Origin of the sequence: Citricoccus zhacaiensis (genome assembly GCF_014645315.1) — a bacterium.
In the GTDB taxonomy this organism is placed as follows: domain Bacteria; phylum Actinomycetota; class Actinomycetes; order Actinomycetales; family Micrococcaceae; genus Citricoccus; species Citricoccus zhacaiensis.
Genome location: NZ_BMLQ01000002.1, coordinates 228,241 through 338,464, shown reverse-complemented (window position 1 = coordinate 338,464; position 110,224 = coordinate 228,241). Strand labels below are relative to the sequence as shown.

Here is a 110,224-nt window from a genome sequence, read left to right as displayed (position 1 = left end):
GGCCTCCACGAGCTCGTGGGCCTCATCGTCATGGTGCTGGACCGGCGGGGACTTCATGAAGTAGGACGAGGCCGAGAGGATCGGCCCGCCGATCCCGCGGTCCAGGGCGATCTTGGCGGCACGGACGGCATCGATGATGACGCCGGCGGAGTTCGGGGAGTCCCAGACCTCGAGCTTGTACTCGAGGGAGACGGGGGCGTCGCCGAAGTTGCGGCCCTCGAGGCGGACGAAGGCCCACTTGCGGTCGTCCAGCCAGGAGACGTAGTCCGAGGGGCCGATGTGCACGTCATCCTCGCCGAGGTTCGCGGAGGTGTTGGAGGTGACGGCCTGCGTCTTCGAGATCTTCTTGGACTCCAGGCGCTCGCGCTCGAGCATGTTCTTGAAGTCCATGTTGCCGCCGACGTTCAGCTGGTAGGTGCGGTCCAGGGTGACGCCGCGGTCCTCGAAGAGCTTCGCCATCACGCGGTGGGTGATGGTGGCACCGATCTGCGACTTGATGTCGTCCCCCACGATCGGCACACCGGCCGCGGTGAACTTCTCCGCCCACGCGGGGGTCCCGGCGATGAAGACGGGCAGGGCGTTGACGAAGGCGACCTTCGCGTCGATGGCGGCCTGTGCGTAGAACTTGGCCGCCTCCTCCGAGCCGACCGGGAGGTAGCAGACGATGACGTCGGCCTGGGTGTCCTTGAGGACCTGGACCACGTCAACCGGCTCGGCGTCCGACTCCTCGATGGTCTCGCGGTAGTACTTGCCGAGACCGTCCAGGGTGGGGCCGCGCTGCACGGTCACCTGGGTGGCGGGGACGTCGGCAATCTTGATGGTGTTGTTCTCGGAGGCGGTCAGGGCCTCGGAGAGCTCCACGCCGACCTTCTTGGCGTCCACGTCGAAGGCGGCCACGAACTCGAGGTCATCCACGTGGTAGTCGCCGAACTTCACGTGCATGAGTCCGGGGACCTTCTCGTCCACGGAGGCATTGCGGTAGTACTCCACCCCCTGGATCAGCGAGGTGGCGCAGTTTCCCACGCCCGCAATGGCCACACGAATCGGGTTCTTAGACACCGGTACTCCTTGTTGTCCTGATGGTCCTGGGGCCGCACGCCGGGCGCGGCGGACCGGGTCCCGCACTACGGGACTCAACGCTGGTGGGTGCCGCCGACCCGAATGGGCGCGGCACAACCCCATCCACTTTACGCCGGATGACGTGTGCGGACGGCATCGTGTCCAACCGTGCCGGGATCCTTGCTATTCCCGTCCTCGGCTCCCGGCCGTTCCCAGCTTCCTGCCGGGACCGTTCCCACCCTCCGTAGGATGGGGCCCATGAGCCTGCGCACCCCGGCCCCCGGCCCGCGGACGGCCGGGACCGCCCCGTCCACCACCCCCGGCGGTCACGACGCCGGCCGCCCGCTCCCGGTCTCCGTCCCGTCCCGCACGGACGGGTTGGTGCGCAGGATGCGCGAGCTGCTCGGTGGACCGGCCGGCCGGCACACCGTCCCCGGCCGGATGACGGGTACGTTCTTCACCCCCATGCGGGTCCTGATCCTGCTGACCACCCTCTCGGCGATCGTCACTGTGCTGTTGAAGTCCCCCTGCCGGCTGAACGGCTGGGGGCAGCCCACCGTGTACTACGCCGGCTGCTACTCGGACTGGTCCGCCCTCTACGGTGGCCGCGGCTTCGCCGAGGACCCCTTCGCCCCCTTTGCCGCGGGGGCGAGCTTCGAGTACCCGGTACTGATGTCCGTGGTGGCCTCGATCGCGGCGGTGATCTCCCAGACGCTGCCGTTCTCGGAACTCAACCCCTCGCTGGCCTACTGGGATGTGAACTTCGTGTTCACCGCGGTGCTGTGGATCGTCACCGTGGTGGTCACGGCCAAGTCCGCCGGGCGGCGGCCCTGGGATGCGCTCATGGTGGCTGTGGCACCGGGCATCATCCTGGCCGGCTCGGTGAACTGGGATCTCTGGGCGGTGGCGTTGCTGGCGGTGGGGATGTGGCTGTTCGGCGGCCGCAGGCCCCTGCTGGCAGGGATCTTCTTCGGCCTGGGCGCCGCCATGAAGCTCTACCCGCTGCTGATCCTCGGCGCGTTGCTCATCCTGGCGGTCCGCTCCCTGAAATGGACGCCGTTCCTCTGGGCCGCACTGGGCACCGTGGCGGCCTGGCTGGCGGTCAACCTGCCGATGATGATCGGCAACGTCCAGGCGTGGAGCGTCTTCTTCACCTTCTCCGGGGAGCGCGGCCCGGGATTGTCCTCCGTCTGGCATGCCTGGAACGTGACGATGGAGAAGATCGGCGGCCCCACCATCCAGGCGGAGGGGCTCTCGCTGTTGGCGTATGGGGCGTTCTTCCTGTGTTGTTGCGCCATCTTCGCCCTCGGCGTGCTGTGCCGGTACCGGCCTCGGCTGGCCCACCTGGCCTTTCTGATCGTGGCCGCGTTCGTGCTGTGCAACAAGGTGTACTCGCCCCAGTTCGTCATCTGGCTCATCCCCCTGGCGGCGCTCGCAGCCCCGCGCTGGCGCGACTTCCTGGTCTGGCAGTTCCTGGAGGTCCTGCACTTCTGGGCCATCTGGATGTACCTGGCCAAGGGGGCCTCCGGCTCCGAGGTCCAGCACTCCATGGACGACACCTTCTACGTGCTGGCGATCCTGGGCCACATGGCGGCCACCCTCTACCTGATGTTCCGGGTGGTGGAGCAGATGGTCCACCCGTGGGAGGACCCGGTACGGGCGTCCTTGCCCGGCGGTCGGATCTGGCGCACCGGCAACGCCGGCCAGGGACGCGTGGCTGCTGCCGCCCGGCTGGAATCGCTCGGCTTCGACCCCTCCGAGGCCAGCAGACTCCCCGTGGACGACCCCCTGGGAGGGCTCTACGACGATGCCCCCGACCGGGCCCCCTGGCTGCTCAAGGCCCACGCCCCAGTACGGTAGGGCCATGACCGCACCGGATGCCGATTCACCCCGCCTGACGCCGGACCTGCCCGAGCACCTGCAGGACTTGGCCGACTTCGTGATGGCCAGCCCCTCGAGCTACCATGCCGCCGCCGAGGTGGCCCGCCGGCTGGAGGCCGCTGGATACGTCCGCGTGAATGAGACGGTGGACTTCCCGGCGGAGCCGGGCGGGTACGTGCTGGTACGGGACGGTGCCGTGATGGCCTGGAGGATTCCCGACGCCGGCCATCTCACCTCCACGCCGGTGTTCCGGATCCTCGGCGCGCACACCGATTCGCCGACGTTCAAGCTCAAGCCACGTCCGTCCACCACCCGGGAGGGCTGGCTGCAGGCCGGAGTCGAGGTCTACGGCGGACCCCTGCTGAACTCCTGGCTGGACCGTGAACTGTGCTTTGCCGGCCGCATGGTGACCGTGGACGGACGGGAACACCTGGTCCGCACCGGACCGATCGCTCGGTTCCCGCAGCTGGCCATCCACCTGGACCGTGAGGTCAACAGCGGCTTGAAGCTGGACCGGCAGCAGCACCTGAACCCGATCTGGGGTGCCGTCCCGGCAGGCGGCGCGGGCTGGGCCACGGACGCCGGCGGCCGGTCCGTGGATCAGACGACCGACATCCTGGCCGTCCTGGCGCGCACCGCGGGGCTGGAGGCCGACGCGGTGGCGGGCTTCGACGTCGTGATGGCCGATACGCAGGCGCCCGGAGTGTTCGGTGCCTCGGGCGAGCTCTTCGCCTCCGGACGACTGGACAACCTGTCCTCCGTCCACGCCGGGCTGGTGGCGATGGAGTCCCTGACCACCTCCAGTGGGGGTGTGGTGGCGGACGGCGTGGCCGGTGAATCCACCGGGGCACCGGTGATCCCGGTGCTGGCCGCCTTCGACCACGAGGAGCTCGGCTCCGCGTCCCGCTCCGGTGCGGCCGGTCCCGTGCTGGAGGACGTGTTGCGCCGGGTGCTGGACGCCCTCGGTGTCTCGGGTCAGGGGGCCGCACGGTCGTTTTCGGGCTCCTGGCTGCTCTCCGCAGATGCCGGGCACCTGGTCCACCCGAACTATGCCGAACGGCATGACCCGGTGAACCACCCCCGGGCCAACGGCGGTCCCCTGCTGAAGATCAACGCCAACCAGCGCTATTCCACCGATGCCGCCGGGGCTGCCGCCTTCGCCCGCTGGTGCGGGGTGGCCGGGGTGCCGTTCCAGGAGTTCGTGTCCAACAACGGCGTGCCGTGCGGTTCCACGATCGGCCCGATCTCCGCGACCCGGCTGGGCATCCGGACCGTGGACGTGGGCATCGGGCTGTTGTCCATGCACTCGGCCCGTGAGATGTGCGGCGCCGAGGACCCGGCGAGGCTGGCCGCGGCCGTCACCGCTTTCTACGAGGGCGTCTGATCCGCACCGCTGCACCAGTGCACCACTGCACCGAGGGCAGAGGCGCGGTGCGTTGTCCACAGTGCTGCGTCCGGGGCTGGTGCCGGCGGGCCGAAGCGGGTGAGACTGGGATCGATCCACTTCGCTTCCGGTTCGCGGCCAGCGCGGGCACAGGGTAGGATAGCCAAGGTTTTCTGCGTGCCGTCCCATGACGGACTCCGCGCAGATCCATCGCACAGAACCTCCTGTTACGGAAGTACCGTGACCGTCAGCCCAAAGGAGGTGGGTTCGCATGCGTGCATATGAACTGATGGTGCTGGTTGATCCCGAAGTGGATGAGCGCACCGTTGAACCGACCCTGCAGAAGTACCTGGAGGTCGTCACCAAGGACGGCGGCTCCGTGGACAAGTTCGATCTCTGGGGCCGGCGCCGCCTGGCCTATGAGATCCAGAAGAAGGCTGAGGCCATCTACGCGGTCATCAACTTCACCAGCTCCCCGGAGACCTCCAAGGAACTGGACCGACTGCTGGGTCTGAACGAGACCATCCTCCGCACCAAGATCACTCGCCCGGAAGAGCAGAAGATCTCCGCGGAGACCGCAGAGTAATTTCCGTGTTGGCATCCCCAGGGAAGCCGCACACCCACGCCGATATCACCGCCGAACGGCACGGACGTAAGGCACTACAGGAGGCATCATGGCCGGAGAAACCGTCATCACCGTTGTTGGAAACCTGACGTCCGATCCGGAACTGCGGTTCACCCCCTCGGGTGCTGCCGTGGCGAACTTCACCATCGCCTCCACCCCGCGCACGTTCGACCGCCAGTCCAACGAGTGGAAGGACGGGGAGACCCTGTTCCTCCGCGCGTCGATCTGGCGTGAGGCGGCGGAGAACGTGGCCGAATCGCTGACCAAGGGCACCCGCGTGGTCGCCCAGGGCCGGCTGAAGGCCCGGAGCTACGAGACCCGTGAGGGCGAGAAGCGTACGTCGTACGAGCTGGACGTCGATGAGATCGGCCCCTCGCTGCGCTATGCCACCGCCAAGGTCACCAAGTCCAACCGCTCCGGCGGTGGCGGCTTCGGTGGCAACTCCGGTGGTGGCTTCGGCGGCGGCCAGGGTGGCGGCGGCTTCAACCAGGGGGGCAACCCCGGTGGCCAGGGCGGCGGCAACGCCGGCTGGGGCGCCGGAGGCGGCCAGCAGAACGATCCGTGGGGTGGTTCCTCCACCTCCGCCGGATCCTGGGAGACCCCGGGCAACGACGAACCTCCGTTCTGATCCCGGGTCCCCCGCCCCACACCGCAACATCCAGGGACTGGTGTTCCGCCAGCCCCGCCCACCGGCCTCCGGTGCCCTCGGGCACTGACTGACCGGGCGTCGTCGGGAACCGTTTCCCGCACGGCACAGCAGGTGGCGAGCCACCTGCGATCCCATCCCGCAGAACCGTTCTGCGGGCTCCCGAATATCGAAGGAGCACCACGATGGCGAAGGCTGAAATCCGTAAGCCCAAACCAAAGTCCAACCCCCTGAAGGCCGCTGACATCACCGTCATCGACTACAAGGACGTTGCACTGCTGCGCAAGTTCATCTCCGACCGCGGCAAGATCCGCGCGCGTCGCGTGACCGGCGTGACCGTGCAGGAGCAGCGCAAGATCGCCCAGGCCATCAAGAACGCCCGTGAGGTTGCCCTGCTTCCTTACTCCGGCGCTGGCCGCGGCTGATCGACCGAGTCGAGGAAGGAACAGATACCAGATGGCAAAGCTCATTCTGACCCAAGAAGTGACTGGCCTGGGCTCCGCCGGTGACGTCGTCGACGTCAAGAACGGCTACGCCCGCAACTACCTGCTGCCGCGCGGTTTCGCGACCCTGTGGACCAAGGGCGGGGAGAAGCAGGTCGAGTCGATCAAGGCTGCCCGCCAGATCCGCGCCGTGAAGTCCCTCGAGGAGGCTCAGGCCCTGGCTGCACAGCTCCAGGCGTCCGCGGTCAAGCTCGAGGTCACTGCCGGTGAGGGCGGCCGCCTGTTCGGCGCCGTCAAGGCTGCCGACGTGGCTGACGCCGTCGAGGCCGCAGGCCGCGGCAGCATCGACAAGCGCGTCGTGACCCTGCCGTCCGCCATCAAGGCGACCGGCCGGTTCCAGGCTCACGCACGTCTGCACGAGGATGTCCTGGCCGTGATCGACCTGGACGTCGTCGCAGCCAAGACGAAAAAGAAGTAACTGCAGAAGCAGCTGAAGAAGTGACTGATGGTCTGACTCTCTAGTCGACCTTGGTCCTCATGATCGCGGCCGGTCGGATCCCCCCGGGGACTCGACCGGCCGCGGCCTTTAAACAACGTTGCCGCCTCGTCGGGGCCCCTCTGCGTCAGCCCTTGGTGCGGGGCTGATCGACGACCTCGGTCATGTGGCGGTAGCCCGTCTGCACGAGCTCCTCCAGGACCTGCAGGTCCACGTCCGCCAGCGTGTTGACGTAGAGGCACCCCTTGCCGACCTTGTGCTTGCCGAGCCTGGACAGCAGCTCGGGTGCCTCCGGCTGCACCAGGAGGCCGTACAGGGACTGGCTGGCCTTCCGTGGGGCGAAGCCGACGGCGAGGGCGTCCCCTTGGTGCCCGGACTCATACTCATAGTGATAGCTGCCGTAACCGACCATGGTCGGACCCCACATGACGGGCTCCTCTCCGGTGATGCGGCGGAACATCTCGTCCAAGACCTCCGCATCGGCACGGCGGACGGGGTGCTCCACGTGAGCGATGAACTCCTCGACGGAAGTCTGGGTGGGTTTCGTCTTGTTCTCGTAGCCGGCCATGCGCCTATCATTCCAGTCCCTCTGACGGGAGGGAATGTGAAATCACCGGGAGGCGAGTAGCCCCTGAGTCAGGGCCGGGCGTGACGGATGTGACAAGTCGGGTGGCCCTGGCTTTCACAGGTGCCCGGAACAAGCGGTATCGGAGCATACAACCACGGGTACAAACCATGTGGACAATCTGTGGATAACTCTGAAAAGCACGGCCCCCAGGTTGCACCGATGCCGCTGGTGGTGCTAGATCATCGCCCGTAATCCCCAAGCAAATTCTTTTCTATCCACAACCTCCACTACGGAAAACTCCTTGTCAGGGCGACAATGACTCTGAATGCACAGGTTAATCCCCAAAGTTGTCCCCACGCTGTGCACACAACACGCCGCTGAATCCACACGTTATCCACAGGACGTGTGGATCATCCGGTTGAGGGAGGGGCGACCGGCGAGTAGTGTCACGTGGTATCCCCTTCAGGCGGAGCCGGGTATTGGCTGGGGTTCACGGCGCACATCCGGCACGACATCGTCTGCGGAATCCGCCGCTTCGGGGTCACCGATGCGGCGGATTCCTCTGGGGAAATTCGCACCGCGAGGAGTTTGCCGGGCCGTCCGGTATGGGAAAGGGAATCGAGTACTTGGCATCAGAGGATTTTGATTCCACCGACGGCGCCGGCGGCTCGCGGGCCCATCTTCTTCCACCACAGGATCTGGTGGCCGAGCAGTCCGTGCTCGGGGGCATGATGCTCTCCAAGGACGCCATCGCGGACGTCGTGGAACTGCTGCGGGGCAACGACTTCTACAAGCCGGCCCACGAGATGATCTATGAGGCGGTCATCGACCTCTACGGCCGCGGTGAGCCCGCTGATGCCGTCACGGTGGCGGACCTGCTCAACAAACGGCAGGAGCTCTCCCGCATCGGGGGCCCGGCCGTCCTCCACGAACTCATCCAATCGGTCCCCACCGCCGCCAATGCCGGCTTCTACGCCGAGATCGTCCGCGAGAAGGGTGTGCTCCGCCGCCTCGTCCAGGCCGGCACCAAGATCGTCCAGATGGGCTACGGCCAGGACGGCGAGGTCGAGGAGATCGTCAACGAGGCCCAGGCGGAGATCTACAAGGTCGCCGAGACCCGTCAGTCCGAGGACTACGTGGCCCTGTCCGGGATCCTCGAGCACACGGTGGACGAGATCGAGGCCGCAGGATCCCAAGGCGAGGGCATGACCGGTGTCCCCACCGGCTTCTACGAGTTCGACGAACTGACCCAGGGCCTGCACGGCGGCCAGATGATCGTGATCGCCGCTCGACCGGCCGTCGGCAAGTCCACGCTCGCCCTCGACTTCGCACGAGCCGCCGCCATCAAGAACAACATGACCTCCGTGTTCTTCTCCCTCGAGATGGGCAAGAACGAGATCGCGATGCGCCTGCTCTCTGCCGAGGCCACCATCGCGTTGCAGGATCTGCGCAAGGGCACCATCCGGGACGAGCAGTGGTCCAAGATCGCGGCCACTGTCGGTCGGCTGAACGACTCCCCCTTCTTCATCGATGACTCCCCGAACATGTCCATGATGGAGATCCGCGCCAAGTGCCGCCGCCTGAAGCAGAAGCACGACCTCAAGCTCGTGATCCTCGACTACCTGCAGCTGATGAGCTCCGGCAAGAAGGTCGAGTCCCGCCAGCAGGAGGTCGCCGAGTTCTCCCGTGCCCTCAAGCTGCTGGCCAAGGAGCTCGAGGTCCCGGTGATCGCCCTGTCCCAGCTGAACCGTGGTTCCGAGCAGCGCACGGACAAGAAGCCGCAGGTGTCCGACCTGCGTGAATCAGGCTCGATCGAGCAGGACGCGGACATGGTCATCCTGCTGCACCGCGAGGACATCTATGACAAGGAGTCCCCCCGCGCGGGCGAGGCGGACCTGATCGTGGCCAAGCACCGCAACGGCCCCACCAAGACCATCGTGCTCGGCTTCCAGGGCCACTACTCACGGTTCTCCAACATGGCTCCCGACGCCGGCGGGTTCTGACGGTGCCCACGGCACCTTCGAGCCACTCGCGCGGCTGAGGGACCTGCTGATGGAACTGATAGCGGATCTCTGGGCGCGGGCCACCGCCGCCCACGCACCCCTGGACTGGCCCATCGCGCTGGCGATGGCCGGCGTCGCGCTGGTGTTGGCCTGGACCCCGCCCGGCTACCGCGTGGTGCGCCACGTGGTGACCCTGGTGCACGAGGCCGGGCACGCGTTGGTGGCCGTTCTCGCCGGCCGCCGGCTCAGCGGCATCCGGCTGCATTCCGACACCTCCGGGGTGACTCTGTCCCGCGGCAGGCCGCGCGGACCCGGGATGGTGCTGACCCTGGCGGCCGGCTATCCGGCCCCCGCGCTCGTGGGCCTGGCGGGCGCCTGGCTGGTGGGTACCGGTTATGCCGCTGGGTGGCTGTGGCTGCTGGTCCTGACGTGTGCATTGATGCTGGTGATGATCCGCAACCTCTATGGGTTGTGGGTGGTCCTGGCGACGGGCGTGGCCGTGGGGGCGTTGTCCTGGCTGGCCTCGGCCGTCGTCTTGGTGGCCACCGCACACCTGGTGGTCTTCTCCCTGCTCTTGGCGGCCCCCCGTTCCGTGGTGGAGCTGCAGCGGCAGCGGCGCCGGATGCGCCGCGCGGCCGGTGGCCGTGGCGGTTCCGCGGCCGGATTGGCCAGCGACGTCGACCAGCTGGCCCGCCTGACCCACGTCCCGGCCGCCGTGTGGACCGGCGTGTTCTGGCTCGTCTGCGTCGGCTGCCTGGTGGCCGGCGGGTGGATGCTGTGGCCCGTGTGGTCGTAGAGGTGTTGACTGTCCCCGCCACGGCCCTCCACGGTGGACCCACGCGGGGAACGCCCCGAGGACGATCCGCCCCGGGAGGGACATCATGGCATCGACGAGTACCACGACCACTGATCACGAAGAGATCCGCCGCTGGGTGGAGGAGCATGACGGCAAGCCCGCCAGCGTCAAGGGCACCGAAGGCTCCGGCGACGCCGGAGTGTTGCGCATCGACTTCCCCGGTGGTGCCGGGGAGGATCAGCTCGAGCACATCGAATGGGACGATTGGTTCGAGAAGTTTGATCGGGAGGGTCTGGCCTTCCTCTATCAACAGGAGAAGGCCGACGGCAGTGACAGCACCTTCTTCAAGCTGGTCTCCCGATGACGGCGGTCCCGGCTCCGGCTGAACGGCCGCCAGCCTTCGAGCCTCGGCGGATCATCATCTCCGGCGCGGATTCCGGGATCGGCAAGGCGACGGCCGTCGCGTTGGCCCGAACGGGGCGCCAGGTGGGCCTCACCTGGCATGAGGACCGGGACGGGGCTGAATCCACCGCCGCGGAGGTGGAGGCCGCCGGGGGGACGGCCCACCTCCGGCACCTGGATCTGGCTGATCCCGCCAACGGCACCGCACTCGTGGACGAACTGGCCGAGACGATGGGCGGGGTGGACACGCTCGTCATGTGTTCCGGCACCGGTACGGCGACCAGGCTGCTGGATATGGACCTGGAGACGTGGCAGCACGTCCTGCGGGTGGACCTCGACGGCGCCTTCTGCTGCCTGCAGGCAGCCGGGCGGCGGATGGTGGCGGACGGTACCGCCGGGCGGATCGTGGCCATCACCTCGGTCCATGAGCACGCACCCCGTGTGGGGGCCGGGCCCTACTGTGCGGCCAAGGCCGGGTTGGGTCTGCTGGTCAAGGTGGCTGCCCTGGAGCTGGCGGAGTACGGCATCACGGTGAACGCCGTGGCCCCGGGGGAGATCGCCACGCCGATGACGGGCCAGGAGGACGAGTCGGTGGTGCAAGGCAAGGACCGCCCCGGTATCCCCGTCGCCCGCCCGGGGGACGCTCGGGAGGTGGCCGCGACCGTGGCCTTCCTGTGTGGTCCCGATGCCGGATACGTCACCGGAGCATCCTGGGCGGTCGACGGCGGCATGCTCACCATGGGGCCGATGGCCGGCTCACATCTGCGCAACGACGACTGGCGTCGTCCCTGACGCGGTGCGGCCTGACCCGACCTGTGGATAAGGCCATCGGCGGCACCGACGGCCGTTAAGGTGGACCCATGGGGACCTACGCACCGGGAGAGCCCTGGACCACCCGGGATCAGATGCTGCTGAGGACGGCTCAGGTGATGCACGCCTACGCCCACGGCGAGTTCGACCAGATCCACCCCGTCCCCGTGGACTTCGCCGTCGCCGGAACCTTCCCGGAGAACCGGGTCATCGCGAGTGCACCGTTCCGCCGAGCCGTCTATGGATCGGGAGGGGACGGAAGCTACGTCCACAACAGCGGCGTCTTCCTGGCCACCGGACGGTTCGGCCTGGCCCTGACCGCCGGGGCCGCCCTCGGACGGGCCATCGGCAACTCACGGCGCCGCGCGGACGCCCAACGGATGGCCCAGGCGGACTGGCGTCCATTCGACCAGGGAGCCGTGTTCGTGAATCAATACGGGTTCTACCTGAGAACCGCTGCGGGTCTCCTGTGGTGGGGCTGGGATGATCTGCTCGAATGCCAGATGGTCGAGCCCGGCCGGCTGGTGATGCTCGGGGTCACGCCTGAGGGCCAGCGCAATTTCATGGTGGATTCGGACCTGGCCGAGCTGCTGTTCGCGACCTGGGCGCTGGTCCGCCAGCCCCAGCACTGGCAGTTCCTGCAGCGGGTGTGGCTGATCCCGGCGTGGCTGGAGCACTACCGGAGCGTCTACGGGGCCTCGGCCTTCGACTTCGCCCGGGAGTTCCCGGACCACTTCGGCCAGCTCTCCTGACGGACGCGCCCGGCCTGACGCCACGGTGTGCCCGGCACGTCGACGGAACCTGACATCCGAGGGGCCCGCGCACCTACCATGCGGACCATGAAGGTCACAGTCCTCGGGGCCACCGGAACCATCGGAACACTCATCACCGCGCGCCTGCGAGAGTTCGGCCACGAGGTCATCGCCGCCAGCCGGACCACGGGCGTGGACGCTCTGACCGGCCGGGGGCTGGACGAGGCGCTCGCGGGCGCTGACGCCCTCGTTGATGCCCTGAACATCGAGACCATGAGTACCGCCAAGGCCCTCGAATTCTTCACGACGACGGCCGGGAACGTCAGCGCGGCGGCCCGCCGGGCCGGCGTCGGGCGCCTGGTCTGTGTCTCGATTGCCGGTGCGGCAGACCCGGACGTCAACAAGGGCTACGGCTACTACCGTGGCAAGGCCGTACAGGAGCACGCCTACCGTTCCTCGGGGCTGCCCGTGACCGTCATCCATTCGACGCAGTGGTTCGAGCTGGTCCCCACCATCCTTCGGCGGACCACCCTGGGCCCGGTCGCCGTCCTTCCGACGATGCGCATGGCGCCCGTCGCCGCCGCCTCCGTGGCCCGGCTGGTGGCGGACGAGGTAGCCCGGAAGCCAGACGGACGGACGGGGCACGAGGTGCGGGAGGTGGCCATCCGCGGACCGGAGGTCGCCACAGCGGCCGAAGTGGCCCGGAGGATGCTGGTGGTGCGGGGCTCCCTCGGCGGCAGGGACCCGAAGAGGATCCTGGAGGCACCCCTGTTCGGCCGTGCCATCGCCTCGGGCGGGCTCATCCCGGAGGAAGGGCTGGTGGACGAGGTCACGCTGGAGCAGTGGCTGGCCGGCACCCGGCCGCACGCCGTCCGGGACGCCTACGACTACGTGATCGTCGGCGCCGGGATGGCGGCCGCCAAGGCCATCGACGGCATCCGGGCCGAGGATCAGTCCGGGAGCATCGGGGTGTTCGGCGAGGACCCCTCCGCCCCGGTGTACCGCCCGGACCTCTCCAAGACTCTGTGGAAGGAGGACGCCAACCTGGAGGAATCGCTCATGCTCTCGGCGGCGCCCGGTGCGGCGAAGGCCCCGGGCGGGAACACCGAGCTACACCTCGGCACCACGGTGACGTCCCTGACCCCGGACGACCGCTCCCTCACCCTCGGCGGCGGGCAGCGTGTCCGCTACGGCAAGCTGCTGCTGGCCACCGGGGCGGCACCCCGCCTGACGGGGCTCGAACCCGGCCCGCGGGTCCTCTACTACCGGACCGTGGACGACTACCGGCGGCTGCGCGAGATCGCCCGGGCCGGGGCGCATGTGGCCGTGGTGGGCGGAGGGTACATCGGCACCGAAATTGCGGCCGTGCTGACCCAGAACGGGGTTCGGGTGACCTTTGTGGTCACCTCCGTTCCGCTGCTGGCCCACCTGTTCCCCGAGTCGTTGGCCCACACGGTCACCCGGGAGTTCAGCGACCGCGGTGTCGAACTGGTGGTCGGCCGCCTCGCCGGCGGCTCCGCGCGGCGGAAGGGGGTGACTGTCCGCCTCGAGGACGGGACCGGGATCGCGGCGGACGCGGCCGTCGTCGGCGTGGGGGTGTCCCCACGCACCGAACTGGCCCGGGCTGCCGGGCTCGCGGTGGATGACGGGATCCTGGTGGACGACCACCTGCGGACCAACGCGCACAGCATCTACGCGGCGGGAGATGTGGCCCGCTACCCGGACCGGCTGCTCGGGGTCCGGCGCGTGGAGCATGCCGCCGCGGCCGAGACCATGGGCACGGTGGCCGGACGGAACATGGCCGGGGCGCACCGGCCCTACCGCACCTCCCCGTTCTTCTGGTCCGACCTGTTCGACTTCGGGTATGAGGCCGTCGGCGAGGTGGACACCCGCCACCGGACGGTCGAGGACTGGGCCGTGGGAGAGGACGGCCAGCCGGACCACTCCACCGGCGTCGTCTACTACGTCAACCAGATCGGCGCAGTCCGGGGCGTGTTGCTGTGGAACGTCTGGGAGTCGGTGAAACCGGCCCGGAAGCTCATCGAGAGGACGGGGCTCGAACCGGTCAGGGACCTGGATTCGCTGCGCGGTGCGATTCCCTTCGGGTGACGGATTGACTCAGAGGAGGTCCCTGCGGCTGGATTCCTTGGTGAGCAGGACGGCCAGCGTGCAGATCACCAGCATTCCGGCCCAGAAGGCTCCGACGAGGACCGCCGATCCGCCGGCGACGATCATGAGGCCCGCCGCGATCATCGGGGTGAAGCCGGCGCCGACCACGGAGGCGCCCTGGTACGCCAGCGACGCGCCGGTGTACCGCACCTTCCCGGGGAACTGTTCTGCGACGAAGGCGCCGATCGGTCCGTAGAGCAGGCCCTGCACGATGCCGTTGCCGAGGATCATGGCGAGGGCGAAGCTCCACAGGGTTCCGGTGGTGAGCAGCAGGACGAGCGGATAGGCCGAGACGATACCGGTCACCCCGGCGATGGTCAGCATCCGCCGGCGTCCGATGCGGTCCGACATGCGTGCGGCCCAGAAGGTGACGACGAGCGTGAGGGCGGCTGCTCCGGCCTTCCAGTTCAACACGGCTGACCGGTCCAGACCCTGCTCGACCGCCACGGAGACGCCCCACACCGTGAGGATCGCCTGGCAGACGTAGAACCCCAGGGCCGCGGCCAGGGCCAGCACCACGGCGCGCCAGTGCTGCTGGATGACCTCCACGATGGGCAGCTTGCGCGCGTCGCTCTCCTCCGAGAGCTTCTGGAAGACCGGGGATTCGGAGACCTTGAGGCGGATCACCATGCCCACGAGGATCAGGACTGCCGACAGCAGGAAGGGGATCCGCCATCCCCACTCCAAGAACTGGTCACCGGTGGCGGCCGAGACAGCGGACACCACCAACGTCGCGAGGATGGCACCGGCTGGGGCCCCCGCATTGGCGAAGGACGTGGCGAACCCACGGGACTTCTGCGGAGCATGCTCCAACGCCATGAGGGCGGCACCGCCCCACTCACCTCCGACCGCTACACCCTGGACCATGCGCAAGGTGATCAGGATGATGGGTGCGGCGATGCCGATGGTCGCCGTGGTCGGCAACAGGCCGATGAGCACGGTGGCCCCGCCCATGATCATCATGGACAACACCAGCATCTTCTTGCGCCCGATCCGGTCACCGAAGTGGCCGAACACCACACCGCCGAGCGGACGCGCCAGGTAGCCGGCCGCCAGGGTTCCGAACGAGGCGAACATGGCGACGGCCGGATCCAGGCCGGTGAAGAACACCTGGTTGAAGACGACGGATGCGGCGGTGGCGTAGAGGATGAAGTCGTAGTACTCGATGGCCGTGCCGGTGAAGCTCGAGGAGAGGATCCGGCGCATGTCCTTGCTGTTCAGGGACGTCGCCGTGGTCACCGTGCTCTCGGTGCCGTCGCCGGTATGCGCCGGCGGCGTGGACGGTGCGGCTGTGGTGGTCTCGCTCATGGAATCATCACGTCCTGACGGGATTCTGAAGCGGCCGGGACGACGCCCTCGGCCGGGGACTGTGCGGTGTGGAGAGGTGGCCCGAAGGGGATGACTTGAAGATCGTCGGGGACATGGAATGGGCCGTTGAAGAGTGCTTCGCCGCGTTCCCAGACGGACCGGTCCGCCGTTCCCGGCACCAAGTGGTGCAGGGCCAACTGGCCGGCGCCGGCCGCCGTCGCGATCCGGGCTGCGCCTTCGACGGACGTGTGGGATTTGTAGTGGTGGTCCCGTGAGGCGCGAGAGGCCTCGTCGGCCTTGTCCGCGTACATGGATTCCACGAATCCGAAGTCGATGGCCTCGTGCAGCAACAGGTCGGTGCCCCGGGCCAATCGGACCATGTTCGCCGTCTCCGCCGTGTCACCGGAGAACGTCACCGACCCTTCCGCCGTCTCGAAGCGGAAGCCGAAGGCCGGAGCCACCGGGGGATGCTCCACGAGGATGGCGCTCACCGTGACGCGCTCGTCCCGATAGATGACGAAGGGGTCCATGTCCGGGGTGGGGCGGTCATTCGGGTGGTAGCCGAGGCCCTCGGGGATCTCGATGTCCTCGACGTCGAAGAGATCCAGAGGATTGGGCCGCAGGCTGTCGAGGATGCGGTCATTGAGATCAGTGGCATGGGCGTTCATCAAGGTCCTGAACATATCTCGCGTGCCCGGAGTGGGGTTCTCCGGGTTCAGCGGCTGCGGCGGCCGGACGGCGCGGGGCGAGACCTCCGGGAGCATGCCGCGATTCCCGGGTCCCATGATCTTGACCGGGCGGTCCTGGCGGTCGAGCATCTCGTAGAGGCCGAACAGCGCCAGGCTGCCGAGATCGACGGTGTGGTCGGAATGCAGATGGGTGAGGAATACCCCGCGCAAGTCGCCCATGTTCAGCCCGGCCTCGTTGAGGCGCCGGCCTACGCCGTGGCCGCAGTCGACGAGATAGAATCCGTCTCCCACCACGACCGCTGTGGAGATGCCGCACCGTTGTTGGGGTATGCCGCGAGTCCACCAGCGAGGACCGCCTGCCGTTCCCAAGGTGATGATGTGCGGATTGAGCGCAGGCTCTGAGGACGCGGGCAGTGGTGTTCGCATGCTGGGTCTCCTTCCATCGCCCTTCCCGAGAGTGCACCCGGGAGAGGGGCGGTCGAATCGTAGAGTTTCTAAACCGTTGTGTTCCAGCATGATCCACATCACATCATCCACCAAGCTTGTATATTTGATGGCGGGTATCAGAGGAGCTGATGATGGACCTGACGTTGCGCCAGATGGAGTACTTCTTGGCCGCCCTGGACACGGGGTCCATGACCCAGGCGGCCAAGCGTTGCCATGCGTCCCAATCGGCCACCTCCATGGCTGTCGCCCAATTGGAGAGGTCACTCGGCGCTCCGTTGTTCCTTCGGAGCCATGGGTCGTCCCTCGTTCCGACCTCGGTGGCCCTGGCCTTCGCAGGACACGCTCGCACGTGTGTCGAGGCGGCTGAGGCAGCTCAGGCCGCCGCGACGGAGACCTTGCATGAGCTCTCCGGGACGCTGCGCGTGGGATGTCTTCATGACCTCGCCAAACTGGTCCTGCCGCCTCTGGCCCAGCTCTGCGATGAGCGGTACCCGCAGCTGGACCTGCAGTTGGTGGAGGGATCCGCCGTGTGGCTCCAAGAGGAGATGCGTGCGGGCAGGTTCGACCTGGCCCTGGTGTACTCGCTCCAGGTCGGGGCGGATCTCTCGATGACGCCCTTGCGAGAGGTCCGGCTTCACGCCGTCCTGCCGGCAAGCCATCCCGCGGCCCAGGCGGAGTCCGTCGACTGGGGCCAGATCGCGGGTGAACCGGCGATCCTGCTGGACGGTCCCCCGGCGGTGGAGCGCATCACGGCCCAAGCACACCGATTGGGATTGGAGCTGAACATCCGGTGGACGCTGTCCTCCATGGAGACCATTCGATCACTGGTGGCCCGGGGCCTCGGATACTCCCTGACGAACGCGCCGCTCGCCAGGGCGACCACCGTGGACGGTCTCGAGGTGGTGTACAAGCCGCTCGCCAATGACCTGCTGCCCAATCACCTGTGTGCCCTGCACGCACCGGGGGCGGAGCGGCTGCGCAAGGTCAGGGCCGTCATGGAACTGATCAAAGAGGCGACACAGTCGTAGGAGCATCCGTCATGGTCCCGGGGGACGGTACGGCGTGGCGATTCGGGGCAGGCCCCGCGGGACAGCACCCGCCGGACCCGCCCCCGCCGAGGTCAGGTCGGGTCAGCCGCGTCCCCCCTTCCGTTCGTACGTCACCAGGGAACCGTTGCCGAAGGTTCCCGTGGTGGCGTAGAGCGTCGAGCCGCCGAAGGCCACATCGGCGGGCGATTCCGCGGCGAAGAGGGTCTTGGCCGACGAACTGCCCCTCTTGATGACGGAGACCTCCCCGCCGAACATCTCGGCCACCACGATGTCCCCGTTCCGGTCCACGTCCAGCCCGGTGGTGCCATGCATGCCGCTGGCCACGGACCGGGCCTTCCCTGACCACGGATCGACCCGGTACACCGTACTGATCGGCACCATCTCTCCGGCGCTGCCCTGGAGAGTGGAGACGTAGAGGTACCCATCCCGTCCGACCCGCACGTCCGTGGGCACCGGTTCAACGGTGTAGTCCGCCCCGACGACGCAGTCCGGCAGGGCCAAGCCCGATTCCGGAGCACCCAGTTGAGCGTCGAAGCCGGCCTTCAGCTCCGGCGTCATCGTGATGGTGGTGGCGGGCAGCACGGCCACCGTGGAGATGCGCCGCGTCTTCAGGTTGACCTTGAGGATCGCGTTCGCCGCGGCGTCGGCCACATAGGCGGTGTTCCCGTGGACATCGAGTTGGTAGGCGTGGGACTCCACGATGCCCCGGTAGCGATTGAGGGGCAGGCCGGTGGCCTCCTCGAGCACCTCCACCTCGGCGGCACAGGTGGCGTCCAGTCCGCGCAGCCCGTACGTCTTCCGACGGTCGGGGTTGTTGCGGTTCTCGTAGGCGATGAAGTCCCGGCTGACCACCGTCCGCTTCCCACGCTCGGAGGTCTTGACGAGGTGGCTGGTGGGGCCACGGCCGAAGTCGGACTCGATATGGAAGGTGGAGCCCTTCGACACGTCGATGCCGACCAGTTCGTTGCCCAGCTCTTCGCTGACGGGAGGCCGCATCTGGTGGACGGTGGAGACGGTGCCCCGCCTGCTGACCTTGGACAGGGTGCCCGTGAAGCTCTGGGTGACGTAGGCCGATCCGTGGTGGCCGGCTGCAACGGACAGGGGGCCAACAAGCCCTTGCGCCACGGTCTCCGGGGCGGATGGGGTGGGCGAATGGGCCTGGGCGGGTGCTGCGATGAGGGTGACGGCGAGGGCCAGACAACTGGCCGCGGCTGCCGCACGGTGCGTGCGCATGGAGATCCTCCGAAGGGTGAAACGGCTGCCAGTGGTCCGTCCCGGGCGGGACGGGCCAGCGCCTGCGCGCGGAGCCGGGGGAGGCCTTCAGCGCGCGGGAACAGCAGGAGAGTATGGCCGGAACGGCAGGCCGGTCCATCCCCGGCCACCGCTAGGAAATCAGCCGCGAGACCGGCCCGGAGCGGCGTCATCGACGGCCCATGTCAGATGATGTCAAGCTCTCGAATGCCCGCATTCTGTGGAGGTTCGAGCCAGGTACGTCCGAGGCTGCACACCCGGCGGCCGCGCCACTACGGGCACGGTCAGGGGCCGGCGTCGTGCGGACCGGCCTCCGTTCACTGGCGGACCTGGTTAGATGACCGCATGCGAGCTTTCGGATACACGGAGTACGGCGGTCCCGAGGTCATGCACCACCTCGAGATGGAGGACCTGACGCCCGGTGAGGGGCAGGTGCTGATTCGCCTGGCCGCGGCCGGCGTGAACCCGGCGGACATCAAGGTCCGGTCGGGGTTGCGCCGGGATCGGATCGAGGTCCGGTTCCCCATGCCGATGGGCCGTGAGGCGGCCGGGGACGTGCTCGACGTCGGCCCCGGGGTCACCGGGTTCCGTCCCGGAGACGCGGTGTTCGGCTCGACGGCGGCCGGGACCGGTGCGTTCGCCGAACAGGTCCTGCTCAGTGCGGCCGGCACGGCCTTGCGGCCCGAAGCGGTCACCGCGGAACAGGCGGCCTCCCTGCCGGTGTCCGTGTGCACCGCCTTCGACGCCCTGGACGAGCTCGATCTGCCCGACGGTGCGACGCTCGTGGTGCTCGGCGCCGGGGGCGGCGTGGGAACGGCGGCCTGCGGCCTGGCCCGGGACCGCGGACTGACCGTGCTGGGTGTGGCCTCGGAATCCAAGCGACCGATCGTCGAGGAACTGGGCGCGCGCCCTGTGCTCAAGGGAGACGGCTGGACTGAGCGGGTGCGGGCCCTCGCCCCGGACGGAGTGGACGGCGTGATCGACACCGTGGGTGGTGAGACGCTGCGCGAAGCCGCAGGACTCCTCCGGGCCGGCAACGAGGCAGGAGAGTCCGGGCAGGGATCCGGACGGGGAAGGTCAGAGCGGGGACAGTCCGGCCCGAACCGTTCGCGCGTGCTGCCGCTGCGCAGTGTGGCCGACTACGAACTGGCCCGCGAGCTCGGCGGGGCACCCGTCACCCGACGCCGCACTTCCGCCGTCTACTCGCAGGTCGCCGAGCTGGTGGCCGCGGGGCACTTCACCCCCGTGGTCTCCGCCGTCCATCCGTTCGAGGATGCGGCGGAGGCGGTGGCCGCCGTCGAGACCGGCAGTCCCGTGGGCAATGTGGTGGTGACCGGCTGAGGATTGCGGGTGGCTCTGATGGCGGTCGACCGCGCGAGGTCAAACGGCGGTGACCCAGGGCCGCAGGAGTTCGCCGAGGTGCTCCTCGGAGCGAAAGGGCACCACGTCGAAACCTCCGAGGCCGGCACCTGGCTCGGCAGGCCGGCCCCAGTCCTGACGGAACTCGAGCACCGCGATTTCATGGTCCACGATCGTCACCACCACGCTACGGCGGCCCGGTGGGGTGGCCTCGATGACCAGGGTGGCGGCAGACTCCCAGTAGAGCCGCGCGGCCATCAGGGATCCGGCCGGGGTGGGATGCAGTCGGCCGTCCAGCAGGTTCAGCCGCTGCAGCAGTTGGAGTTGCGCCGGGTCCTTCTGCCGGGAGCGGGCTCCGCCCCAGGCGGCGTTGACGACGGCTTGCACCGAACGCTGGGGGATCGGTTCTAGCGGCGGGGCGTAGCCGGTCGGCCCGGGGGTCAGATCCGTGCCGGTGGCCACCGTGGACCAGCTCGGCGCCAAGTCCCCCGGTACGGGCGCGGGGCCCCGGGGCCGGGGGGCCAGGCCCTCCAGGGCCCGGACCCAGCGGGGCCGCCATCGGGCGGGCATGCCGGAGGTGCCCATGAGGTGGCCCGCGACCACGAGGGCCAGCCCACCGAAGAAGCCCACGGACCAGGCGATGCCGCTGGCCGTCGTCGGGCCTCCAGCGGCGAAGAGATCGGCCACGGGAGTGGAGAGTCCCATCAGGACGAGGCCGACGCCCATGGGAACCATGGCCGGTCCGAGGTGGCCGGCGTAGATGAGGGGGCGGGAGAGCCACCGGCGGTTCCACCCGGCGTAGGCGCCCCAGCCCAGCACCAGGAAGACCGCGCCGATGAGGATGAAGAACCACATCAGGAGGTCCCGGACCCGCCGGAGACTCCGCGCGCCGCATCGTCCCAGTACTCGACCAGGCTGGTGAAGACGGTGAGGGGGCTGACCTGGACCAGGGTGGCCTGCTCATCCCCGGGCTCGCCGGTGATGGCGAAGCAGCCGTGGCGCTCCGTCATGAGCCAGGGCTGGGGCGTGACGTTCGTCCCGGCCAGGCGCAGCAGCCACCAACGGCCGTCCCGCAACGGTTCCGGCAGTGCGGCCGCCGCCGCTGTACCGGCCACTCCAGCGGCCCACGAGCCCTGGCCGGCGTGGTCCTCGATGGCCGACCAGTCGACGGTGACGGGCGGCCAACCCAGCCAGGCGGGGGCGACCCCCGCCCAGGACAGCACCGCCTTCGGCAGGGCGTCCCAGGTACCGGAGACGAACTGACGGTCGGCGGCCACCCGGTGGGCCTCGACCCCGGGGTCCGGGTCCAGCATCGCGACCAGGCCCGGAGCCGCCCAACCCGCGAAGCCGTCCCGGGACAGCCGGAGGTCCACGGAGCTGGAACCACGTGGGGTGTGTAGCACGGCCGTGTGCCGGTGCGGTGAGTCGAGGGTCTGCAACTCCGCGGGACGGCCGCTACCCGTCCCGGGCAGCCCCAGGCCGGCGTAGGTCTCGGGGTCCAGGGGGCCGCCGGCCTCGATCCGGCGCACGGACGCGTCGTCGAACCAGCCGCCCTCGTGGGACCAGGCCTGGAAGCCGCGGACCTTGTCCAGGGTCTCCAGGGGCATCCCGTGGGCCTTCGAGGCCGACGCGTCGATCCGGGGCTCCCGGTCGGGGAAGCCGGACAGGCGCGCGTCGAAGGGCGTCGGGGCTACAGGGCCTCCTGCGGACGAGCTGTCCCCGGACCGGCGCACGGAGTCGCCCAGGTGGAGCATGAGTGGCTGCAGGTGCCGACTTTGGGCGACGGTGCAGTGGGCGGACATCTCCAGGAGGCGCTCGCCGTCCTCGACGAGCCACTGGTAGCTGATCAGTTCACCCGCCGGGGACGCATGGAGGAAGACCTGACGACGGCCGTTGCGGACGTCTGTCCCCGAGGACAGGCGGAAGGGGGCGGTGTCCAGCCACAGGCAGTCCGGCGCGGTACTGGTCAGCACGGCGGCGGCCAGGGATGCCAGCTGGGGCAGGGACCGTCCGCGAGAGGGAACGTAGCGGGCCGTGAAGGTCGGCGTGTAGTCGAGATCTTCCCGCAGCGGATGCACCACCGTCAGGTCCTGACCGGGCAGCTGACGCCAGCTGGAGGGCACCTCGAACGTGAGGTCTTGCCAGGACAGGTACCGCCAGGTGGCCGTGTCGCTCAATCGAACAGTTCTCCCCAATTGCCGGTCACGAGATCGCCGACGAAGTCACCGGCCTCGCCGACCCCCTCTTGGATTCCCTCCGGAACATACTTGTTGAACCCGTCCATGACGAAATCGTTGATGTCGTCCTGCCATCCGGACAACTCCAGGGCCACGGCAACACCGGTCCCGACGACCAGGCCGACCCCGGCGCCCACCAGGGTGCCGGCCCCGGGGACCACCGAGCCGATGATCGCGCCGGTGGCCACCCCCGTGGCGATGGCTGTGCCGCCGCGAACCAGGGTCTCCTGACCGACCTCGTTCTCGAGTTCCTCCTCGCTGAGGTTCGGGTTCTCCTGGAGGAGACGTTCTTCGGCCTTCTGCCGTTCGCTGGCGAAGGTGAAGCCGGCTGCCAGGACGGAGAGCGCGCCTCCGCCGATCCGGATGCCGTTCGGCTGCCGCAGACGGTTGCCGTCGGCGTCAGTGCCGGTGTGCGTCATCTGGATGTCCCGGTTGAAGTCCGGTTCGGGAACCTCGAGCTTGACCGGTCGGCCGTCGGGATCCAGGCCCTGGGCGAGGTTGGGCAGGCCTCGGAGGAACTCCCGACGGCTGAAGGTGGGGGTGGTCGGCGGCTTGTACTCGTAGTGCACCTGGCCGAGGATCGTCTCGAAATAGCCGGTGGTGATGCCGCCCCAGCCCAAGGCCTGGCCGTGCTCGTTCGCAATGGGAACCGTGATGCCGGTCAGAGTCTGGGCGCAGGCCTCGTTGGCGGTCTCGTAGTCGGTGACGACCCCGTTGATCAGGCCGTTGATGCGGTCGATCTCCTCCTGGTACGCCGGCTCGTCACTCGTGAGTTCCCCGGGGAAGGCGGCTGCCTCGGCCTGGGCGTCCGTGTTGCGGGTCTCCAACGCCTCGATGGCTCCAGCCCAGGTGTTGAGGGCCGCCTTTGCCTCGCCCATGGCCGTGGCCAGGTTCGCGGCCCGGTCCGCGGGCAGGTTGAACGCGCCGGCCAGTTGGACCTGCAGGCCGGTGTCCGTCTGGTAGTAGTCCGTGACGGAGCTCCACTCGGTCTTGGCGCCCTCGACCTCCGTCTCGTACTTCTCACCGGCCGTGTTCAGATCCGTTGCGGCATCGCGGATGCCCTGCGGGTCCGGCCAGTTGTCCAGCTTGTTCAATTGGGGGAAACGCGCCATGGGATCTCCTTCAGAGCTCGTTCAGGTCGACGGCACCGTACTGGTCCCGGTCCAGGGAATCCCGGGCCGCGTCGATCGCCTCGCTGGAGATGCGGGCGTTCTCGCCCTGCTCCGCCGAGGCCTCGACATAGGCATCCACCAAGGTCTGGGTGGCCACCAGCCGGCCTTCGCACAGGCTCATGATGTTGTCCTTGGCGGGGATGGCGAGGTTCGCCTCGAACGAGGACAGCGCCTGAACCACCACGGACACGTCCTTGGCGGCGCTCTCCGCCGAGGACAGAGCCGTGGTCATCGTGTTGTCATCCCGAAGGTTCTGGACGTGGACGTCGGCGTTGAGCATCACCGCGCCGAGTCCCACCGGGTCGATCTCATAGGCGCCCATGGTGTGCCGCCCTCCTCCTCGTCCTGTGGCATGCTGCCGTTGATGTGTGGATGGCCCCGGCTGTCCGTCACCGGCGCTCACCGTTCGATTGTAGGGACGGGTTCAGAGATCCGCAGTGGGGAGAACTCCCCATGTGATCTGCCTGGTGATGACGACTCCGTGGTGCCGAGCCGGTGGTCCCGGCCGCCACGCCCCTGACATTCGCGCACCGATGGCGATACGGTGGCCACGTCGGCACCGCCACCGGTCCGGCCACCCGCACGTCCAGACGTCACAGGAGGAACACCATGCCCCGTCCGATCGTCAGCAAGGCCAGCACCCAGTGGGACGGCGACCTCTTCACCGGTTCCGGGACCACCGCCCTCGAGACGTCCAAGGCTGCCAGCTTTGACGTGAATTGGAAGGCCCGGGCCGAGGAGGCGGGAGCCACCACGAACCCCGAGGAACTGCTCGCCGCCGCCCACTCCACCTGCTACACCATGCAGTTCTCCAACATGCTCAAGGAGAACGGCACCGCCCCCACCCACCTGGAGACCACCGCGGACGTCACCTTCGAGGCCGGCGTCGGCATCACCGGCATCATGCTGGTCGTCAAGGGCCAGGTCGAGGGCATCTCCACCGAGGACTTCGTGAAGATCGCGGACCAGGCCAAGGACCAGTGCCCGGTGTCCCAGGCGCTCGCCGGAGTCAAGAACATCACCGTGGACGCCACCCTGGCCTGAGGTTGGGCACCGTGGCCTGAGGCCGGGTGTCCACCCTCAGGAGAACAGGCCCGCCACGAGTTCGTCCGAGCGGCGCTGACCGGCCGGATCGCTCATGCCGCCGGTCACCAGCAGCTCATCGGCGCCGGTGAAGTCCACCAGCGACTCCACCGCCGCGCGCACCTCGCCCGGGGTGCCGTGGATCCCGGAGGCGAGGTTCTCCTCCACGCGCCGCCGGTCGCGGTCCGTGACGGGACCGGCGCCGGCCTCGCCGCGCAGCCGCGCCCGGATGTCCGTGACAGGTTCCAGGGCGCGGAACTCGCCCTTCACCCTCGACTGGGCCAGCGCCCACGCCTCCGGGAGGACCAGGTCCCGAGCCGCCTCGCGGGTGTCCGCCACGGCGAGGTTCACGGAGACGATGACGTAGGGCTCCGCGAACCAGGGCGACGGGCGGAAGTCGCGGCGATAGCGGGCCAGGCCCTCATGTCCCGCGTCGCCGCGGCGCTGGAACAGGGATGGTCCGCCCACGACGACGGCCAGCCCGGCCTCAGCGGCCCAGCGCAGTCCCTGCCCGGTCGCCAGGACGAACACCGGGGTGGTGGCATGATCCTGCGGGCGCGCGGTGAAGGGGCCGGTGCCGCCGAGGAACCCCAGCAGTTCGGCGAGGTCCTCCGGGAACTGCTGCGCGGCCTCCTTGTCCCGCCGCAGCGCAGACCGGACCGCCGGGGTGAAGCCCACGGAACGGCCCAGCCCCAGGTCGATGCGTCCGGGGAACAGGGCTTGGAGGGTGGCGGCTTGCTCGGCCACGACCAGGGGCTGGTGATTCGGCAGCATGACCCCGCCGGAGCCCACACGGAGACGGTCCGTGGCCGCGGCGATGGCGGCCATGAGCAGTGTCGGCGTGGAGCCGGCGATGCCGGGCACGCCGTGGTGCTCGGCCACCCAGAACCGCGAGTATCCCAGGCGCTCCGCCCGTTGGGCCCGGGCGATGACCCCGTTCAGCACCTCGGCCTCGGTGGACCCCTCGATCGTGTTGGCGCGGTCGAGGAGGGACACGGGCAGGCTGGTGGCGGGGTGCGAGGTCATGTCCGGCATAACGGGATCGCCGCCCGGAATATTGCCGGACCTTGCCGGGACCGGCGGAACCGGTGGCCGGCCGTGGGACCTGCCGGCCGGCGTCGGGCGTTTGTTACCGTGCGCGCATGGCCGTCATCTACGAAACCGCCGCCACTCTCAACGGATTCCTCGCGACCGAGGACGACTCCCTGGACTGGCTCTTCGAGATCCCCGGAGAGCAGCCGGACATCAAGGACTTCATGGACTCGGCTGCGGCCATGGTGATGGGCTCCACCACCTATGAATGGGTTCTGGAGGTGGAGGACCTCGTGGACCATCCGGAGAAGTGGGCCGCGTCCATGGGGCGGAAACCGGCGTTCGTCTTCTCCACCCGGGAGTTGCCCGTTCCGGCTGGGGCAGATGTGCGGATCCTTGACGGCGACGCCGGCCGGCACCTTCCCGAGATTCGCGCGGCCGCCGGCGACGGGGACATCTGGATGATGGGCGGCGGAGGGCTGGCCGCCCAGTTCCTGGCCGCTGGTGCGCTGGACCGGATCGCCATCACCCTGGCGCCGGTGACCCTGGCGCGCGGAAAACCGCTGTTCTCCGGCGACGTGTTCTGGGACAGGCTGCGGCTGCGGTCCGCCGAGAAGGTCGGGCAGTGGGCCCGGCTCGTCTATGACGTCACCCCCGCAGAGCACGGCATGGACCGCTGACCGCGGTGCCCCGCTGATGTAACCCGCGGGACCGGTCCGCCCTCACGGAAGAGCCGAAAGATACTCCCGTCTGTTGCAATAGTGTGTGCTACACAGTAACGTGTGAGGCGTGAACGAAGAACTGGCTTCTACCCTCGCCACCCACCGGCAGGAATTGCGGCGTGGCACCCTCGTGGTCGCCTGCCTGCTGGCCTGCCGAACCCCGCGCTACGGGTACGCCCTGCTGGAGTACCTCGCGTCCGCGGGGTTGGATGCGGAGGCCAACACGCTCTATCCGCTGCTGCGCCGGCTTGAGGGCCAGGGGCTCCTGAAGGCGGAGTGGAACACGGAGGAGCCCCGTCCGCGGAAGTACTACAGCCTCACTGAGAACGGAGCCGAGATGGCAGGCGAGCTCCGGGATGAATGGACACGACTGACGGCCAGCATGGCCACCCTCTGGAAGGAATCACCACGATGACCGCTTTGACCCGTCGCTACATTGACCAGGTCGTCGCGCATCTGCCCGAAGGACAGCGCGAAGACATCTCGCGTGAGCTGGCCGCCCTCATCTCGGACATGCAGGAGGAGCGGCTCGCCACCGGCGCCGGCGAGGCCGCCGCGGAAAGGGACGCCCTCGAAGAGCTCGGAGACCCGGCCCGGCTGGCCGCCCGCTACCGCAACGCCCCGAACTACCTGATCGGGCCAGAGCTGTACCCGGTCTACGTCCGCTCACTGCAGTGGCTGATGCCGATGGTCTTGGGGATCGCCTTGATCGTCAACATCGTGGTGTATTTCACCACGGAGGCCGAGGCCAACATCGGGGCCATGATCGGTCAGATCGTCGGGCCGGTGATCAGTGCGCTGTTCTGGCTCCTGGGATCCGTGACCCTGTTCTTCTGGGTCTTCGAACGCGTCGCCCAGCCTCGGGACAAGGCCGCCGTGGCGCGGGACGGAGCCCGGCGCTGGAGCGTTGATGACCTGGAGATCGAGGTGGCCCATGCACGGGAGGCCCGCTCCGAGGCCATCGTTGGTCTGGTCATGCTGGTACTCCTGGCCCTGGTGCCGCTGATCCCGACCACGTTCTTCTATGTGGGCCACTTGAACGACGGCGGACCGTTCGTCAACCAGGACCTGTGGACCTTCTGGCTCCCGGCCTACTACGTCCTCCTCGGCGTGGAGGCGATGCTGGGTATCTGGACGATCGTGCGGGGCCGCACCACTCGGCCTCGACTGGCGGCCAGGGTCGCTCTCGATGTGGTGGCCGGCGTGTTCTTCACCGTGCTGGTCCTGACGCAGCAGGTCATCGACCCCGCGATCGACTCCGGCATCCTCCAGGCCTCCAGGGCCATGGACTGGGTGGACGTGCTCTATCTGGTGGTCATCTGGGGAGTCGTCCTCTGGGACCTGTATGTCTGTGTGAAGTACTGGCGGACCCTGGGCATGTCGGAACGCCTGGTCACGTCAGGATAACGACGTGAGCCGCGAGAGTGTGCTGATGCGGGGCGATTCGACCCGGATGGCGGTCAGGTCCGACTCAGCTCGCCGCAAGGTTGCGATTTAATAACGAGTGTGTACCTTTAAGTAACGGTCCGATAACCCCAGCGGACGCCGGACGGTGACCCATTCCAGCCTGTGAAGGCCACGGGGTGGGCGCTGTCCGGATCCCGGGACCGCCGTGTGTACACCGTCGTCAATCAAGGTATGAATCCATGAACTACCCCACCCGCCGTGACCGCCTCGCCGCCGAGCTGCAGGCCCGCCGGTCCCGCCGTCGCCGCTCCCTGACCGTCGGCGCCCTCGGTGTGACCACCGCTGCCGGTGCCCTGCTGGCTGGAGTGGCGCCGGCCTCTGCCAACGATGGTTCGCAGCAGGCCTCGTCCTACCAGGACTGGAGCTATCAGGGTGAGTCGACCGGCTCGGCCTCCTCCACCTACTCATCGCCCAGCTCTGCCTCGGACTACTCCAGCGCCTCGGCCGTATCTTCGAGCGAGGGTGCCACCTACCAGCTGGCCTCTTACACCTCGACATCCGGCTCTTACGGAGCAGCGGCGGACTGGGCCGTATCCACCGCCGATGACTCCTCTGTGGGCTACACCTACGGCGGCAACGGGCCGTCCGCCTATGACTGCTCCGGATTCACCCAGAGCGCCTTCGCTCAGGCCGGCGTGGACATCCCGCGGACCTCCGGCGCGCAGTACTCCGGGGCTAACCAATATGTGGGGTTGGACGAGCTGCAGGTCGGTGACCTGGTGTTCTGGTCCAACAACGGGTCGGCCTCCGGCATCTACCACGTGGCTGTGTACGTGGGTGACGGAAAGATCGCCCACGCCCGCAACTACACCGAGGGTGTCTCCGTCACCGACGTGGACTACAGCCCCTGGAACATGATGGGCACCGCCGCCCGGTACTGACCCCCTTCCGCCGTCACTCTCATCGTGCCGGGCCACAGTGATCATCACTGTGGCCCGGCACGATGGGTGTGACTGGACTGAACCTTTGGCCCGGAGATTGCCCGGAAAGTGGTCAGCCGAACCGCTGACTGCGCAGCAGCTCGTCGGCGCGGCGGGCCACATCGGCCTGCTGGGTGGCCAGGGTCGTCACCAGGCGCCGCACGTGGTTGACCCGGGCCTCCCAGGCCTCGCCGCGCTGTTCCCGGCGTGGCAGCCGTTCCAAGGCATCCACCTCGCGCCAGGCGGTGACCAGTGCGGACTCGTAGAGCCGCTGATCAGCCTGCTCGGCCCGGCCGCCGGTCGCTGAGTCCAGGCCCAACACTGCGACCATGTCCAACCGGGACAGGTCCAGGCCCAGGGCGAGTTGCTCGAGGTCTGTGCGCAGCCCGGACAGTTGGCGGCGGACCGTGGCGGTGCCGACCCGGCGCCGGCCGGCCTCAATCACGGCCAAGCCGAGCATGATGACGGTCAGGATCCCAGTCCACGCACTGAGGAAGACCGCCCAGAACACCGCTGCTGGGCTCACGTTGTCCACGGTGAGGCGGTTGTACTCCATGGCCCGTCCCAGGTCCTCCAACTCGTAGGCGACCCGCCAGCCGAGGGAGACATCAGCCATGTCACCCGCCCCGTGCACTGTGGGTTTCGTGCCGGTGAAGGAGTATGCACCCATGCGGCTGCTGACGCCCACGCTGAACTCCCCGGTGAGGAAATTGTCGAACGCGTACGTGCCGTCCTCGAGGATCCACACGGGCAGGATGGCCTGGCCCAGGGCCACGTCACCCGTCCGCGGATCCAGCACCTCCGGGAATTCAGCCGCCACGTCCTGCTTCACCTCTTGCTGCGCCTCGAGCAGGTCCCAGTAATCGATGGCGATGCGATGGTCATATTCCGGATCCGGTCCGTAGTCGATGTATTGCTCGGCGGGGAGGATGGCCACCGTCAGCTCGACGTCGGCCGGCAGCAGTGCGCCCTCCTCGTTGAATTCGAGGGACTTCGCCATGCGCTCGCGAATGTACTCCAGGTCAAGGCTGTCCGCCTGGGTCTGCGGATCAGCTTCCCGAGGCTCCACCGGTCCGGCCACCGCTGCCGGATCGCCGTAGACCTGTAGATCCGCCAGGGGTCGGTCACCGGTGAGGGTCCGACCGTACTGGATGTGACTGTCCTCGATCTGCGCTGAGACCACGAATCCGGCCCCGAGGGAGAACATCAACGGCAGGACGAGGACCACCAGACCGGAGGGGATGGCGGGCATGGAGCCCGTGACCGGAGGCAGAGGTGCTGGCTGGCCGTCCGTCTCGCGGCGGTCGATCAGCTCCAGCACCCGCTCGGTGGCCTGCAGGGGACCGAGGTCGATCCCATGGCCCAGGCCCAGGGCTGCCCGCAGGCCCGTGAAGGAGTCGGTGGCCCCAGCCGTGGCGGCGGAGACCCTGGCACGCGAACGCTTGTCGACCGCCTCGTTCATGGTCCGCACGTGGGTGGCGTTGGGGACGGTTTTTGGTGAGGCCACCCGCCGGGACATGCGGGCGGCGGTGGCGCGGATGTCCTTCTCCACCGCGTTCCACCGTTCCAGGAGCCGGCCGTGGTTGGTGACCAACCCTGCTGCCTGCGCGTCCGCGTCCGGACCCCCGGAGGTGGCGCCGGGGGCACCCGGGTGCGCGCCGTCGTCGTGCTCCCGGTCTGGGGACGTGCCGGTCACGACGCCGGCCGCGACCTCCTGGGCGATGGCCAACAGGCGCGCCCGGTGTGCCACGAGGGCGCGCGCCTCGGCCGGATAGCGGTCATGATGCGCGAGCACCTCGTCGATGGACTGGAGCAGCGGCAGCGCGAGCCGGTCCAGGATGGACCGGGACCCGGCGTGACCGGAGCGGACCTCGGCGGCCTGGGCCAGGACGTCGGCCCGGCGCTGCAGGTCGAGGGTGTCCGCCGCGAACTGTTGGAGGTCGGCTTCGAGCTGTTCCGCGCTCCGGGCCTTCAGGGGCGGGGAGGTGCGATCGAGGTCCGCCACCAGGGACTGTTCCGTGCGGGCCAGGTCGCGGGTGAGCCCGCGGACCCGCTTCCCATCGTTCTGCAGCCTCGCCTGCAGGGTCCGATCGAGCTGGGCACCGGCCACCTCTACCCGCAGCTGCAGGGTCTCCAGTTCGAGGACGGCCCGGGCCAGCCGCAGTTGGGCCTCACCGAAGGCACGGTACCTCGCGCGCTCGTCACGCCGCCGGCCCATCCAGCGGTACATGACCAGGATGGCGGCGAACATCGGCAGCGCGGCCAGGGGAGCCCACAGCAGCGGGGTGCGGACGCCGGGGTCGAACTTCAGGTCTGCGGCCGTCAGTGCGGCACCGATGATCGCGTGGGGTCCGTGGCCGAGGGTCCGGTTGTTGACGAAGGTCTCGCGGATGGTGGCGGCGGTCGAGTAGTCGTCGCCGTAGTCCTCCCCGGCGAAGGCCACACGGGTGGCGTCATGCAACGCGAGGTCTGGATCCTCAGGATCGTTCCCGATGGAGAGCATGATGTCCGCATCACCGGTCTCGCCGTTGCTGTACTCGTCCCACTCCAGTTCGCGCTCGACCACGTGCAGGGTGAACGGCTCGTGGCTCAGCGCGATCCCCTCGGCGGCGGCCTCCACCGATTCCTGCGTGATGCCATGGGGCAGGCCCTCCTCCACCACGAAGGTGATGCGTTCCGTGGGCTGGGCGGTGACCTGCTGGAGACCGATGGCACCGAGCACCACGGACACTCCGGCGAGGGACACGGCCAGGAACGGGAAACGTGAAGGGGGCCGCCGGCGCAGCGGACGGCCGGGGGGTCGCTGCGAGGGGCCGGGCACGGGCGCCATTCTAGGGGCTCGGATGGCCTGGGCGCGGTTGGTTCCAGGACCGTGACCCGTAGGATGCCAACAGGTGAGAGCCGGTTCCGCGGACCCGATTCACTCACCCCATCCATCGATCCCCTCCCTGAGGAGCCATCCCGTGACCCACACCCCGGCGCCCCGCACGGACGAGGAGGTCCGTCCCTACCTGCAGTCGCTGGGACTGCCGGGCCTGGTGGACCTGCACGTGCACTTCATGCCGGACACCGTCCAGGAGAAGGTCTGGGCCTTCTTCGACCGGCAGGGAGAGGACGGTGGACTGCCGTGGCCCATCGCCTACCGCGCGGGGATCGAGGAGCGCGTCCGCCGCCTGGAAACACTGGGCGTCACCGCCTACACCACCCTCAACTACGCGCACCGGCCCGGCATGGCTTCCTGGCTCAATGAGTTCTCCACCGCCTTCGCGGCCTCCCATCCTCACGCCATCCACTCGGCCACGTTCTACCCGGAGCCGGACGGGACGTCAGCGGGACGGCAGGTCGCGGACGCCCTGGAAGCCGGAGCGCGCGCCTTCAAGGTGCACGTCCAGGTCGGCGGGTTCTCCCCGCTGGACCCCGCCCTGGAAGAGGCTTGGGTACTCCTGGAGCAGGCGGGGACGCCGGTGGTCATCCACTGCGGCAACGGCCCCCACCGGGGCGAGTTCACCGGGATCGGCCCCATCCGGGCGCTCGCCGACCGTCACCCCGGCCTCGTGCTGGTGATCGCGCACGCCGGCCTGCCCGACTACCGGGCCTTCGCCGGGCTGGCGGCCGAGCACCCGAACGTCTACCTCGACACCACCATGGTCGGCACCACCGCGATGGAGCAGCGCGCCCCGATCCCGGCGGACTATCCGGCGATCATGGCCGGTCTCGACGGCAAAGTGGTCTTCGGCTCGGACTTCCCCTCGATCCCCTACCCCTACAGCCACCAGATCGAGGCCCTCGTGGGCTGGGGACTCGGGGACGAGTGGATGCGCAACGTCCTGTGGAACATCCCGCGCCGGCTGCTCGGCTACTGACCACCCCGGTAGGTGCGTGGCGTCAGTCCCAGCACTGTGCGGAAGTCCCGGCTCAGATGGGCGTGGTCGGCGTAGCCGAGCTCGGCGGCGATGTCCGCGATCGTGACCGCCGGCTCCTCGCGCAGCCGGACCGCCGCCTCCTGCAGCCGGTACCGGCGGATGATCGCCAGCGGGGGCACGCCCACATGGCTGCGGGCGAGCCGCTGGACACCGCGGACCGAGACGCCCAGCCGATCGGCGACCTGCTCCACCCGCACGATCGACCGATCCGTCGCGATCATCTCCTCCATCGCGTTGGCGAGCCGGCCTGCGGCGTCCGGCGGGACCATCCGGTCCTCCGCCCACCGGACGAAGGCCGAGGCGGCCTCACCGCGGGCGGTCGCGCCGGCGTCGTGCGCCATGGCGGCCTCCACCGAGGCCAGTAGGTCAGGAGCCTCGAAGGGCACCTCGGTGTCCCGGAGCCGGCCCGGCTCCGGGTGACATTGCACGACGCCGGCCGGGCGCAGCAACGCGCCCACCGCCCAGCCGGTGCCCGTCAGGTCGCGGAACGAGACCCGGGTGGACGGGCCCGTGAGGGACACCGCGCCCGGCTGGACGACGAGGTTGGCGGCGGGGAACGGCAGGATCTCCTGGCGCGACGTCCGGCCCGGGGCCAGGTTCCACTGCGGGATCCAGAACCAGCGCAGGAGTGGTTCGAGCCCGGGCGGGGCCGAGATGCGGTGGAAGGTGGGGAGCCGGGTCGGGTAGAGGATGCCGCGGGCATCATCCGGCGTGGTCACGGGTGGCGCTCCTCTCGGACTGGGGGCGGCTGTGTGGGTGGCTACGGGGTGGCCAAGGGGGAAAGCTGCGTGGCCGGCGGAGGGGCGATCCCGCACGTGTCGCGAATCTGCAAGCTTTGGGGCGGAACCCGGGCCTACGGTGAGTCCATGAATGAACAGGACATGCCCCGGCTCGGGGTCACTGGAGAGCATACGACTGCCGGCGTGCCGGCGGGATACACGAGCCTGACTCCGTTCCTGGCGGTGGCCGGGGCGAAGGAGGCCATCGAGTTCTACCGTGAGGTCTTCGGCGCCCGCGTCCTGGGCGTCACCGAGATGGGCGGCGTGGTGGTGCATGCCGAGCTGGACTTCGGGCAGGGCCGGTTGCAGCTGGGCGAACCCCACCCGGACTTTGGGCTGGTGCCGGCCCCCGCCGGTGACGAGGACTGTTACTCGATGGGGCTGTACTGCGCGGACGTGGATGGGCTGGTGGCCCGGGCACAGCGGGCAGGGGCGACCATCCGTAAGCCGCTGAGCACCTTCGTCTCCGGGGACCGCTTCGCCTCCATCCGGGATCCCTTCGGTGTCCGGTGGTCGCTGATGTCCCGTGTGGAGGACCTGACCGAGGCGGAGAGTGGACGGCGGGTCGCCGAGTGGGCGGCCGCGCAGGGCTGACGCCGGATCGCCCGGGATCCGTCTCTCTCGTGGTGCAGCCTGTCCGTCAGCCGGTCATTCCGAGCGGGTGACGGTGGGCAGGTCCCGGACGGCTGGACCCTCCAGCTGAGCCCCGTCGGCACTGAACCGGGAGCCGTGCAGCGGGCAGTCCCAGGAGCACTCCGCATCGTTCCACCGCAGGATGCCGCCTAGGTGCGGGCACACCGCCGAGACCTTTCTGGTGGTGCCGTCCACCGTGGACACCCCCACGGGCGTGGCGCCCTGACGTCCGACGATCCCCTCGCCCTCGGCCGGGGGGTCCTCCGGCAGCGAGTGCAGCTCGGCCGAGGCCCAGCCGGTGGTCGCCTCCCTGCCGACGCCGAGGGCGTCCTTCAGCCCGGTCAGCAGGTCGGACGGGGTGGTGAGACGCCGGCCGAGGGTGGCGGCCCAGGGGATCTGGCCGCCGAGCAGCTCGGCGGTGATGGCCAGTGCCGCCGCCACGGCGTTGGTCATGCCCCACTTGTTGTAGCCGGTGGCCAGGTAGATACCGCCACCCCCGCGCGGCAGCGTGCCCACGAAGGGGATGAGGTTGGCCGAGCGGTAGTCCTGGGCGGCCCAGGAGTGGGTGCGCTGGGCGCCGGGGAAGTGCTCGGCGGTCCAGGCCTCGAGGTCGTCCACTGCGGCCTGCGGCGAATCCTGCCGGCCGACCACGTGACCGTTGCCGCCCACCAGCAGCAACTCCTCGTCGCCGAGGGGCGCGGTGCGCAGCGAGCGGGAGGGGGCGTCGGCGCTGAGGTACATCCCCTGCGGCAGGCCTTCGAGTGATCCGGGGACGCGGTAGGCCTGGGCATAGGACCGCTGGGGCAGGAGTTTGGCGAAGTAGCCGCCGCGGTCCAGGACCGGCGCCCCCGTGGCGAGCACGAGGTGGTCGGCCTGCACCTTTCCGTGGCTGGTCTCCACGGTGAGGGGGGATCCGATGCCCGCTCCGGTGACGCGGACACCCTGGACCAGGGTCCCGCCGCGCTCGCGCAACTCGGTGGCCAGGGCGTCCAGGACCTCCATCGGATGGAACTGGGCCTGGTCCTCGAGGGCGATCGCGCCGGCCATGGCAAACGGGAGCTCGGTCTCCTCCGTCCACGTGACCGGGAGGCCGGCGGCCTCGGCGGCCCGCTGTTCCCGTCTCAGGGCCTCGGTGCCCTGAGGGCTGGTGGCGTAGGTGTAGGCCCGGCGCCGTTGAAACGGGACGCCGCGCTCCTCAAGGTAGCGCAGCAGCCATGACTGGCCCTCGCGGTTGCCCTCCACGTAGGCCCGCAGGACCGCGTCCGACTGGTGCCGGCTGATCTGGGAGAGGGTGGTGCCCTGCAACAGGGACAGCTTGGCCGTGGTGTTGCCGGTGGTTGCCGCGCCGACGGAGCGTGCCTCCAGCACGGCGACCCGCTGGCCCGCACGTGCCAGGAGCACCGCCGTGGTCAGGCCGGTCAGGCCGGCACCGGCCACCACCGTGTCATAGTCGGCCCCGGGGACGAACTGATCGGTCCCGGGGGCGGGGACGGGGTGGGTGTCCAGCCATAGTGAATGCACGCTGTGCGCCTCTCTGCTCCGGTTCTCGGTACGCTACGGCGACGAGTCCTGGTAGTCGCGGACGGCCGGCGCCACCGTGCCAGCATGCCCACACCGGGCCCGACTTGGCGAGAGTCGCCGTGCGGCGGCCCTGGTGCCCGCTCGCCCCCGTCCGGGTGGCCTGCCTACGCGAGCAGGTCTGCGAACCGCCCGATGGCCTCGAGCCCGGTGACCTCACCGGACAGCAGTGGGAGCTCCACCAGGGGGACCTCCGGCAGCCCGGCCGTCAGCACGCGAAGGTGGCCGCCCTCAGCCTCATGCCGGCGTGCCAGGAACTCGCCGGCGTCCTGGGGGGAGCGCCGGTTCACCACCAGTGCCGCCGGGTCCACCCCGGTGGCACGCAGTTGGCCGTGGAGGGCGAGTGTCTCCTGCACGGGCATACGCTCGGCGGTCAGCACCATGACGAAGGCGGTGGTGGCGGCATCGGCCAGCAGTCGCCGCATGTCTCCGAAGAGCCGTTGACGCTGCTCCAGCACCCGGCGGATCTCACCGTCGCGCACCTCCTGGGCGCTGCGTCCGCGGCCGCGGCGGCGGGGACCGTCGAGACCTCGCAGGGCATCCGAGAACCGTTCGGTCTTCTCCCGCCGGCTCAGCAGTCCGTCCGTCCAGGCGGACATGAGTGTGGGCAGTTCCAACAGTCGGGCGGTGTGGCCGGTGGGCGCGGTGTCCAGGACCACCACGTCGAACCGCTCCGACGCCTCCAGCACGGTGGTGGACATCTTCTCCAGCAGCGCCGCCTCCTGGGTGCCCGGTGACTGCCGGGCGAGCTGGAAGTAGCGATCCACTTCCCGGTGCAGGTGTTCCGGCATCAACCCCTTGACCGTGCGACCCACCGCCTCCAGGTGTTCCCGCGCCACGCGGTCGGGGTCCAGTTCCGTGCCACTCACCCGTCCGGTCCCCGCCCCCTCCCACAGCATCACCTCGGCGTCGCCGACGGCCCGCTCCCAGAGGTGGCCGAGATTGTGCGCGGGATCGGTGGAGACCAGCAGGACGCGCTGCCCGGCCCGGGCCAGGGCGAGAGCGGTGGCAGAGGACAGGGTGGTCTTGCCGACGCCCCCCTTGCCCCCGAAGAACACCACCCGGCGGTCGCGGAGAATCTCCGTCAGCGGCATCATCCCGCACCCTCCAGTCTTCGGTCTGTTCGGTCTGTCCGGCCGGGGTCCAGGGTCAGCAACAGGAGAGTGAATCAAGGGGGGACCGCTCCATACCCATCCGACGGTGCCACTCGTGGAAGCGCTCGTACACCACCGGAAGCAGCTCGACAGTGTAGTAGGAAGCCGGGTTCGGCACGCCCAGCGCGTCCGAGAACACCATCATCATGAACAGGTCCTCCTCGTCCCGCCGGGCCCGCGCGAACGTCGACCGGTAGGGTCCCGCGTAGTAGTCCTGCAGGCCACGCCCGACGCCGGCCAGTCGCCGGCGCCAGCCCGGCACCCCGGTCTCGGTCACGGTCTCGGTCACAGTTCCGAGCTGGAGGGGTCCAGCTCGTCGTCCTCTGCCTCGGCGAACTCCACCGGCGGCTCCCGGCGGGCGCGGTTCATCGCCGCCACGGCCTCGACGATGACCCACAGGGCGCAGATCAGGATGATCACGTCCAGCACGAGCAGCAGCCAGTTCTGCGTGCTGAAGAACGTCCCGAGCTGGATGATCAGCGCGTACACGCTGACGATCGCCACGAAGACCAGGGGGATGAGCACCGGCCAGACCGGGCGGCGCAACTGAATGAGCATGACCGCGATGATGGCCAGCGTCAGGGCCGCCAGCAGCTGGTTGGTGGTGCCGAACAGCGGCCAGATGACCATGCCACCCGAACCGTCCGCGCCGGCCCCGAAGGACAGGCCCATGGTGACGGCCAGCACGACCAGCGTGGAGACCCAGATGTTGAGCTTGACGCCCATGATCTCGCCGATCTCCGTGACCACGAACCGCTGCAGGCGCACGCCGGTGTCCATGGTGGTGGCCGCGAAGAGCACCGCCATGGTGGCCAGGATGGTGGCGGACAGTGACGTGGGGATGCCCAGCCCGGCATTGAGGATGCCGCCGCCGGCGTTCACGAAGGCCTCCACGCCGCCGTCATTGAAGGCCGCATAGACCTCTTCCCACTGGGCCACGGTCTGGAATCCTGCGGTGGTGGCGATGATGGTGCCCAGCGCGAGCAGTCCCTCCCCGACGGCTCCGAAGTAGCCCACGAAGCGGGCGTCGGTCTCCTTGTCCAGCTGTTTGGCGCTGGTGCCGGAGGCGACGATCCCGTGGAATCCGGAGATCGCGCCGCAGGCGATGGTCACGAACAGAAGCGGGAAGATTCCCGGAGTCCCCTCCGGGACGTTCTGGTTGACGGCGGGCGCCACCACGGTGGGGGAGGAGATGGCGATGGCCAGGTAGAGGATCCCGAGGCCGATGAACAGCTGCAGGCCGTTGATGTAGTCGCGTGGCTGCAACAGCATCCACACCGGCAACAGGGAGGCCACCCCGGCGTAGAGGAACAGCACGACGATCCAGAACGCGTTTGCACTCAGGCCGAGGATGGTCTCCGGGAGCACGATCGGGAACATGTCGCCCAGGATCATCAGGCCGTAGAGGGCTATCACGCCCACGATCGAGACGATCGGCAGGTTCCACTTCAGCCGGTAGATCGCCTGGCCGATCAGCAGGGCCACCACGATCGCTCCCCAAGTGGGGATCACCGACGTGGGGGTGGAGACGAGCAGGTTGGAGATCACCACGGCGAAGGCCGCGTTGACCATGAGGAGCAGCAGGAAGATGACGATCAGGAACAGATTGCGTCCATGACGCCCGATATACCGGCCGGACAGGGTGCCCACGGACCGCGCCTTGTTGCGGTTCGAGGCCCACATCGCCCCGAGGTCGTGCATGCCCGCGAAGAAGACCGTCCCCAGGGTGACCCACAGGAAGGCCGGGGCCCAGCCCCAGATCACGGCAACGGCGGGTCCGACGATGGGCGCGGCACCGGCGACCGAGGTGAAGTGGTGGCCCCAGAGCACGAACTTGTTGGTGGGAACGTAGTCCACCCCGTCCTCGAAGCGGTGCGCGGGGGTGGTGTACTCCGGGTCCAGCCTGTACACCTTTTTGGAGAGGTACTTCGAGTAGAGGAAATAGCCGAGCAGGATCATGGCGACCCCGACCACGGCGAGCACAAGGGAGTTCATAGTGACCTCATCTGCGGTGTCGGTGCGAATGACATGGTGCGTTGCCGCACATCCTGCCATCAGGACCCACCTGCACGGAACCATCGATACTGCGAACCGGGCTGCCAGACGATGAAGATCGACCTCAAGAAGTCGCTCGACTCGTACCGAGCCCGCGTCGGTGAGTTCCGCCTCCTTCAGGTCCCGGCACTGCGGTACCTCGTGCTGGACGGCCAGGGGGACCCCAACTCCGACCCGAGATACGCCGCCACACTGCAGGCCCTGTACCCGGTGGCCTACACGCTGAAGTTCGCGTCCAAGCAGGAACTCCAGCGTGACTACGTGGTGCCGCCGCTGGAAGGGCTGTGGTGGGCTGGGGACATGGAGGTGTTCACCTCGGCCAGGGACAAGTCGCAGTGGGAGTGGGCCATGATGCTCCTCGTCCCGGACTGGATCGGCGATGAGATGGTGGAGGCGGCGATCGAGGCCGTGCGGATCAAGGGGGCCAAGACCGCCGCCGGCCCGCCGGCGCGTCTCGACGACGTCCGTCTGGCCACCCTTGAGGAGGGCCTCTGCGTGCAGACCCTGCACGTCGGCTCCTTCGACGACGAGGCACCGGTCCTGGAGGAGATGCACCACGGCTTCATCCCCGACAACAGGCTGTACCTGACGGGCACCCACCACGAGGTCTACTTCAGCGATCCCCGCAAGACCGCACCGGAGAAGCTGCGCACCCTACTGCGGCAACCCGTTCTCCAGTCAGCCGTCTGATCCCACCAGGGCCGCGGCCGGCGTCGTGTCTTCCGCACTGTCCCGTCCGCCGGGACGGGCGCCCTTCACGGCGAAGCGCTCTCGGAGCAGCGGCATGACGAGGTGACCGAAACGTGCGGCCTCGTCGGCGTGCGGGTAGCCGGAGAGGCAGAAGCTGGAGCAGCCGGCGTCCACGAACTCGGCGATGGTGTCCGCCACCTGCTCCGGGTTGCCGACGATCGCGATGCCCGCGCCGTGGCGCACCGTCGCGATGCCGCTCCACAGGTGCTCGCCCACCAGATGCCCCTCGGCCTGGGCGAGCTCCTTCATGCGGTCGTTGGCCTTCGATTCGCTCCAGCGCCCCTGGACTGACTCCCGGTGCTCCGCGCTGGCAGCCGAGATCAGGTCCTCGGCGGCGGCCCAGGCCTGTTCCTCGGTCTCGCGGACGATCACCTGCAGGCGCATGCCGAAGTCCAGGGTGCGGCCCTTGGCGGCGGCGCGGGCGGTCATGTCCTGGACGTTCTTCGCGATGTTCGCGGGGGTGTCGCCCCAGAACAGGTGCACGTCGGCATGGCTGGCGCACAGCTCACGAGCCGACTCGGACATCCCGCCGAGGTAGAGCGGCGGATGCGGTGCCTGGACCGGCCGGGGCTGGACGTGGACGCCGCGGGCGGTGAAGTACCGTCCGTCCACATCGAAGGGCTCGTCCCGGGTCCAGGCGTCCTTGAGGATCTCGACCGTCTCCGTCAGCACGTCGTAGCGCTCGTCGTGGTCATAGAACAGCCCGTCCGCGGCCATCTCGGCGGAGTCGCCACCGGTGATGAGGTTGACGCGTAGCCGCCCTCCGGAGAGCTGGTCGAAGGTGGAGAGCATCTTGGCCATGACGGGAGGGGCGATGAACCCGGCCCGGGCGGCCACAAGCATGTCGATCCTCTGCGTCCGCGCCGAGACCATGGCACAGGAGATGTACGCCTCGTAGCACTCGGGCATCACGGGGACGAGGAGGTAGGTGAAGCCGGCGTCCTCGGCGGTCTGCGCGATGTGGGTGAAGAGATCCAGGCTCGGCGGCGTGGAGCTGGTGGGGTCCCCGATCCGCGCCGTGTCTCCCATCGTGGGGATGAACCAGCCGAAGTCGATCTCTGTGCCCATGCCTCGTGCACCCTTCTGTCTGCAATCTGGGGCCCGACGCAGATGTGGCGATCCCGGGCCCGTCCTCCGTGACATCCACGATGGTGGTCCGGCCGGGCGAAGACAAGGGACATCTGAGTGTCATCGGCGTGAACATCTGCCGGGGAGTTCCGGGGAGACACCGGCTACTCCGGGTCCTACTCCGGGTCGGTCACGTCCGCGAGCCTCGCGCCGAGCGCCTCGACCAGCCGGTCGGCGTCGACCGTCACGGCGGCCCCCGGAGCTCCCGCGCCGATGGAGACCTGCACCCCCGAGAGGGCGACGTCGGCGATGACGGGCCAGGCCGTCGTCGCGCCGAAGGGTGTGATGGAACCGCGCGGGTACCCGGTGACCTCCAGGGCCTCGGCCGCGGAGGGCATGGACAGACGGTTCACCCCCAACAGTGCCCGCAGCTTGGGCCAGGAGATGCTGCGGCCGCCCGGCACGAGGACGAACAGGAAGTCGTTCTCGCCGCGGCGCACCACCAGCGACTTGATCAGCCGGCCCGGATCGACCCCGCGCGCCGCAGCCACCTCGGCCAGGGAGGAGACCGGGCCGTGCTGCGTCAGGGTGTACTCCAGGCCGGAATCCATGATGGCCGGCAGGCCCGCAGGCTGGTCGGAATCGGGTTGATCGGATGCGGGCTCGCTGGAGTGGGGCTGGTTGTTCACGGCGCCAGCGTAGCGGTTCGGGACCGGGCGGAGATGCGCCGATGCCGTTGTTCGATGGAACACCACCTGCGCGACGTCGGTGCCTGAGTCAGGCCTGGATCGAGCGGGTCCGTCGGCCGGCGATGAGGGCGTCGAGGCTGAGGCGGCCCGGGCCCACGAGCGCGAAGACCAGGGACGCCAGGCCGATGACGGCCACGAGCTCCCAGCCGTTGCCGGCCACGAAGACCCCGTGCGGGGCGTGCACGAACAGCACGGCGCCGAGCATGGTGAGAGCCGCCAGGATGCCGGCCACGGTGGTGAACAGTCCGAGGATCAGTAGGATGCCGCCGCCGAGTTCCACGATGGAGGCGATCAGGGCCGAGACCGGCGGGGCGGGAACCCCCATCTCCTGGAAGCTCGCCGTGGTGCCCGCGATGCCCCATTCGGTGAACTTCTGCCAGCCGTGGGCTACCAGCACGACGCCGAGGATCACGCGGGTGAGGAGAAGGCCCCAGTCGCGAACGGGGGTGGGCAGGGGCAGCAGGCGGGTATCGGTGGCGGTCGTCATGGACGGCGTCCTCTCAGCATGGATCGGTGCGCGCCGGTTGGCGGCACTGATCCACCCTGACGGATTAATAGTTGAGGCGTCAACTAAAACCGCGTCTACGTGAGAAGACGCATAGTGGGAATACGGCCGCAGTCAGCGGTAAGGCGCGGTCAGCCGTCAGCCCCGGTCGGCCCCTGCCGCGCCCGCTCAGGCGCGGTCGGTGATGGCGGTGGCCCCGGAGTGTTCGGCGCAGTGCGCACAGCAGTACATGATGCCGGAGACCTCGGCGCCGTGCCCGAGGATGCGGCATCCGCAGTGGGCGCACGCCGGTGCCATGGTGTGGATGGCGCATTCGAAGCTGTCGAAGGTGCCCTGGCGTTCGCCCATGGTGATGGTGAACGCCTTGTCGTAGTCGTTGCCGCAGGTGTCGCAGACGGCCATGGTGACCCCTTTCATCGGGTGGAGTCGGGTGGAGGTGTGCGGTCCGTCCAGCGTAGGAGCGCCCGACGCCGGCCGTACAGGTCTCCCGTCCAGCCCACCCGAGTGACGCTCCCGCGGATTCGCCAGGCGCGAAGGAATACTCGGATGTGCTCGGAATGGGTTGGCAGCACTCCACCATTCCGACAGGGTGGGGGTATGGCTACTTACACCACGACGAATCCGACCACCGGAGCGATCGAACGAGAGTTCCCGAAGCTGGACGAGGCCGAGGTGCAGGACGTGCTGCACCGCTCTGACGCCGCCTTCCCCGGCTGGCGCTCGACCGCGGTCCGGGAGCGTGCCGAGATCCTGACCAGGGTGGCCGACGCCTACGCGGACCGCAAGGAGGAGCTGGGCCGGCTCATCGCCACCGAGATGGGCAAGCCGCTGCGCGAGGCCATCGGTGAGGCCGAGCTGGCCGGTGAGATCTACCGCTGGTACGCCGAGCACGGGCCGGACCTGCTGGAGCCGGAGGCACTGGACCCGCAGGGTGCCGAGGAATCGCTGGTCACCACGGAACCGGTCGGGCCGCTCGTCGGCGTGATGCCGTGGAACTATCCCTACTACCAGGTGGCCCGGTTCGCCGCGCCGAACCTGATGGCGGGCAACACGGTCATCCTGAAGCATGCCGAGATCTGTGCCGCCTCCGCCCAGGTCATGGAGGAGATCCTCCATGCTGCCGGCGTGCCCGAGGACGTGTACATCAACGTCTTCGCCGGTCACGAGCAGGTCGCCACCATGATCGCCGACCCCCGCGTCCACGGGGTGTCCCTGACGGGCAGCGAGCGGGCCGGCGTCGCCGTGGCGGAGACGGCCGGGAAGAACCTCAAGAAGGCCGTGCTGGAGCTCGGTGGATCGGATGCCTTCATTCTGCTGGAGGATGCCGACGTCGAGCGGGTGGCCCGCACTGCCGCCAAGGCCCGGCTGTCCAATGCCGGGCAGGCATGCAACTCTCCCAAGCGGATGATCGTGCTGAACTCCCAGCTCGAGGACTTCGTGGCCACCGTGACCTCGGTCTTCTCCGAGGCGACCATCGGCGACCCCCTGGAGAAGGGGGTCCGGGTGGGCCCGCTGTCCTCGGTGAAGGCGCGGGACACCGTGGTGGAGCAGGTCAAGCGGGCCGTGGAGCAGGGTGCCACCCTGCACACCGGCGGTGAGGCCCTCGAGGGTGACGGTGCCTTCATGCGTCCGGCGGTGCTGACCGGGATCACCCCGGAGATGGACGCCTACTCCGAGGAGATCTTCGGCCCGGTGGCCATGGTCTACGGCGTCGACTCGGAGGAGGAGGCCGTCCAGTTGGCCAATGACGTGGGCTTCGGACTCAGCGGATCGGTGTGGGGCAACGACGTCGGCCGGGCCCAGGCGGTCGCCGATCGGCTGGCTGTGGGCATGGCCTACGTCAACGAGCACGGCACCACCCTGCCCGGGCTGCCCTTCGGTGGTGTGAAGCGCTCCGGCTTCGGCCGCGAGCTCGGGCGCTGGGGCGTGGGCGAGTTCGTCAACACCCGGCTGCGCCGGACCGCGCGGTCCTGACGCCGGGCCAACTCACGTCAGGGCCACAGCACGCCGCGGAGGAGGTGGAGGCTGCCGGACGGGCTCACCGGCGCCGATGGCGCACGGCGCGTGCGGACATGACGCCCGCCCCCAGGTCGCGGACCCGGTCCTGCAGTCCCCGGTCCGCAGTGGCCACCACCACCGTGCGCCCGGGGTCGGCGGCGAACAGACGCCCGACGACGGCCACCACCTCGTCGTCGCCCTCGCCCGGGGCGTCGATCACCTGGACCCCCTCCACGGACTCGAGGCCGCGGGCCTTGCTCTCGGCGACCAGGACGATCGCGGGACGGACCCGCGGTGTCTCGGGGCCGGCGTCGGGCACCTCGAGGCCGTCCCGGGCCAGGACGGCGAGGTGGTCCCGGAGCCGGGAGGTGGCACCCAACCGGTCTCTCCACCAGCCGTCTGGGACGGAGCCGACCACGTTGGCGGCGTCCACGACGAGCGTCAGGGTGGTCTCCATGCGGCCATTCTTCCGTGCCGGAGCCGGGCGGCGTGGGTAGGCTCGGTGCTATCCCCACCAACGTCAGGAGCGTCATGAGTTTTCTCGATCCATCCGTCTGGGACGGCAAGATCTACACCGACGGCTGGACCGAGGGTTCGGCCGGCACGGTAGATGTGGTGGAGCCGGCCACCGGAGCGGTCCTGGGCCGGGCCGGGATGGCCTCGGGCGAGGACGTGTTCGCCGCCGCCACCCGCGCCGCGAAGGCCCAGAAGGCCTGGGCCGCCACCAAGCCCGAGGAGCGGGCCGCGGTGCTGCGCCGGGCAGGTCAGGTCTTCGAGGACCACGTCCAAGAACTCAACACGTGGATCCAGCGCGAGACCGGAGCAATCGGGGGCAAGGCCGCGATGGAGACCCACGTGGCCGCCAACGAGTGCTTCGACTCCGCCGGGCTGCCGCACCACCCGGCCGGAGAGGTGCTCACCTCGGACGAGGCGCACTGGTCCTTCGCCCGCCGGGTGCCGGCCGGCGTGGTGGGCGTGATCTCCCCGTTCAACTTCCCGCTGATCCTCTCCATCCGCTCGGTGGCCCCCGCGCTCGCGCTGGGTAACGCCGTGATCCTCAAGCCGGACCCGCGCACCCCCGTCTCCGGAGGGGTGATGATCATGCGCGCCTTCGAGGAGGCCGGGCTGCCGGCGGGAGTGCTGCAGTTGCTGACCGGCGGGGCGGATGCCGGCGCCGCGCTGTCCGAGGCCCCGGAGATCCGCGTGGTGTCCTTCACCGGCTCCACGGCGGCCGGCCGGAAGGTCGGGGAGGCCTGCGGCCGCAACCTGAAGCGAGCCCACCTGGAACTGGGCGGCAACAATGCCCTCGTGGTGCTGCCGGGGGCTGATGTGGCTGCGGCCGCCTCCGCCGGGGCCTTCGGGGCATTCATGCACCAGGGGCAGGTCTGCATGACCAGTGGCCGGCACCTCGTGCACGAGTCGATCAAGGACGAATACGTGGCGGCTCTCAAGGAGAAGGCCGAGCACCTGCCGGTGGGTGACCCCACCGGGGACGTGGCGCTCGGGCCGATCATCGACCAGAAGCAGCGGGACAATGTCGACCGGATCGTACGCGGCGCCAAGGACGCCGGGGCCAGCATTGAGGCCGGCGGCACCTACGAGAACCTGTTCTACGCCCCCACGGTGCTCTCCGGCGTGGACGCGGCGAATCCGGCATGGGCGGAGGAGATCTTCGGGCCCGTGGCTCCGGTGATGTCCTTCTCCAGCATCGAGGAGGCCGCAGAGGTCATCAACGCCAACGAGTACGGCCTCTCCCTCGGCATCCTCGGGGATGTGGGCCAGGCGATGAAGCTCGCCGACCTGGTGGATGCCGGCAAGGTCCACATCAACGAGCAGACCGTGGCGGACGAGTCCAACGCGCCGATGGGCGGGATGAAGGCCTCCGGCAACGGGGCGCGATTCGGCGGTTACACCGCGAACATCGAGGCCTTCACCGAGGTCCAGTGGCTCACCATGCGCCCGGAGATTGCGCCCTACCCGTTCTAAGCCCGCACTGGCGCAGGCGGCCCTACACGAACAGTGTGGGGCCGCTGCCGTGGACGCGGTCGTGCAGGTTCTCCATCCGTCGGTCCAGGTCGTCGGCGGCCTGCGCCGCCTCCTGCAGTTCATCCGCGACGTCGGCCGGCACCTCGCCGTCGTACTTGTACTTGATCTTGTGGTCCAGTGAGGCCCAGAAGTCCATGGCGATGGTGCGGAACTGGATCTCCACCGGGATCAGGATGACCCCGGTGGAGAGGTAGACGGGCACGCGGACGGTGGCGTGCAGGGAGGAGTAGCCGTTGGCCTTGGGCTGGGCGATGTAGTCCTTCACCGAGATCACCTCCACGTCCTGGCGCTCGGTGAACAGGTCGAAGACGCGGTACACGTCCCGGCGGAAGCTGCAGGTCACCCGGGTCCCGGCGATGTCCAGGATCTCCCGCCGCCAGACGTCCAGGTCCATGGGCAGCTCGCGCCGGTTGGCCTTGGCCACGAGGGAGTCCAGGGTCTTCAGGCGGGTGGAGACGTGCTCGATGGGGTTGTAGTCGTGCAGGTGCAGGAACTCGTCCTGCAGGATGTGCATCTTCGTCTCCACCTCGCGCAGCGCGAACTCATACTCGAGGCTGAGTTGCCGGAAGTCGGCGCCGATGGTGGTCAGCCGCCGCGCGAGGTCCGGCGGCATGGTGCTCAGGTCCATCCCGGTCCCGGCGCCGAGCCGTTCCAGGTCGGTGGAGGGCGCCGTCGGTCCGGGGGAGTCATCCATGTTCTCCAGTCTCGCGGATCCGCCTGTCACGAATCCGTGCCTCAGCTGGGTGCCGGCTGGACACCCGCTGGTTCTGCAGCGGATGTGATCACCGCAGATCTGGAGGGGACGCGGCGGACCGGGGCGGCCTACCGTGGGGGCACGCGCGCAGATCCCCTGCCTGCCCGGTCTGCCCCTTCCGAAGGATTGCCATGACCACCACCGACCTCTCCCACTACGATCCGGCCCCGGCCACTCCGCCCGTCGTCGACCAGGCGACGTGGCAGGCCGAACTCGACGCCCTGCGCCGCCGCGAGAAGGCCGCCACCCGTGAACTCGACGCCATCGCCGCCCAGCGCCGCCGGATGCCCATGGTGAAGATGCCCGACTACACGCTCGAGGGCGCCTTCGGCCCCGTCCGGCTGGTGGACCTCTTCGACGGCAAGCACCAGCTGATCGTCTACAGCCACATGTGGCATGACGGCGCCGAGTACCAGTGCGGCGGCTGCACCTTCTTCTCCTCACAGTTCCCCCGCCTGGAGTTCCTGGAGAACTACGACGCGCGCTTCGTCATCGTCACCCAGGGAACCATCGACGAGGCGCTCGCCTACCGCAGTCGGGTCGGGGACCGGATGAGCTGGTACTCCACCGCGAACAGCACCTTCGGGGCAGACGTGGGCGCCCCGCCGCACGCCGGATACGCCTTCAACGTGTTCCTGCGTGACGGCGAGGACGTCTACCGGACCTGGCACACCGACGGCCGCGGCCTCGAGACGGTGTCCCACGTCTTCGGACTGATGGACGTCCTGCCCTACGGCCGCCGGGAGTCCTGGCAGCAGTCTCCGGAGGGATGGCCGGGCGGGGAGGCATGCCACGGCTGGCCCGAGCCCCAGGACGTGGCCGGTTGGTACGGAAACTCCGCAGGCGCCTAAGACGCGTCGAGGACGCAGAACTCGTTTCCGGACGGGTCGGACCACGTTGACCACGGCCACTCCGGGTTGTCGACGAGCAGCCGCGCTCCCGCCGCCTGGAGCCGGTCGGTCACGGCGCCGTCGTCGGGCCCGGGCCTGACGTCCACGTGGAGCCGGTTCTTCCCACGCTTCGGACCGGATTCACGGAGGAACTCCAGGACGGGACCGGTGCCGGAGGGGTGGCGCAACGAGGCCGGTGCCTCCCCCTCCACCCGGACCCATTCGGTGGCCACCGCCCAGAAGTCGGCGTCCCGCTCGGGATCGGCACTCTCCAGGGCCAGGGCGGCGATCGTGCCGCTGTCACGGTACGCCGGCCGCTCATCCATGACGCAGAAGGCGTTGCCCTCCGGGTCCGCCAGCACCACCCAGGGGACGTCTCTCTGACCGATGTCCGCTGGTGTGGCGCCGAGGCCGAGCAGTCGTTCGACGACGTCCTGTTGCCGCTGTCCGTTCCCGCCGGTCAGGTCCGGGTGCAGCCGGGACTTCGCCGGCGAGGGGTCCGTGACGCGCTCGAAGCAGAGGTCGAGGAAGCGGCCGCCTGCCAGGGGCAACCGGACCTCCACGCCGGCCTCATTGTCCGTGAGGGGCTCCGCTCCCAGGGCGGCCGCCCAGAAGTCCGCCAACCGGCGCGGGTCACGGGCATCGAAGTTCAGGTTCTCCAGGCGCATCCCTCCGGTCTACCAAGGCTCTCGTCGGCACGGCAAGGGTCAGGCAACAGGACGGAGGCCTGCTCACGGTGTCGTGGCGAGTGCCGGGCAGCGAACTCTGGAACCGGGGACCGAGCGGGGCTTAACCTCGGCTCGGGCGAGCACGTCCGAAGTGCATCATCACGTGCACCATGCCGCCCGGATCAGAGGATTGCACGATGAAATACATGCTGATCATGCGGGCCACCGACGCTGCGGTGGAGGCTGCCAAGAGTATGCCGATGGAGGAGATGCTCAACCAGATGGGTGCCTACAACGAGGAACTGATGGGTGCCGGAGTGATGGTCGGCGGCGAGGGACTGGCCTACCCGGAGGACCGGGCGAACTTCGTGCTCGACTTCGCCCAGGACCCGCCGACCGTCTCGGATGCCCCCTATGGCGAGACCGAGGCCCTGTTCAACGGGTTCTGGATGCTCGAGGTCCCCACCCGGGAGGATGCGGTCAAGTGGGCCAGCAAGTGCCCATTGGGGCCGGGGTCCAAGCTGGAGGTTCGGCGCGTGCAGACGGAGGAGGACTTCGCCGACTTCGCGGACAACGAGTACATCCAGAAGGAGTCGGGCTGGCGCGAAGAATTGAACCGACCGGCAGGCGGGAACCCGTAGGCACCCGAGGAGACCCATGGCGGAATTCACAGACCGGTACGACGCCGGCCGGCAGCTGGCCGACCACCTCGCCTCCCGCGGGTGGCCGCCGAACCGGAGCGTCGGTGGAACCCGGGCGCCGGAGGTGAGCGCCGGCGTCGGGCCCTCCTCCGGAACCACCGTGGTGCTCGGCCTGCCACGCGGCGGCGTACCGGTGGCCGAGGTGGTCGCCCGGGAACTGGGCGCGCCCCTGGACGTCATCATGGTGCGCAAGCTCGGGGTGCCCGCCCACCCGGAACTCGCGATGGGGGCCATCGGCGAGCAGGGCGCCCGGGTGCTGGATGCCTCAATCGTGCGGCACTTCGCCGTCACGGAGGACCAGATCGCCGAGGTGGAACAGCGCGAGCAGGGGACCCTGCAGCGCCGCGGGGCGCTGTTCCGGGCGGGCAGGGCACCGCTGGACCTCCACGGCGCCGCGGCCGTGATCGTGGATGACGGTATGGCCACCGGCGCCACGGCCCGGGTGGCCTGCACCGTGGCCCGCCACCTCGGTGCCGTGCACGTGGTGCTGGCCGTGCCGGTCGCCGCGCGGGACACGGTCAGCCGGATTCAGGAGGAGGGAGTGGCCGACGAGGTGGTCGTGGTGGCCACGCCCCGGTTCTTCCGGTCGGTCGGCGAGCACTACGCGGACTTCACCGCCGTGGAGGATGAGCACGTGGTGGCGATCCTTCAGCGGTCCTGATCCGCGAAGAACCTCAGCAGCTCCGGTTCGAGTTCACCCGCGGCTTGCATGGGCAGCGAATGGGTGGTGTCCGGCCAGACTTTCACCGTGGAATCGGGCAGTGACTCTGCCCGCTCCACCGCGGCCTGACCACCGGCCAGGGAATCGCGTGAGGCCAGGGCCACGTAGGCCGGCATATCGAGCCGTTCCAGCTGGTCATCGGTCAGGGGCGAGGGTTGCGGGAGGGCCGCCTGATAGTGGGCGGTGGCCGCGGTGATCATGCGGGTCATCGGGTCGCCGCGATCCTCTTCCGAGTCGATCTCCGCGCCGCCGATGCGCTCCAGGGCTGCCTCGCGCCAGGCCTCCGGCAGGCCCGGCAGTGAGGCGACCACGCTCCACCACAGCATCTCCGGTGAGGGGTTGGCCAGCGTGAAGACCGGGTCCAGAAGCGTGAGCGTGACGGTGCGGTCCGGGTACTGGTGCGCATAGGCAGAGGCCACGGCGCCGCCGAACGAATGGCCCACCAGGTGGACGCCCTCCGGGGCGAGCGCGGACACCACGTCGTCGACCGGGCGAGCCTGGTCCGCGAATTCCTCGAAGGGGACCGCCTGCTCGGACAGGCCAGAGTCACCGAGGGCGTCGAAGGCCAGCACCCGGCGTTCCCCCGCGAGGTTCTCGAGGTTGTCCATCCACATGGGCACGCCGGAGGCCCGGCCGGGCACCAGCAGGATGGGGGTCTTGCCGCGGTTCTGGTCCGTGGCCCACTCGTAGACGCGGATCGTGCCGTGGCTGGTGCGGAGGTCATGGGTGTCCGTGGGCTCCGGCAACCGATCCATGGAGTCCCGGTAGGCCGACAGGTAGTCGCTGCGACCCTCGGCACTGCGGAAGTGGCCGACGCCGGGAGGGCCGGCAAAGAAGGTCCAGGTGGCGACCAGCCCGATCCCCGCCAAGACCACGAGCAGGCCGGTGCCCAGCCACCGGAGGATCCGGCGCCCGCGACCGGGGTGCCGGGGCCGGCGTCGTGCGGTTGAGGGGGTGGCGGTGCTGCTGGCGGAGTCGGCGGAACGGGTAGGTGGAACGGAATCACCGTCCGACGGTGCGCGTTGGCGCTTTACCAATATGCCCATACTGCAATGGTGATGCAAGTTGTCCGTACTGTAAAGTGGCGGCATGCCGAGGATCGTCGACCATGAGCAACGCCGCGGGGAGATCGTCCTGGCCTTGTGGGAGGTCATCCACGAACGCGGGATCGACGGGGTGTCCTTCCGTGCGGTGGCAGAGGCCGCCGGGGTGTCCATCGGCCGGGTGCAGCACTATTTCACGAGCAAGGACGAACTGGTGGTGTTCGGTTGCCGTGCCATGGTGTCTGCGGCCGAGCAGGACCATGGCCCGGATCCATCCCCCCGGGAGGCCACGCTGGCCCGCGACGCGTTGGCGGACTTCCTCTGCGCCCCCCTCCCGCGCACCGAGGGATTGCGGGTCGGCTCCTCGGTGTGGGCAACCTATCTCGCCAAGTCCGTGTCCCATCCGGGCATCGCCGCGGTGGTGGCGGAGGCCATGCAGGGCCGCGTAGAGGCCACGGCCACACTGCTCGCCGCGGCCCGAGGAACGCAGGAGGTGCAGGAAGCGCGGGGCGATGAACAACCGGTCCCCGAGGTGGAGGTGGCACCAGAGACGGCGAGGGTGCGGTCCACCGCCCTGGCTTTGGTCTCACTGTCCGAGGGCCTCAACACCCGGGTACTGGCCGGTGCCCTGGCGGCGGATGAGGCCGACGCCCTGATCCGGGACGCGGTGGACCGCGCGGTCCATACGGACTGATCTGGCGAGTGCGGGAATCCGGCAGGATCGGAGACGCGCAGGCCAGGCTGCGCCCCTAGCGTGGGAGGACCAACCGAAACGGGAGGACCCATGCGGATCGTCATCACCCAGAACACCACCCTGGACGGCAGGGTCGAGATGTTGGACGACTGGTTCGACCCGGCCGACCAGGACGAGGAGATGGCCGCGGAGGTGATGCGGCAGACCGAGCGGGAGGAGGTGCTGCTGCTCGGGCGGCAGACCTTCGAGGACTTCCGCGGCTACTGGCCGCAGCAGACCGAGGACACCACCGGCGTGGCCGCCAGCCTGGACGCGGCGGACAAGCGCGTGGTCTCCTCCACCCTCACCGAGCCCGGCTGGGCCAACACCACGATCATCTCCGGTGACCCGTTGGAGGCCGTGCGCGCGCTGCGGGAGGAACCGGGGAAGGATGTCATCATCACCGGCAGCATCCAGTTGTGCCACGCCCTGATCAGCGCCGGACTGGTGGACCTGTACCGGATGTTCGTCTACCCGTACTGGCAGGGCCGGGGCCGGTCCTTCTTCCCGGACGGACACCCCGGGACGGGCCTGCACCGGGTGGAGGCCCGGGTCTTCTCCGGCGGGGTGACCTACGCGGCCTACGTGCCGCTCGCGGGCCTCGGCTCCGAGCAGGACGACTGAGCTGACTGAGACGACTGAAGGACTCGGAATGGGACAGCTGATCTACTCCGCCATCGGATCCCTGGACGGCTACATCGCCGACCCGGACGGCGACTTCTCCTGGGCCGAACCGGACGAAGAGGTCCACCAGTACGCCAACGACATGCTGCTCGGCGTGGACCTGCACCTCTATGGCCGGACCACCTATGACCTGATGACCGTGTGGGAGACGGACCCGGACTTCGCCTCGGCGTCGCGCGTCTACGCCGAGTTCGCCCAGCGGTGGATGGACGCGGACAAGGTGGTCTACTCCACCACGCTCGGCGAGGTGTCCACCCGGCGCACCCGGCTGGAGCGCGCCTTCGAGCCGGACGCCGTGCGTGAGCTGAAGGATTCCACCGGCGGCGGGATCATGATCGGCGGACCAACCCTGGCCGCGGCAGCCCTGCGCGCCGGCCTCGTGGATGTGGTGGACCAGGTCCTGCTGCCCATCGTGATCGGCGGCGGGCTCCCCGTCTTTCCCGACGGCGTCCGGCTGGGTCTCGAACTCGAGGCTGAGCGCCGCTTCGCCTGCGGTGCGGTGGCGGTGCGGCACCGGGTGGTGACAGTCCGGGACTGAGGAGCCGGCCGTTACAGCAGGTTGACGAGCAGCACGAAGGTCAGGGTGCCCAGGCCGATGCTCAGCAGGGTCCGCCGGCCGAAAAGCAGGTGCACCGCGATGGTGACTGCGGCCGCGAGGGCCGCGTGCGTCGCCGTCGTCCAGTTGATCCCGGCGTCACCGGTGAAGGTGCCGGTCCAGGTGGAGGCCGCCAGGATGCCGAGGATCCCCACCGGCATCCACAACCCGAGGGCCAGCACCAGCCTCGACTCGCGCAGGGGTTTGAGGACGGCGAAGGGCACGGCCCGCAGCGCCACCGTGATGGCGCCGGCGATCACGAGGGCGGCAATGACGTAGCCGAGGTCAGGCAACGGTGGTCTCCTTCTCAGGCTGGCCGCGCTGCCGGGAGAGCGCGTACCGCACGGCCAGGGCCACCACGAACAGCATCATCGCCACGAACAGTGACTGCTCCGGCAGGAGGAGGTGGGCGGCCGCGAAGCACGCCAGCGCCATGACGAGGGAGGGGACCTGACTCCGTGTCCGGCAGGCGTCCAGGGTCAGGGTGATGAACAGGGCCACGAGGGCGAACTCGAGGCCCTCGATCGGACCGGGAAGGGCCGAGGCGAACAGCACTCCGGCCAGCCCGCCGAACACCCAGTAGCACTGGAAGGCGAGCTGGGTCGCGAGCAGCCGCGGGGCCGTCCAGCCTCGAGGATTGACGGCCGTGATGGCGTAGGACTCATCCGTGAGGGCATAGACGGAGTACGCCTTCGCCACCGGATTCCGCACCACGTGCAGCGGGAAGGTGAAGGCGTAGAACACGTGCCGGAAGTTCACCAGCAGGGTGGTCAGGGCGATCGTGGCCAGCGGGGTGGCCGCGGCGATCAGCCCCACCAGCAGCAGCTCCACCGAACCGGCGTAGACCGCGATGGACAGGGCTGGGGCCATCCACCACGGCAGTCCGTACTGGATCACCAGGATGCCGAAGGCCACGCCCAGCGGGAACATTCCGAGTCCGGCGGGCAGGGACAACCGGATGCCGAAGGCGATCTCGGCGCGGCGGCCGCGCGGTTCCTCGATCGCCTGACTGGTCATGGATCCATGATCCCCCGTTGCTGGTGCACTCTGGTGGTGCGTGACATCTGGGCCGGCACGGAGGTGTCTGGCGGGCGTCCAGGCAGGGTCGACGGGCACGGGGCTGACGAGGATAATCACGCCCGGAAGGAGGCGGTGCCCGTGGCGTGGTGTGAACCGCCCCGAACAAGGCCACGGCGAAATCGCGCACGGCGGGCCCCCGAGAGGAACCGCGAGGTGCCGGCTCACAGACTGGAGGAACTGATGGGGCAACAGACCAAGGACTATGGCGTCCTCGCGCACCTGCAGGACATCCGGTGACCAGCGCGCTGGCCGCTGCCGGGTGGGGACTGTTTGCCGGGGCCGCCCTGGTCATCGGCGCCGCGATCGCCTGGTTCGTCGACGTTCCGGCCAAGGTCGTGGGTTCCGTGATGGCGTTTGGCTCGGGCGTGTTGATTTCCGCGGTGGCCTTCGAACTGTTCGACGAAGCAGCGCACACTGGTGGGCTGTGGCCAGCCGTGATCGGCTTCGCCTTCGGTGCGGTGGTGTACATGCTCGCCAACCTGGCCCTGGCCCACTTCGGCGCCCGGCATCGCAAGCGCTCCCAGCGTCAACAGCCCTCGAAAGAGGATCAGAGTGGTAGCGGGATGGCCATCGCGATCGGAGCACTTCTGGACGGAGTACCCGAATCCGTGGTCCTCGGCGTCGGCCTGCTCAGCGGTGGCGGGGTCAGTGCCGCGGTTGTAGCAGCCGTGTTCATCTCCAACCTCCCCGAAGGCCTCTCCAGCGCTGCAGGGATGAAAAAGGCCGGCCGCGGCCCTGGATACGTGTTCGGAGTCTGGGGCAGCATCGCGCTCGTCAGCGCCCTGTCCGCAGCAGCTGGCTACCTGCTCCTCGGGCCGGCCCCGCCCGCGGTGATCGCCGCGATCACCGCCATCGCAGGCGGTGCGATCCTCACCATGATCGCCGACACCATGATCCCCGAGGCCTTCGAGATCACCCACGCCTGGACCGGCTTGATCACCTCTGCCGGCTTCCTCCTGGCGGCCGCCATCAGTTGGCTCGGCGGCTGAGCCAGGACGGACAGGTGTCCGTCACACTCCCCACCGCGGCCGTGGTGATGGTGGTCTGGTTCGTGCCGACGCTCGCGCCCCGCCGGAGCAGACTAGGAACCCGCCGGATACGGCTCCGCCCGCAGCAGCCGCGCCAGATGCGCCGCATTGCGGGCCGCCCCGGCCGTGGTGGAGGCGACGTTCTTGGGCACCTCGTCCAGGTCCTGGTAGTCCACGGTCTGCATGGCCTCGCCCACCCAGTAGGTCCCGGCCTGCGCCGGGATGCTAAAGCCAATGTCGCTCAGCGCCTGGGTCATGTCGGCGATCGTCTTGTGGGCGCCGTCCTCATTGCCGACCACGGCCACGATCGCCGTCTTGTCGTACATGATCGGCCGCCCCTGATCGTCGGTCTCGGCCAGGTCGGCGTCGAGCCGCTCGATCACGCGCTGGGCGATGCTGCAGGGATGGCCCATCCAGATGGGGGTGGCGAGCACGAGGATGTCCGCGTCCAGGATCTGTTGGCGCAAGGCCGGCCATTCGTCCCCGTCGCCCATGTCCACCTGCACACCCGGCTTCACGTCATGGTCCACCACCCGGACGGAGGAGGTGGCCACGCCGTTCTTCTCCAGCTCGCCCAGGACGTGCCGGGCCATCAGCTCGCTGCTGGAGGGCTTCGGGGACGGGGTCAGGGTGCAGACCAGGGCGACGGCCTTCAGGTCCCGGGTGGATGCGGACGTGGTTTCAGCAGTGGAATCAGTCATGGGTCCAGCATGGTGACCGTCGCCGTGTTCTGGCCAGGGTCCAGTGACATCCAACCGGCGCGTCGGCTACGCTTCAATCCATGAAGCGTTGAGTCCAGCCCCTCCCGCGCCCGAGGCATCGCCCGGCGGGATCCTGCCGGTGCATACCAGGACTCCCCTCATGACCCATCCCCACTCCTTGCCCTCCGCTGATCTGCGTTCCTCCGCCCTGCCATCAGACCGGCGCCGAGCCCTCACCCCCGTCGCCTCCGCCCTCGGCGGTGCGGACCACCTCACCCTCGACGGTGTCTCCAAGTCCTTCCCGGACCGGCGCGTGCTGACCGATGTCTCCTGCACGGTGGCCTCCGGCGAACGTGCCTGCCTCATCGGCGAGAACGGCACCGGTAAGTCCACCCTGCTGCGCATCATCGCCGGCCTGGACGACGACCACGGCGGCCACGTCACCGTCCCCGGAAGCGTCGGGCTGTTCCACCAGCAGCCGCCCTTCGCCCTGGACCTCACCGTGCAGGAGGTGCTGGACGAGGCCACGGCCCCGGTCCGCGCGATCGCGGAGGAGGTGGCCCGGCTCGCGGAGGCGCTCGCCGACAGCGCCAGCCCGGGCACGACGCCGGCCCCGGCCCCGGGTGCCCGCCGCACTTCCGCTGTGCGGTCGGACGCGGCGACGGCCGACGTCGCCACCGCCTACGACCGCGCCCTCGCCGAGGCCGTCCGTACCCAGGCGTGGGAGGTGGACCAGCTGGTGGACCGCCTCGTGGACGGACTCGACCTGGCACGCATCCCGCGCACCCGGCCGGCCTCGTCCCTCTCCGGTGGTCAGCTGTCCCGGCTCGCCCTGGCCTGGCTGCTGCTGCGCCGCCCGGACACCCTGCTGCTGGACGAGCCCACCAACCACCTCGACGCCCGCGGCACTGCGCTGCTCGTGGACCTGCTGCAGGGCTGGACCGGGCCCGTGCTGATCGCCAGCCATGACCGGGCGTTCCTCGACGACGTGGCCACCACCCTGCTCGACCTCGACCCCGCCCCGCAGCTCCACCGCGACGTTCCCGGAGACTCAGACGCCGGCGGTACGGGCTCCGGTTTCGGGCTCACCCGCTACGGCGGGCGCTACACGGACTACCTGCTGCACCGGATCGGCGAGCGGGAACGGTGGGAGTGCCGGTACCGGGACGAGCAGGCCGAGCTGAAGCGGCTGCGGAGACAGGTCAAGGACAACCACACCGTGGGCAACGCGGACCGCCCGCCTCCCACGGAGGGCAAGATGGCCCAGAAGTTCTATGCGGACCGCAACGCCAAAGTGGTCTCCCGGCGCGTCAACGAGGCGGACACGGCGCTGGGCCGGTTGGAGGAATCCCAGGTCCGCAGGCCTCCCGCCGTCGTGAGCTTCGGGGGACTGGCCGCGGCAGCGCCCTCCCGTGTCGCCGGCAACGGTGCCTTCAGTGGTGTCGCCAGTGGCGTCTCGGGCGGCGACCACCGCTCAGCGGCAGCGGCACGCGGGCAGGGAGCTGGACGGCCGGCGTCGGACATGGGGCCGGTCCTGGTGGTCACCGAGGTGGCCCTGGCCGGCCGGTTGGCCCCGGTCTCGGTGCACCTCGGCGCGCGCTCACGCCTGCTCATCACGGGACCCAACGGGGCCGGGAAGTCCACGCTGCTGCGCATCCTGGCCGAGGATCTGCTGCCCGACGCCGGCTCGGTCACCACCACCGGCCGGCTCACGGTCGGCCTGCTGGGTCAGGACGCGGAGCATCTGACCGAGGCCGAACGGAGAGTCGAGGATGCTACCGTCGCGGAGTCGTATCGACAGGCCGTGGGTAACGCCACCGCCCAGAAGGTGCCGTTGGGAACCTTCGGCCTGATCGCCGGGCGGGACGAACAGCGCCGTGTCCGGGACCTCTCGGTGGGGCAGCGGCGTCGGCTGGACCTGGCCGTGCTGTTGGCCGACCCGCCAGACGTGCTGTTGCTGGACGAGCCGACCAATCACTTCTCCCTGCTGCTCTCCACGCAGCTGGAGGCGTCCATCCCGGGGTACCCGGGCGCCGTCGTCGTGGCCAGCCATGACCGCTGGCTCCGCGCCGGATGGAAGGGGCAGACCCTGGACCTCGAGCCACCGGACCGGACGTGACCCCTCCGAACCTGCCGCGCTCGACTCAGACCGGCCCTGGCTGACCTGGGCAGAGTCCCTCAGCCCGAGGCGGCTGCCGTCCGCTCCCGCTCGGTGGTGACCGCTCGGGTGAGGGACACCAGGCGGGTCAGGACCTTGACCAAGGAGGCGTCGTGGTGGTCCGTCAGCGCCAGCGTCCCGCCGGGGAAGTCCACGCGGCGGATCAGGTTCACCGAGTCGCCGACCACGTGCATGTTGTAGGAGGCCACGGTGAACCTCCAGGCCTCGTTCGCCCGGACCCCGCCGAGGCCGCCGTAGGCCACGATCGCCAGGGTCTTGTCCCTCCACTGCCGGCTCAGGAGATCGAAGGCGTTCTTGAAGGCGCCGGGGATGTTGCGGTTGTACTCGGGGGTGACGAAGACGAAGCCATCGCACTCGGCCACGGCGTCCCGCCACCGGTGCACCTCGGCAGGCCCATCCTCAGCCTGGGCCCAGTTCTCGTCGGCCATGATCGGCAGGTTGAACGCCTTGACGTCCAGGACCTCCCACTCCACATCTGTGGCATCGACCTGGGACCGGGCCCGCTCGGCCACCCAGGCGCCGATGGACTCGCCGAGGCGGCCCTCGCGAACAGATCCGATGACGATGCCGATCTTCATGTGGTGCCCTCCAGTGTTGCGTGTAAGTGGCTGGTGCGGCGAAGTGGCCGCGGCCCTCCCCAGCGTAGGCGGGCCACGTCATACTGGGCAGGGGACGGTCATATGCCGTCCCACACGCTTGGCACACCTCAGACCAGACACCACTTCTCACCTCACCCCTTTCACCTCACCGTCTCCCGAAAGGCACCCGCCATGAAGATCGACCAGGCCCATGTGCTCGTCAATGATCAGGATGCCGCCAAGGCGTTCTATACCGAGGTCCTCGGTTTCGAGGTGGAGACGGACTTCGCCAGCGGGGACTTCCGCTGGCTCGCCCTGCGCGCCCCGGGGCCGGACGGCGGCGCAGCCCTGGTGCTCGGCCGTGCCGAGGGTGCGGCGGTGGCCTTCCAGAACGAGACCCGGCTGGCCGGGATGCCCGCCTTCGTCCTGACCCTGACCGGTGGCCAAGAGGAGTTCGAGCAGATCCGCGCCCGGGGAGCCGAGGTGATCTCCGAGCCGCAGCGGCAGGAGTACGGTGGCACGGACGCGCTGATCAATGACACGGTGGGCAACATCATCTGCCTGCATCAGGACTGACGGCCGTGGCGCTCCGCACCCTGGCGCCCGGGAAGGCGGCCGGGGCACCCGGCCGGTGGGCCGGCGTCGGGCGCGTGGTGTTCGCCCTGGCGGCGCTGCTGTCCTTCACGGGCAACGGGCTCTCGTTCTACATCGGCTCGTGGAAGGACTCCGATCTGCCGGTCGACGCCGGATTCTCGGGTGGCTTCGCCGGTGGTTGGGAGCACATGCTCAACCAGCCGACGTATTTCACGTTCCTGGCCAACTTCCTCGTCGGACTGACCTCGCTGCTGCTGGCCCTCCGCCCGCACCGGACGTCCACCCTGTTCCACGCCCTGCGGATCGCGGCGGTGGTCTGCATCGTCATCACCGGCGTGGTCTTCAACGTGCTGCTGCGGGACGCGCCGCCGGGGACTCCGGTGGAACATCTGAACGACACGATCCAGCACATCATCACGCCGATCCTGACGCCACTGGTGTGGCTGCTCTTCGACCCCCGCGGGCACGTTACGTGGAGGCGGATCGGCCTGGCCGCCATCATCCCGCTCGCTTGGCTGGCGTTCACGCTGGCGCGGGGGCCAGTGCTCGACTGGTATCCCTACAGCATCCTGGACGTGCCACGCATGGGCTATGACGGGGTGGCGGTCTACGTGGTGGCGATCCTGGCCTTCTTCTTCGTGGTGGCCGCGCTGATGTGGGCCATCGACCGGCTGCTGCTCCGGATGTTCCGGATCCCTGGATCACGGCCGCGGTAGAGGTCGGGAATCGCCGGGCGGATCGACAGTTGCCGCTCTCGTGATGGTGGTGTCAGGTCTGGAACGGCCTGAGCTCCACCTTGTTGCCGCAGGCCTTCGACGCGCGGGCGGCCAGGTCCTCGGCCTGTTCCGGTCCGGCGGCGTCCACCACCCAGAACCCACCCATGTGCTGCTGGGCCTGGGTGAACGGGCCGTCGGTGATAACCGGTTCAGCACCGCGGGTGCCGTCCACCACCACGGACTCCTCCGGGGCAACGAGGCCACCGGCGTACACCCACGCGCCCTTGGCCCGGAGCGCCTCATTGAACTCGCCGACGGCCTGGAACGCTGCTTGCATCTGCTCTTCGGACGCATAGGGTCCTGTCTCCCGGTGCTGGACGCCGGGAGAGTGCCACACGGAAATCAGGTACTCGGGCATGCCGGCCTCCTGGGGTGAGCGGGGTTACACTCTACGGGGCTCTTTCCGCCATGGCACCCCGTGGTGGCCGGACCCAGCCAGAGAAGTGCCAGACCCCCGGGCATCCATCACGCGGAACCGATCGTTCCACGTCCATCGAGGAGCATTCCCCGTGCAGTCCACCGAAATCCCCGTCGAGACGAGCGCCGCGCCCCGGTGGAACCGGTTCGACACGAGCTGGACGATCGGCCTGTTCGGCACGGCCGTGGGCGCCGGCATCCTGTTCCTGCCGATCAACGCCGGACTGGGAGGGCTGTGGCCGCTGCTCATCGCCACCGTGCTGATCTGGCCGATGACCTACTTCTCCCACCGGGCGCTGTCCCGCATGGTCTGCGCCTCGCCGAACCCGAACCAGGACATCACCGGCGTGGTCCGCGAGTACTTCGGGGAGACCGCCGGCCGCGTGGTCACCGTCCTGTACTTCCTGGCGATCTACCCGATCGTGCTGATCTACGGGGTGGGCATCACCAACACGGTGGAGAGCCTCATGGTGAACCAGCTGGGCCTGGACCCCTGGCCGCGGTGGCTGCTGTCCGGGGTGCTGGTCCTGGCGATGTCAGCCGTCATGGTCGCAGGCAAGAAGGTCATGCTCGTGGTCACCCAGTGGCTGGTCTACCCGTTGATCGCCGTGCTCTTCGCGGTCACGCTGCTGCTGATCCCGCAGTGGTCCTTCGACGGCTTCGGCGCGCTGCCCGCTCCCGGCGACTTCGCGATGTCCCTCTGGCTGATGATCCCGGTGCTGGTCTTCGCGTTCAACCACTCCCCGGCCATCTCCCAGTTCTCCGTGTCCCTGCGCGAACGCTACGGGGCCGGATCCGTGCAGAAGGCGTCCTCCATCCTCCGGATCACCGCTGTCCTGCTGGTCGTCTTCACCATGGGCTTCGTCTGGTCCTGTGTGCTCGCCCTCGGCCCCGAGGGGCTGCAGGAGGCCAAGGAGGCCAACCTGCCGGTGCTCTCCCACCTCGCCAACGTGATGGGCCTGCCGCTGATCGCCTGGCTCGGCCCCGCCGTGGCCATCACGGCGATCGCCTCGTCCTTCTTCGGCCACTGGCTCGGTGCCGCCGAGGGGGCCACAGCGATCGTTCGCACCATGGTGGACCCGCAGCAGAAGCGCCTGAGCGACCGCGGCATCACGATCGGCGTGAGCGTCTTCCTGATCGTCACCACGTGGCTGGCCGGTGTGCTCAACCCGAGCATCCTGGCACTGATCGAGTCACTGGCCGGCCCCGTCATCGCCGCCGTGCTCTACCTCATGCCGATGTACGCCATCCACAAGGTGCCCGCCCTCGCGCGGTTCCGCGGCAAGGCCTCGAACGTCTTCGTGGTCATCGCTGGCGTGGTGGCCGTGGGTGGCATCCTCATCAGTCTGTTCCGCTAGTCTCCCGGTTTCGGCTTCCGGCCGCCCGGTTTCCCCCAGCACGACGCGCGGGCCGGACCTGCGCTGGCAGGCGCCGGCCCGCGCGTCGTGCCCGGGTTCGAGAGGGTTTCCCCAGCAGGGGTCAAGTGCTCAGAGCTGGGAGAACGCAGCCACGATGGGCTCCTCGCCGTCCACGAAGTCGATCTGCTGGCCGATGGAGACCTGGGTGTCCAGGGCGATGCGGATCGCCTGGGCCACGTTGCCGCGCGAGGTGTCCCGATTGGCGCCGTCCGCGGTGCCGCTGCCCACGGAGATCATGCCGGTCGGCTCGTCCAGGGTGAGCTTTCCCGGGCCGAGGATGGTCCAGTCGAGCCCGGAGTTGCGCAGGTACTCGTCTGCGGCGGCCTTGGACTCCGCGTAGGGGAAGAACGGGTTGTCCTCGGCGATGCCGTGCTGGGTGGTGGCACCCATGTAGGACACCATGACGTAGCGCTTCACGCCGGCCTGGAGGGCGGCGTCCATGGAGCGGATCGCGGCGTCCCGGTCCACGGCATAGGTGCGCTCCGGATTGCCGCCACCGGCGCCGGCGGACCAGACGATGGCGTCCTGGCCCTCGAAGGCCCGGGCGAGTTCGTCCTGTGAGGCGGTCTCGATGTCCAGCACCAGGGCCTTCGCGCCGGCGGCCTCAATCTCCGCCGTCTGCTCCGGGCTGCGGATGACCGAGGTGACCGTGTGCCCCTCCTGCGCCAGCAGGGGAGCGGTGCGCAGGCCCACCTTGCCGTGTCCGCCGATGATCAGGTAGTTCGCCATGGATCTGGTCCTTCCGTTCGGGTCAGTGCTTCCGTGAGCCACTGTTCCACTGCACCCGGAGGGCGCGCCAGCGCGTTCGGCTGGCGGCGCAATCGTTCCGCCGGGAAACTCGGGTGTCTCCGTGTCTCCGTGGCTCAGGTGGCTGACGTGTCGGTGACGCCCTCGTAGAGTCCGATCTCGTTGCCATCGAGGTCCCGGAACACGGCCCACCAGCTGGTCTCGGTGATCGGGGACCTCGGGGCGATCACGGTACCGCCCAGGGCCGTGACGGTGGCCAGGGTCTCGTCGATCGAGTCGACCTCCACGGTGGAGCGGGGCTGGGTGAAGCCCTCGCTGCGCGGGGCCAGGCCGCCGCCGCTGACCTCGTTGGGGGCCCGCCACATGGGATAGTCCTCGAAGCCGGGGTAGGTCTCGATCTTCCAGCCGAAGACCGAGCTGTAGAACTCGGTGGCGCGCTGCTGGTCGGTGACCGGGATGTCGACGTGGGTGATGTCTCCGTGTGCCATGGAGCTATGGTCCGGCAGGAGGCGGGTCCGTGGGAATCCCTCCCGGCCGGTCGCTCGTGCGAGACCGCCATTCCTCAGCCAGGATCCCCATCACGTGGGCGTCCACCCAACCGCCGTCGAAGAGCAGCGCCTCGCGCAGGGTGCCCTCCAGGCGGAAGCCGGCCTTCTCGTAGACATGGCGAGCCCGCGGATTGAAGGCGTAGACCTCCAGCGAGACCCGGTGCAGCCCCTGGTCCTCGAAGGCATGCCGCAGGGTCAGCTCCACCGCCTCGCTGCCGAGGCCACGGTCCCGGGCACCGGCGATCCAGATCCGGAAGCCGCAGGAGAGGTTGTCCTCATCGAGGTCGTTGAGCACGGACTCCCCGACGATCCGGCCGGTGGCCACCTCCTCGATGACCCACACGATCCGGTCCTCCGCCCGGGACCAGCGCGCGTAGATCTCGGCGAGTTCGCCCACCGACCAGGGCACCTGCCCTCCGGAGTCCGCCGGAGCTCCGCCACCTTCTGACCCCGGGTGCGCCGGCCCGGTGGAGGCGTGCACCGCCCCGGTCAGCCGGGACACCTCGGCATCCGCCAGCAGCGGGTGGAGCACCGCGGCATGCTCCCGCCGGGCCGGAACCAGCCGCACCAGTTGGCCGGCCTGTGCCTGCTTGTGGGAGAAGTCGGGTATCGGAGCCACGGCACCATCATGTCAGCGCTGACGGGACTCCGGTCATGGCGGTCGCTGGCGGCCTGCGGACTGCTGCCGGGAGGGCGGTTACGGCAGTTGCGCTGTTCCGGTCCCCAACTTCTCGGCCGCGGCCCGGTTCGCCGCCGTCCGCGGCAGCACCACCGGGTGGCCCAGCAACGGATCCTTCACGACGTCGGCGTCCAGTCCGTAGATGCCCGCCAGGTTCGCCGGGGTCAGGACTTCCTCCGGTGTCCCCTCGGCCACGACCTGGCCGCGGGCCATGGCGATGATGTGGTCCGCGGACCGGGCGGCGAGGTTCAGCTCATGCAGCACGGCGACCACGGTGGCCCGGGGCCGCTCGCCTGCACCGGCTGACCGGGGGTCCGGCAGGTCCCGTACCAGGTCCAGCAACTCGACCTGATGGGACAGGTCCAGGTAGGAGGTGGGTTCATCGAGGAGCACCACGGGAGTCTGCTGGGCCAGCACCAGGGCCAGCCAGGCCCGCTGGCGCTGACCGCCGGAGAGCTCGGCCACGTCCCGGCCGGCCAGGCCCACCAGGTCGGCCAGCTCGAGGGCCTGGGCGATCGCCGCGGTGTCCTGGGCCGTCCGGGCCCCGAACCAGCCGCGGTGCGGGTGGCGTCCACGGTCCACGAGTTGCTCCACGGTCATGCCCTCCGGCACCACGGGGGACTGGGGCAGCAACGCCACGGTGCGGGCGTAGCTGCGAGGGTTCCACCCCTCCACGTCCCGGCCGAGGACCTCGAGGGATCCACTCACGAGGGGCAACTGACGGGTCAACCCCTTCAAGAGGGTCGACTTGCCGCAGCCGTTGGCGCCGATGATGGCCGTGGTCTGGCCGGCCGGCACGTCCAGGTCCACGGGCCTCTCCGGCCCCACGACGGTGTGCGGGCCGTAGGCCAGGGTCGCGCCGCGCAGGCGGATCGCCGGTTCTGCTGTCATCTCATGCCTTCCGTCCGCTTCGAATCAACAGCCACAGCATCAGCGGTGCCCCGGCCGCCCCGGTGAGCACGCCGGTGGGCAGCCGGACCCCGCCGAAGGCCTCGGCGGCCGCGAAGTCCGCGATCACCACGATGACCGCGCCGCACAGGGCCGCCGCCGGCAGCGAGGGCCGTCCGCCGGTGAGGCCCCGGGCCAGGGGAGTGGAGAGCAGGGCGACGAACGCCAGTGGGCCGGTGGCCGCCGTCGCCGCCGCCGCCAGCAGAGCGCCGACCACGAGGGACCAGAGGCCCGTCCTGCCGGGCCGGGAGCCCACGCCGTGAGCCAGCTCGCCGCCCAGGTCGGCTGGGGCCAACCGGGCGTGCAGGAGCCCGGCGAAGGGCACCAGCACGATCATGATGAGAGCCAGCAGGATGATCCGCTCCCACGTCACCGCGTTGAGAGAACCCGCGGTCCACACGGCCGCGGCCTGCAGGTCGTGCTGGGACAGGGCCAGCATCGCCCCGGACAGGATGGCCTGGCACAGGGACGCCACGGCGATCCCGGCCACGATGAAGGTGGCCCCACCCAGGGCGCCGGCCAGCCCGCCGGAGCCGGCTCCCGCCGAGGACCGTCCGGCCATCGAGAACCCGAGGACGATGGCGATCGCCACCAGGCCGCCGATCAGGGCGGCGGCGGCCATGCCCGTCCCCCGCACCCCGCCGAAGGCGAGCACGGTCACGGCGGCGACGGCGGCACCCTGGGTCACGCCGATGATGTCCGGGCTGGCCAGGGGGTTGCGCAGCGTGCGCCGGAACAAGGCGCCGGCGGCGCCGAACGCCGCCCCGGCCAGGGCTCCGGCCACGGCCCGGGGCAGCTTCTCCTGCATCACGATGAACGAGGCGCCGGGGATGGTCTCCCCGCCGAGGATGGCGAAGAAGTCGGGGATGGTGACGGTGTAATGGCCCAGCAGCACCCGCACCCCCATGGCCAGCGCCAAGGCAGCGGCGAGGCAGAGCGTGGCGGTGAGCAGCCGGCGTCGGGCTCGGGAGTGCAGGGACCGCACGGCGGCCACCGCAGCCGGGGAGGGCCCGGCCGCCGCCTCAGGTGCGGGAGCAGCGGCCGTGGTCTCGAGGGATGGCGCGCTCACAGGGAGACCGCCTTCCGGCGCAGCAACAGCAGCAACACGGGCACGCCGATGACCACGGTCGTTACGCCCACGTGGATCTCCTGGGGAGCCACCACGAGCCGCCCGGCGAGGTCGGCGAGAACGAGCAGGACGGCTCCCCACAAGGCGCATCCCAGCACGAGCACGCGCGTGGAGGCCGGGCGGAACCGGCGCAGGGCATGGGGGACCAGCAGGCCCACGAACACCACCGGTCCGGCCAGGGCGGTCGCGGCGGCCGTCAGCAGCACGGTGGCACCAAGCAGGACCATGCGCAGGCGTTCGGGGTGGGAGCCGAGCCCGTGGGCCAGCTCGTCACCGAGGGCCAGCGCATCCAGCCCGGGGGCGGCCACGAAGACCATCAGGATGCCCACGGCGATCACCGGCGCCAGCCAGGCGGCGTCTTCCAGCGAGGACCGGGCCACGGAGCCGACGGTCCAGAACCGGAAGCGCTCCAGCACCGCGGGGGAGAGGATCAACAGGGCGCTGGTGACGGCGGTGCAGCCGGCGGTGACGGCGGCCCCGGCCAGCACGAGGGACAGCGGCCCGGGGGTGCCGCCCGTGCCGCCCCCCAGCCGGGAGGCGGCCGAGGCCACGGTGTAGACCACCGCGGCGGCCACGAGCGTCCCGAGGATCGCCAGCACCATCACCCCTGCCAGGCCGGCCGAGATGCCGATGCCCAGGCCCAGGGCCACCGCCAGGGAGGCCCCGGCGGTCAGGCCCAGCAGCCCCGCATCACCGAGCGGGTTGCGGGTGGCTCCCTGCAGGGCCACCCCGGAGACCGCGAGGGCCGCGCCCACGAGGACCGCCGTGATGGTGCGCGGGATGCGGGACAGGGCGGCCGCGGCGTCGATGTCCGCCGCCGCCGCGTCACCCCGGCCGGTGAGGAACGCGCCGAGGGCCTCCAGCGTGGTGCCCGGGTCCACGTGGCGGGCCCCGAAGGCCAGTGCGGCCAGGCAGGCGAACACCAGCACCAGTGCCGGGAGGGCGAGGAAAGGCAGTGCGAGGACAGGCGAAGCGGTGACAGGCCGTCGTCGTGCCGGGGGCGCGGACCGCCGCTCCGGCGGGCCAGGGGTGCTGGTGCCGGGCGGCGGGTGCTCCGTGGAGGGGCGCTGGAGGGAGGGTCTCATGCGCTTTCTGTCATCGGACGGTGTTCACTGGGCTTCTTCTCGCCAGACTATTCCGCGCTGTCGGCCTGCTCGGCCGCGGCGGCGATGTCCGGTACCACGTTGTCCAGGGCCCACGGGATGGACAGCGGAGAGGCGGCCGAGGTGGACAGGACCTCCTGCTGGTCGGTCTGCACCACGAGGGTCTCGTCCTGCACGGCCGGGATCTTGGACAGCAGCGGGTCGGCGGCGATGGCCTCGGCCACGGACTCATCGGTGGCCGAGGTGACGAAGATGTCCGAGTCGAGCTCGTCCGCCCGCTCGGGGGACCAGGTCAGGTAGAAGGCGTCCTGGGCCTCCTCGTTGTCCGCGAGCACGGGGGCCAGTTCCATGCCGAGGGAGGTCAGGAACTTCGGCCGATTGTCCGCGGCCGTGAACAGGTAGATCTGATCGGCGGCGGCCGGGTCCACGGTGCCGGTCAGGAAGGTGGTGCCCTCCAGGGCGGGGAACTCCTCCGCGGCCTGGGCCACCTGGCCCTCCACGTCCGCGATGACCTCCTCGGCCTTCTCCTCCTTGCCGAGGGCCTCACCGATCAGCCGGGTGGAGTCCTGCCAGGCCGTGGTGAACGCCGCGGTGTCCTCCGGGTAGGCCACCACGGGCGCGATCTCGGAGAGCTTGTCATACTCCTCCTGCGTGATGCCGGAGTAGGCGGCGAGAATGACGTCCGGCTCGGTGGCGGCCAGGGCCTCGAAGTTGATGCCGTCCGCCTCGGAGTACTGCTCCGGGGCCTCGCCGCCGGCCTCCTCCAGGGCCGCATCGAACCAGTCGGTGGACTGCTGGGCGTTGCCTCCGTATTCGGTGGCGGCCACGCCCACGGGCACCACGCCCAGGGCCAGCGCGACGTCCTGGTTCACCCAGGACACGGTGGCCACGCGCTCGGGCTGGGCCGGGATCTCGGTCTCGCCGTAGACGTGCTCCACCGTCCGGGGGAAGGTGGCGTCCGAGGCCGCGGACGCATCGGTGGAGCCGGAGGCCTCCGAGCCTGAGCCGCCGGCGGGGCCCGTGGAACAGCCGGCGAGCAGGGCGGCACTGAGCGCCAGGGATCCCAGGGACAGGGCCCGACGGCGGGTGGTCCGGCGGGCGGTCGGAGCGCCGGCGGTGGGGGAGAGAGATGCAGGGGACACGAGGCGGCCTTTCGAGTCATTGGCAAACAAGGGTGTTGCCTAATTGCTGGAGGTTAGCCTAGCCTAACAACATGTGCAGCCGCCGTGCGGGGTGGCAGCACACTGCAGTTGGGTCAACGGTGGACGTGCCCAGCGACCGTACCGGATGTGCGAACCCTCCCAGGTTTCCGGTGCAGTCGCTGGGCACGCGTCGTTGACGGCCTCGTGGTGGCAGAGGATCAGTCGTCGGTCGACTGGACGATGTCCGGTAGCCGCATCACGGGCATGATGACCACGTCCCAGACCATCCAGTCCACTGACCGGCAGGCCTCCTCCGCCTCCTCGATCTGATCCAGGCTGACCTGACCGGAGAGCGGTACCAGGAAGACCTCGATGTGCAATCGCCGGCCCAGGTCCCGCACGCGGCAGCCGGCCTGTTCCACCCACGGCAGGGCCTGCACGGCTTGGGTGGCGTCGGCAATGGCCGGATGCGGGGCCTTGTTGTTCGGAGTGGTGGCTCGCCTGTCGATCAGGTCCAGGACGGCTGCCCGCAAGTGGTGGACGCCGTCCTTGAGGATGTCCATCGAGATGACGAAGGCGGCTGCGTAGTCCACCCACCACCATCCGAGGCCGATGCCGGCCACACCGACGATCGAGGCGGCATTGGTGAGCCAGTCGGCCTTGTTCATGTTCGCGTCGGCGAAGAGCACCTTGTCATTGAGGATCGGTGCGACCTTCAGCTTGGCCCGGGCCAGGAAGATGGGTGGAATGGCGATGACAGCCATCACCCCCATCATGATCCAGCCGAGCCAGACGGTGTTGCCGAACAGCTGCACCGTGCCGACCGTGGGGTGTTCAGCGGTCACCAGGCCGCTGACAGCCTCGTAGGCGAGAAACCCACCGACCAGGGTCAGGGCCACGGAGGCCACGAGGTGGCCGACGCCGGCGGCGCGGTGGGCACCGTAGGGGCGTTGAGCATTCTGGCGGAACCGGCGGATGGCGAGCAGAGAGACCAGAAAGGAGATCTGCGGGATCGTGGAGAGCATGTCTTCGATCCAGGCGGTCTTCATGGCCTGCGAGTTCCCCAGCACGAACGCGACGAGGGTGATCGTGCATGCCGTGATGCCCAGGCTGAGCCATTCCAGGCGCACCGCCTTGCGCAATGCCTCCTGCTGTTCGCGGGGTAGGTCCCAACCAAGCTTTTCTGATGTGTGCATCACGGGATCACCCTAGGCCTTGACCAGGTCGGTACCTACTGGTGCGCCCCTGAAAATTGAAGCGCTCATGGGCCCTGTTGGGTGGGCACGATGCTGATGCTGCCGGAGGTTTCCAGTACGGCCCACTTGATCTGGCCCATGGACTCCAGGCCTTGAGTCGAACGCGCGGCACTGAGGACATCTTCCATGGAGATCCGCTCCCGATCCATGACGACCTTGAGTGGACGTCCACTCTCCACGAGCACGACCGGCACACTCTCGAGGACCCACGCTGGCGTCCGGCTGTGTCGGTCTGCCGATCAGGGTTCTGGCCCGGAACCGGCTACCGTGGAGCGGGTGAGCACCAGCCAGCCAGCCTCAGAGAACCCACGGACCGACCACGCGTCGCCGGACGATGTGACGGAGCGGGCCGGAGTACCGGCGGACCACGGGACGAAGGTGGCCTCGATGTTCGACGGCATCGCCGGCCGGTATGACTTGATGAACCTCGTGATGACGTGGGGGCAGGAGCCCCGGTTCGTGCGCCGGACGGTGGAGAGAGCCGAGTTGCCGGACAGCCCGGTGGTCCTGGACCTGGCCACCGGTACCGGGGACATCGCCCTGGAGGTCCTCCGCTCACGCTATGGTGCCCGGATCACCGGCGCCGACTTCGCGCCCGAGATGATGGAGGTCGGCCGGAACCGGCCGGGTGGCGGGCAGATCGACTGGGTCGAGGCGGATGCCATGGACCTGCCGTTCGAGGACAACACGTTCGACGCCGTCACCCATGGCTACCTGCTGCGCAACGTGGCGGACATCCCCACCACGCTGGCTGAGCAGTTCCGCGTGCTCAAGCCCGGCGGCCGCATGGTCGCCCTGGAGACCTCCCCCGCGCCGGACAACATCATCAAGCCGTTCTCCACGGCGTACATCAAATACGTGGTGCCACAGATCTCCCGGCTGATCACTCGCACCCCGGACGCCTACGAGTACCTCTCCGCCACCAGCCGGGGCTTCAAGACGCCCGCACAGATCCAGGCGCTGCTGGAAGACGTCGGCTTCGAGGACGTGGGCCACGAGACCCACCTGTTCGGAACGCTCGCGATCCACTGGGCCACCAAGCCCCTCTGAGCCGCTCCTCAAGGCAGCCCTTCCCAGCTGGCCCCTTCGAGCGAGCCGGTGCGGGCGCCGGCAAGCCAGCCGTTCACCTTCCGCAGGGGCGGTTCTAGGCTGGGAGTACGCCGGTGCTCCGGCATCGGCAGTCCCTTGGAGGAACGCCATGCGAGACGAAGAGATCCGCGAGAACCAGAAGATCCACCTGCTGGAGAAGGACAAGACCGGGCTGTCCCCCGGATACCGCCTGCTGTGGCGGATCCGCTATGCGGCCAATGACGTCTACGGCCCTGCGAGCCGGCAGGCGGGACTGAACCCACGGGAGGCACTGAGGGTGGAGCGGGCCCAACGCGTGGCCGCCGCCTACCGGGCCCAGGGGGAGGAACCGCCGCCGGCCATCCGCCGAGCCGCCGGTGAGGACGGTGTGACGGAGTCGTGGGACGACGCTGGCCACGGTCGTCACGGTCAGCCGCCCAAACCCTTCCAGGAGGGCTACCGGTACTTCATGCTGAAGGACGGCGAGGAGCCTCCCGTCATGCGACCGAACGAGACCGGGGACAAGACCTGATCCAGATTTCAGTTAGTGGGCTAACTAAAATAGACTGGGCCCCGGCCACCGTAGCCGTGGTGGATTCCGAACCAGGGGGAGCCTGATGACCGAGCAGAGCCCACAGCACCAGCCGAACAAGCCCGCACGCCAGAAGGCCTACTCGGTGGTGAGGGACAAGACTGGCCTGGGGGCCTGGTTCCGGTTCCAGTGGCGGTTCATCTACATCGCCTCCTGCACGTTCGGCCCGGCCAGCCGACAGGGCACGCTGGACCCTCGCAAGCAGCTCCAGAAGGAGCGCGCCGTGAAACTCCTGCAGGGTTACCGGAACACTGGTCAGCAGCCGCCCGCCGAGTTGCTGGCGTTCACTGGCCTCTGATCCGCCGCCGGCCATACCGTGCATCCAGGCCGCGCATGATCACGGGTGGACGCGCTGCATCAGGGTTGTCATGAGCCGGTGCAGGTCCTTCAGTTCGCCCTCGTCCATCTGCAGTCGCTGCATCATCTCCACCGGCACCTGTTCGGCTCGCTGGCGCAACGTGCGGCCCTGCTCGGTGAGGGACAGGGCCAGGCCGCGGCCGTCGTCGGGATTCTTGGCCCGTTGGACGTAGCCGAGCGCCTCCAGGCGCTTGGTCAGCGGGGACAGGGTGGCCGGCTCCATGTGCAGTCGCCCCGCCAGATCCTTGAGGGACAGGGGCGCGTGCTGCCAGAGTGCCAGCATCACCAGGTACTGCGGATGAGTCAGCTTCAACGGTTCGAGCACGGGTCGGTAAGCGGCGATCACGCCCCGGGATGCCACGGACAGTGCGAAACAGATCTGGCTCTCCAGGGCCAGGGGGTCCGTGACGGGAAGCGGTTCATCCATACCTCTAGGATGCCTGATGTGTCCGGATACGGGCGCCCGGTGCCCGTGCGAGTGCGGATCCGGCAGGCGAGAGGAGTTCTCCTGGTGGCAGGACCGCATGGTTCCCGACGGCGGCGCCTCCGCCGGGCGGTCCTGGTCATCTGCGTGGTGCTGGCGGTCCTCCTGGCGGTGTTGCCCCATCCGCCGATCACCCGGCCGTGGGTCATGCCGGCCCTGCAGTCGCTCGTGCCCGTCCTGAGCGCGGTGGCCGGGGTGATCGCCCTCCTGGTACTGGTGTTCCGTCAGTGGTGGGCTGCCGGCGTGCTGGCCACCGGGGCGGTGCTCGGGCTGCTGCCGACGTTGGTGCCGGTCGGTCCCCTTGATGGGGCCGACGCCGGGGCTGGCATATAGCGCGGCGCGGACGCTGGAATCGAGGCTGGCAGGTTGACCGTGCTGAGCCTCAATGCCGAGTATGGCGGCGTGGACCCCGCCGCACTGGCCGCGGCGCTCGGGGCTGGGGGGACTGGTAGCGGTAGCGCCCACGGCGTCAACGGGGTGGATGTACTGGTCCTCGTGGAAGCCGACGAGGACCTGATCACGGCCCTGCGGGAGGAAGGGGTGCTGGACCGTCTGCCGTACCGCACCGCGACGATCCCGGACGAACCCCAGGGAGGCAAGGCGGGCGGTGCGGTGATCCTGTCCGCACACCCACTGCGGTCCGAGGGCGTCCTGCCGCGCTTCGCCGCATACCGTCACTTCGATCAGCCCGTGGCGGTGGTCGAACATCCGGACCTGGGCGCCGTGCGGGTGGTGGGCATCCATCCCGTGCCACCGATCGGCGAGGACTTCGTCCCCTCCTGGGATGACACGCTCCGCGGGCTGGACCGCTGGCAGGCTGCCCACGCAGACCTGCCCCTGATCCTGGCCGGGGACTTCAACGCGAGCCATGCCCACCCGCAGTTCCGGGCCCTGGCTGACGGGTTCACACCGACCGCATCAGCTGCCGGCCCGTTCCCGGGGCCCACCTGGCCGGTGGGGTCCTGGTTGCCGCCCTTCACGGCCATCGACCATGTTCTGCTGAGGGGGCTGGTGCCGATCGCCTACGAACGGCTGGACCTTGCCGGAACGGACCACCGGGGCATCCTCACCACGGTGGCGGGGGAACGCGTCACCGGGGGGACCCTGTGACCGCGGTGACGGCCCGGCCGGTTCCGCGGATCACCGCCTTCGCCACCGCCGTACTCGTCTTCGGCGCCGTCAACGCCCCCACGGTGCTCTACGCCGGATGGCGTGCTGATCTCGGCTTCTCCGCCACCGTCCAGACCCTCGTCTACGCAATGTACGTGGGTGGGCTGATCCCCGGACTGCTGCTCACCGGACGGTGGCTGCGGCGGCGCGGTCCCCGGACGCTGATGGTCCTGGCGGCGGCCGCCTCCGTGGTGGCCGCCTCGGCACTGGCGCTGGCGGGCGGGGTCGGCACACTGCTGGGGGCCAGGTTCGTCCAGGGTCTGGCGCTCGGCGTGGTGATGACCGCGTCCAGCGCCGCCCTCTACGGCGCGGACCCGCCGCGGGCCCGCTCCTTCACCGCACTGCTGGTCACCCTGACCGCGCTGGTCGGGGCCTGCCTCGGCCCCGTGATGGCAGGCGTGCTGGCGGACCTCTCCGGCGGCACCGCCCTGCCCATGCTGGCCGCGGCCGCCACCGTGGCGGCCGCGGTGGTCCTCTTGCTTGTGCACGGGCGGTCCCCGGCCCTACCGGCGACGCCGGCCCCCACCGGTCCGTCCACCGGCCCCCTGATCCTGGGGGAGACGGAGGCCCGTACCGGGATCCCGGACGCGTCCGCGGTGCCGCCTCCGGCGCTGGAGCCGGTTCCGGCTCTCGTGCCCCGCCCCCACCTGATGATCAGCCTCACCGCCGGCGCCAGCTGGGCCATGGTGGGCCTCTATCAGTCAGTGGGACCCGGCCTCATCGGCTCGGCCCTCGGCGTGGAGAGCCTGGCGGTGCTGGGCGGGATCGTGGCCGCGATGCTGGCGGTGGCCGGCATCGTCCAGGTATCCGCTCGCAACGTGGCCGTCCAGCGGGGCCGCCGGCTGGGCCTGTCGGCTCTGCTCGTCGGGATCTGCGGCTTTGCCGCCATGCTGCTGACGGGGCAGATGTGGTGGGCGCTGATCGCGGTGATGGGGGCCGGCGTCGGGCATGGGTTCACGTTCCTCAGCGCCACGCAGGAGATCGGCGAGTCGCAGCGCCGCCACCCCCTGAAGGCGGCCGCCTCCATGAGCCGCTACTTCACGATCGCCTACCTCTGCCTGGCGGCATTCACGCTGCTGCTCGGGATCGTCGGGGACCTGTGGTCCATGGTGCCGGCCGCGGTGACCCTGCTCGGGATCCTGGCCGCCGGTTGCGTGGCCATGCTGTTCTCCCGCAATGCCACCGCCTCCCCCCGATCATGAGAGCGGTAACTGCTGACCGCCTCGGCGAGTCTCGACGTCGACTGCGGCCGTGATGGGTGCCGGGGTCATCCTGCAGGTGGACCCCGCGCCGCGCAGGATCAGAGCCCGGGCCGATGACGGGGCGGGGGCCCCGCCGGGAGAGTGGAGGCATGATGAACCGACCCGCACCCCTACTCACCGCCCGTGGCCTGAGGAAGTCCTACGGCACCACCCATGCCCTGGACGGGGTGGACCTGACCGTCGAGGCCGGAGAGTCCGTGGCCATCATGGGCCCCTCCGGCTCCGGCAAGACCACCCTGATGCACATCCTCTCCGGGATCCTGACGCCCGACGCCGGCTCGGTCCACTTCACCGGCGCCGGCACCGGGTCCACGAACGGTGGCACGGAAGTCAGCTCCCTGAATGAGGAGGCCCGCGCGAAACTGCGTCGCGAACGACTCGGCTTCGTGTTCCAGGACGGACTGCTGCTGCCGGAGCTGACAGCCGTGGAGAACGTGGCCCTGCCGCTGATGCTCTCCGGCGTGCCGCGGCCGGCCGCAGAATCGCACGCCGCCCAGTGGCTCGCCGCCCTCGGATTGGAAGGGATGCAGACCCGCCGCCTCGGCGAGCTCTCCGGCGGACAGGCCCAGCGGGTGGCCATCGCCCGCGCCCAGGTGGCGGACCCGCACGTGGTCTTCGCCGACGAGCCCACCGGCGCCCTGGACTCCGCCACCTCCGCCTCGGTGCTCGGGGCCCTGCTCGACTCCACCGTCGGCCGCGGCCGCACCCTGGTGATGGTCACGCACGACCAGGCCACCGCCGACCGCTGCTCCCGCCTGGTGCGGGTGGCCGACGGCCGGATCGTCGCCGACTCGGCGGCCGCCACCACCGGAGGTGTGCGATGAACCACGAGACCATGCAACCCGGGACCCAGTCCGGCCATCCCGGCCCGACGCCGGACGGTCACCTGGGCGCGGTCCCGGACGGGCCGCCGTCGGGCACCGGAAGAGGCGGCACCGCCGCGGTGCTGAGGCTGTTCCTGGGCAAGCTGTTCTCCGACCGCCAGGTCTGGGGACTGCCCGTGACCGCGTTCGCGATCGTCGGCACACTGGCGCTGCTTGTGGCCGGAGGCGCCGCCTCGTTCTGGACGATCGAGGGGGACTTGGCCGGCTTCTACCTGATCCTCTCCGTCTTCGCGCTGATGCTCCTCGTGTTCCCCCTGGTCGGCCTGGCGGGGTCCGCCGCGAGGCTGCTGGCCCGGCGCCGGGACGAACGGCTGTCCTCCCTGCGCCTGCTGGGCGCCGGGACCCTCACCGTGCGGACCCTGGCCGTGGTCGAGTCCGTGGTGCTGGCCGCCGCTGGGCTGCTGCTCGGCGTGGTCGGCTACCTCGTCTTCATGCCCCTGGTCGGGCTGATCCCGTTCGCGGGGCGGCCGATCGGCCTGGAGGGCATGTGGCTGGGGACCGGGTGGCTGTTCGCCGTGGTCGGGGCCTTGCTGCTGATGGCCGCCGCCAGCTCGATGGCCGGGCTGCGGCGCATCGAGATCACCCCGCTGGGCGTGCGGACCCGGCAGCAGGCCGCCACCGTCCACTGGGTCCGCGTGGTGCTGGCCGTGGTGGGGCTGGTGCTGGCCCAGGTGCTGCTCAACGCCTTCGGGGCCGGGGACATGATGGTCGTGCTGATCATGCTGCTCGTCGGCTTCGGCCTGCCGATGCTGGCCCTGCACTTCATCGGCCCCTGGCTGGTGGGGCTGGTGACCCGCCGCACCTGGCGCCGCGCGGAGACGGCCGAGAAGCTCGTGGCGGCCCGCAACGTGCTCGAGTCCCCGCAGCAGGCCTGGCGGCAGATCGGCGGCCTCGCGGTGACCACCTACATCGGCGTGGTCGGCGGGGCCGGCATGGGCCTGGCGAACGCGGTCTCGGCCGAGGGGGCGCGGCCGGAGGACCTGGTGCTCATCGGCGACCTGCAGACCGGGGTGCTGCTGACCATGCTCATCGCCTTCGTGCTGACGGCGTGCTCCGTGGGTATCACCCAGGCGGCCCAGGTGCTGGACCGCGCCCAGATGTACCGCGGGCTGGGCCGGCTCGGGATGACCGAGCCGACCATGGAGGCCATCCGCCGCCGCTCCGTGATGGGGCCGCTGTGGATCGTGCTGGTCTTCACCCTCGTGGCCGCCGTGGTGACGACCCTGCCCGTGATCGGTGCCGCAGTGCTCTTCAGCCCCGCGTCCATCGCGCTCGTGGCTGCGGCCCTGGTGCTCGGCGTGCTGCTCGTCCGGCTGGGCGTCACGGCCTCCCGGCCCACCCTGCGCGGAGTACTCGCAGAGCGCTGATCTGTTGGCGTTGTGTCTGGAGAGATTCACGCCCGGGGTCGGGTTTCCGGTGAATCCCTCCAGACTCAACGTGGGAGTGTTGGGCTCAGTTGACGGTGCTCTCGCCCAGGTCCACGGTGGCGGTGTGCTCGGCGCCGTCGGCGTCTGTCCAGACCAGGCTCACGGAGTCGCCCGGGTCCAGCGAGCTGACCTGATCGGAGAGCTCGGAGGAATCGGCCACCTCGGTGCCGTCCAGTGCCGTCACGGTGTCACCGGCCACCAGACCCGCCGACTCGGCCGCGGATCCCGGGGCGACCTCCACCACGAGCGCGCCGGAGGCTGCTGAGTCGGTACCGCCGTCCCGTGATCCCCGCGAGCGCGGATCCGCGTACTCCTGCTGTGCCGCGGCAGCGGCGTCTGTCACGGTGATCCCTAGCGCCCCGGAGGCGCCGACCTGCACGCTGTCCGACTCCGTGCCGGCCACGATCTGGTCCGCGATGCCCAGGGCCTCGGTGATCCCGATGGCGAAGCCGTTGACCTGCTCGGAGGTCTGACCGGTGGAGGCCGCCGTGCTCATGCCGACGACCTGGCCGTCCTCGTCCACCAACGGCCCGCCGGAGTATCCGGGGACCACGTCCGCGTCCGTCTCGATCAGCCCCGTGAGGTCCTCGGTGTCCCCGAGGCTCTCCGCGGAGATCGACTGGTCGACCCCGGTCACCGTGCCGGAGACGGCGGTCAGGTAGCCCTGGCCGGAGCCGTTGCCCACGGCGGCCACGCCCTCCCCGGAATCCACCCCGGAGGAGTCGACGCTGATGGTGTCCAGCCCCGAGGCATCCTGCAGCTGCAGCACCGCCACGTCATGGGTGGCGTCCCGGCCCACCACGCTGGCCGTGTAGGTCTCACCCGTGTCCGCCACGGTCACCTCCACCTCGGAGGAGCCGTCCACCACGTGGTAGTTCGTCAGGGCGAGTCCGTCTGCGCTCAGCACCATCCCGGTTCCCGCACCCTCACCGAAGGAGGTCTCGGTCTCGACCAGGAGCACGCCCGGGGCGTCCTGGACCTCGACGCCGGCGTCAACCTGGGTGCCCGCGGCACCCTGGGCGCCACCGAAGGAGGCATCGGGGCCGCCGAAGGAGTACCCGTCCGGGCTCTCGGAGCGCTCCCCGCCGATGCCGCTGTCCAGACCGCTGCCCCGGCCACCGCCCGAATCGCCTGAGGAGCTGCCCGAATCGGGCACCGTGATGCCTTCGTGGACGTGGTCCAGGGTCTCGGCCAGCGTGGCGGGATCCGCGACGGTCTGTGCCGAGAACCCGTCCGCTGCGGACTCTTCCTCCGAGGAACCGATGCTGTTGGCCGGCGAGGAGGCGGCGGACGGGGGAGTGCCGGTGCTGACGGAGTCGGCCACCACGCCCCCGATGCCGCCGGCCACCATCAGTCCGGCGACAGCCAACCCCGCCACGGACCAGCGGATGCGGCGGGGTTTCTCCCGGGCGCCCCGGTGGGTGGTGTCCGCGGCGGCATCGGCCGAGGGCACGGTCAGCGGGGCCGTGTCCGGGTGGGCTGTGCCGGCAGGGCCTGTGGGCCGGGCGGACGGTTCGCGGGTGTTCGGGTCGGTACCGGTCATGGCGTGCTCCTGGGGATCGGGCGGTTCTCGATGCGTCAACACACCACCACCGCTGCCTCTGCGTCACGTGTGCCCTTCCTGTGACGGCACTGTGCAGGCCGAACGCACGGGCGAACGCACAGGGCGAACGCACAGGGCGGACCAGCGGCCGGCACAGCTGCGGCACAGAGTCGGCATCCAGGGTGAACATCACCTCAACATCCCCTGAACGGAAAGGGAGCGCGATGCCGTCCCTCCTCTATGTCGCAGCCGACCTGCTGGCCATCGGCGTGCTGGTCCTCGGCCTCTACCGCAGCCGCCACGGACGCAAGGACCTCGTGGTGTCCTTCCTGGGCGCCAACGTGGGTGTCCTCGCGGTGGCCGCCGCCCTGGCCGGGGTCTCCACCACCGCCTCACTCGGGGTCGGCCTCGGCCTGTTCGGGGTGCTGTCCATCATCCGGCTGCGCTCCACCGAGCTGGAGCAGCATGACGTGGCGTACTTCTTCTCGTCCCTGGCCCTCGGCCTGATCGCCGGGCTGGGCGTGCAGCCGGCCTGGCTGGCCGCCTCACTGATGGCCCTTCCCGTGCTGGTTCTGGCGGTCGTTGACCACCCCAGCTTCATGGGCGGTGCCCGGCGCCAGCGGATCGTCGTGGACCGCGCCGTCACCGGGGAACAGGAGCTCACGGACCACCTTCGGGACCTGCTGGGAGCCGTACCCCAGCGGATGACCGTGGTGGAGACGGACCAGATCCGGGACCTGACGATCGTGGACGTCACCTACCGGGTCCCGCGCGCCGGGCAACGGCCCACCCACCGAAGGCCCGACGCCGGCCCCGCGGTGCCCACGGTCCCTCCCGCCCCTGCCCCGGCAGGGATCACCCCCAGCCCGGTCACGGCGGCCACGCGATGAGCGACCCGTTCTCCGCCGCCGTGGCCACCCTGCCCACCCTCGACCTGGAGTCCATGAATCGGCAGGCGGCGCTGCACTTGCGGCACGACCGCAAATACATCGTCCCCGTCCCGGTGGCCACAGACCTGGTGCTGTGGGCCGGAACGGGCCGGGCCGGCGTCGGGCAGGCCATGGCCCTCGAGGTGGCCGGCACCGCCGCGAGCCCCTACGACTCGACCTACTACGACACCCCCGCGCTGGAGGCGTACCGGATGGCCGCGCGCCGGCACCGGCACCGCTTCAAGGTGCGCACCCGCCGGTACCCGGACACCGGCGACCGCTTCCTCGAGGTCAAGACCAAGTCCGCCTCCGGGCAGACCGTCAAGCACCGCATCCCTGGAGCCTCGAGGACGGGACGCTGGCCGGCGAGGGGCTCGGCTTCGTGGCCGAGCGACTCGGGCGGACGGTCGACGGTCCGCTGCGCCCGGTCATGCACACCTACTACCGGCGCACCACCCTGCTGCTGCCCGGCCTCGGGACCCGTCTGACCCTGGACCGCGACCTGCTGTGGACGCCGGCCCCTGCGGATCAGCCGGCGGACCACCCGGCGGACGTGAGGGGGCCGCTCCGGCTGTCCCGACGGCTCGTCGTGGAGACCAAGTCCGCCGGCCACCCGACCGCTGCGGACCGCTGGCTCTGGCGCCGGGGGATCCGGCCCGTGGCCGTCTCCAAGTACTGCGCCGGGCAGGCCCTGCTGCACCCGGACCTGCCGCACCACCGCTGGCACCGCACGCTGCACCGGGACCTCCCGGTGGTGCTCGCCGCGCCGATCGACCCCCTCACCCCAGCCGGACATCCCGCTGACCTCGAGCACCAAGGAGCACGACCATGACCCCCCGTAATCCGTTCCCCCAGCATCCTTCTGACCAGCACCGTACCCGCCGGCATCCCGCGGCGCTGAGGGCCACCGGAGTTGCCCTGAGCGCGGCCCTGATGCTCACCGGCTGCGCGGCTACCGGCACCGCGGCCGACTCCGAGGCGTCCGACGCCGGCACCTCCAGGGATGCGGCCGGCTCCGGGACCGCGGCGGGGACATCCACCACCACCTCCGGCTGGACCGACGCGGGGTGGACGAGCCAAGGGGCCACCGACGAGATCGCCGAGGCGACGCACTACGACGCGGACGACACGAGCTATGCCGAGGACGAGGTCACCGAGGTGGCCCTGGAGGGCACCGGGGCGAGTGCGACCGGCGCCGATGCGGACACCGTGTCCGTCACCGCGGGCGACGGGGAAGCGGTCCTGACGATCTCCGGCTTCGGCACCTACCGCCTCTCCGGCGACTTCCAGGGCACCGTGGTGGTGGCCTCCGGCACGGAGGACGCCGTGCGAGTCATCCTCGACGGTGCGGCCATCACCTCCTCCACGGGCTCGGCGCTGCGGGTCGACTCCGCCGACGAGGTGACCCTCCTGCTGGCCGAGGGCAGCGAGAACTCCCTGGCCGATGCAGAGGCCTACGTGGACACCTCGGAGGACGCCGCGGACGCGGCCCTGTACTCACGCGCGGACCTGACGATCGCCGGATCCGGGTCCCTCGTCGTGGCGGGCAACCATCTCGACGCGATCCACGGCAACGACGGCCTGGTGGTCGACGGGGCGAGCGTCACCGTCCAGGCGGCCGATGACGGGATCGTGGGGAAGGACTACGTGGCCCTGATCTCCGGCACCGTGGACGTCACGGCGGCGCAGGACGGGGTGAAGTCCTCCAACGCCGAGGAGTCCGACCGCGGCTGGCTGACCGTCTACGGCGGCAGCCTCCAGGTCTCCGCCGGTGACGACGGCGTCAAGGCCGAGTCCACCCTGACCGTCCGGGACGGCGAGGTCACCGTGACCGAGTCGACCGAAGGCCTGGAGGCCTACGCGATCGTGGTCTCCGGCGGCGCGATCGACGTGATCTCCTCGGACGACGGCCTCAACGCCTCCGGGGAGCTGGCCACGGCGGACTCCACGGCTGACGCCTCCGCCGAGGACTCCGACGCGACCACCGAGGACTCCGCGGGGGATGTGGCTGCGGGCGGCGTCCCGGGCGGGGGCATGGAGGCGGCCGGCGGGCAGAGCGTCACCGTCACCGGCGGCGCCCTGACGATCACCGCCGAGGGCGACGGCCTGGACTCGAACGGGAGCGCGGAGATCTCCGGTGGCACCGTGGTGGTCAACGGTCCGGAAGGCAACGGCAACGGCTCGATCGACGTGGCCGGTGACCTCACGGTGACCGGGGGCACCCTGGCGGCCGCCGGCAGCGCCGGCATGGCGCAGGGCCTGGGCGAGACCTCCACCCAGGGCGGGTTGCAGGTCACCCTGCCCGAGGCGGTCGAGGCCGGGACCACGCTGGTGGTGGCGGATGCCGAGGGCGCCGTGGTGGCGGCCTTCACCACGGTGAAGTCCGCCGAGAACCTGGTCCTCTCGGCCGCCGGGATCGAGGACGGCGGCGAGTACACGGTGTACAGCACCGCGGATTCCGGGGCCGAGGCCGGGCTGGCCGCCGGGGAGACCCTGGACGGCTCGGTAACCACCGACGGCGCCACGGAGCTGGCGACCGTGACGGCGGGGGAGTACTCGGCCGGGATGGGCGGTGGCATGGCGGGCGGCATGGGCGGCGGTCCCGCCGGCGGCCCGGGCGGCGCACCGGCCTGGTGATCGCGTGATCGCGCGTGGCACAACCTTCACAGGTCCAGCACAGCTTCAGCACGTTGCTGCGACAGGATGGTGCCCTGTACTGGAACCATGTCCCCTATGAAACCGACCCCCGCCACCTCCTCGGCCACGTCCCTGTCCGCCCTGCGCGACGTGCTACCGCAGCTCTCCCACCCGGACGGCTCCCCGGTGCGCGCCCTCGTGGTGGATGACGAGCCGATGCTGGCCGATCTGGTCTCCATGGGGTTGTCCCTGTGCGGCTGGGAGGTGCGGGTGGCTCATGCGGGGCGGGCCGCCGTCGAGACCGCCCGGGAGTTCGCCCCGGACGTGTTGGTGCTGGACTGGATGCTGCCGGAGCTGGACGGACTCGAGGTCCTCGCCAAGATCCGCGTCTTCCGCCCGGAGGTGCCCGCCCTGATGCTCACGGCCAAGGACTCCGTGGACGACCGCATCCGCGGCCTGGCCGCCGGCGGCGACGACTATGTCACCAAGCCGTTCTCGCTCGAGGAGGTGCTGATCCGCCTGCACCGGCTGGTCCAGCGCACGGGCGTGATGGCCCAGGACGCGGACGAGCTCGTGGTGGGGGACCTGAGCCTGAACGTCCGCACCCGCGAGGTCTCCCGCGGCGGCGAGGCGATCGAGCTGACCACCACCCAGTTCAACCTGCTGCAGTACCTCATGGAGAACCCGCGTGCGGTGCTGTCCAAGGCCCAGATCCTCGAGAACGTCTGGGACTACGACTTTGGCGGTCAGGCCAACATCGTGGAGCTGTACATCTCCTACCTGCGCAAGCGGATCGACGCCGGCCGCGCCCCCATGATCCACACCGTCCGCGGTGCCGGCTACGTCATCCGGCCGGCCTGATGACGGCCCAAGCCCCAGCCCCAGCCGCAACCCAGGCCCCAGCCCGGACCCGACGACGACCCTCCCTGGCCCTGCGCACCGCCCTGGGCGTGGTGGTCCTGCTGGCCGTGGTGCTGGCCGCCCTCACAGCGACCTCGCTCGTGCTCAGCGGCCGGGCGGTGGATGCGCAGTTGGAGCACCAGGTGGAACAGGCCTGGGAGCGCTCCCTGACCTTCCTGCGCGGCCCCGGGGGCCCGGACGGCGGATTTCCCGACGGCGGCGCCCCCGAGGGCGTGTCGTCACCGGACGCTCCTTCCGCGGGTGGCGGCCTCGACCGCAGCCCCCTGGAGGCCCCCGGCCAGCCGGCCGGGATGCTGGCCCTGGTGCAGGTGGGGGACACCGTGGTGGAGGCCTCCCGGCTGGACGTGGACGGGCAGGCCGTGGAGCTGTCTGCGGCCGACGTGCAGGCGCTGGCCTCGGTGGTGGACGCGGTCGAGGGCGCGGAGGAGACGGACGGCTCGGACGGATCGACCGTGCAGAGGGTGGAGCTGGACTCGGGCGGTTACCTCGTGCGGGCCGCGGCGTTGGATGCGGTGTCCGGTGCCGGACAGGTCTCCCCGGCCGTGGCGGTGGCGGGCCTGCCGACGGCGGAGGTGGATGGCACCAAGGCCGCCTTGGCCTGGGTCCAGGTCATCGGTTCGTTGACAGCGCTGGTGGTGGCCGGCGTCGCCGGTTGGTGGTGGATCCGGCGCTCCCTGCGCCCGCTCGCGGAGGTCTCCCGCGCGGCGGCCCGCGTGGCGGAGGTACCCATGGGCTCGGGCGAGGTCTCGCTGGAGCGCTACCGGGTGCGGGGCGGCCTGGCGCAGCCGGGTGACGAGGTCGGTGAGGTGGGGCACGCGCTGAACCGACTGGTCGACTCGGTAGACGGAGCCTTCGAGCAGCGCAACCGCTCGGAGCGGAAGCTGCGGACGTTCGTGGCGGATGCCTCCCACGAGCTGCGTACCCCCCTGGCCGCCGTGCGCGGCTACACCGAGATGGTACGGATGACCGAGCCGCTCAGCCCGTCCGGGCGGGACTCCGTGGACCGGGTGCTTGTGCAGGCGGACCGGATGGGCTCGCTCGTGGAGGACCTGCTGCTGCTGGCGCGGCTGGATGCGGCGGAAGCCGAAGGGGGCACCGGCACCGGCGACGCCGGGGACCGACAGGCCGTGGACCTGGGCGAGATCGTGGTGGACGCCGTCATGGATGCCACCGCCGCCGGCCGGGACCACACCTGGATCGTGGATGTGCCGGAGGGCGAGGTGACCGTGGCCGGTGACCGGCGGCAGCTGGCCCAGCTGGTGGCCAACCTGCTCTCCAATGCGCGCAAGCACACGCCCGCCGGAACCACCGTGGCCGTGCGGCTCGACGTGGTGAACGGGGCCGGAGGTCCTGGTGCCGGATCCGCGCGGTTGGAGGTCCAGGACGACGGGCCGGGGATCGACGCGGGGCTGCTGCCGACGCTCTTCAACCGCTTCGTGCGCGGAGACGCGGCCCGTACCGGAACCGGCGTCGGGGCCGAGGGTTCCACGGGGTTGGGGCTGTCGATCGTGCGGTCGGTGGCGCGGGCCCACGGTGGCGACGTGCAGGTGGAGTCCGGTCCGGGGCGGACGGTGTTCACCGTGGAGCTGTCACCGACCTTGCCGTAGCTATCGTTTAACGATAGTTTGGCATCGAAAGACAATCGATGGAGGACTGTCATGCCCGCTCCCGTTCCCACGTCTGTGCCGCGATCCCTCGTGGTCATCCTGCGGACCATGCTGGTGCTCGCCGCCACCGGCTCGCTGGTGGTGCTGGCGGTGATCCTGCCGCTGCTGTGGATCGACCTCGAGCCGGCCCCGTTGGAGGTCGCCGTGTCCCTGGTCGTGGTCCTGGCCCTCGGGGTGGTGAGCCTGCAGGTGATCGGCGTGTGCATCTGGCGGCTGCTGACCCTCGTGCTGCGGGGGCGGATCTTCTCCCGCGAGGCCTTCCGCTCCGTGGACGTGATCACCGGTGCGATGGCCTGCGGCGGCGTGCTCTTGGTGGCCTTCGGGGTCATCCTGAGCGGCGGCACCACCGCTCCGGGGCTCGTCCTGCTGGTCGGCGGGGTGGCGTTGCTGGCCTTCGCGGCCGCGCTGACGGTCAACGTCGCCCGCCGGTTGCTGGCCCAGGCCGTGGACCGGGACGCCCAGGCCCGGCGGCTCGAGGACGAACTCTCGGACGTGATCTGATGCCGATCGTCGTGGACGTGGACGTCATGATGGCCCGGCGCAAGATGTCGGCCGGCGAACTGGCGGAGGCCGTCGGCATCACCCCCGCCAACCTGGCCGTGCTGAAGAACGGGCGTGCCAAGGCCGTTCGGTTCACCACATTGGCGGCCTTGTGCCGCGTGCTGGACTGCCAGCCCGGTGACCTCCTGCGCTGGGAGGCTGCTGGGCGGGATGCTCCGGAGGACGACCGCGGGGAGGACGGCCATGGCGGCGACTGAACGGAGCGCTGACGTAGATGTCCTGGTGGTCGGGGCGGGCCTGGCCGGACTGCACTGCGCCACCCAGCTGGCACGCGCCGGTCATCAGGTGCTGCTGGCGGAGCGCCGCCCCACGTTGACGGGCACCGTCCGGACCACCGGCATCTTCGTGCGCCGGACCCTCGAGGACTTCGCGTTGCCCGAGGAGCACCTGGGGCCGGTCATCCGTCGCATGGTGCTCTACCCGCCCGGGTTGACGGGTCCGGTGGCACTGACCAGTGATCGCGACGAGTACCGGGTCGGGGACATGGGGCCGCTCTATGTGGCGGCCGCCCGCGATGCCGTGCGGGCCGGCGTCGACCTGCGGCTGGCCACGCGCTTCACCGGCCTGCGGGAGGGTACGTATCTCCTCGAGGATGCCGCCGGCCCGCTCCCGGTCCGGGCCCGCTTCGTGGTCGGGGCGGACGGCGCCCGGTCCAGGGTCGCCCGCGAGCTCGGGCTGAGCCGCAACACCCGGCTGCTGATGGGTGCCGAGGAGGTGTTCCCCGATCCAGATCCGCGCGTGGAGCCCACCTTCCACTGCGTGGTGGACCCCAGGGTGGCCCCCGGCTACCTGGCCTGGGTGCTGCGGGACGGCGAGCATGTACACGTCGGCACCGCCGGCCATGCCACGCGCTTTCCCCGCGGCCTGTACAGCGCCCTGCGCGACTTCAGCGCGCGGGCCCCGGGGCTGGAGGGCGTGCCGCGGCCGGCGTCGGTGGAGAAGCGCGCCGGGCCGATCCCCGTGGGCGGCGTGCTGCCCCGGATCGCCGCCCCGGATGGGCTGCTGGTGGGTGATGCCGCCGGGGCGGTCTCCCCGTTGACCGCCGGAGGACTGGACCCGTGCCTGCGGCTGTCCGGCCACGCCGCCGCGGTCCTGGACGAGGCCCTCCGAGCCGGCCGGGTGGATGCCCTGGAGTGCTACGACGGCCACGCCCTGCGAGCACGGTTCCGCAAGCGGCTGCTCCTGCGCAAGGGCCTGGACGGGCTACGCACGCCGGCTCTCGCCACGAGCGCCTTCGCTGTGTTGAGGACGCCGCCGGGCCAGGCGCTGGCGCGGCGGATCCTCTTCGGCAACGGCTCCTTCCCGCTGCCATAGCCAGTGTCCGGCCCCCCTTCTGTAGCCCGTGCGCAACCAACTGAGTCGGCAGTTGTGGTGGCGATCCCGCCCCGGACCGCCACCACAACTGCCGACTCGATGCGGGTTCTCCCGGAAAGAAGTACAAATCTCAAGGAATGGAACGGGTCCGGTCCAGTGTTCACCCTGATGTGACCGAGAATCCCAGCCCCCAGCCACAGCCGGCGCCCAATCCTGCTCCCACTCCTGCCGCCCTTGCCGCCCCGCGGCCCAACCCGTCCACCGAGCGCGCCGACTCCGTGCCCGCCGGCACGGTCGAGTTCGGGCTGCATACCTTCGGCGATGTCACCCAGGACCTCGACGGTCAGCGTCTCGACCACCCCCAGGTGCTCCGCAATGTCGTGGCCGAGGCCGTGCTGGCAGACCAGGTCGGCGTGGACGTCATCGGCATCGGCGAACATCACCGCCCCGACTACTCCGTGTCCTCGCCGGAGATAGTCCTGTCCGCGATCGCCGGACAGACCGAGCACATCAAGCTGATCTCCGCCGTCACCGTGCTCTCCTCGGATGACCCGGTCCGCGTCTACCAGCGCTTCGCGACTCTGGATGCCGTCTCGAACGGCCGCGCCGAGGTCTCCCTGGGCCGCGGCTCCTTCATCGAGTCCTTCCCGCTGTTCGGCTACGAGCTCTCCGACTACGAGATGCTCTACGAGGAGAAGCTGGACCTCTTCTCCCGGCTGCGCACCGAGCAGCCCGTGACCTGGCAGGGCAGCACCCGGGCCGCGCTGCAGCGCCAGTCCGTGTTCCCGACGACGGCCCACGAGTCCGGCCTGCCCGCCTGGGTGGCCGTCGGGGGCACCCCGACCTCGGTGGTGCGGGCAGCCACCTATGGCATGGGGCTCGAGTTGGCGATCATCGGCGGGACTCCCGAGCGGTTCCGGCCCTTCGCCGAGCTCTACCGCCGCGAGATCGCCTCCCGCGGCTTCGAGCCCCGCCGCGTGGCGCTGCACTCGCACGGCTTCGTGGCCGCCACGGACGAGGAGGCCGCCGAGCGGTACTACCCGCACTGGGAGGCCTCCATGCGCAAGATCGGCGCCGAACGCGGCTGGCCCGCCCCCTCGCCCGCCCAGTTCCGGCAGGAGGTCGCCCATGGCGCGCTGCACCTGGGCTCGCCGGAGACGGTGGCCCGCAAGGTGGCCGCCAGCGTGCGGGCCCTGGACGCCGGCCGCTTCGGCATGAAGTACGGCAACGGCTCCCTGCCGCACGAGTTCATGATGGACTCGATCGAGCTCTACGGCTCGAAGGTCAAGCCGCTCGTCCTGGACATGCTCGCCGGCTCCTGACCAGCCGCCCCAACCCCTGGCATCACGAGATCGGTAACTGTCGATCTGCCCGGCGTGTCTCGACCTCTGGCGCGGCCGTGATCCCTGGGTCAGGAGGTCCTCAGGGCGTCGGCGATCACCTGCACCAGATGCCGGCCGTCGAGGCCCGCCAGGTCCTTCACCTGGGTGCGGCAGGAGAACCCGTCGGCCAGCAGGGCCCGGTCCGGGGATCGCTCGGCTGCGGACAGGATGCCCTGGCGGGCGATGGTCTCGGAGACCTCGTAGTGCCCCTGCTCCATGCCGAAGTTCCCGGCCAGGCCACAGCAGCCGTTGGAGGTCTCCACGTCGCAGCCCATGGCGTCCAGGATCGCTTCATCCGCCGAATAGCCCATGACGGCGTGGTGGTGGCAGTGCGGCTGGACCAGCATCCGGCGGTCGGCATCCGAAACCCGGGGCGGCGCCCAGTCGAGTTCGGTCAGCAGCTCGGCCACCGTCCGCACGGCCGACGCCACCTCCCGCGCGCCGGGGTGCTCGGGCAGCAGTTCCACCAGGTCGGAGCGCAGCGTGGCGGTGCAACTGGGCTCCAGCCCGACGACGGCTCGCCCCGCCCGCACGTGCGGCAGCAGGATCTCCACGGTCCGGCGCAGCTTCTCCTTGGCCGCCGTGAGCTGTCCGGTCGAGATCAACGTCAGCCCGCAGCAGGCCTGCTCACCGGTCGACTGCCCGACCACCTCCACCGCGCATCCGGCCGCCGCCAGCACCATCAGGGCATCGGCCGGGATCTCGGGCGAGAGGGCGTCCGAGAAGGAGTCCACCCACAGCACCACGGGGCGGCCGGTACCGGCCGGGGGAACGACGTCGGCCGTCCGGCTTCCGGTCCCGCCCTCCGGTCGGTGCCCCGCAGCGGCCGAGACCCGGCCGGCGTCGGACCACCGGAACGGTGCCCTCGGCAGCCTGGGCAGTGACCGCCGTGGATCCGCCCCCATCAGCGTCATCATCGCCCGGCGCAGCACCGGCACCCGGCCGGCGGCGTTGACCAGCGGGGCCATCGGTGCCGCGAGCCGCAGCCAGAACGGCAGCCGTCCCAGGGTGTAGTGGGCCAGCGGCCGCACCTTTCCCCGGTAGGTCCGGTGCAGGGTCTCGGACTTGTAGGTGGCCATGTCCACGCCGGTGGGGCAGTCGCTGGCGCAGGCCTTGCAGGACAGGCAGAGGTCCAGCGCCTCGTGGACCTCGGGGGACTCCCACCCGAGCGTGACCACCCCGCCGTTGAGCATCTCCTGCAGCACCCGGGCCCGCCCGCGCGTCGAGTCCTTGTCATCCCCGGTCGCCAGGTAGGACGGGCACATGAAGGTGCCCTGCTCGCGCAGGTCCGCCCGGCACTTGCCGATGCCCACGCAGCGGTGCACGGCATCGGCGACCGAGCCGTCGTCGTCGGCGAAGGCGAAACCGTCCGCGGCCCGCTGCTCGGAGGAGGCGGGACGGCGCAGGGCGGCGTCGATCGGGTCCGGGTCCACCATCACCCCCGGATTCATCAGCCCCGCCGGGTCGAACAGGGCCTTGAACCGGGCAAAGGCCTCCAGGGCCTGCGGTGAGTACATGGCCGGCAGCAGTTCGCTGCGCGCCCGCCCGTCCCCGTGCTCACCGGCCAGGGATCCGCCATACCGGGCCACCAGCTTCGCAGCGGACTCCATGAACTCCCGGAACTCCGAGGAGCCGGAGGCGAAGGGGAAGTCGATGCGCATGTGGATGCAGCCGTCCCCGAAGTGCCCGTAGGCCAGACCGGAGAGGCCGCGGCCGTCCATGAGCTCCTTCAGGTCCCGCAGGTAGGATCCGAGGTGCTCCGGTGGCACGGCGGCGTCCTCCCAGCCGGGCCAGGCGTGGGCCCCCGCGGCCGTCCGCACCGCCAGCCCGGAGCCGTCGGCGCGGATCTGCCACAGCCGGGCGGCCTCCGGACCGGAGGGCAGCACCACCGCTTCCAGGCCGTGTGCGGCACGGACCATCGCCTCGGCGGCGGCCACCGCCTCGGCCGTGTCCGCCCCGCCGACCTCGACCATCAGCCAGCCGCCGCCGGCCGGCAACTCCGGCACGTCGTCACCGCCGGGGGACCGCCGCACCACCTCGACCATCTCGCCGGACAGGCCCTCCAGCGCGAGCGGCCGGTGGGGCAGCAGCGAGGGGACGTCGTCGGCCGCCGCAGGCATGTCCGGGTAACCGATCACCGCCAGTGCGGGGGCCGGCGCCCGGGGCACCAGCTCGACCTCGGCCTCGAGCAACACCCCGCACGTCCCCTCCGTCCCCACGAGTGCTGCGGCCAGGTTGCGGCCGTTCTCCGGCAACAGGTGCTCGAGGCTGTAGCCGGAGATCTGGCGGTTGAACCGGCCCAACTCGGTGCGCAGCAGTTCGAGGTGCTGCTGGACGAAGGATTCCAGCCCGGGTATTTGATCCAGCGCGTCGCGCCCCGGGACCACGTCCAGGATCCGCCCGTTCGGCAGCAGCCAGCGCAGGCGGCGGACGTTGTCCGCGGTCCGCCCGTAGGCCAGCCCGTGGGGGCCGCACGCGTTGTTGCCGATCATCCCGCCGATCGTGCAGCGGCTCGCCGAGGACGGATCCGGTCCGAAGCGCAGTCCGTGCGGCGCCGCCGCGGCCTGCAGGTCTGTCAGCACCACGCCCGGCTGCACGACGGCGGAGCGGGCCTCCGCATCGATCCGTACGATCCGATGCAGATGTTTCCCCACATCCAGGACCAGCCCGGGGCCGACCGCATTGCCCGCGATGGAGGTGCCTCCGCCCCGCACGGTCACGGGCAGCCCGTGCCGGGCCGCGATCCGGACGGCGGTCACGACGTCGGCCTCGTCCAGCGGGCAGACCACCACCCGTGGTGCGATCCGGTAGTTGGAGGCGTCCGAGGAGTAGAGGGCCCGGCGCAGTGCCGAGGTGTGGACCTCGCCGCGCAATTGCTGCTCGAGCTCCCGGACGGCGGCATCGGCGCTCAGATCGGCACCCGGTCCGGAGCCAGGCCTGGTGGCGTGGTGGCCATCGGGGCGCGTGGTCGGCTGGGAGTCCGGGTCCAGGTCCGTCTCAAGGTCCATGGGTGGGGGTTCCTTCGGGGTGCGGGCGGCTTCGGGTCCTGTCCCTGCACTGTGCCGGACCGCTGGGACACGGGCAAGCATGGAAGACCCTGTCTGTTGTCCCGGGCTTGGGCAATACTGGGGTCATGAGTGATCCAGCCAACACTCCCGCCCCGTCCCCGCACCCCTCCGACGCCGCACCCGACTGGAAGCCGATCCTCGCCGCGCTCGGCAACGAGGCCGCCCGCACGGTCTTCGCCCGAGCCGCCCTCGGCACCCTGGACCCGGTGGCCCGCGGGGACCTGACCACCAAGGAACAGAAGTCCGTGGAGGGTTGGTTGAAGCTCCGCATCCTGACGGAGGATGACATCGGCTCCGTCACCGTGGACGGCAACGCGCTGCGGGCGCCGCTCACCGTGACCGCCCGTGGTGGTCAGCGGGAGGCGAGGGACGGCGTCGGGAAGTTCCTGGTGGACGGACGCGGGCCGCGGATCAACACGATGCCCGCCTCACCGGCCGAGCGCACTGAGGTGCTGCGGTGGGTGCGCGATCACGCCCTCGGGGCGGACGAGGTCCTCACGGAGGCGCAGCTGAACCAGCGCTTGCACGTGTTCCACCCGGATGTGGCGATGCTGCGCCGCTATCTGGTGGATGCGTCCCTGTTGGAGCGCACTGCGACGGGCACCGAGTACGCGATCCCGGCGGATTCCCGCATCCCCTAACCGCGGAGGCCGAGGGCCTCCCGGATCGTGCGCGTCACCGAGAGGGCCGTCATTCCGGACGTCTTGGGGTTCTCCGGGCTGGGCGCCGATTCGAAGGCCAGTTCGATGCGCCCGGCAGGACCGGTGGCCAGGATTTCGTGGCGGCTGCGGACGGCTGCGGCGTCGGCAACGAGTTCCACCTGGACGCGCTCCAGGGACCGCCGCAACAGTTCCGCGTCCTCCGGCCCGTCAGTACCGACAACCGTGCCAACCCCGGCGCCGGCCCCCGGCCGCCCGCGCGTGGCCCACGCCAGCCCGACGGCGACGTTGACGTTGGCGGGGAACCGTCCGATGGCTTCGGCGGGACCGCCGGCGAAGACCGTCAAGGGGCCGTCCTCCGGACGCAGGCCGTGCAGCCGCTCCTCCTCGTCCGGGGCCATCCACGGCCGGATCAGGGAGGTGGGGAGTTTGGAGGTGCGGATGCGGACCGAGTCCAGGCCGTCCGCATCGGCCGCCGCGGCGAGGACGTCGAAACCGCCGATGGCCCCGTTGGTGACCCAGAGTCGCCCGGGGCCGACCAGCAGCGTCCGTGCCAGATCCGGATCGGCGAGGGCTCCGACGCTGGTCAGGACCAGATCGGTCCCCGCGGTGATGACCCCGGGGCCGTACTCACCCGCGGCGGCGACGCCGGCGCACTCCACCACCAGGTCAGCCTCGGCCAGCGCCTCGAGCCACGTGAGGCAGCCGGTGTCCTGACCGGTGGTGACCAGCTCGACTCCCGGGATGGTCCGGTGACCGTGCGAGGCCACGTTCCGCTCGGCCGCCCGCAGCTGCAGCAGGCCGGCATCCCGCTCCGGTGCCAGCAGCGTGGCGACGTGGCGGCCGATGGCGCCGAAGCCCAACAGGAGCACACGGGCGGGTGTGGGCCGAACGGTCTGGGACATGCGGGGTCCTTCGCGGGTGAGGTCTGGGCCGGCCCGGGGGCCGAGGTTCCCAGTCCACACCATCGCCGCGACCGTTCAGGCCATGTTGCGTGCCGCCTGCTGCACGGCGGCGGTGAGACGGTCCAGGGCCTCGGTGCCCGCGGACCAGCGCTGCCAGTGCAGGGCCACCCGTGACTGGCCCAGTTCGGGAATGGCCACCAGGTCTGGATGGGTGCCCTCCAGGACACCCTCGGGCAACTGGCCTGCCGGGATCATGCCCCATCCCAGCCCCGCGGCCACAGCGGCGTTGAATCCGCCAACGGTGGGGACCTGATGGCGCGGGGGCCCGGCCTCTGCCATCCCTGTGCCACCCCTGCCTGCTCCGGCATCGGACGGCCCTCGACCAGTCTGGTCTGCCTGCCATGCCGCCAGCCGGCTGCGCTGCAGATTGTCCCGGGTGCCGAAATCCTGCACGGGAACGGCCCCGAAGTCCACGGACCCGTCCTCGCGGCGGTACCGGTCCAGCAGGGCGGACGCCGCCACCGCGTGGTAATCCATGGCTCCCAGTTCCATGGAGAGGCAGCCTGAGACCGGGGCGGGATCCTCCGTGATGGCCGCGATGACCGTGCCGGAACGCAGCAGTTCATGCGTGTGCTCCTGATCCTCCAGATGCAGCTGCAGCACGGCGTCATCCCACGTGGCGGCCTGCCGCAGCACCTCCACGAACCAGGTCGCCATCGAGTCGGCGTTCACCGCCACGGACAGCACCGTGCGCCCGCCGGTGCCCTGGCCGAGTGAGCGCCTCGTCTCATCCTCCAGCACCGCCACCTGCCGGGCGAGGCGCAGCATCCGGTCCCCGGCGGACGTGGTGCCCACCGGGACGGTGCGCGTCAGCAGGACCTGGCCGGCGTCCTTCTCCAGCGCTTTGATGCGCTGGGAGAAGGCGGAACCGGAGATCCGCAGGACGTCGGCGGCGGCGTCAAAGGTGCCCTCGTCCACGGCGGCGGCCAGAGCTCGTAGGTGGTCAGTATTCATGAAGCAAAGCTTAATACCCTGAAGGATATGTAGGTGGAACGGAAGTCGCAGGTCAACCTACCGTGGCGGCGTGACGATCTTCCTAACCGGTCTGTTGACCTGCCTCGCCCTCATCGTGGCCATCGGTGCCCAGAGCCTGTTCATCATGCGCCAGGCCATCCGACGCGACCGGCTCCTGCTGGCCCTCGCCGTCTGCATGGTGGGAGACATCGTGCTGATCACGGCCGGGACGGCCGGCGTCGGCGTGATCACCGAGAACGCCCCGTGGCTGCTGGAGGTCCTCAAGTGGGGCGGCGTGGCCTACCTGCTCTGGTTCGCGTACTCCTCCTTCCGCTCCGCCTTCGGCGCGCGGCGGTCCATGGCGGTGAGCACGGACGAAGGGGAAGAGGCAGGCGCAGAGCACGACGGCGGCGCACAGCCGGGTGCCGACGTCGCCGAGGACGCGGGGGAGGGCCGCGCACCAGGGGGCGAGCCCGCGCTGGTGGGTGCCGGGGCCGGCGTCGGGCGCGGGACGGGGACCGCCGGCGGACCGGCGACCGGGACCCTGTCCGTGGTCGCGGACCGGCAGCGGCTGTCCGTGCGGATGGACCGCTCCGGCGGGCGGCAGCGGGCGTTGAGCCCCGTGTGGACCGTGGTGCTGACCGCGCTGTCCGTGTCCCTGCTGAACCCGCACGCGATCCTGGACACGGTGGTCATGCTGGGCACCCTGGCCAACTCCTACGGGGCGGAGAAGTGGGTCTTCGCCGGCGGCGCCCTGACCGGCTCGGCGATCTGGTTCCTGACCCTGGGCTTCGGCGTCCGCGCCCTGGCCCCGCTGCTGGACACCCCGCGGACGTGGAAGATCGTGGACCTCGTGGTCGGTGCGGTGATGGTGTTCATCGCGGGGAGCCTCGCCTTTGGGTGAGGCGTCTGCTGACTCCATTGCGGAGTTCGACCGCCGACAGAAGTGGTCGTCGATGTCACCGACGGCCTTCAGAGGACGCGGTTGGTCAAGGCATCGTGAAGACTGCGGCCATCTAGCTCTCGGTGATGTACGCATTCGCCCGTGGTGATCCTTCCGCCGCTCTTGAGGTAATCAAGAACGGTGGTTCGGATGGCCGGTCGCTGGGAGGTGTTGTCGAACGCCAGAATGTTGATGGTCGCATCCCTGCCCTGTAGATTCGTCACCCGCGCGGTGGCGTCCTCGGCGATCTCGGAGAGGCGATCCAGCACGGCCTCGAGGCGGGTCGCCGGCACCCCGATGAGCTGGACCAGGACCAGCACCATGCCGTTCTGCGCGATGACGGGTTCGATGTTGGCGATGGCCCGCCTGAGTTTCCACCTCGACAGGCCGTTGGCCAGCCATCCTCGACGCCACTGAAACGCTGCGCCCAACAGGACACGTGGGAAGGGCAGTCCGCCGTGCGGATGCCGGGAGCGCAGCACGCGAACCCCCAGAGTCTGAAGATCACTTGCTATTTGGTCCAGCAACCCCAGGGGGGAGCCGAAGACTGCCAGAGAGCCTGCCACGAGGCACCTCCTCCGAGTAGGGGTAGATGGGTAGGGATGGACGGTCGTGGGTGAACTTGACCTCCGAGGCGCCCAGGACTAAAACTATACCGTCCAGACGGTTGTGTTTCTTGGGAGTGTGCATGGGTGACGTTGCGGGTTCGAGGTGGCGGTGGGCTTCGCTGGCCGTCCTGGTGGGTGCGGTCCTGCTGTTGGCCATCGATGCGACCGTGCTGTACCTGGCGGTGCCATCACTGACGGCTGACCTGTCACCCACCGCGACCCAGGTTCTGTGGATCGGCGACATCTACTCGCTGGCCCTGGCGGGCCTGCTGGTCACCATGGGCAACCTCGCCGACCGGATCGGCCGCAAGAAGTTGTTGCTGATCGGCTCAGCCGCGTTCGGTGCGGCCTCGTTGATGGCGGCCTTCGCGCCCACGGCGGAGGTGTTGATCGTGGCCCGCCTGCTGCTCGGCGTGGCAGGGGCGACCATCATGCCCTCGACCCTGTCGCTGATCCGGAACATCTTCCCGGACCCGACCGAGCGCACCCGCGCCATTGCGCTGTGGTCGGCAGCGGCCGCCAGCGGCATCGCGCTCGGCCCGCTGCTGGGCGGAGCACTGCTGGAGAACTTCTGGTGGGGATCGGTGTTCCTCATCAACCTGCCGGTCATCGCGCTGGTCCTGGTCTTCGGCGGAGTGCTCCTTCCGGAGTCCCGCAACCCGAACCCCGGCCGGTTCGACCTGATCTCCAGCGGACTGTCGATGCTGTCCCTCGTGCCGTTCGTCTTCACGGTCAAGCAGATCACCGGTGGCACGTTCGACGCGGTCACCGTGCTCGCGATCCTGGCCAGCGTGGTCGGGAGCGTCACCTTCGTGCGCCGCCAGCGTCGAGCGGAGTCACCGATGATCGACGTGGACCTGTTCCGCAATTCCGCCTTCAGTGGTGCGGTACTGGTGAACTTCATCTCCGTCTTCGCCCTCAGCGGCGTGCTGTTCTTCTTCTCCCAGTACCTCCAGCTCGCCCGGGGCCTCGGTCCGCTTCAGGCAGGGTTGGCGCAACTGCCGGTCGCGCTCGCGGCCATGGCCGCCGTGGCGGTCGTCGGATTCCTGCTCGCCCGGTTCGGGAGGGGGCGTGCCATCGCCATCGCCCTGCTCGTCGGCGCGATCGGCCTGGGGCTGCTGGCCACCCTGGAGAGCAGTGAACAGCTGATCTGGGTGTTGTTGGCGCTCGTCCCGCTGGGTCTGGGGATCGGCGTCGCCGAGACCCTCAGCGTCGACGCGGTGGTCTCCGCCGTCAATCCAGCCAAGGCCGGGGCCGCTTCCTCGATCGCCGAGACCGCGTACGAGCTCGGTGTCGCCCTGGGGATCGCCGTCCTCGGCTCGCTGATGTCGGTGTTCTACCGATCCAACCTGGACCTGTCTGCTGTCGGTGCCGGCGAGGGAGCCGCCTGGGCCGAGGACTCGCTGGCCGCTGCGACCGAGGTCTTGGAACCCGGCAGCGCCGCGCTGGCGGCGGCGCAGCACGCCTTCGTCTCCGGCATGCAGGCGACCACCCTGATCGCCGGGCTGGTGATGGTCATTGCCGCGGTCGTCGCGTTCACGCTCATCCCCAACACGAAAGCGGCCGTGCCGGCCCAACACTGAGATCCTGTATCTGAGGCGCAGAGAAAGGACGACACCATGGCACGCACCGCTGGGCGCGACGCGGAGGACACCAAACGACTCATTCTTGAAGCTGCCGCGCAGCTGATCGGCAGGCGCGGAACGGCAGTACCCGTCTCGGACATCGCCGCGGCCGCCGGCGTTTCCAAGGGAGGACTGCTCTACCACTTCCCCAGCAAGGAGCAACTCCTCAACGGTCTCGCCAGCAGTCTGATGAGCCAGTTCCGCCGGGAAGTCGAGCAGGCTGCGGCCGAGGAGGACGAACAGACGCCGGGACGGCTCACCAGGGCGTACATCCGGGTGTGCTTCGCCGATGCCAGGGACCTCATCGGGCTGCGGGACTACCTTTCCCTCGCAGCGCGCCTCATGTTCGAACCGGGCCCGGAGGAATTGGCCCGACAGGATGCACGGCGATGGCGGGCCGCCCTCTTCGACGACGGCATCGACCCCGCAACCGTCCGCATGATCATCGCGGCCGCCGACGGCAGCAACATCGCCCCGCTCTTGGGCCCTGTCCTCAATGACTCCGACCGCTCTGCACTTGAAGCAGACCTGATCGCTCTCACCTATGCCCCCACCTCGCGCGCGACATGATCTACGTGGATAGTTGCCGGCACTGAGGCGCTGAGGCACCTCCAAGCGGCGAGCCTGGACTCCGGCCATGTCGGCACGCATTCCGTGTGGTGGGAAGAGACCTCGGCCCCGCGCCGTTATCCCTGAGGATGGACACGTCGTCGAGAAGGAGCACAACATGAAGATCGGCATCATCGGAGCCACCGGCATGGCCGGCCAGGAGATCTACCGCGAGGCCGTGCGCCGCGGCGAGGAGGCCGTGGCGCTCGTCCGCGACGCCGCGAAGGCGAGGGAGCTGCTGGGGTCCGGGGCCGCCGTCGTGGAGAAGGACGCCTTCGACCTGACCTCCGCGGACCTGGCCGGCTTCGACGCGGTGGTGGACGCCTTCGGCACCTCGCCGGACCAGGCCCACACCCACAACGACCTGGTGCGTCAGCTGGTGCAGGCGGCGCCCGCCTCCAATCAGGTGTCCCCGCGGCTGCTGTTCATCCTCGGTGCAGGCTCGCTGACCAACCCGGAGACCGGCCGGCTCGCGATCGAGGACATCCGGAAGGCCCCCGGCTCCGAGGCCTGGATCAGCATCCCGGAGGCGGCCCTGGAGCAGCTGGAGTATCTGCGCACCGTGGACTCGGTGGACTGGGTGGGGGTCTCCCCGCAGATGATGTTCACCCCCGGTGAGGCCACCACGCCGCAGGTGGGTCAAGACTCCCTGCTGACTGCCGCGGACGGGGGCTCCCACACCACCGCCGGCACCATGGCCGTGGGCATCCTCGACGAGCTGCAGAACCCGGTCCACCACAACACCCGGTTCACGGTCTCGGACGCCTGATCCCTCAGCGGCGCTGGGAGGGTTCGTGGCCGCGGGCGTCGAAGTCGAGCGCTCCCGGCCCGCGAAACCGCTCGGCGGGAACCGGCCGCCCGGCCATGGCCATGATGAGGTCCAGGGCGGTGCCCTCCACCTCCGGGCCGGCGCCCACCCAGTGGTGCACGTCCCGGGCCACCAGGGTCAGCCCCCGGGCGCGGGCCTTCGAGGGGACCGTGAAGTTCGAGGACTCGAAGAAGTCGAGCAGCGTCACCAGGACCTCGTCCGGGTAGTTCCGGTGCAGGCCCAGTGGCACGCGGATGTCCTCGCCGTGGATGACCACCTCGCCCAGCCAGGCCTGCAGGGTCCCGGTGGGGGAGACGGTGGAGTCGATGGTGGCGCGGAACTGCTCCAGCGTCCCTGCCGGGGTCGGGCCCAGCCGTTCCTCGAGCCGGCGCTGGTTGTGGAGGTCCGCGTTGAATCCCGCCCCCACGATGCTGCGGATCCACGCCCAGAAGCCGGTCGAGGCCCCCGCCGTCAGGTGCGCCACGGCCTGCTCCACCGTCCACGCCGTGGACAGCGTCTGCAACTGCCACTGCTCCTCGTCCAGGCCCGCCAGGTCGTCAGCGAGGGCCGCGCGTTCGGTGTGGATGAGTTCCCAGAGGTGGTTCACGGTCCCACCCTAGGCCACGGGGCCCGGCAGGATCCGGGCCGAGGTTACACTCGGCGCATGGACCAGCCCGCGGCGCCCGCGCCACACCTCACCACGCGCCCCTTCTCCCAGGTCAACGTCTTCTCCGCGGAGCCGCTGGCCGGCAACCCGGTGGCCGTGGTGCACGCGGCGGACGGCGTTGACGAGGAACAGATGGCGGCCTTCGCCCGGTGGACCAACCTCTCCGAGACCACGTTCCTGCTGACCCCCACGGACCCCGCCGCCGACTACCGGCTGCGTATCTTCACCCCGGGTGGTGAGCTGCCCTTCGCCGGGCATCCCACGCTCGGCTCGGCGCACGCCTGGCTGGCCGCCGGCGGACGCCCGGCCTCCGAGGGGCGGGTCGTGCAGGAGTGTGCGGCGGGCCTGATCACACTGCGCCGGGAGCAGGGGGACGGACCAGCCCACGACGTCGGCCGGCTCGCCTTCGCCGCCCCGCCCCTGGTGCGCTCCGGCCCGGTGGACCCCGCCGACGTGGACCGCGCGCTGGCCGAGGCGGGGCTGGAACAGGCCGACCTCGTGGACGCGGCCTGGGTGGACAACGGCCCCGGCTGGATGGGACTGCTGCTCAGGGACGCAGCAGCGGTCCTGCGGGCAGCCCCGCAGGCCGGATCCGAACTCAAGGTGGGCCTCATAGGACCGCACGTGACCGCACCGTCCCCGGCCGACGTCGAGGTCCGCGCCTTCGTCCCCGGCCTGGGCATCCCGGAAGACCCGGTGACCGGCAGCCTCAATGCAGGCCTGGCGCAGTGGCTCATCGGCGCGGGGCGGCTGCCGGCCCGGTACGTGGCCGCGCAAGGCACTGCGCTGCAGCGCGCCGGGCGGGTCCACGTGGAGCAGGGCGCCGCGGACCCAGCGACCATCTGGGTGGGCGGGGACTGCGTCACGGTGCTCGAGGGCACGGTCCGGATGTAGACCAGTCGGTAGACCGCGCTCCCCGGCACGTGAGAGCATGACGCGCACCGGGACCTACCCCTCAATAGATCGGAAGGACCACCCCATGACCACGCATTACCACTCCCCTGAAGACCTCGACCAACTGCGCGAGTACAAGGAACTGGCCGGCCCCGAGTTCGCCGCCTATGCCAAGTTCGACGGGAGCATCGGCCGGGAGGGAGGAGCGATCGACCTCCTGCACCGTGAGCTCATCGCCGTGGGCGTTGCGATCTCCTCCCAGTGCCCCTACTGCATCCAGGTCCACGTGGGTCAGGCGAAGAAGGCCGGTGCCACCAAGGCCCAGATCGCTGAGGCGAGCATGATCGCCGCCGCCCTGGGGGCGGGCGCGGCGGTCACTCACGGGACCCTGGCGTTCCGCCTCTACGACGAGGCCTGACACTTCTCGGTCCCCGGCGGCAGGGCTCCGCCCGCCCTGCCCGCGCCACTGTCCCGGAGTGCCTACCGCCGGGTACAACACGCCCTCGCTGACATCTTCAACCTTTTCGCGGCGGCCGGGAGAAGATGGGGGGATGCAGAACTCAGTTCCGGACGGACCCAGCACCACCCAGCCGATCGCGGTTGCCGCGGTGGTGCTGTACCGTCCGGACGGCAGGGTGCTGACGGTGCGCAAGGCCGGCACCACCATGTTCATGTTCCCCGGTGGCAAGCCCCAGGACGACGAGACCCCGTTGGACACCGCGATCCGCGAACTGGCGGAGGAGACGAGCCTGGCCGTGCCCCCGGAGGACCTGGAGCACATCGGCGCCTGGGACACCCCGGCCGCCAATGAGAACGGGCACCAGCTCCACTCGGAGGTCTTCGTCCTCCTGCGTCCGCTGGCCCGCAATGAGGTTCCGGAGGCCAACGCCGAGATCGAGGAACTGGTCTGGATGGACCCGGCCGCCCCGGTGGCCCCGGCCGGGCACGGCGTCGCACCGCTGTTGCGGGCCGTCTTCCCGGAGCTGGCGCGCCGCCGCCCGTTCTGAGTTCGTTCTGATCGAACCGTTCTGATCAGTCCGTTCTGATCACGATGCAGCTGTCTCCGGGGCAGCCTGGCCGTGCCGGCCGTGCTCCCGCAGGAACCGCTTCTGCAGCCGCGCGTCCACCAAGAGCAGGACGGCGACCACCGCGAAGCCCGCCAGGAACAGCAGCAGCACCAGGCCTGCTCCCTCGCCGGGGGCGTGCAGCGTCCGGCTCTCGTCCTGCCAGGGCCACAGGGTCCGCAGGCCGCCGACCATGACGCCGCTCAGGACGGCCAGGGTGATCGTGTGACGGTGGTCCAGGAGCCACTTCAGCAGCTTCACCACCAAGACCATGCCCAGCACCATGCCGAGGGCGAAGATCCCCAGGTAGGCGAGGTCGAGTTCGTCCACGGCGCGCAGGGTCGGCTCGTAGAGTCCGAAGGTCAGCAGGAGGAACGAGCCGGAGAGTCCCGGCAACACGAGGGCTGACACCGCCACCATGGCGGCCGGGACCAGGACGAGCGGGTGGGCCTCCACGGACGCCGGTGGCAGGGAGACGAGCAGGAACGTGGCCACCGCGGCGCCGAGTCCGGCGATCACATGGCCGGGGCGCAACCGGACCACAGCGGGATCGCGGCCGGACGCCACGGCCCTGAACCGTTGCGTGGTCAGTCCCTGGAGCATCATCCGTACCGGCACGGCCACGGAAGCCAGGACCATGCCGAAGAACAGGGCACGCATCTGCACCGGGTGACTCTCCATGGCATCCGCCATGGGACCGGCCACCGTGAACACCGCGACCACCATGGCGAGGGCCACGGGAAGGACGACCTTCCAGTGCACCAACGCCAGGTGCTCTCGCGCCCCTGCCGTGCGGTCCGGACCGGTGATCAGCCGGCGGACCGCGGAGATGACGTGCGCCGCGGAGTCGATGATGTGGTGGTAGATGCCCACCACCAGCGCGACGGTGCCTCCGGAGACGCCGGGCACGGTCTCCACTGCTCCGATCAGAGCCCCGCGGACGAGGTTTCCCAGCAACGACGTCGGCCGCCCGGCCGGGATGGACGGTCCGGCTGCCGGGGTGGTCCCGGACCCCGCTCCTGCTGTGGGTCCTTCCGCGGAGAGCGCTGCGGACGCGGTGGTGCCTGCGGTCGCGGGCACGTCATCGGACGCGGGGGTGGGCTCGGAACTGGACTCGGCACTGGACTCGGCACTGGACATGAGGCGGGGGACTCCATGGGTCGCTGCGGGCCGCGGACGGCGGGATGGGCGAAGTCCCGAGTGTACCGATCCGGGCACTGGTCCGTTCCCCCTGCAAGTGGGACCATGTCACCCATGACTGACGCGCCGCCGCCCTCGCCGACCGATGCACCATCACCGCCGCCCAGCGGCTCCGCGGAGGACGGCGGCGTGAAGGCCGTCCTGCACCACTACCTGATGACCGCCCGGCGTGACCTGCGGTGGAAGCTCGAGGGGCTCACCGAGCGCCAGCTCCGCACGCCCATGACCCCCACCGGCACGAACCTGCTGGGGGTCCTCAAGCACGTGGCCTCGGTGGAGGTCGACTACTTCACCGGCTGCTTCGGCCGGCCCTCCGGGATCGAGATGCCGTGGTTCGATGACGACTCGGAGCCCAACGCGGACATGTATGCCACGGCTGAGGAATCGGTGGAGTGGGTCTTCGCGCTCGCGGACCGCTGCGCCGCCGCGTCGGATGCGGCGATCGCGGAACTGGACCTGGCCGCCGTCGGGCACGTTCCGTGGTGGACGAACGGGACCGTGACGCTCGGCCGGCTGCTGGTGCACATGGTGGCCGAGTACCAGCGGCACCTGGGGCACGCGGACATCGTGCGGGAACTGTTCGACGGTGCCGCCGGCCTGGCGCCCGGCAACACCAACCTCCCCGGCGAGGCGGACGGTGTTTCAGCGGACTGGTGGGCCGGCTACACCGAGCGGCTGCGGCAGATTGCCACGGGCGCGCCGGACACGCTGCCGGACACCCCCAATACGTGAGTCCGTTACCCGGCCGGCAGCTCTGAGATCTGGAACGTGGCCCCGGCCGGGTCGGCCACGGTGGCCAGGCGGCCGAAGGGCGTGTCCATCGGGCCGTCCAGCACGGTCCCGCCCTGCGCCCGGACGAGGTCCGCGGCGGCATCGGCGTTCTCGACGATGAAGTACGGGCGCCAGAAGGAGCCGGTGCCCTCGGGGAACCAGTTGCGCGGGGCATCGCACAGTCCGGCGGTCGCGGCCTCGCCCGGGTGGTTGTTGGCATAACGCCCGCCCTCAGTACCGTCGCCGGCGTCGTCGGTCGCGACGGTCTCGTCTGACTGCTCGCTCGCACCGGCGTCCGTGTCCGCGCCGGCCTCCTGGCCGTCGTCCCCCAGCAGCGTCGGCTCCCATCCCCAGACCGTCCGGTAGTACTCGGCATCGGCGTCGTAGTCGAAGCTCATGACCTCGAACCAGACTGGGGCACCGACGGTGCCGTCCAGGACGAAGCCCTCGAAACCGTCCGCCTCCCAGATGCCCATGCCTTCCCCACCGGGCGTGATCACCACACCCATCGAGCCGAGGCCGGGCATCGGCATGGCAGGGACGATCACGCTGCCGCCCGCCGCGGCGGTATCCGTCAGGGACTTCTCGATGTCGTCGCTCTTGAGGTAGACGGTCCACGCGGCAGGCTGATCGGCGTCGGACTCCATCTGGGACATGGCACCGCCCACCGACGCACCGTGGCGGGTGATCATGTGATAGTTGGCGAAGTCCGGTCCCATGTCCTCGAACTCCCAGCCGAACAGGGACTGGTAGAAGCCCTTGACGGCATCGAGGTCCGGGACACCGAGGTCCACCCAGACGGGTGGTCCGGCGGTGATGCCGGTGTGAGCGGTACTGGCGGCGGGGCTGGTGTTCGCGGTCATGGTGGTCTCCTGGTGACGGCGGAGGATGGCGGGGCCGGTTGGTCTCGCCGGGTTCGGATGGGTCAGGCCGGTGGGCGGTACCGGGGCATCATCGACGGCAGCGCGCTGAGCATCGGGAACTGCCACGGGGCCGCGAAGTCCAGGCTCAGCGCCACGGTGGCCGAGGCCGTGAGCGGTTGGGGATGGACGCCGACGGCGGGACGCGGGTTGGCCAGGTGCTCCACCGGTTCCGTGGTGGCCGGCACGGCCGTGGCCAGCAGCCACGGTGCGGAGGCGACGAGGGGCAATCGGAACGAGCCCTCGCCGAGGCGGAGGACGCCCGTCACCGGCAGGCCGGCAGGGGACGGGGACGGGTAGAAGCCGATCCAGACCAGCGATTCCAGGCCCGGTCCGCCGCGCAGATGGGGCGGCAGGCGGACGGTGCCGTGGACGGTCCCGAGCTGGCCGGTGGTGGGATTCGGCACGCCTTCGGTCAGGTCGGCCTCCGTGATGCCGGGCGGGAGCACGGCGAACGGGGCCAACGTGGTGGTGGTGAGGGTGTCCGCGAGGCGGCGCAGCTCCGAGGGTGCCACGCCGACCGCGTCACGGAAACGTCGGGTGAACGTGCCAGGGGAGGAGAACCCCACCTCGTGGCAGATGTCCACCACGGAGTGGTCCTCCGTCAGGAGCAGTTCCTTGGCCCGGTGGAACCGGACTCCGGCGAGGAAGCGGTTGGGGGTGACGCGCAGCTGTTGGGCGAACATCCGGGTGAAGTGGAACTGGCTGTAGCCGGCGGCATCGGCCATGTCCGCGACCGTGATGGGCTCGGTGGCATGGGTGGCAATGAACAGGGCGGCCCGCTGCGCCGCGGCCACGTGCTCTCCGCGCTGGTCTTTCACGGACCTAGTGTGGTGGCGTGCCACGGCTGTTGTCAGCATGTCATGTGCTCCGAATCCGGCCTGCCCGGGGTGAGCGTTCAGCCGGCGGGCATCTCCGAGGACATCCAGAGGATCTCCCACTGGTGGCCGTCCGGGTCCGTGAAGGTGCGCCCGTACATCAGGCCGGCATCCACCATCTCCTGCGCGGGGTTCGGATCACTGGGCGGAACCTCCGTGGCTCCGGCGGCCAGGGCGGCGTCCACGAACGGGTCCACGTTCTCCTGGGCCGCTGCGTCCAGGGCGATGATCGCGCCGTTGGCGGCCTGGGTGTCCGCCACCGGCTTGCCGTTGAGGAAGCTGGCGTAGAAGTCCCGGGCCAGCAGCATCACGGTGACGTGCTGGCTGAAGGAGAGCGAGAGCGCGTTCTCATCGGAGTAGTCCTCCGAGATGCGCACCCCCACCGCGGTCCAGAAGGTCCTCGCCGCAGCCACGTCCTGGATGGGCAGGTTGACGTAGATGTTCGAGCCGATGCCCGTGCTGGTCTGGTTCATGGAATCGACCCTAGGACCGTGCTGTCCCGGGGCCGACTCCAATCCTGCGCAGCCCGACGATGCCGCGGGCCGTAGGACCGGCTACCCGAGGCTGAGCAGCACCACGGCGACGCCGGCGGCCACCAGGCCGATGATCCGCCGGTGGGTGACGTGTTCACGGAGGACGAAGACCCCGAGCAGGACTGGGATCACCGGGTAGAGCGAGGCCAGCGCGACGGCGATCGCGAGCAGTTGCTGCCGCGTGGCCAGCAGGTACAAGGAGAGTCCGAGGGCGGCTCCAGCCCCGATGGTCAAGGCCTTGGCGGTGTCTGCCCAGCTGACGGGCCAGGCGTTCCGGGCGGTGGTGAACACCGGAGCGAGGACCAGGACCGCGGCGGCACGGCCGGCGACCACTGCCCAGAGACCGCTGCCGTCGGTGGCCAGGCCCAGCCCGATGTACTGGACCGCCACGCCGACGCTCGCGATGAGTCCGTCCCGGATCGCCGAGGAGCCGTGGTGTCGCCTCCTGCCGCTGGAGACGAGCCACAGGGCCGGCAACATGACTCCGATGCCCACCCATGCCGCCGGCGCGGGCTGTTCGGCGAGGAACCAGACCCCGCACAGCACGGACAGGGCCACGCCGGTGACGGCGCTGATGGGCAGGACGACGCTCATGTCCCCGCGGGCCAATGCACGGTTCAGGTAGAGCATGGTCACGGCGCTGCCGACTCCTGAGAGTGCACCGAACCCCAGATCGATGAGACCGACATGTTCGGTGGGGACCGCGATCGCGGCCAGCAGTGCGAAGAGTAGTCCGCCCACCTGGCCCACCCAGGCGACGAAGGCGTAGTGGAGCCGGCGGGACAGGATCCCGCCGGCGTAATCGACCAGGCCATAGACCACGGCGGAGGCGAGCGCCAACATCGGGCCCATCATGCCAGAGCGATGGCCGCCAGGGTACGTCCCCAGCGGCCATCACGTCAGCCTGTCGGTTCCCGGAGGAGGGTGGAATCAGCCCGGATCAGGCCAGGGCGAGCCCCTGTACCGGGGCCAGTTTCGCGGCCCGTTGCGAGGGGGCCACCGAGGCGAGCAGCCCGGCCAGCACAGACACGCCCACGATCACGGCCAACTCCCACCAGGGGACGACCGGCCAGACAATGGACTGACCGATCCCGGCCGCCATCGGTGCGAAGACAGTGTGAGCACCCAGGCCGCCGTAGACGGTTCCCAGAGCGGAGCCGATCAGTGCCGCCACCCCCGAGATCAACACGGCCTCCAGGGCCAGCATGCCGCGGAGCCCGCGCCGGGTCAGGCCCAGGGCCCGCATCAGCGAGTTCTCCCGTGAGCGCTCGATGGCGGACAGGGACAGGGTGTTGGCCACGCCGATCAGGGCGATCAGCACCGAGACGGCGAGCAGGGCGGTGACCACCATGAGCATGCCATCGATCACCACGGAGAACATCAGCCGCATGCTGAGGTCCCCGGAGATTTTGTCCTGGGAGACCCCGGCCGCCTGCGCGATCCCGGTGTTCAGCTCCTGCAGGCCGTCCATGGTGACCGTGTCCGAGGCGTTGAGCCAGAGCTGCGGTGCCGCGCCGGCGTTCTCCGCCAGACCGATCGACTGTGCATCCTCGAGGGTGATCACGGGCCGCACGGTGGAGGAGGCACTCTGGATGACCTCGAGTTCTAGGGAACCGCTGGCGCCGGTGACGGTCACGGTGTCCGTCTCGACGGTGTTGGGCATCAGGATGGTCCCGGGTTCGCCGAGCCGGTCGGCGCCTACGCCCTCCGGCATGCCGGAGACGACGGACCTCAGGTCCGCAGGGTCGGCGGCATAGACGGGTGCGCCGGCGTCGGAACCCTCGCCCGAGGCCGAACCGTCGCCTGCTGCAGGCTCGGTCACACCGGCCGGCAGCAGCAGGGCCGCGGCGTCGATCCCCTCCACCTGCGCCACGTTGTCCCGGGCCGTCTGGGCCTCGGAGGAGTCCAGGCCCATGCCGCCGGCGGCACCAGAGCCGTCACCGGCTGGCGGGGCGGCGCCCACGGCGGACTCATTGCCACTGCCGGACACGAGCTCCACCTGCAGGTCCACGGGGAACTCCGTGGCGAAGATGGTGTCCATCTGCTGCTGGGCGGTGCGCCCGCCCGTGAGCATCATGGCCACCAGGGTGGTGCCGATCAGCAGGGCCGCGGCCGTGGAGGCGGTCCGGCCCGGATTGCGGGTGGCGTTGAGGCGGGCCATCCGGCCGGGCACGCCGGCCGGGCGAGCCGCCAGTCCGGCCACGGAGACGACCGCGGGCACGAACAGCACGGCGAGCATGAGCACGCCCACGAAGGACAGCGCGCCGCCGGCCACGGCGGTCACCAGATTTGCCTCCGCGGCGCCCCAGACCAGCCCGGCCGCGCCGACCGCCAGGAACAGGGTGCCGAAGACCAGACGCAGGGCTCCGGCCCGGTTGCCGACGGCGGCGTCCTCACGGGGGCGCATGGCCTCCAGCGGGGAGACGCGCGTCGCGGCCAGGGCGGCGGACATCGACGCGATGATCGTCATCACCATGCCCACGGCCACACAGGCGAGGAGGTCCCGCGGGTTGGCCTCGAAGGTCAGGAATCCGAAGCCCTCGTTGGTGGAGCCCCACAGGACGAGGGCCGCCACGATGCCGCTGGCCAGGGCCGAGCCGATGATCGCGCCGATGATGCCGATGACGCCGGCCTCGACCAGCACGGATCCGCGCACCTGCCGGCGGGAGGCACCCAGGGCCCGTTGCAGGGCCAGGTCGCGAGACCGCTGGGCCACCAGCACGGAGAAGGTGTTGGAGATGACCAGTGCGGTGACGAGCAGGGCGATCACGGCGAAGGCACCGAGCACCCAGACGAAGACATTGGAGCCGGCCATCTGGGCGACCTGCTCCTGGGCCTGCACGTCCGGGGTGGCCACGGTGACCGCCATCCCCTCGGACTTGGCGAACTCCTGCAGGGCGGCCTGGACGGCGGCCTGGTCGGCCCCGTCCTCGAGGCTGATCAGGACGTACTCGGCGTAGTCCTGGCCGAGGATCTCCTCCGGGTCAACCGCCTCCTCGCCGGCGGCACCGGCCTCGGGGGCCATGGCCTGGACGGCGTCGAGCTTCAGGGCCTCGGCCAGGGCGTCGTCCACCTTCAGCTGGATCGCGCCGATCGCGCTGGGGTTCTGCGAGACCTCGGTCAGCCCGGACACGGTGACCTTGCGGCCGGCCGCGTCAGAGGACATGCCGGACATCAGGAAGGTGGAGGAGCCGACGTCGAGCCCGAAGTTCTCGGCGGTGCGCTCGTCCAGGGTGATCTCCGTGGTGGAGCCGGCGGCCGGGTATTCGCCGGCCGTAAGCCGCTCGGCCACCAGGGAGGTGTCCTCGGGGACGGTGGAGGCCATGGCGAAGTCGGAGTCGGGGCTCCAGGTGCCCTCGCCCTCGGCGTCGGAGGGACGCTGGACGCCCACGGAGGAGACCACGTGGGCGTAGGCGTCCTTCACGCCTTCGACGTCCTGCAGGGGGCCGGGCTCGGAGGAGGTACCGGCCACCTCGGCCATGGACGTCATGGCATCGAACGTGTCGCCGGAGCCGGAGGACGGGCCGACCACCAGGTCGGCCTTGGAGTAGGTGGCGCCGATGGAGTTGCGCAGGCTGGCCGTGGAGGAGGAGCCCACGAGCAGCGCGGAGGCCAGGAACGTCACGCCGATGGTGATGGCCAGCAGCACCGAGATGTAGCGGCGCGGCTGGTCCCTCAGTTGGGACAGGGCGAGCTTCAGCATGGCTCAGGCCACCCCCAGCTTCGCGAGGGAGGCCAGCACGTTGTCCGGGGTGGGGTCCGTGATCTCGCCGGCGAGCTGGCCGTCCGCCAGCAGGACCACGCGGTCCGCGTAGGCGGCGGCGGCCGGATCGTGGGTGACCATGATGATGGTCTGGCCCATCTCCCGCGAGGAGCGGCGCAGCAGGGAGAGCACCTCGGCGCCGGTGGCGGAGTCGAGGTTGCCGGTCGGCTCGTCGCCGAACACCACGTCCGGGCGGGTCAGCAGGGCCCGGGCCACGGCCACGCGCTGCTGCTGGCCGCCGGAGAGCTGGTGGGGCTTGTGCTTGAGGCGGTCCGTCAGGCCGAGGATCCCCACGACATCGGCCATCCAGGCCTGGTCCACCGGCTTGCCGGCCAGGTCCAGGGGCAGCACGATGTTCTGCTCGGCCGTCAGGGTGGGGACGAGGTTGAAGGCCTGGAAGACGAAGCCGATCCGGTCGCGGCGCAGCCGGGTCAGCTCGGTGTCGTTCAGGCCGGTGATCTCCCGGCCGCCGAGCACGATGGAGCCGGAATCCGCGGTGTCCAGGCCGGCCAGGCAGTGCATGAGGGTGGACTTGCCGGAACCGGAGGGGCCCATGATGGCGGTGAAGCGGCCCTCGGCAAAGTCCACGTCCACGCCGGCGAGGGCGTGGACCACAGCCTCGCCCTTGCCGTAGGTCTTGACGAGGCCGCGAGCCGAGATGGCGGCCGAGGGGGTGTCCGGGGAAGCGGGAGTGGTGGAGGCGATGACGTCCGTACTGGTATCCATGGCACCCACTCAACCGGTTTCACCGCCGCCACGGATCCACCGACGGGCCCGTTCCGTGGCCAATCAGGGTCATCCTCAGGGATGACTCGGGGTCCTCCCGGACTCAGGGGTAGCATTCGACGGTGCGGGGGCCGAGCCCGGAGCCCGCGAACAGGGATGCCCAGCAGAAAGTGGAGGCCGTCAGTGGATGTGGTCATGGCGGCTCTGCCGATCGTGCTGACCTTAGGACTACTCCCGACGAAACTCCCCTCCTGGGTGGCGCCCGGTGTGGGCCTGGCGGCCGCGCTGGTGATCGCCGTCGCCTGGTTCGCCACCCCGTGGTCCCACGTGGGGGAGGCCTTCGGCGGTGGCGCCGGGACGGTCGTGGAGGTGCTGGCCATCATCGGCGGCGGCATCCTGCTGTCTCGGGTCATGGACCGCACCGGCGGCCAGCAGCGGATCGCGATCTGGCTCTCTGCCGGCGGCGGGCCCACCGTCTCCACGGCGCTGCTGATGGTGACGGGCGTGGTGCCGTTCCTGGAATCAGTGACGGGTTTCGGGGTGTCCGTGATCATCGGGTTGCCGCTGCTGCTGGCCCTGGGATTCACGCCCCTGCGGGCGGCGCTGCTCTCCCTGCTCGGCCTGACGGTGGCCCCGTGGGGATCCATGGCGCCCGGCACCCTGCTCGGCGCCGAGATCGCCGGTGTCCCGCTGCTGGACATGGGCCTGGCCTCCGGGGCCTTCAACATCGTGGCCTTCGTGGGCGGGGGGACCCTGGCCGCCATCGTGGCGGGCCGCGGATCCCACGAGGTGGGAGCCCACCGGGGCGAGTTGACGTGGAAGGCCTACGCCGTGTGGGCCGCCACCGGGTTCACCGCCGGGCTCGTCCAGGGCTCCGTCGTCGTGCTGGCCAACCTGCTGCTCGGCACGGCCGTGGCCGGCGCCGTCGGCTCCCTGGTCATGGCCGCCCTGTGGGCCGTGATCATCAGCCGGGGCAAGCTCCAGCCCACCCCCTGGCGCTACCTGTCCCCGTATCTGATCCTGCTCCTCGGGACCATCGCCGGTCAGGTCATCGAGCGCACCCTGCTGCCCAACGGCGTGGGGGCTGTGCTGGGCTCCCCGGCACTGTGGTCCATCAGCGGTGCCCTGGCGGGCGTGTGGATCCTGGCCATGGAACGGCACCACCGCTGGCTGCTGCCGCGCGAGACCGGGCGGATGTGGCTGGGTACGGCCATCCCGACCGGGCTCTACCTGCTGCTGGGCTACGCCATC

At 70.0% G+C, this 110,224-nt stretch carries 115 protein-coding genes (2 of these 115 running past the window's edge); 63 read left to right on the top strand and 52 right to left on the bottom strand.

The genetic code is table 11. The features are described from left to right. A protein-coding gene (locus tag IEX49_RS04975; protein WP_188804772.1) for an inositol-3-phosphate synthase crosses the window boundary here: on the bottom strand, positions 1-1,059 show its 5' portion. 27 nt of this gene lie to the left of the window's left edge; the window shows 1,059 of its 1,086 coding nt (coding positions 1-1,059); it begins with the start codon at positions 1,057-1,059; its stop codon lies off the left edge, out of view. 258 nt (positions 1,060-1,317) lie between these two features. Between IEX49_RS04975 and IEX49_RS04970 the strand changes: the two genes are divergently transcribed. The 6 genes from IEX49_RS04970 (at position 1,318) to rplI (ending at position 6,516) form a co-directional block, all read left to right on the top strand. Further along, entirely contained in the window at positions 1,318-2,919 is a 1,602-nt protein-coding gene (locus IEX49_RS04970; RefSeq protein WP_229672251.1) for a glycosyltransferase family 87 protein, read from the top strand. Positions 2,920-2,923: 4 nt separating this feature from the next. Continuing rightward, positions 2,924-4,324: a M18 family aminopeptidase gene (locus tag IEX49_RS04965; RefSeq protein WP_188804771.1), complete on the top strand. Its 1,401-nt coding sequence runs from the start codon at positions 2,924-2,926 to the stop codon at positions 4,322-4,324. Between the two features lie 271 nt (positions 4,325-4,595). Beyond that, on the top strand, positions 4,596-4,910 hold the full coding sequence (rpsF, locus tag IEX49_RS04960) for a 30S ribosomal protein S6 (RefSeq protein WP_188804769.1): 315 nt from the start codon (positions 4,596-4,598) through the stop codon (positions 4,908-4,910). Between the two features lie 88 nt (positions 4,911-4,998). Further along, entirely contained in the window at positions 4,999-5,577 is a 579-nt protein-coding gene (locus tag IEX49_RS04955; RefSeq protein ID WP_188804767.1) for a single-stranded DNA-binding protein, read from the top strand. Between the two features lie 203 nt (positions 5,578-5,780). Continuing rightward, a complete protein-coding gene (gene rpsR / locus IEX49_RS04950; protein ID WP_010144869.1) occupies positions 5,781-6,020 on the top strand; it encodes a 30S ribosomal protein S18 in 240 nt (79 codons plus the stop codon). A 31-nt stretch (positions 6,021-6,051) separates the two neighbouring features. After that, positions 6,052-6,516 carry a 50S ribosomal protein L9 gene (gene rplI / locus IEX49_RS04945; protein ID WP_188804765.1) on the top strand — a complete coding sequence of 155 codons (465 nt, stop codon included), beginning with the start codon at positions 6,052-6,054 and terminating at the stop codon, positions 6,514-6,516. A gap of 145 nt (positions 6,517-6,661) precedes the next feature. Here rplI and IEX49_RS04940 read toward each other — a convergent pair whose 3' ends face one another. After that, entirely contained in the window at positions 6,662-7,102 is a 441-nt protein-coding gene (locus IEX49_RS04940) for a DUF1801 domain-containing protein (protein WP_188804763.1), read from the bottom strand. A 605-nt stretch (positions 7,103-7,707) separates the two neighbouring features. Between IEX49_RS04940 and dnaB the strand changes: the two genes are divergently transcribed. The 6 genes from dnaB (at position 7,708) to IEX49_RS04910 (ending at position 13,974) form a co-directional block, all read left to right on the top strand. Beyond that, the gene (gene dnaB / locus IEX49_RS04935) at positions 7,708-9,105 is read left to right on the top strand and encodes a replicative DNA helicase (protein ID WP_373286682.1); all 1,398 of its coding nucleotides are present in this window, start codon (positions 7,708-7,710) and stop codon (positions 9,103-9,105) included. A gap of 49 nt (positions 9,106-9,154) precedes the next feature. After that, entirely contained in the window at positions 9,155-9,901 is a 747-nt protein-coding gene (locus tag IEX49_RS04930; protein WP_188804759.1) for a M50 family metallopeptidase, read from the top strand. Positions 9,902-9,986: 85 nt separating this feature from the next. After that, entirely contained in the window at positions 9,987-10,265 is a 279-nt protein-coding gene (locus IEX49_RS04925; RefSeq protein ID WP_188804757.1) for an ATP-grasp domain-containing protein, read from the top strand. Then, on the top strand, positions 10,262-11,095 hold the full coding sequence (locus IEX49_RS04920) for an SDR family oxidoreductase (RefSeq protein ID WP_188804755.1): 834 nt from the start codon (positions 10,262-10,264) through the stop codon (positions 11,093-11,095). The genes IEX49_RS04925 and IEX49_RS04920 overlap by 4 nt, the downstream gene beginning before the upstream one ends. Positions 11,096-11,163: 68 nt before the next feature. Beyond that, positions 11,164-11,865 (top strand): hypothetical protein, encoded by a 702-nt coding sequence (locus tag IEX49_RS04915; protein WP_188804753.1) that lies wholly within the window; start codon positions 11,164-11,166, stop codon positions 11,863-11,865. A gap of 87 nt (positions 11,866-11,952) precedes the next feature. After that, positions 11,953-13,974 carry an FAD-dependent oxidoreductase gene (locus tag IEX49_RS04910; RefSeq protein WP_188804751.1) on the top strand — a complete coding sequence of 674 codons (2,022 nt, stop codon included), beginning with the start codon at positions 11,953-11,955 and terminating at the stop codon, positions 13,972-13,974. Between the two features lie 9 nt (positions 13,975-13,983). On the opposite strand, the gene IEX49_RS04905 is transcribed toward IEX49_RS04910, so the two are convergent. Together IEX49_RS04905 and IEX49_RS04900 are read right to left on the bottom strand one after the other, a co-directional pair. Next, a complete protein-coding gene (locus IEX49_RS04905; RefSeq protein ID WP_188804750.1) occupies positions 13,984-15,342 on the bottom strand; it encodes an MFS transporter in 1,359 nt (452 codons plus the stop codon). Then, positions 15,339-16,457: an MBL fold metallo-hydrolase gene (locus IEX49_RS04900; protein WP_188804748.1), complete on the bottom strand. Its 1,119-nt coding sequence runs from the start codon at positions 16,455-16,457 to the stop codon at positions 15,339-15,341. The genes IEX49_RS04905 and IEX49_RS04900 overlap by 4 nt, the downstream gene beginning before the upstream one ends. A gap of 149 nt (positions 16,458-16,606) precedes the next feature. On the opposite strand from IEX49_RS04900, the gene IEX49_RS04895 reads away from it, so the two are divergent. Then, positions 16,607-17,506, top strand: a complete 900-nt coding sequence (locus IEX49_RS04895) for a LysR family transcriptional regulator (RefSeq protein WP_188804746.1) — start codon at positions 16,607-16,609, stop codon at positions 17,504-17,506. A gap of 102 nt (positions 17,507-17,608) precedes the next feature. Here the strand turns inward: IEX49_RS04895 and IEX49_RS04890 are convergent, their stop codons facing one another. Further along, entirely contained in the window at positions 17,609-18,760 is a 1,152-nt protein-coding gene (locus tag IEX49_RS04890) for a ScyD/ScyE family protein (RefSeq protein ID WP_188804744.1), read from the bottom strand. A 363-nt stretch (positions 18,761-19,123) separates the two neighbouring features. On the opposite strand from IEX49_RS04890, the gene IEX49_RS04885 reads away from it, so the two are divergent. Continuing rightward, positions 19,124-20,119: an NADP-dependent oxidoreductase gene (locus IEX49_RS04885; RefSeq protein WP_188804742.1), complete on the top strand. Its 996-nt coding sequence runs from the start codon at positions 19,124-19,126 to the stop codon at positions 20,117-20,119. A gap of 39 nt (positions 20,120-20,158) precedes the next feature. Here IEX49_RS04885 and IEX49_RS04880 read toward each other — a convergent pair whose 3' ends face one another. The 4 genes from IEX49_RS04880 to IEX49_RS04865 are packed head-to-tail and all read right to left on the bottom strand — an operon-like array spanning position 20,159 to position 23,868. After that, positions 20,159-20,992: a hypothetical protein gene (locus IEX49_RS04880; RefSeq protein ID WP_188804740.1), complete on the bottom strand. Its 834-nt coding sequence runs from the start codon at positions 20,990-20,992 to the stop codon at positions 20,159-20,161. Continuing rightward, positions 20,992-22,314, bottom strand: a complete 1,323-nt coding sequence (locus tag IEX49_RS04875; RefSeq protein ID WP_188804738.1) for a hypothetical protein — start codon at positions 22,312-22,314, stop codon at positions 20,992-20,994. The genes IEX49_RS04880 and IEX49_RS04875 overlap by 1 nt, the downstream gene beginning before the upstream one ends. Further along, positions 22,311-23,486, bottom strand: a complete 1,176-nt coding sequence (locus IEX49_RS04870; RefSeq protein ID WP_188804737.1) for a hypothetical protein — start codon at positions 23,484-23,486, stop codon at positions 22,311-22,313. Before IEX49_RS04870 ends, IEX49_RS04875 begins: the two co-directional genes overlap by 4 nt. A gap of 10 nt (positions 23,487-23,496) precedes the next feature. Next, a complete protein-coding gene (locus IEX49_RS04865; RefSeq protein WP_188804735.1) occupies positions 23,497-23,868 on the bottom strand; it encodes a hypothetical protein in 372 nt (123 codons plus the stop codon). Between the two features lie 287 nt (positions 23,869-24,155). Between IEX49_RS04865 and IEX49_RS04860 the strand changes: the two genes are divergently transcribed. Next, entirely contained in the window at positions 24,156-24,590 is a 435-nt protein-coding gene (locus tag IEX49_RS04860; protein WP_188804733.1) for an OsmC family peroxiredoxin, read from the top strand. A gap of 36 nt (positions 24,591-24,626) precedes the next feature. Here the strand turns inward: IEX49_RS04860 and IEX49_RS04855 are convergent, their stop codons facing one another. Beyond that, on the bottom strand, positions 24,627-25,655 hold the full coding sequence (locus tag IEX49_RS04855; RefSeq protein ID WP_188804731.1) for an MsnO8 family LLM class oxidoreductase: 1,029 nt from the start codon (positions 25,653-25,655) through the stop codon (positions 24,627-24,629). A gap of 116 nt (positions 25,656-25,771) precedes the next feature. Here IEX49_RS04855 and IEX49_RS04850 point away from each other — a divergent pair, with 116 nt between their 5' ends. From IEX49_RS04850 to IEX49_RS04835, 4 genes are all read left to right on the top strand, one after another. Beyond that, a complete protein-coding gene (locus IEX49_RS04850) occupies positions 25,772-26,341 on the top strand; it encodes a dihydrofolate reductase family protein (RefSeq protein WP_188804728.1) in 570 nt (189 codons plus the stop codon). A gap of 109 nt (positions 26,342-26,450) precedes the next feature. After that, the gene (locus IEX49_RS04845; protein ID WP_229672249.1) at positions 26,451-26,798 is read left to right on the top strand and encodes a PadR family transcriptional regulator; all 348 of its coding nucleotides are present in this window, start codon (positions 26,451-26,453) and stop codon (positions 26,796-26,798) included. Continuing rightward, on the top strand, positions 26,795-27,790 hold the full coding sequence (locus IEX49_RS04840) for an HAAS signaling domain-containing protein (protein WP_188804726.1): 996 nt from the start codon (positions 26,795-26,797) through the stop codon (positions 27,788-27,790). Before IEX49_RS04845 ends, IEX49_RS04840 begins: the two co-directional genes overlap by 4 nt. Before the next feature lie 239 nt (positions 27,791-28,029). Next, complete coding sequence (locus IEX49_RS04835) at positions 28,030-28,731, top strand: C40 family peptidase (RefSeq protein ID WP_188804724.1); 702 nt, start codon at positions 28,030-28,032, stop codon at positions 28,729-28,731. A 112-nt stretch (positions 28,732-28,843) separates the two neighbouring features. Here the strand turns inward: IEX49_RS04835 and IEX49_RS04830 are convergent, their stop codons facing one another. After that, entirely contained in the window at positions 28,844-31,591 is a 2,748-nt protein-coding gene (locus tag IEX49_RS04830) for a hypothetical protein (RefSeq protein ID WP_188804722.1), read from the bottom strand. Between the two features lie 142 nt (positions 31,592-31,733). On the opposite strand from IEX49_RS04830, the gene IEX49_RS04825 reads away from it, so the two are divergent. After that, on the top strand, positions 31,734-32,633 hold the full coding sequence (locus tag IEX49_RS04825; RefSeq protein ID WP_229672247.1) for an amidohydrolase family protein: 900 nt from the start codon (positions 31,734-31,736) through the stop codon (positions 32,631-32,633). Here IEX49_RS04825 and IEX49_RS04820 read toward each other — a convergent pair. Beyond that, the gene (locus IEX49_RS04820; protein WP_229672245.1) at positions 32,627-33,412 is read right to left on the bottom strand and encodes an AraC family transcriptional regulator; all 786 of its coding nucleotides are present in this window, start codon (positions 33,410-33,412) and stop codon (positions 32,627-32,629) included. The genes IEX49_RS04825 and IEX49_RS04820 overlap by 7 nt on opposite strands. Positions 33,413-33,559: 147 nt before the next feature. On the opposite strand from IEX49_RS04820, the gene IEX49_RS04815 reads away from it, so the two are divergent. Then, positions 33,560-34,066 (top strand): VOC family protein, encoded by a 507-nt coding sequence (locus tag IEX49_RS04815; protein WP_188804719.1) that lies wholly within the window; start codon positions 33,560-33,562, stop codon positions 34,064-34,066. Between the two features lie 54 nt (positions 34,067-34,120). Here IEX49_RS04815 and IEX49_RS04810 read toward each other — a convergent pair whose 3' ends face one another. The 4 genes from IEX49_RS04810 to IEX49_RS04795 form a co-directional block, all read right to left on the bottom strand. Beyond that, entirely contained in the window at positions 34,121-35,626 is a 1,506-nt protein-coding gene (locus IEX49_RS04810; protein WP_188804717.1) for an FAD-dependent oxidoreductase, read from the bottom strand. 164 nt (positions 35,627-35,790) lie between these two features. Then, positions 35,791-36,780: an ArsA family ATPase gene (locus IEX49_RS04805; RefSeq protein WP_229672243.1), complete on the bottom strand. Its 990-nt coding sequence runs from the start codon at positions 36,778-36,780 to the stop codon at positions 35,791-35,793. Positions 36,781-36,832: 52 nt separating this feature from the next. Next, on the bottom strand, positions 36,833-37,099 hold the full coding sequence (locus IEX49_RS04800; RefSeq protein WP_115933441.1) for a cory-CC-star protein: 267 nt from the start codon (positions 37,097-37,099) through the stop codon (positions 36,833-36,835). Positions 37,100-37,122: 23 nt separating this feature from the next. Next, a complete protein-coding gene (locus tag IEX49_RS04795; protein WP_188804715.1) occupies positions 37,123-38,832 on the bottom strand; it encodes a carbon starvation CstA family protein in 1,710 nt (569 codons plus the stop codon). A gap of 111 nt (positions 38,833-38,943) precedes the next feature. Between IEX49_RS04795 and IEX49_RS04790 the strand changes: the two genes are divergently transcribed. Then, positions 38,944-39,582, top strand: coding sequence for a GyrI-like domain-containing protein (locus IEX49_RS04790; RefSeq protein ID WP_188804714.1), 639 nt, complete (start codon positions 38,944-38,946; stop codon positions 39,580-39,582). Here IEX49_RS04790 and IEX49_RS04785 read toward each other — a convergent pair. From IEX49_RS04785 to IEX49_RS04770, 4 genes are all read right to left on the bottom strand, one after another. Next, the gene (locus IEX49_RS04785; RefSeq protein ID WP_188804712.1) at positions 39,571-40,710 is read right to left on the bottom strand and encodes an LLM class flavin-dependent oxidoreductase; all 1,140 of its coding nucleotides are present in this window, start codon (positions 40,708-40,710) and stop codon (positions 39,571-39,573) included. The two genes, IEX49_RS04790 and IEX49_RS04785, sit on opposite strands and share 12 nt — an antisense overlap. Before the next feature lie 176 nt (positions 40,711-40,886). Further along, positions 40,887-41,321, bottom strand: coding sequence for an aminoacyl-tRNA deacylase (locus IEX49_RS04780; protein WP_188805060.1), 435 nt, complete (start codon positions 41,319-41,321; stop codon positions 40,887-40,889). A 166-nt stretch (positions 41,322-41,487) separates the two neighbouring features. After that, on the bottom strand, positions 41,488-41,946 hold the full coding sequence (locus IEX49_RS04775) for a DoxX family protein (protein WP_188804710.1): 459 nt from the start codon (positions 41,944-41,946) through the stop codon (positions 41,488-41,490). Positions 41,947-42,132: 186 nt separating this feature from the next. After that, on the bottom strand, positions 42,133-42,381 hold the full coding sequence (locus IEX49_RS04770; protein ID WP_308421911.1) for a metallothionein: 249 nt from the start codon (positions 42,379-42,381) through the stop codon (positions 42,133-42,135). Between the two features lie 180 nt (positions 42,382-42,561). Here IEX49_RS04770 and IEX49_RS04765 point away from each other — a divergent pair, with 180 nt between their 5' ends. Continuing rightward, positions 42,562-43,938: an NAD-dependent succinate-semialdehyde dehydrogenase gene (locus IEX49_RS04765; RefSeq protein ID WP_188804706.1), complete on the top strand. Its 1,377-nt coding sequence runs from the start codon at positions 42,562-42,564 to the stop codon at positions 43,936-43,938. A 64-nt stretch (positions 43,939-44,002) separates the two neighbouring features. Here IEX49_RS04765 and IEX49_RS04760 read toward each other — a convergent pair whose 3' ends face one another. After that, positions 44,003-44,419, bottom strand: a complete 417-nt coding sequence (locus tag IEX49_RS04760; protein WP_188804704.1) for an NTP pyrophosphohydrolase — start codon at positions 44,417-44,419, stop codon at positions 44,003-44,005. A gap of 74 nt (positions 44,420-44,493) precedes the next feature. Here IEX49_RS04760 and IEX49_RS04755 point away from each other — a divergent pair, with 74 nt between their 5' ends. Further along, positions 44,494-45,948: an aldehyde dehydrogenase family protein gene (locus IEX49_RS04755; RefSeq protein ID WP_188804702.1), complete on the top strand. Its 1,455-nt coding sequence runs from the start codon at positions 44,494-44,496 to the stop codon at positions 45,946-45,948. Positions 45,949-45,970: 22 nt separating this feature from the next. On the opposite strand, the gene IEX49_RS04750 is transcribed toward IEX49_RS04755, so the two are convergent. Further along, positions 45,971-46,702 (bottom strand): GTP pyrophosphokinase, encoded by a 732-nt coding sequence (locus tag IEX49_RS04750; RefSeq protein ID WP_308421910.1) that lies wholly within the window; start codon positions 46,700-46,702, stop codon positions 45,971-45,973. Between the two features lie 191 nt (positions 46,703-46,893). Here IEX49_RS04750 and IEX49_RS04745 point away from each other — a divergent pair, with 191 nt between their 5' ends. Continuing rightward, positions 46,894-47,613 (top strand): DUF899 family protein, encoded by a 720-nt coding sequence (locus IEX49_RS04745; protein WP_188804700.1) that lies wholly within the window; start codon positions 46,894-46,896, stop codon positions 47,611-47,613. Here the strand turns inward: IEX49_RS04745 and IEX49_RS04740 are convergent. Continuing rightward, complete coding sequence (locus IEX49_RS04740) at positions 47,610-48,320, bottom strand: VOC family protein (RefSeq protein ID WP_188804698.1); 711 nt, start codon at positions 48,318-48,320, stop codon at positions 47,610-47,612. The genes IEX49_RS04745 and IEX49_RS04740 overlap by 4 nt on opposite strands. A gap of 197 nt (positions 48,321-48,517) precedes the next feature. Between IEX49_RS04740 and IEX49_RS04735 the strand changes: the two genes are divergently transcribed. Further along, on the top strand, positions 48,518-48,961 hold the full coding sequence (locus tag IEX49_RS04735; protein ID WP_188804696.1) for a YciI family protein: 444 nt from the start codon (positions 48,518-48,520) through the stop codon (positions 48,959-48,961). 16 nt (positions 48,962-48,977) lie between these two features. Further along, complete coding sequence (locus tag IEX49_RS04730; protein ID WP_188804694.1) at positions 48,978-49,682, top strand: phosphoribosyltransferase; 705 nt, start codon at positions 48,978-48,980, stop codon at positions 49,680-49,682. Here IEX49_RS04730 and IEX49_RS04725 read toward each other — a convergent pair. Continuing rightward, a complete protein-coding gene (locus IEX49_RS04725; RefSeq protein ID WP_188804692.1) occupies positions 49,670-50,788 on the bottom strand; it encodes an alpha/beta fold hydrolase in 1,119 nt (372 codons plus the stop codon). The two genes, IEX49_RS04730 and IEX49_RS04725, sit on opposite strands and share 13 nt — an antisense overlap. A 43-nt stretch (positions 50,789-50,831) precedes the next feature. Between IEX49_RS04725 and IEX49_RS04720 the strand changes: the two genes are divergently transcribed. From IEX49_RS04720 to IEX49_RS04710, 3 genes are all read left to right on the top strand, one after another. After that, positions 50,832-51,479: a TetR/AcrR family transcriptional regulator gene (locus IEX49_RS04720; protein ID WP_188804690.1), complete on the top strand. Its 648-nt coding sequence runs from the start codon at positions 50,832-50,834 to the stop codon at positions 51,477-51,479. 90 nt (positions 51,480-51,569) lie between these two features. After that, the gene (locus tag IEX49_RS04715; RefSeq protein ID WP_188804688.1) at positions 51,570-52,142 is read left to right on the top strand and encodes a dihydrofolate reductase family protein; all 573 of its coding nucleotides are present in this window, start codon (positions 51,570-51,572) and stop codon (positions 52,140-52,142) included. Positions 52,143-52,170: 28 nt separating this feature from the next. Then, positions 52,171-52,740, top strand: coding sequence for a dihydrofolate reductase family protein (locus IEX49_RS04710; protein WP_188804686.1), 570 nt, complete (start codon positions 52,171-52,173; stop codon positions 52,738-52,740). An 11-nt stretch (positions 52,741-52,751) separates the two neighbouring features. Here IEX49_RS04710 and IEX49_RS04705 read toward each other — a convergent pair whose 3' ends face one another. Both IEX49_RS04705 and IEX49_RS04700 read right to left on the bottom strand, forming a co-directional pair. Continuing rightward, a complete protein-coding gene (locus tag IEX49_RS04705) occupies positions 52,752-53,090 on the bottom strand; it encodes an AzlD domain-containing protein (RefSeq protein WP_188804684.1) in 339 nt (112 codons plus the stop codon). After that, on the bottom strand, positions 53,083-53,814 hold the full coding sequence (locus IEX49_RS04700) for an AzlC family ABC transporter permease (protein WP_188804682.1): 732 nt from the start codon (positions 53,812-53,814) through the stop codon (positions 53,083-53,085). Before IEX49_RS04700 ends, IEX49_RS04705 begins: the two co-directional genes overlap by 8 nt. A 296-nt stretch (positions 53,815-54,110) precedes the next feature. On the opposite strand from IEX49_RS04700, the gene IEX49_RS04695 reads away from it, so the two are divergent. Then, positions 54,111-54,866: a ZIP family metal transporter gene (locus tag IEX49_RS04695; protein ID WP_188804680.1), complete on the top strand. Its 756-nt coding sequence runs from the start codon at positions 54,111-54,113 to the stop codon at positions 54,864-54,866. Between the two features lie 92 nt (positions 54,867-54,958). On the opposite strand, the gene IEX49_RS04690 is transcribed toward IEX49_RS04695, so the two are convergent. Continuing rightward, complete coding sequence (locus IEX49_RS04690) at positions 54,959-55,606, bottom strand: flavodoxin family protein (RefSeq protein WP_188804679.1); 648 nt, start codon at positions 55,604-55,606, stop codon at positions 54,959-54,961. A gap of 160 nt (positions 55,607-55,766) precedes the next feature. On the opposite strand from IEX49_RS04690, the gene IEX49_RS04685 reads away from it, so the two are divergent. Then, positions 55,767-57,725: an ABC-F family ATP-binding cassette domain-containing protein gene (locus IEX49_RS04685; protein ID WP_188804677.1), complete on the top strand. Its 1,959-nt coding sequence runs from the start codon at positions 55,767-55,769 to the stop codon at positions 57,723-57,725. A 59-nt stretch (positions 57,726-57,784) separates the two neighbouring features. On the opposite strand, the gene IEX49_RS04680 is transcribed toward IEX49_RS04685, so the two are convergent. Then, a complete protein-coding gene (locus tag IEX49_RS04680) occupies positions 57,785-58,363 on the bottom strand; it encodes an NADPH-dependent FMN reductase (RefSeq protein WP_188804675.1) in 579 nt (192 codons plus the stop codon). A gap of 192 nt (positions 58,364-58,555) precedes the next feature. On the opposite strand from IEX49_RS04680, the gene IEX49_RS04675 reads away from it, so the two are divergent. Beyond that, complete coding sequence (locus IEX49_RS04675; protein WP_188804671.1) at positions 58,556-58,939, top strand: VOC family protein; 384 nt, start codon at positions 58,556-58,558, stop codon at positions 58,937-58,939. Between the two features lie 5 nt (positions 58,940-58,944). Further along, positions 58,945-59,673, top strand: a complete 729-nt coding sequence (locus IEX49_RS04670; protein WP_188804669.1) for a Pr6Pr family membrane protein — start codon at positions 58,945-58,947, stop codon at positions 59,671-59,673. Positions 59,674-59,725: 52 nt separating this feature from the next. Here the strand turns inward: IEX49_RS04670 and IEX49_RS04665 are convergent, their stop codons facing one another. Continuing rightward, positions 59,726-60,091 (bottom strand): YciI family protein, encoded by a 366-nt coding sequence (locus IEX49_RS04665; RefSeq protein WP_188804668.1) that lies wholly within the window; start codon positions 60,089-60,091, stop codon positions 59,726-59,728. A 151-nt stretch (positions 60,092-60,242) separates the two neighbouring features. Between IEX49_RS04665 and IEX49_RS04660 the strand changes: the two genes are divergently transcribed. Next, entirely contained in the window at positions 60,243-61,508 is a 1,266-nt protein-coding gene (locus IEX49_RS04660; RefSeq protein ID WP_188804666.1) for an aromatic amino acid transport family protein, read from the top strand. 129 nt (positions 61,509-61,637) lie between these two features. Here the strand turns inward: IEX49_RS04660 and IEX49_RS04655 are convergent, their stop codons facing one another. The 9 genes from IEX49_RS04655 to IEX49_RS17125 form a co-directional block, all read right to left on the bottom strand. Further along, complete coding sequence (locus IEX49_RS04655; protein ID WP_188804664.1) at positions 61,638-62,297, bottom strand: SDR family oxidoreductase; 660 nt, start codon at positions 62,295-62,297, stop codon at positions 61,638-61,640. Positions 62,298-62,431: 134 nt separating this feature from the next. Next, positions 62,432-62,803, bottom strand: coding sequence for a VOC family protein (locus IEX49_RS04650; RefSeq protein ID WP_188804662.1), 372 nt, complete (start codon positions 62,801-62,803; stop codon positions 62,432-62,434). Between the two features lie 4 nt (positions 62,804-62,807). Beyond that, positions 62,808-63,482 (bottom strand): GNAT family N-acetyltransferase, encoded by a 675-nt coding sequence (locus IEX49_RS04645; RefSeq protein WP_229672242.1) that lies wholly within the window; start codon positions 63,480-63,482, stop codon positions 62,808-62,810. Positions 63,483-63,560: 78 nt separating this feature from the next. Continuing rightward, positions 63,561-64,433, bottom strand: coding sequence for an ABC transporter ATP-binding protein (locus IEX49_RS04640; protein ID WP_188804660.1), 873 nt, complete (start codon positions 64,431-64,433; stop codon positions 63,561-63,563). Between the two features lies 1 nt (position 64,434). Next, complete coding sequence (locus IEX49_RS04635) at positions 64,435-65,559, bottom strand: FecCD family ABC transporter permease (protein WP_229672241.1); 1,125 nt, start codon at positions 65,557-65,559, stop codon at positions 64,435-64,437. Beyond that, on the bottom strand, positions 65,556-66,704 hold the full coding sequence (locus tag IEX49_RS04630; RefSeq protein WP_188804658.1) for a FecCD family ABC transporter permease: 1,149 nt from the start codon (positions 66,702-66,704) through the stop codon (positions 65,556-65,558). Before IEX49_RS04630 ends, IEX49_RS04635 begins: the two co-directional genes overlap by 4 nt. Positions 66,705-66,751: 47 nt before the next feature. Continuing rightward, a complete protein-coding gene (locus IEX49_RS04625) occupies positions 66,752-67,864 on the bottom strand; it encodes an iron-siderophore ABC transporter substrate-binding protein (RefSeq protein WP_188804656.1) in 1,113 nt (370 codons plus the stop codon). 218 nt (positions 67,865-68,082) lie between these two features. Continuing rightward, positions 68,083-69,060: a cation diffusion facilitator family transporter gene (locus IEX49_RS04620; RefSeq protein ID WP_188805051.1), complete on the bottom strand. Its 978-nt coding sequence runs from the start codon at positions 69,058-69,060 to the stop codon at positions 68,083-68,085. A gap of 65 nt (positions 69,061-69,125) precedes the next feature. Then, positions 69,126-69,314: a YetF domain-containing protein gene (locus IEX49_RS17125; RefSeq protein WP_373286679.1), complete on the bottom strand. Its 189-nt coding sequence runs from the start codon at positions 69,312-69,314 to the stop codon at positions 69,126-69,128. Between the two features lie 82 nt (positions 69,315-69,396). On the opposite strand from IEX49_RS17125, the gene IEX49_RS04610 reads away from it, so the two are divergent. The 3 genes from IEX49_RS04610 (at position 69,397) to IEX49_RS04600 (ending at position 71,078) form a co-directional block, all read left to right on the top strand. After that, entirely contained in the window at positions 69,397-70,170 is a 774-nt protein-coding gene (locus IEX49_RS04610) for a ubiquinone/menaquinone biosynthesis methyltransferase (protein WP_229672240.1), read from the top strand. A 148-nt stretch (positions 70,171-70,318) separates the two neighbouring features. Then, positions 70,319-70,720, top strand: coding sequence for a hypothetical protein (locus tag IEX49_RS04605; protein ID WP_188804652.1), 402 nt, complete (start codon positions 70,319-70,321; stop codon positions 70,718-70,720). Between the two features lie 85 nt (positions 70,721-70,805). After that, the gene (locus IEX49_RS04600; protein WP_188804650.1) at positions 70,806-71,078 is read left to right on the top strand and encodes a hypothetical protein; all 273 of its coding nucleotides are present in this window, start codon (positions 70,806-70,808) and stop codon (positions 71,076-71,078) included. A 39-nt stretch (positions 71,079-71,117) separates the two neighbouring features. On the opposite strand, the gene IEX49_RS04595 is transcribed toward IEX49_RS04600, so the two are convergent. Then, positions 71,118-71,564 (bottom strand): MarR family winged helix-turn-helix transcriptional regulator, encoded by a 447-nt coding sequence (locus IEX49_RS04595; protein WP_188804648.1) that lies wholly within the window; start codon positions 71,562-71,564, stop codon positions 71,118-71,120. A gap of 84 nt (positions 71,565-71,648) precedes the next feature. Here IEX49_RS04595 and IEX49_RS04590 point away from each other — a divergent pair, with 84 nt between their 5' ends. The 5 genes from IEX49_RS04590 (at position 71,649) to IEX49_RS04570 (ending at position 76,304) form a co-directional block, all read left to right on the top strand. Then, positions 71,649-71,954 carry a hypothetical protein gene (locus IEX49_RS04590; RefSeq protein ID WP_188804646.1) on the top strand — a complete coding sequence of 102 codons (306 nt, stop codon included), beginning with the start codon at positions 71,649-71,651 and terminating at the stop codon, positions 71,952-71,954. Positions 71,955-71,993: 39 nt separating this feature from the next. Beyond that, the gene (locus IEX49_RS04585; RefSeq protein ID WP_229672279.1) at positions 71,994-72,731 is read left to right on the top strand and encodes an endonuclease/exonuclease/phosphatase family protein; all 738 of its coding nucleotides are present in this window, start codon (positions 71,994-71,996) and stop codon (positions 72,729-72,731) included. Further along, positions 72,728-73,993, top strand: coding sequence for an MFS transporter (locus IEX49_RS04580; protein WP_188804642.1), 1,266 nt, complete (start codon positions 72,728-72,730; stop codon positions 73,991-73,993). The genes IEX49_RS04585 and IEX49_RS04580 overlap by 4 nt, the downstream gene beginning before the upstream one ends. Positions 73,994-74,142: 149 nt before the next feature. After that, the gene (locus tag IEX49_RS04575) at positions 74,143-74,877 is read left to right on the top strand and encodes an ABC transporter ATP-binding protein (protein WP_188804640.1); all 735 of its coding nucleotides are present in this window, start codon (positions 74,143-74,145) and stop codon (positions 74,875-74,877) included. Beyond that, the gene (locus IEX49_RS04570) at positions 74,874-76,304 is read left to right on the top strand and encodes an ABC transporter permease family protein (RefSeq protein ID WP_188804638.1); all 1,431 of its coding nucleotides are present in this window, start codon (positions 74,874-74,876) and stop codon (positions 76,302-76,304) included. Before IEX49_RS04575 ends, IEX49_RS04570 begins: the two co-directional genes overlap by 4 nt. Positions 76,305-76,389: 85 nt before the next feature. On the opposite strand, the gene IEX49_RS04565 is transcribed toward IEX49_RS04570, so the two are convergent. Next, a complete protein-coding gene (locus IEX49_RS04565; RefSeq protein WP_188804636.1) occupies positions 76,390-77,907 on the bottom strand; it encodes a S1C family serine protease in 1,518 nt (505 codons plus the stop codon). Positions 77,908-78,131: 224 nt separating this feature from the next. Here IEX49_RS04565 and IEX49_RS04560 point away from each other — a divergent pair, with 224 nt between their 5' ends. The 10 genes from IEX49_RS04560 (at position 78,132) to IEX49_RS04515 (ending at position 87,258) form a co-directional block, all read left to right on the top strand. Then, positions 78,132-78,797 carry a DUF4956 domain-containing protein gene (locus IEX49_RS04560; RefSeq protein WP_188804634.1) on the top strand — a complete coding sequence of 222 codons (666 nt, stop codon included), beginning with the start codon at positions 78,132-78,134 and terminating at the stop codon, positions 78,795-78,797. After that, positions 78,794-79,324 carry a VTC domain-containing protein gene (locus tag IEX49_RS04555; protein WP_188804632.1) on the top strand — a complete coding sequence of 177 codons (531 nt, stop codon included), beginning with the start codon at positions 78,794-78,796 and terminating at the stop codon, positions 79,322-79,324. The genes IEX49_RS04560 and IEX49_RS04555 overlap by 4 nt, the downstream gene beginning before the upstream one ends. After that, positions 79,267-79,668: a VTC domain-containing protein gene (locus tag IEX49_RS04550; RefSeq protein ID WP_188804630.1), complete on the top strand. Its 402-nt coding sequence runs from the start codon at positions 79,267-79,269 to the stop codon at positions 79,666-79,668. Before IEX49_RS04555 ends, IEX49_RS04550 begins: the two co-directional genes overlap by 58 nt. Continuing rightward, the gene (locus tag IEX49_RS04545) at positions 79,665-81,473 is read left to right on the top strand and encodes a carbohydrate-binding domain-containing protein (protein WP_188804628.1); all 1,809 of its coding nucleotides are present in this window, start codon (positions 79,665-79,667) and stop codon (positions 81,471-81,473) included. The genes IEX49_RS04550 and IEX49_RS04545 overlap by 4 nt, the downstream gene beginning before the upstream one ends. Before the next feature lie 96 nt (positions 81,474-81,569). Further along, positions 81,570-82,334 (top strand): response regulator transcription factor, encoded by a 765-nt coding sequence (locus IEX49_RS04540; RefSeq protein ID WP_188804626.1) that lies wholly within the window; start codon positions 81,570-81,572, stop codon positions 82,332-82,334. Then, positions 82,334-84,001: a sensor histidine kinase gene (locus IEX49_RS04535; protein WP_188804624.1), complete on the top strand. Its 1,668-nt coding sequence runs from the start codon at positions 82,334-82,336 to the stop codon at positions 83,999-84,001. Before IEX49_RS04540 ends, IEX49_RS04535 begins: the two co-directional genes overlap by 1 nt. A gap of 51 nt (positions 84,002-84,052) precedes the next feature. Then, positions 84,053-84,562 (top strand): DUF2975 domain-containing protein, encoded by a 510-nt coding sequence (locus IEX49_RS04530; RefSeq protein WP_188804622.1) that lies wholly within the window; start codon positions 84,053-84,055, stop codon positions 84,560-84,562. Beyond that, a complete protein-coding gene (locus tag IEX49_RS04525; protein ID WP_188804620.1) occupies positions 84,562-84,819 on the top strand; it encodes a helix-turn-helix domain-containing protein in 258 nt (85 codons plus the stop codon). The genes IEX49_RS04530 and IEX49_RS04525 overlap by 1 nt, the downstream gene beginning before the upstream one ends. Beyond that, on the top strand, positions 84,806-85,936 hold the full coding sequence (locus IEX49_RS04520; protein ID WP_188804618.1) for an NAD(P)/FAD-dependent oxidoreductase: 1,131 nt from the start codon (positions 84,806-84,808) through the stop codon (positions 85,934-85,936). The genes IEX49_RS04525 and IEX49_RS04520 overlap by 14 nt, the downstream gene beginning before the upstream one ends. Positions 85,937-86,106: 170 nt before the next feature. Then, positions 86,107-87,258, top strand: coding sequence for an LLM class flavin-dependent oxidoreductase (locus IEX49_RS04515; protein WP_373286677.1), 1,152 nt, complete (start codon positions 86,107-86,109; stop codon positions 87,256-87,258). A gap of 89 nt (positions 87,259-87,347) precedes the next feature. On the opposite strand, the gene IEX49_RS04510 is transcribed toward IEX49_RS04515, so the two are convergent. Further along, positions 87,348-90,326, bottom strand: coding sequence for an FAD-binding and (Fe-S)-binding domain-containing protein (locus tag IEX49_RS04510; protein ID WP_188804614.1), 2,979 nt, complete (start codon positions 90,324-90,326; stop codon positions 87,348-87,350). Positions 90,327-90,451: 125 nt separating this feature from the next. On the opposite strand from IEX49_RS04510, the gene IEX49_RS04505 reads away from it, so the two are divergent. Next, complete coding sequence (locus IEX49_RS04505; RefSeq protein WP_188804612.1) at positions 90,452-91,027, top strand: DUF2087 domain-containing protein; 576 nt, start codon at positions 90,452-90,454, stop codon at positions 91,025-91,027. On the opposite strand, the gene IEX49_RS04500 is transcribed toward IEX49_RS04505, so the two are convergent. Further along, positions 91,024-91,950, bottom strand: a complete 927-nt coding sequence (locus tag IEX49_RS04500) for an aspartate dehydrogenase domain-containing protein (protein ID WP_188804611.1) — start codon at positions 91,948-91,950, stop codon at positions 91,024-91,026. The genes IEX49_RS04505 and IEX49_RS04500 overlap by 4 nt on opposite strands. A gap of 75 nt (positions 91,951-92,025) precedes the next feature. Further along, entirely contained in the window at positions 92,026-92,964 is a 939-nt protein-coding gene (locus IEX49_RS04495) for an ArgP/LysG family DNA-binding transcriptional regulator (protein ID WP_188804609.1), read from the bottom strand. A gap of 70 nt (positions 92,965-93,034) precedes the next feature. Between IEX49_RS04495 and IEX49_RS04490 the strand changes: the two genes are divergently transcribed. Next, a complete protein-coding gene (locus IEX49_RS04490; RefSeq protein ID WP_188804607.1) occupies positions 93,035-93,868 on the top strand; it encodes a LysE/ArgO family amino acid transporter in 834 nt (277 codons plus the stop codon). A gap of 68 nt (positions 93,869-93,936) precedes the next feature. Here IEX49_RS04490 and IEX49_RS04485 read toward each other — a convergent pair whose 3' ends face one another. Beyond that, on the bottom strand, positions 93,937-94,389 hold the full coding sequence (locus IEX49_RS04485) for a hypothetical protein (protein ID WP_229672239.1): 453 nt from the start codon (positions 94,387-94,389) through the stop codon (positions 93,937-93,939). Positions 94,390-94,595: 206 nt separating this feature from the next. Between IEX49_RS04485 and IEX49_RS04480 the strand changes: the two genes are divergently transcribed. The 3 genes from IEX49_RS04480 (at position 94,596) to IEX49_RS04470 (ending at position 97,518) form a co-directional block, all read left to right on the top strand. Next, positions 94,596-96,098: an MFS transporter gene (locus tag IEX49_RS04480; protein ID WP_188804603.1), complete on the top strand. Its 1,503-nt coding sequence runs from the start codon at positions 94,596-94,598 to the stop codon at positions 96,096-96,098. 36 nt (positions 96,099-96,134) lie between these two features. Next, on the top strand, positions 96,135-96,710 hold the full coding sequence (locus IEX49_RS04475; RefSeq protein ID WP_188804601.1) for a TetR/AcrR family transcriptional regulator: 576 nt from the start codon (positions 96,135-96,137) through the stop codon (positions 96,708-96,710). A gap of 157 nt (positions 96,711-96,867) precedes the next feature. Further along, positions 96,868-97,518 (top strand): NAD(P)-dependent oxidoreductase, encoded by a 651-nt coding sequence (locus tag IEX49_RS04470; protein ID WP_188804599.1) that lies wholly within the window; start codon positions 96,868-96,870, stop codon positions 97,516-97,518. A 4-nt stretch (positions 97,519-97,522) separates the two neighbouring features. Here IEX49_RS04470 and IEX49_RS04465 read toward each other — a convergent pair whose 3' ends face one another. Next, positions 97,523-98,164: a maleylpyruvate isomerase family mycothiol-dependent enzyme gene (locus tag IEX49_RS04465; RefSeq protein WP_188804597.1), complete on the bottom strand. Its 642-nt coding sequence runs from the start codon at positions 98,162-98,164 to the stop codon at positions 97,523-97,525. 57 nt (positions 98,165-98,221) lie between these two features. On the opposite strand from IEX49_RS04465, the gene IEX49_RS04460 reads away from it, so the two are divergent. The 3 genes from IEX49_RS04460 (at position 98,222) to IEX49_RS04450 (ending at position 100,125) form a co-directional block, all read left to right on the top strand. Next, entirely contained in the window at positions 98,222-99,118 is an 897-nt protein-coding gene (locus tag IEX49_RS04460; RefSeq protein WP_188804596.1) for a PhzF family phenazine biosynthesis protein, read from the top strand. Positions 99,119-99,203: 85 nt separating this feature from the next. Further along, positions 99,204-99,536, top strand: a complete 333-nt coding sequence (locus IEX49_RS04455) for a carboxymuconolactone decarboxylase family protein (RefSeq protein ID WP_188804594.1) — start codon at positions 99,204-99,206, stop codon at positions 99,534-99,536. Between the two features lie 133 nt (positions 99,537-99,669). Continuing rightward, positions 99,670-100,125: an NUDIX hydrolase gene (locus IEX49_RS04450; RefSeq protein ID WP_188804591.1), complete on the top strand. Its 456-nt coding sequence runs from the start codon at positions 99,670-99,672 to the stop codon at positions 100,123-100,125. A gap of 39 nt (positions 100,126-100,164) precedes the next feature. On the opposite strand, the gene IEX49_RS04445 is transcribed toward IEX49_RS04450, so the two are convergent. Further along, a complete protein-coding gene (locus tag IEX49_RS04445; protein WP_188804589.1) occupies positions 100,165-101,322 on the bottom strand; it encodes a DUF368 domain-containing protein in 1,158 nt (385 codons plus the stop codon). 114 nt (positions 101,323-101,436) lie between these two features. On the opposite strand from IEX49_RS04445, the gene IEX49_RS04440 reads away from it, so the two are divergent. After that, positions 101,437-102,114, top strand: coding sequence for a DinB family protein (locus tag IEX49_RS04440; protein WP_188804588.1), 678 nt, complete (start codon positions 101,437-101,439; stop codon positions 102,112-102,114). Positions 102,115-102,119: 5 nt separating this feature from the next. Here IEX49_RS04440 and IEX49_RS04435 read toward each other — a convergent pair whose 3' ends face one another. The 6 genes from IEX49_RS04435 to IEX49_RS04410 form a co-directional block, all read right to left on the bottom strand. Further along, positions 102,120-103,016 carry a VOC family protein gene (locus tag IEX49_RS04435; RefSeq protein ID WP_188804586.1) on the bottom strand — a complete coding sequence of 299 codons (897 nt, stop codon included), beginning with the start codon at positions 103,014-103,016 and terminating at the stop codon, positions 102,120-102,122. A 62-nt stretch (positions 103,017-103,078) separates the two neighbouring features. After that, a complete protein-coding gene (locus tag IEX49_RS04430) occupies positions 103,079-103,894 on the bottom strand; it encodes a helix-turn-helix transcriptional regulator (RefSeq protein WP_188804583.1) in 816 nt (271 codons plus the stop codon). 77 nt (positions 103,895-103,971) lie between these two features. After that, a complete protein-coding gene (locus IEX49_RS04425) occupies positions 103,972-104,424 on the bottom strand; it encodes a VOC family protein (RefSeq protein ID WP_188804575.1) in 453 nt (150 codons plus the stop codon). An 81-nt stretch (positions 104,425-104,505) separates the two neighbouring features. Then, positions 104,506-105,327, bottom strand: coding sequence for a GRP family sugar transporter (locus IEX49_RS04420; protein WP_229672238.1), 822 nt, complete (start codon positions 105,325-105,327; stop codon positions 104,506-104,508). A 97-nt stretch (positions 105,328-105,424) separates the two neighbouring features. After that, positions 105,425-108,187: an FtsX-like permease family protein gene (locus IEX49_RS04415; protein ID WP_188804573.1), complete on the bottom strand. Its 2,763-nt coding sequence runs from the start codon at positions 108,185-108,187 to the stop codon at positions 105,425-105,427. A gap of 3 nt (positions 108,188-108,190) precedes the next feature. Continuing rightward, positions 108,191-108,973: an ABC transporter ATP-binding protein gene (locus IEX49_RS04410; protein WP_188804571.1), complete on the bottom strand. Its 783-nt coding sequence runs from the start codon at positions 108,971-108,973 to the stop codon at positions 108,191-108,193. Between the two features lie 195 nt (positions 108,974-109,168). Between IEX49_RS04410 and IEX49_RS04405 the strand changes: the two genes are divergently transcribed. After that, positions 109,169-110,224, top strand: partial view of an L-lactate permease gene (locus IEX49_RS04405; RefSeq protein WP_229672236.1) — the 5' portion only. The gene runs 405 nt beyond the window's last position; 1,056 of the gene's 1,461 nt are visible here — the first part of the coding sequence; it begins with the start codon at positions 109,169-109,171; the stop codon falls past the right edge of the window.

Coding starts and splice junctions, on each gene's coding strand:
- IEX49_RS04970 (WP_229672251.1), top strand. CDS start 1,318: ATGAGCCTGCGCACCCCGGCCCCCGGCCCGCGGACGGCCGGGACCGCC.
- IEX49_RS04965 (WP_188804771.1), top strand. CDS start 2,924: ATGACCGCACCGGATGCCGATTCACCCCGCCTGACGCCGGACCTGCCC.
- rpsF (WP_188804769.1), top strand. CDS start 4,596: ATGCGTGCATATGAACTGATGGTGCTGGTTGATCCCGAAGTGGATGAG.
- IEX49_RS04955 (WP_188804767.1), top strand. CDS start 4,999: ATGGCCGGAGAAACCGTCATCACCGTTGTTGGAAACCTGACGTCCGAT.
- rpsR (WP_010144869.1), top strand. CDS start 5,781: ATGGCGAAGGCTGAAATCCGTAAGCCCAAACCAAAGTCCAACCCCCTG.
- rplI (WP_188804765.1), top strand. CDS start 6,052: ATGGCAAAGCTCATTCTGACCCAAGAAGTGACTGGCCTGGGCTCCGCC.
- IEX49_RS04940 (WP_188804763.1), bottom strand. CDS start 7,102: ATGGCCGGCTACGAGAACAAGACGAAACCCACCCAGACTTCCGTCGAG.
- dnaB (WP_373286682.1), top strand. CDS start 7,708: ATGGGAAAGGGAATCGAGTACTTGGCATCAGAGGATTTTGATTCCACC.
- IEX49_RS04930 (WP_188804759.1), top strand. CDS start 9,155: ATGGAACTGATAGCGGATCTCTGGGCGCGGGCCACCGCCGCCCACGCA.
- IEX49_RS04925 (WP_188804757.1), top strand. CDS start 9,987: ATGGCATCGACGAGTACCACGACCACTGATCACGAAGAGATCCGCCGC.
- IEX49_RS04920 (WP_188804755.1), top strand. CDS start 10,262: ATGACGGCGGTCCCGGCTCCGGCTGAACGGCCGCCAGCCTTCGAGCCT.
- IEX49_RS04915 (WP_188804753.1), top strand. CDS start 11,164: ATGGGGACCTACGCACCGGGAGAGCCCTGGACCACCCGGGATCAGATG.
- IEX49_RS04910 (WP_188804751.1), top strand. CDS start 11,953: ATGAAGGTCACAGTCCTCGGGGCCACCGGAACCATCGGAACACTCATC.
- IEX49_RS04905 (WP_188804750.1), bottom strand. CDS start 15,342: ATGAGCGAGACCACCACAGCCGCACCGTCCACGCCGCCGGCGCATACC.
- IEX49_RS04900 (WP_188804748.1), bottom strand. CDS start 16,457: ATGCGAACACCACTGCCCGCGTCCTCAGAGCCTGCGCTCAATCCGCAC.
- IEX49_RS04895 (WP_188804746.1), top strand. CDS start 16,607: ATGATGGACCTGACGTTGCGCCAGATGGAGTACTTCTTGGCCGCCCTG.
- IEX49_RS04890 (WP_188804744.1), bottom strand. CDS start 18,760: ATGCGCACGCACCGTGCGGCAGCCGCGGCCAGTTGTCTGGCCCTCGCC.
- IEX49_RS04885 (WP_188804742.1), top strand. CDS start 19,124: ATGCGAGCTTTCGGATACACGGAGTACGGCGGTCCCGAGGTCATGCAC.
- IEX49_RS04880 (WP_188804740.1), bottom strand. CDS start 20,992: ATGTGGTTCTTCATCCTCATCGGCGCGGTCTTCCTGGTGCTGGGCTGG.
- IEX49_RS04870 (WP_188804737.1), bottom strand. CDS start 23,486: ATGGCGCGTTTCCCCCAATTGAACAAGCTGGACAACTGGCCGGACCCG.
- IEX49_RS04865 (WP_188804735.1), bottom strand. CDS start 23,868: ATGGGCGCCTATGAGATCGACCCGGTGGGACTCGGCGCGGTGATGCTC.
- IEX49_RS04860 (WP_188804733.1), top strand. CDS start 24,156: ATGCCCCGTCCGATCGTCAGCAAGGCCAGCACCCAGTGGGACGGCGAC.
- IEX49_RS04855 (WP_188804731.1), bottom strand. CDS start 25,655: ATGACCTCGCACCCCGCCACCAGCCTGCCCGTGTCCCTCCTCGACCGC.
- IEX49_RS04850 (WP_188804728.1), top strand. CDS start 25,772: ATGGCCGTCATCTACGAAACCGCCGCCACTCTCAACGGATTCCTCGCG.
- IEX49_RS04840 (WP_188804726.1), top strand. CDS start 26,795: ATGACCGCTTTGACCCGTCGCTACATTGACCAGGTCGTCGCGCATCTG.
- IEX49_RS04835 (WP_188804724.1), top strand. CDS start 28,030: ATGAACTACCCCACCCGCCGTGACCGCCTCGCCGCCGAGCTGCAGGCC.
- IEX49_RS04815 (WP_188804719.1), top strand. CDS start 33,560: ATGAATGAACAGGACATGCCCCGGCTCGGGGTCACTGGAGAGCATACG.
- IEX49_RS04805 (WP_229672243.1), bottom strand. CDS start 36,780: ATGATGCCGCTGACGGAGATTCTCCGCGACCGCCGGGTGGTGTTCTTC.
- IEX49_RS04795 (WP_188804715.1), bottom strand. CDS start 38,832: ATGAACTCCCTTGTGCTCGCCGTGGTCGGGGTCGCCATGATCCTGCTC.
- IEX49_RS04790 (WP_188804714.1), top strand. CDS start 38,944: ATGAAGATCGACCTCAAGAAGTCGCTCGACTCGTACCGAGCCCGCGTC.
- IEX49_RS04785 (WP_188804712.1), bottom strand. CDS start 40,710: ATGGGCACAGAGATCGACTTCGGCTGGTTCATCCCCACGATGGGAGAC.
- IEX49_RS04780 (WP_188805060.1), bottom strand. CDS start 41,321: ATGGATTCCGGCCTGGAGTACACCCTGACGCAGCACGGCCCGGTCTCC.
- IEX49_RS04775 (WP_188804710.1), bottom strand. CDS start 41,946: ATGACGACCGCCACCGATACCCGCCTGCTGCCCCTGCCCACCCCCGTT.
- IEX49_RS04770 (WP_308421911.1), bottom strand. CDS start 42,381: ATGAAAGGGGTCACCATGGCCGTCTGCGACACCTGCGGCAACGACTAC.
- IEX49_RS04765 (WP_188804706.1), top strand. CDS start 42,562: ATGGCTACTTACACCACGACGAATCCGACCACCGGAGCGATCGAACGA.
- IEX49_RS04760 (WP_188804704.1), bottom strand. CDS start 44,419: ATGGAGACCACCCTGACGCTCGTCGTGGACGCCGCCAACGTGGTCGGC.
- IEX49_RS04755 (WP_188804702.1), top strand. CDS start 44,494: ATGAGTTTTCTCGATCCATCCGTCTGGGACGGCAAGATCTACACCGAC.
- IEX49_RS04750 (WP_308421910.1), bottom strand. CDS start 46,702: ATGGATGACTCCCCCGGACCGACGGCGCCCTCCACCGACCTGGAACGG.
- IEX49_RS04745 (WP_188804700.1), top strand. CDS start 46,894: ATGACCACCACCGACCTCTCCCACTACGATCCGGCCCCGGCCACTCCG.
- IEX49_RS04740 (WP_188804698.1), bottom strand. CDS start 48,320: ATGCGCCTGGAGAACCTGAACTTCGATGCCCGTGACCCGCGCCGGTTG.
- IEX49_RS04735 (WP_188804696.1), top strand. CDS start 48,518: ATGAAATACATGCTGATCATGCGGGCCACCGACGCTGCGGTGGAGGCT.
- IEX49_RS04730 (WP_188804694.1), top strand. CDS start 48,978: ATGGCGGAATTCACAGACCGGTACGACGCCGGCCGGCAGCTGGCCGAC.
- IEX49_RS04725 (WP_188804692.1), bottom strand. CDS start 50,788: ATGGGCATATTGGTAAAGCGCCAACGCGCACCGTCGGACGGTGATTCC.
- IEX49_RS04720 (WP_188804690.1), top strand. CDS start 50,832: ATGCCGAGGATCGTCGACCATGAGCAACGCCGCGGGGAGATCGTCCTG.
- IEX49_RS04715 (WP_188804688.1), top strand. CDS start 51,570: ATGCGGATCGTCATCACCCAGAACACCACCCTGGACGGCAGGGTCGAG.
- IEX49_RS04710 (WP_188804686.1), top strand. CDS start 52,171: ATGGGACAGCTGATCTACTCCGCCATCGGATCCCTGGACGGCTACATC.
- IEX49_RS04700 (WP_188804682.1), bottom strand. CDS start 53,814: ATGACCAGTCAGGCGATCGAGGAACCGCGCGGCCGCCGCGCCGAGATC.
- IEX49_RS04690 (WP_188804679.1), bottom strand. CDS start 55,606: ATGACTGATTCCACTGCTGAAACCACGTCCGCATCCACCCGGGACCTG.
- IEX49_RS04685 (WP_188804677.1), top strand. CDS start 55,767: ATGACCCATCCCCACTCCTTGCCCTCCGCTGATCTGCGTTCCTCCGCC.
- IEX49_RS04680 (WP_188804675.1), bottom strand. CDS start 58,363: ATGAAGATCGGCATCGTCATCGGATCTGTTCGCGAGGGCCGCCTCGGC.
- IEX49_RS04675 (WP_188804671.1), top strand. CDS start 58,556: ATGAAGATCGACCAGGCCCATGTGCTCGTCAATGATCAGGATGCCGCC.
- IEX49_RS04665 (WP_188804668.1), bottom strand. CDS start 60,091: ATGCCCGAGTACCTGATTTCCGTGTGGCACTCTCCCGGCGTCCAGCAC.
- IEX49_RS04655 (WP_188804664.1), bottom strand. CDS start 62,297: ATGGCGAACTACCTGATCATCGGCGGACACGGCAAGGTGGGCCTGCGC.
- IEX49_RS04650 (WP_188804662.1), bottom strand. CDS start 62,803: ATGGCACACGGAGACATCACCCACGTCGACATCCCGGTCACCGACCAG.
- IEX49_RS04640 (WP_188804660.1), bottom strand. CDS start 64,433: ATGACAGCAGAACCGGCGATCCGCCTGCGCGGCGCGACCCTGGCCTAC.
- IEX49_RS04630 (WP_188804658.1), bottom strand. CDS start 66,704: ATGAGACCCTCCCTCCAGCGCCCCTCCACGGAGCACCCGCCGCCCGGC.
- IEX49_RS04620 (WP_188805051.1), bottom strand. CDS start 69,060: ATGCACACATCAGAAAAGCTTGGTTGGGACCTACCCCGCGAACAGCAG.
- IEX49_RS04605 (WP_188804652.1), top strand. CDS start 70,319: ATGCGAGACGAAGAGATCCGCGAGAACCAGAAGATCCACCTGCTGGAG.
- IEX49_RS04600 (WP_188804650.1), top strand. CDS start 70,806: ATGACCGAGCAGAGCCCACAGCACCAGCCGAACAAGCCCGCACGCCAG.
- IEX49_RS04595 (WP_188804648.1), bottom strand. CDS start 71,564: ATGGATGAACCGCTTCCCGTCACGGACCCCCTGGCCCTGGAGAGCCAG.
- IEX49_RS04575 (WP_188804640.1), top strand. CDS start 74,143: ATGATGAACCGACCCGCACCCCTACTCACCGCCCGTGGCCTGAGGAAG.
- IEX49_RS04570 (WP_188804638.1), top strand. CDS start 74,874: ATGAACCACGAGACCATGCAACCCGGGACCCAGTCCGGCCATCCCGGC.
- IEX49_RS04565 (WP_188804636.1), bottom strand. CDS start 77,907: ATGACCGGTACCGACCCGAACACCCGCGAACCGTCCGCCCGGCCCACA.
- IEX49_RS04560 (WP_188804634.1), top strand. CDS start 78,132: ATGCCGTCCCTCCTCTATGTCGCAGCCGACCTGCTGGCCATCGGCGTG.
- IEX49_RS04555 (WP_188804632.1), top strand. CDS start 78,794: ATGAGCGACCCGTTCTCCGCCGCCGTGGCCACCCTGCCCACCCTCGAC.
- IEX49_RS04550 (WP_188804630.1), top strand. CDS start 79,267: ATGCACACCTACTACCGGCGCACCACCCTGCTGCTGCCCGGCCTCGGG.
- IEX49_RS04545 (WP_188804628.1), top strand. CDS start 79,665: ATGACCCCCCGTAATCCGTTCCCCCAGCATCCTTCTGACCAGCACCGT.
- IEX49_RS04540 (WP_188804626.1), top strand. CDS start 81,570: ATGAAACCGACCCCCGCCACCTCCTCGGCCACGTCCCTGTCCGCCCTG.
- IEX49_RS04535 (WP_188804624.1), top strand. CDS start 82,334: ATGACGGCCCAAGCCCCAGCCCCAGCCGCAACCCAGGCCCCAGCCCGG.
- IEX49_RS04530 (WP_188804622.1), top strand. CDS start 84,053: ATGCCCGCTCCCGTTCCCACGTCTGTGCCGCGATCCCTCGTGGTCATC.
- IEX49_RS04525 (WP_188804620.1), top strand. CDS start 84,562: ATGCCGATCGTCGTGGACGTGGACGTCATGATGGCCCGGCGCAAGATG.
- IEX49_RS04520 (WP_188804618.1), top strand. CDS start 84,806: ATGGCGGCGACTGAACGGAGCGCTGACGTAGATGTCCTGGTGGTCGGG.
- IEX49_RS04510 (WP_188804614.1), bottom strand. CDS start 90,326: ATGGACCTTGAGACGGACCTGGACCCGGACTCCCAGCCGACCACGCGC.
- IEX49_RS04505 (WP_188804612.1), top strand. CDS start 90,452: ATGAGTGATCCAGCCAACACTCCCGCCCCGTCCCCGCACCCCTCCGAC.
- IEX49_RS04500 (WP_188804611.1), bottom strand. CDS start 91,950: ATGTCCCAGACCGTTCGGCCCACACCCGCCCGTGTGCTCCTGTTGGGC.
- IEX49_RS04495 (WP_188804609.1), bottom strand. CDS start 92,964: ATGAATACTGACCACCTACGAGCTCTGGCCGCCGCCGTGGACGAGGGC.
- IEX49_RS04480 (WP_188804603.1), top strand. CDS start 94,596: ATGGGTGACGTTGCGGGTTCGAGGTGGCGGTGGGCTTCGCTGGCCGTC.
- IEX49_RS04475 (WP_188804601.1), top strand. CDS start 96,135: ATGGCACGCACCGCTGGGCGCGACGCGGAGGACACCAAACGACTCATT.
- IEX49_RS04470 (WP_188804599.1), top strand. CDS start 96,868: ATGAAGATCGGCATCATCGGAGCCACCGGCATGGCCGGCCAGGAGATC.
- IEX49_RS04460 (WP_188804596.1), top strand. CDS start 98,222: ATGGACCAGCCCGCGGCGCCCGCGCCACACCTCACCACGCGCCCCTTC.
- IEX49_RS04455 (WP_188804594.1), top strand. CDS start 99,204: ATGACCACGCATTACCACTCCCCTGAAGACCTCGACCAACTGCGCGAG.
- IEX49_RS04450 (WP_188804591.1), top strand. CDS start 99,670: ATGCAGAACTCAGTTCCGGACGGACCCAGCACCACCCAGCCGATCGCG.
- IEX49_RS04445 (WP_188804589.1), bottom strand. CDS start 101,322: ATGTCCAGTGCCGAGTCCAGTGCCGAGTCCAGTTCCGAGCCCACCCCC.
- IEX49_RS04440 (WP_188804588.1), top strand. CDS start 101,437: ATGACTGACGCGCCGCCGCCCTCGCCGACCGATGCACCATCACCGCCG.
- IEX49_RS04435 (WP_188804586.1), bottom strand. CDS start 103,016: ATGACCGCGAACACCAGCCCCGCCGCCAGTACCGCTCACACCGGCATC.
- IEX49_RS04425 (WP_188804575.1), bottom strand. CDS start 104,424: ATGAACCAGACCAGCACGGGCATCGGCTCGAACATCTACGTCAACCTG.
- IEX49_RS04420 (WP_229672238.1), bottom strand. CDS start 105,327: ATGTTGGCGCTCGCCTCCGCCGTGGTCTATGGCCTGGTCGATTACGCC.
- IEX49_RS04415 (WP_188804573.1), bottom strand. CDS start 108,187: ATGCTGAAGCTCGCCCTGTCCCAACTGAGGGACCAGCCGCGCCGCTAC.
- IEX49_RS04410 (WP_188804571.1), bottom strand. CDS start 108,973: ATGGATACCAGTACGGACGTCATCGCCTCCACCACTCCCGCTTCCCCG.